The following is a 98,089-nucleotide window of genomic DNA, read 5'->3' on the forward strand; positions in this document are numbered from 1 at the left end:
TAGACGAGCACCTCAGCCTTGGCCACATCAACACCCACGACCGTTTGCGAAGTAAGGATTGTCATGACGAATCCTCGGAGCTAGGGTTTAAGAGCTTGTTGGGGTCTACCGTTGCGCTGACTTGTCTCTATCGTCGGTCTTGCCGATGAATTCCTTATTGGCGCTTTTGGGTAGAAGGGGTGGGACGAAGTCTCCCACGGTCTGTACTGGTTAGAGTCAGAATCGGGCTTTTAGTCCCACCCACCCCTTCAAGTCTAAACATACAAGGGGGCTTGCTCCCGATAGCGGTGAGCCAGTCAGATCATTGACGACTGACACACCGCAATCGGGGATAAGCCCCCTCCCACAGGGGTTGTATCAAGGCAGGGGGGGGGTTATTTACCGGTCCACTCGGCTACGCGCTCAGGGTGCTTGGCAACCCAGTCCTTGGCCGCTGCATCAGGCTTGGCGCCTTCCTGGATAGCGAGCATGACTTCGCCGATCTCATCCTTGGAGGCCCACTGGAATTTCTTCAGGAAGGCCGCGACTTCCGGCGCTTTCTTCTCCAGGCCCTTGCTGCCGATGCTGTTGACGGTTTCAGCAGCACCATAAATCCCTTTTGGATCGTCCAGGAAACGCAGTTTCCACTTGGCGAACATCCAGTGTGGCACCCAGCCGGTGACCGCAATGGATTCCTGTTTGTCTTCGGCACGGGTCAGCTCGGCGATCATCGCCGCACCCGAGCTGGCTTGCAGCTTGTAGTCGAGGCCGTACTGCTTGATGGCTTCGTCGGTCTTGAGCATCACGCCTGAACCGGCGTCGATGCCGACGATCTTGTTCTTGAAGGTGGTGTCGGTCTTGAGGTCTTCGATGGACTTGGCCTTGACGTACTCCGGCACGATCAAGCCGATCTTCGCATCCTTGAAGTTGGGGCCGTAGTCGACCACCTTGTCCTTGTTCTTGGTCCAATACTCGCCGTGGGTCACTGGCAGCCAGGCGGAGAGCATGGCATCGAGCTTGCCGGTGGCCACGCCCTGCCACATGATCCCGGTGGCGACCGCTTGCAGTTTGACGTCATAACCGAGCTTTTCCCTGATCACCTCTGCCGCCACATGCGTGGTGGCAACGCTGTCGGACCAGCCATCTACATAACCGATGCTCAGGGTTTTGCTGTCGGCGCTGGCCAGTGTGGAGCTCATCGCAACTACCAGAGTGGCAGCTGCGCCCAAGAGTCGTCGCATCTTCATCGTACTTCCCCGAAAGTGCTGCGCCCGACGGATGTCGAGCGACGTCAACCTGTTGTTATGTGGTGCGCCGCGCCCCCTTCACGCGCATCGATCCGGCTGCTGCGACATCAGTGGAGTGCTGACACGTCGATCATCAACCTGCCGCAGCCTTCGACCTGCTCTGTCAGCGACCTCATGCAAGCAAGAAACGACATCACATCGCCAGTAGGACTTTTTGTAGGACTTAACCCCACGATCCCGCCTGAACTTTGCATGTCAAAATTATGCAGCCCCACTGGGATAACGCAAATCCGGGTAAGATGCGCGCCTTTGCTCCCCCAGATAAGCCGACCATGCCCGCGACTGCCCGCTTCCCTGCCCTGCCCTACTGCTTCGCTTTGATCCTCGGCCTGCTGATCCTTGTCGGCTACTGGTATGGCCTCGGCCGGCCGGTGGTGCTGCCGGATGTGGCCAGTGCCAGTCACAAACTGCAATGCGCGTCGTACACACCGTTCGACAAGGACCAATCGCCCTTCGACCAACCGTTCACACTGCGCCCCGCGCGCATGGACGCCGACCTCGCCCTGCTGGCCACCCGCTTCGAATGCATCCGCACCTACTCCATGACCGGCCTGGAAGCCTTGCCGGACCTGGCGCGCAAGCATGGGTTAAAGGTGATGGCGGGCGCCTGGGTCAGCAGCGACCCGGTCGCGACCGAAAAAGAAGTCGACCAACTGATCGCCTCGGCTAACGCCAACCCCGATGTGGTCACCTCGGTGATCGTCGGCAACGAAGCGCTGCTGCGCAAGGAAGTCACCGCCAAACAACTGGTGACGCTGATCCATAAGGTCAAAAGCCAGATCAAGCAGCCGGTCACCTACGCCGACGTCTGGGAGTTCTGGCTGCAGCACCCGGAAATCGCGCCGGCGGTGGACTTCCTGACCATCCACTTGCTGCCCTACTGGGAAGATGACCCCTCCGGTATCGACCAGGCCCTCAAGCATGTGGGCGATGTACGCCAGACCTTTGGCAACAAATTCGCGCCCAAGGACATATTGATCGGCGAGACCGGCTGGCCCAGCGAAGGCCGCCAGCGCGAAACCGCAGTGCCAAGCAGGGTCAATGAAGCCAAGTTCATGCGCGGTTTCGTGGCCATGGCCGAAGCCAATGGCTGGCACTACAACCTGATCGAAGCGTTTGACCAGCCGTGGAAGCGCGCCAGTGAAGGTGCCGTGGGCGGCTACTGGGGCCTGTTCGATGCCGACCGCCAGGACAAGGGCATCCTCGCCGGGCCGGTGACCAATGTGCCGCACTGGCCGCTGTGGCTGGGGGTCGGCGGGATTATCCTGCTGGGCACGCTGGTGCTCGGTGGTCGCGTCCGCAGCACTCGCGCCGCGATGGCCCTGCCCCTGTTGGGTGCAGTGGCTGCCTGCGCCATCGGCACCTGGGCCGAACTGACCCGCGTGACTGCGCGCTTCAACGATGAATGGGCATGGGCCGGCTTACTCGTGGCGCTGAACCTGCTGGTGCTGGCCCACGCCGCACTGGCCCTGAGTACCCGTGAAGGCTGGCGCGAACAGCTGTTCAACTGGCTGGAACAACGTGCCGGCTGGCTGGTGGCAATCGCCGGATTCGCGGGCGCCGTGATGATGCTGGCACTGGTGTTTGACCCACGCTACCGCAGCTTCCCGAGTGCGGCGCTGCTGCTGCCGGCGTTGGTGTACCTGGTTCGTCCAGTGACCGGGCCACGCCGGGAGATTGCCTTGCTGACCTTTATCATCGGGACCGGCATTGCACCGCAGTTGTACCGTGAAGGCCTGCTGAACCAGCAGGCATGGGGTTGGGCATTGGTAAGCGGGTTGATGGTTACGGCTTTGTGGCGGTGCTTGCGGATGCGCAAGGCTTAAGAGCGCCATCGGGGGCAAGCCCCCTCCCACCTTTGGACTGCGTTCTCATGTGGGAGGGGGCTTGCCCCCGGTTGGCCTTATCAGGCGCGCCGCGACTGCCTGACCAACCGCAACCCCGCAATCACCACTGCAAACACCGCAAACGTGGTGTTGTACAACGCCAGGGCCGGCAGCCCGAACGCCAGCCCCAGTACCGCCAAGCCCCATCCCGCACGGCCCGGCACGAAAAACGCCAGCACCGAGGTCACCAGCGCGGCCCAGCCCAGCACCTTGAAGTGAATCATCAAGCCCAGGTTCGAACGTACCTGGCATTCCCAGCGGCTGGCCTCGTCGGCACAGATGCCGACCCACTGACCATCTTCCATAAAGCCGTAACGCGCGCCATAACTGGCAGCCAGCCATAACGGCAGGGCAATAAGCAGCAAAATCAACGGCAAGCGGCGGGACATGGAGCACTCCGATAGGCAAAAACGGCGCTCAGCTTAATGCGCCGGCGGCCGTTAGCAAGGTGCATACACACAATTAGTGTTCACTAATGCATGGCAAAGTGTATCGTCTCGCTACTATTACCCCGATTCCGACGTTATTTTCCGACTTTTCGTGCCGAGAGCTGGCACTTCGGTGGCAACGCGGTGGTCATAGCCTGCGAACTTCATTAAGCACGTTTCCTCTTAGGGATTAAGTCATGCTCCGTTCCTTGCGCTGTGCTGCCTTACTGGGCAGCCTTTTTTTGAGTGCGTCAGCACTGGCCGTCGATATCGACCAAGCCAGCTATGGCTACCCTTTGACCAACCCATTCGAAGCGACCATCGCCACCACACCGCCTGACCTTCGGCCGACATTGCCGACCGATGACGAGATCAACCAGTCCGACTACACCCTGAATATGCGCCCCGAGCGCGAGTTCAGCCTGCCGGACAACTTCTGGGCAGTGAAGAAACTCACTTACCGCATCGCCAAGCAGGATCGCGCCGCGCCGCTGATCTTCCTGATCGCAGGCACCGGTGCGCGGTTTGACAGCAGCATCAACGAATACCTGAAAAAACTGTATTACCAGGCCGGCTACCACGTGGTGCAACTGTCGTCGCCCACCAGCTTCGACTTCATCGCCTCTGCGTCGCGCTTCGCCACTCCCGGCATCAGCCAGGAAGATGCCGAAGACATGTACCGCGTGATGCAAGCCGTGCGCGCACAGAATGCTTCACTGCCGGTGACCGACTTCTACCTCACCGGCTACAGCCTCGGCGCGCTGGATGCGGCGTTTGTCAGCAAGCTCGACGAGACCCGCCGCAGCTTCAACTTCAAGAAAGTGCTGCTGCTCAACCCGCCGGTCAACCTCTACACCTCGATCACCAACCTCGACAAGCTGGTACAGACCGAGGTCAAGGGCATCAACAACACCACCACCTTCTATGAACTGGTGTTGAACAAGCTGACCCGTTACTTCCAGCAAAAGGGCTACATCGACCTCAACGACGCCCTGCTCTACGACTTCCAGCAATCCAAGCAGCACCTGACCAACGAACAGATGGCCATGCTGATCGGCACCTCGTTCCGCTTCTCGGCGGCCGACATCGCCTTTACCTCGGACCTGATCAACCGCCGTGGCCTGATCATCCCGCCGAAGTACCCGATCAGCGAAGGTACCAGCCTCACGCCGTTCCTCAAGCGTGCGCTGCAATGCGACTTCGATTGCTACCTCACCGAACAGGTGATCCCGATGTGGCGCGCCCGCTCCGACGGGGGCAGCCTGCTGCAACTGGTTGACCAGGTCAGCCTGTACGCCCTCAAGGACTACCTCCACGCCAGCCCGAAAATCGCCGTCATGCACAACGCTGACGACGTGATTCTCGGCCCGGGCGACCTCGGCTTCCTGCGCAAGACCTTCGGCGATCGCTTGACCGTCTACCCCCTGGGCGGCCATTGCGGCAACCTCAATTACCGCGTCAACGCCGACGCCATGCTGGAGTTCTTCCGTGGCTAAATATCTTCTGCTGCTTGCCGCCCTGATGTGCGCAGGCGTTGCCAATGCCGACAACAGCAAGGCCCACGCGCCTGTGGTGATGGACTCCGACGGTTTCAAGGAGCCGTTGAGCAAGCTCAAGTTCAACCCGGGCCTGGACCAACGCGAATTCGAACGCTCGTCGGTCAACGCACTCAACGTGTACGACCCGCTCGAATCGTGGAACCGCCGCGTGTACCACTTCAACTACCGCTTTGACCAGTGGGTGTTCCTGCCGGTGGTCGACGGTTACCGCTACGTCACGCCAAGCTTCCTGCGCACCGGCGTGAGCAACTTCTTCAACAACCTGGGCGACGTGCCCAACCTGTTGAACAGCCTGCTGCAGCTCAAGGGCCACCGCTCCCTGGAAACCACCGGGCGCCTGCTGCTCAACACCACCGTCGGCATCGCCGGCCTGTGGGACCCGGCGACCGCCATGGGCCTGCCGCGCCAGAGTGAAGACTTCGGCCAGACCCTGGGCTTCTACGGCGTGCCCGGCGGTGCCTACCTGGTGCTGCCAATCTTCGGCCCGTCGAACCTGCGCGACACCGGCGGCTTGCTGGTGGACTACACCGCCGAGTCCCAGATCAACTTCCTCAACGTCTCCGAAGTCAGCTCCAACCACCCGGAAATCTGGGCCCTGCGTGCGGTGGACAAGCGCTACCAGACCAGCTTCCGCTACGGTCAGATGAACTCTCCGTTCGAGTATGAGAAGGTGCGGTATATCTATACGGAATCGCGCAAGTTGCAGATTGCCGAGTAAATAACGCCCGTAAAAAAGGCCATTCGATTGAATGGCCTTTTTTTGTGTCGGCGATTTATGCCCTGAGCGCTTTCCAGCTCTTGCCCACCACGCTGACCACTGCCAATACCACCGCCCCGGCAATAATCCCCGCCACCGCATTCAGTAACGTCGGCATCAACCACGCCAATCCACCTGTGCTCTGGCTCACACCCTCGATCCAGTGATGCACCACCGGCACGCCATGGGTAAGGATGCCACCGCCGACCATGAACATCGCCGCCGTGCCGATCACCGACAGGCTCTTCATCATATACGGTGCCGCCCGCAGGATGCCGCCACCGATACGGCGAGCCATCTGGCCAGGCTTCTGGGTAAGCCACAGGCCCAGGTCATCCAGCTTGACGATGCCAGCCACAAGCCCGTAGACGCCGATGGTCATGACGATGGCGATGCCCGATAGGACAATCACTTGCTGCATCAACGGCGCATCGGCCACGGTGCCGAGGGTGATGGCGATGATTTCCGCAGAGAGGATGAAGTCGGTACGGATCGCGCCTTTGATCTTGTCCTTTTCAAAAGCCACCAGATCAGTAGCCGGGTTAGCCACCGCTTCAACCAGCTGCGCATGGTCGGCCTGGACTTCAGCCTTGCTGTGCAGGAATTTATGCGCGAGCTTCTCGAAGCCTTCGAAACACAGGTAGGCGCCGCCGAGCATCAACAACGGTGTCACGGCCCAAGGAGCGAAGGCGCTGATCAATAACGCGGTGGGCACCAGGATCAATTTGTTGATAAACGAGCCCTTGGCAACGGCCCATACCACCGGGATTTCCCGCTCGGCACGCACGCCGGAAACCTGCTGGGCGTTGAGCGCCAGGTCATCGCCGAGCACCCCGGCGGTTTTTTTTGCCGCTACTTTTGTCATCAGGGCAACGTCATCGAGTACTGCGGCGATGTCGTCGATCAACACCAACAAGCTGCTTCCTGCCATGAATCGGGCTTCCTTAAGAGAGGGATGGGCGGAGCATAACGCGGCGCAGGGCTTTGCGGGCACATTGTTGAGGCCCGCGGATGGCCGGTGCTACCATGCGCAACCGCCTGTCCTGGCAAGGAAACTCCCCGTGCTCAGTTTCATAGATACGTTTCTCTTTTGGCGAGTGGCTGTTGTCGTCAGGCAAGGAGCCGCGACGACTCATAGCTCGCTATGGGGAGGAGCGGCGACGCAGAATGGCGGCAACAGACGCCGTCAAACAGAAACAGTATCTGTGAGACTGAGCACTTTATGAGCACCATTCGCGAGCGCAACAAAGAAAAGATCCTGCGGGCGGCGAGCGAGGAGTTTGCCGACAAGGGCTTCGCCGCGACCAAAACCAGCGACATCGCCGCCAAGGCCGGGCTGCCCAAGCCCAACGTCTATTACTACTTCAAGTCCAAGGACAACCTCTACCGTGAGGTGCTCGAAAGCATTATCGAGCCAATCCTGGCGGCGTCCACGCCGTTCAATCCCGAGGGCGAGCCTTCGGTGGTGCTGAGCAACTACATCCGCTCGAAAATCCGCATCTCCCGCGACCTGCCCTTCGCCTCCAAAGTGTTTGCCAGCGAAATCATGCATGGCGCACCGCACCTGAGTGCCGAGCAGGTCCAACAACTCAATGCCCAGGCCAAGCACAATATCGACTGCATCCAGAGTTGGGTGGATCGCGGGTTGATCGCGGCTATCGACCCTCATCACCTGATGTTCAGCATCTGGGCGGCGACGCAGACCTATGCGGATTTCGACTGGCAGATTTCCGCGGTGACCGGCAAGGCCAAGCTGGATGAGGCCGATTATGAAGCGGCGGCGCAGACGATTATTCGGTTGGTGCTCAAGGGCTGTGCGCCGGACTGATGCACCGAGGTGCCTGTGCCAATCGAGGGCAAGCCCCCTCCCACACTTGATTGGGTTCACACATTGATATGTGTGGATACGGTCAAATGTGGGAGGGGGCTTGCCCCCGATGAGGCCCTGATAGTCACTCAATACTTAAGCTGACACCCCCGCATCCGCCATCAACCCCAGCCCCTCGATCGCCGTGATCGCACACTGCTCATCAATATCCGACGTATCCCCGCTGATCCCGATCGCCCCCAGTACCGCCCCCGCCTGATCCCGAATCAACACCCCACCGGGTGCGGGCACCACGCTGCCCTGCCCCAGGCTGTTCAACGCCGCGATAAACGCCGGCCGTTGCTGTGCGTCCAGCGCCAGCAAGCGCGAGCCCTTGCCCAGCGCAATCGCGCCCCAGGCCTTGCCGATGGCGATGTGCGGGCGCAGCAGGCTGGCGCCGTCTTCGCGCTGCACGGTGATCAGGTGGCCACCGCTGTCGAGCACCGCAACGGTCAGCGGTGCGGCTGAGATCGTGCGCCCTGCACTGAGGGCCTGGCTGGCCAGTTGGGTGGCAATCTTCAAGGTTAAAGCGCTCATGGTGCCGTCCTTCTTTTGTTATTGGGAAAGCGGTGCAGGTCTGTTTGATCAGATGCCCGATCAAACAAATAGAACACAATGATATTTGTTTTTGTATACAATATTTTCAAACAAAGGCTCCATACGTCGAAAAAAGCGGTTCCGACGAACGCAAAGGCCAACCAATAAAATGGATTGACCTGCGCCGCCCGCCGTGAATACACTTTGGACAGACACCACTTGTATACAATTACAAAACGCAAGAGGCACCAAAATCATGAGCAAAATGAGAGCAATCGAAGCCGCCGTCCTCGTCATGCGCCGTGAAGGCGTGGACACCGCCTTCGGTATCCCAGGCGCTGCGATCAACCCGCTGTACTCAGCCTTGCAGAAGGTGGGTGGCATCGATCACGTCCTTGCTCGCCACGTTGAAGGCGCCTCGCACATGGCCGAGGGTTACACCCGCACCAAGGCCGGCAATATCGGCGTGTGCATCGGCACCTCGGGCCCGGCGGGCACCGACATGGTCACCGGCCTCTACAGCGCCTCGGCCGACTCGATCCCGATCCTGTGCATCACCGGCCAGGCACCACGGGCCCGCATGCACAAGGAAGACTTCCAGGCCGTGGACATCACCAGCATCGTCAAGCCGGTGACCAAGTGGGCAACCACCGTCCTCGAGCCGGGCCAAGTGCCGTACGCGTTCCAGAAAGCCTTCTATGAAATGCGCTCCGGCCGCCCTGGCCCGGTGCTGATCGACCTGCCGTTCGATGTGCAGATGGCCGAGATCGAATTCGACATCGACGCCTACCAGCCGCTGCCACTGGCCAAGCCCTTGGCCACCCGCATCCAGGTCGAAAAGGCCCTGGCCCTGCTGGATCAGGCTGAACGCCCGTTGCTGGTGAGCGGCGGCGGTGTGATCAACGCCGACGCCAGCGAGCTGCTGGTGGAGTTCGCCGAACTGACCGGCATCCCGGTGATCCCGACGCTGATGGGCTGGGGCACTATTCCCGACGATCACCCCCAGATGGTCGGTATGGTCGGCCTGCAAACCTCCCACCGCTACGGCAACGCGACGCTGCTCAAATCGGACGTGGTGCTGGGTATCGGTAACCGTTGGGCCAACCGCCACACCGGTTCAGTGGAGGTGTACACCGAAGGCCGTAAATTCATTCACGTCGACATCGAACCAACCCAGATTGGTCGCGTATTCACGCCGGACCTGGGCATCGTGTCCGATGCCGGCTCCGCGCTGACGATGTTCATTGAAGTGGCCCGCGAGTGGAAAGCCGCCGGCAAGCTCAAGGACCGCAGTGCCTGGCTGCATGACTGCCAGCAGCGCAAGGCGACCCTGCAGCGCAAGACCCACTTCGATTACGTGCCGGTCAAGCCGCAACGGGTGTACGAAGAGATGAACCAGGTGTTCGGCAAAGACACCTGCTACGTCAGCACCATCGGCCTGTCGCAGATTGCCGGCGCGCAGTTCCTGCATGTGTACAAGCCCCGCCACTGGATCAACTGCGGCCAGGCCGGCCCGTTGGGCTGGACCATTCCGGCGGCGCTGGGCGTGGTCAAGGCCGACCCGGGCCGCAAGGTGGTGGCGCTGTCCGGCGACTATGACTTCCAGTTCATGATCGAAGAGCTGGCCGTGGGCGCGCAGTTCAAGCTGCCATACATCCACGTGGTGGTGAACAACTCCTACCTGGGGCTGATCCGCCAGGCCCAGCGCGGGTTTGAAATGGACTACTGCGTGCAGTTGTCTTTCGACAACCTCAACGCTCCGGAGCTGAACGGTTATGGCGTCGACCACGTCGCAGTTGCCGAAGGCCTGGGTTGCAAGGCCCTGCGCGTGTTCGAGCCGGGGCAAATCCAGCCGGCATTGCGCCGCGCCGAGGAAATGATCGAAGAGTTCAAGGTGCCGGTGATCGTCGAGATCATTCTGGAGCGCGTGACCAATATTTCCATGGGCACCGAGATCAACGCCGTCAACGAATTCGAAGACCTGGCCCTGGTCGGCAACGATGCGCCGACCGCCATTTCCCTGCTCGATTAAGGAGAACCCTATGCCACGCTTTGCCGCCAACCTGTCCATGCTGTTTACCGAGCAGGACTTTCTCGCGCGCTTCAAGGCCGCAGCCGATGCCGGTTTCCAGGGTGTCGAGTACCTGTTCCCCTATGAATTCAGCTCGGCTGACATCAAGGCCCAGCTCGACACCCATGGCCTGACCCAGGTGCTGTTCAACCTGCCGGCCGGTGACTGGGCCAAGGGCGAACGCGGCCTGGCGTGCCACCCGGACCGGGTCGAGGAGTTCCGCGCCGGGGTCACCCTGGCCATCGCCTACGCCCAGGTGCTGGGCAATACCCAGATCAACTGCCTGGCGGGGATTCGGCCCCAGGGTGTGGATGATGAAACCGTGGAAAAGACCTTTGTCGCCAACCTCAAGTACGCCGCCGACAAGCTGCAGGCGGCGGGCATCAAGCTGGTGATGGAAGCGATCAACACCCGCGACATTCCGGGTTTCTACCTCAACAACACGGCACAGGCCCTGTCGATTCGCGAACAGGTGGGCAGTGACAACCTGTTCCTGCAGTACGACATCTACCACATGCAAATCATGGAAGGCGACCTGGCCCGGACCATGGCGGCGCATCTGGAGGAGATCAATCACATCCAACTGGCGGACAACCCTGGGCGCAATGAGCCCGGAACCGGGGAGATCAACTACCGCTTCCTGTTCGAACATCTGGACCGCATCGGGTACGCGGGTTGGGTCGGCTGTGAATACAAGCCGCTGACCACCACCGAAGCGGGTTTGGGCTGGCTTAAAGCCCATAACGCCATCTAACCGACACCACACAAAACCCTGTGGGAGGGGGCTTGCTGTGGTGGAGGGCTTGTCCCCCCGCTCACCACAGCAAGCCCAGCGCCCACAGAGCATAAAAAGAGGATTTCATCATGGCTAAAATCGGATTTATCGGCACCGGCATCATGGGCCAACCCATGGCCGCGAACCTGCAGAAGGCCGGTCATCAACTGTTTCTTTCCGAACACCACGGCAAGGCGCCGGCCGAGCTGATCAGCGCCGGCGCAGTGGCCCTGGCCACTCCGCAGCAAGTGGCCCAGGAAGCCGAGTTCATTATCGTCATGGTCCCCGACACCCCGCAGGTCGACGACGTGCTGTTCCGCGCCGACGGCGTGGCGGCGGGCCTGTCGCCGAACAAGGTGGTGATCGACATGAGTTCGATCTCTCCCACAGCCACCAAGGCGTTTGCGGCAAAGATCAACGAGCACGGCGCGCAGTACCTCGATGCCCCGGTGTCCGGCGGTGAAGTCGGCGCCAAGGCCGGTACCTTGAGCATCATGGTCGGTGGCGAGCCGCAGACCTTCGAACGTGCGCTGCCGCTGTTCCAGAGCATGGGCAAGAACATCACCCTGGTGGGCGGCAATGGCGATGGCCAGACCGCCAAAGTGGCCAACCAGATCATCGTCGCGCTGAATATCCAGGCGGTGGCCGAAGCACTGCTGTTCGCCTCCAGGAACGGCGCCGACCCGGCCAAGGTGCGTGAAGCGCTGATGGGCGGCTTTGCCTCGTCGAAGATCCTCGAAGTGCATGGCGAACGCATGATCAAGGGCACCTTCGATCCGGGTTTCCGCATCAACCTGCACCAGAAGGACCTGAACCTGGCCCTGGCCGGTGCCAGGGAACTGGGGATCAACCTGCCGAACACCGCCGGCACCCAGCAGGTGTTCAGCACGTGCGCGGCGATTGGCGGCGGTAACTGGGACCACTCGGCGTTGATCAAGGGGTTGGAGCATATGGCGAACTTCTCGATTCGCGATAAGTAACCCCCCTTTGAAATGGCTGCACCTCTAATAACAAAAATCCCCCGGGAGTCCGCTTATGTCGGTCGATCCGCAACACCTGCTTCGCGAGCTGTTTGCCACAGCCATCGACGCCGCCCACCCCCGGCACGTCCTTGAACCCTGCCTGCCCGCCGACCGCAGCGGCCGCGTGATCGTGATCGGCGCCGGCAAGGCGGCGGCCGCCATGGCGCTGGTCGTCGAGAATTGCTGGCAAGGCGAAGTCTCGGGCCTGGTGGTCACCCGCTACGGCCACGGCGCCCCTTGCCAGAAAATCGAAGTGGTCGAAGCCGCCCACCCGGTGCCCGATGCCGCCGGCCTTGCAGTGGCCAAGCGCGTGCTGGAATTGATCAGCAACCTGGGCGAAGACGACCGGGTGATCTTCCTGCTCTCCGGCGGCGGCTCGGCACTCCTGGCACTGCCTGCCGAAGGCATCAGCCTGGCCGACAAGCAGGCCCTCAACAAAGCCCTGCTCAAATCCGGCGCCACCATTGGCGAGATGAATTGCGTACGCAAGCACCTCTCGGCAATCAAGGGCGGTCGGCTGGCCAAGGCGGCCTGGCCGGCCACGGTCTACACCTACGCGATTTCCGATGTGCCGGGCGACCAGGCCACGGTCATCGCCTCCGGCCCCACGGTCGGCGACCCCAGCACCTCGCAACAGGCCCTGGCGATCCTCAAGCGCTACGACATCGACGTACCGGCCGCCGTGCGCAGTTGGTTGCAGAATCCGGCCTCGGAAACCGTCAAGCCCGGCGACCCGGTGCTCGCCCGCAGCCACTTCCAGCTGATCGCGCGCCCGCAACAATCCCTGGAAGCGGTGGCGGTGAAAGCGCGCCAGGCCGGTTTCAGCGCGCTGGTCCTCGGCGACCTGGAAGGCGAAGCGCGGGAGGTGGCCAAAGTGCACGCCGGCATCGCGCGGCAAATCGTGCAGCACGGCCAGCCGCTGGCGGCGCCGTGCGTGATCCTCTCCGGCGGTGAAACCACCGTCACCGTGCGCGGCAACGGCCGTGGCGGGCGCAACGCCGAATTCCTGTTGAGCCTGACCGACAGCCTCAAAGGCCTGCCCGGCGTGTACGCCCTGGCCGGCGACACCGACGGCATCGACGGCTCGGAAGACAACGCCGGCGCAATCATGACCCCGTGCAGCTATGCGCGCGCCGAAGCCCTGGGCCTGTCGGCCAGCGACGAGCTGGATAACAACAACGGTTATGGCTACTTCGCCGCCCTCGACGGCTTGATCGTTACCGAGCCGACCCGCACCAATGTCAATGACGTGCGCGCCATCCTGATCCTTGAGACTGCCCACCATGACGCCTGACAAGAAGGTCAAGATCCTCGCCACCCTGGGCCCGGCCACCGACGGTATCGACGATATCCGTGAGCTGGTGCAAGCCGGGGTAAATATCTTCCGCCTCAACTTCAGCCACGGTGAGCATGCCGATCACGCCCGGCGCTACCACTGGATTCGCCAGGTGGAGCGCCAGCTCAACTACCCGCTGGGTATCCTCATGGACCTGCAAGGGCCGAAGCTGCGCGTCGGGACGTTTGCCGAGGGCAAGCTGCAACTGGTGCGTGGCCAGGCCCTGCGCCTGGACCTGGACCCGACGCCGGGCGACCAGCGCCGGGTCAACCTGCCCCACCCGGAAATCATTGCCGCCCTGGAACCGGGCATGGACCTGTTGCTCGACGACGGCAAGCTGCGCCTGCGCGTGATCACCCGGCACGCCGATGCCATCGACACCACCGTACTGAATGGCGGCGAGTTGTCCGACCGTAAAGGCGTCAACGTCCCACAAGCCTTGCTGGAACTCAGCCCGCTCACCGCCAAGGACCGTCGCGACCTGAGCTTCGGTCTGGAGCTGGGCGTGGACTGGGTCGCGCTGTCGTTTGTGCAGCGCCCGGAAGACATCCGCGAGGCTCGCGAGCTGATCGGCGACAAGGCCTTCCTGATGGCCAAGATCGAGAAGCCCTCAGCCGTACAACGCCTGCGGGAAATCGCCGAGCTGAGCGACGCGATCATGGTGGCCAGGGGCGACCTGGGCGTGGAAGTACCGGCCGAGAGCGTGCCGCAAATCCAGAAAGACATCATCCGCACCTGCCGCCAACTGGGCAAACCGGTGGTGGTGGCCACGCAGATGCTGGAGTCCATGCGCTTCTCGCCGGCGCCGACCCGCGCGGAAGTGACGGATGTCGCCAATGCCGTGGCCGAAGGCGCGGATGCGGTGATGCTGTCGGCGGAAACCGCGTCGGGCGAGTACCCGCTGGAAGCCGTGCAGATGATGAGCAAGATCATCCGCCAGGTGGAAAACGGCCCGGACTACCAGACCCAGCTCGACGTCAGCCGGCCCAAGGCCGATGCCACGGTGTCGGACGCCATCAGCTGCGCGATCCGGCGCATCAGCAGCATCCTGCCGGTGGCGGTGCTGGTGAACTACAGCGAGTCGGGCAGCTCCAGCCTGCGCGCGGCGCGGGAGCGGCCGGTGGCGCCGATTCTCAACCTCACGCCGAACCTGTCCACCGCACGCCGCTTGAGTGTGGCGTGGGGCGTGCATTCGGTGGTCAATGATCGACTGAGGCAGGTGGATGAGGTGTGTTCCACCGCGCTGGAGATTGCCCAGGCCCAGGGCATGGCGCAGCGCGGGGATACCTTGGTGATTACTGCCGGGGTGCCGTTCGGGCAGCCGGGGTCGACCAACTCCTTGCGCATAGAGACGCTGATCTAGCGCCTGCAGAGGCCCCATCGGGGGCAAGCCCCCTCCCACATTGGACGGCATTCACACATCTCACTATGTGAACCCAATCAAGTGTGGGAGGGGGCTCGCCCCCGATGGGCCCAACTCGGTCCCACTGAATACCCATCATGCACACCCCAACCTGCCCCGACTGGGCCGAAGCCCTGCTCAACGGCTTCAGCCAGATCTTCCTGCAACGCCATCCGCTGTGCGGCCTGCTGTGCCTGTTGGCGATCCTGATCGGCGCTCCGGCCTTGCTCGGCGGTGCGCTGCTGGGTGGGGTCGCCGGATTGCTCACGGCCCAGCGTCGCGACTATCCCAAGGCCGAGCGCCAGGCGGGTCTCTATAGCTACAACGGCGTATTGCTGGGCCTGTTGATCAGCCAGCATTTCACCTGGTCGGCCTTGTTGCCACCGCTGATCCTCGCGTGCGGCGGCCTGAGCGCGATCCTTACGCGACAGTGGTTGAAACACGCGACGCAGCCCGACGACCTGCCCGCCTACAGCGCACCCTTTGTCGGCCTGGGCTGGCTGCTGCTGGGCAGCGTCCCACACAGTGCCTTGGCCCTGGGCGAGCCCGATACCCTGGCGGTGCTCGGCGCGCCGTTCACCGGCCTCGCGCAAATCATGCTGCTGGACCAGCCGCTGGCGGGCGTGCTGATTGCCCTCGGCCTGTGGCTGGCGAACCGGCGTGCCGCGGTCTGGGCCGTGATCGGCGCCAGCAGCGGCGTACTGATCGGATTGCTGCTGGACGACACCAGCGCCGCCCTCCTCGGCCTGCACAGCTACAACCCGGCTCTCGCGGCCCTGGCGCTGAGCCAGGCACGGCGCCAACCCTGGCTGCCGCTGCTCGGCATCCTGCTGGCGATCGCCCTCACACCGGGCTTTGCCGCCCTGCACCTGCCCGCACTCACCGCGCCGTTTATCCTCGCCTGCTGGCTGGTACGCGCCAGCGCCCGAATACTCAGGAAACCCCGCATGGACAGCCCCTTCGAATCCCCCTAGGCTTGCTCGATATTCGATTCAGGCGGGCTTTATGGACAGCAACAACGACTGGCGTCAGCGGCTCTACATCATGGTTTTTCAGAGCGACACCGTCGCCGGGCGGCGCTTTGACGGCATCCTGCTGTTGATCATCCTCGCCAGCCTGGTGATCGTGATGCTCGACAGCATCGACCAGGTCCACCAGAACTACGCCGATGTGCTGGCCTACATTGAATGGGGCTTCACCCTGATCTTCCTGATCGAGTACGGGTTGCGCCTGTACTGCTCACCCAAGCCGTTACGCTACGCCTTCAGCTTTTACGGGCTGGTGGATCTGCTCGCCATCGTGCCCGGCATCCTTGCGCTGTACTACAGCGACGCGCAGTACCTGCTGATCATCCGCATCATCCGGATGCTGCGGATTTTCCGCGTGCTCAAGCTCAGTCCGTACCTCAAGCAGGCCAACTACCTGATGGCGGCGCTGCGCGGCAGCAAGCAGAAGATCGTGGTGTTCCTGGTGAGCGTGTGCACCCTGGTCACGGTGTTCGGCACCTTGATGTATGTGATCGAAGGCCCGGAGCACGGCTTCACCAGTATCCCCAAGGGCATCTATTGGGCGATCGTGACGCTGACCACCGTAGGCTTTGGCGATATCGTGCCCAAGACGCCGTTGGGCCAGGTGATTTCGTCGCTGGTGATGATCACCGGTTACTCGATCATCGCCGTGCCCACGGGTATTTTTACGGCCGAGCTGGCCAGTGCCATGCGCGGTGAGCAACTGCAACACGACTGCCCGGTGTGCAGGAAAAACAGCCACGAGCCGAACGCGGCGTTCTGTTCGCGCTGTGGCAACGCGCTTTTTAAGAAAGTGGAATAAGCAAAGTTCTTTTTAATCTTTAAGCGACTAAGTGCCCCCGGCTATAGTCGCTGGCAATGTGCCTCCCCTCTTCTCCCGAACAACAAGGAATGAGCAGTGAAAAAACTCGTTAGCGCCTCTCTCCTGGCAGCCGGCCTTGCCCTGGCGGGCGCCGTCCAGGCCGCACCGGTCACCCTGCTCAACGTCTCCTACGACGTGATGCGCGATTTCTACAAGGACTACAATGCCGCCTTCCAGAAGCACTGGGAAGCCGAGCACCCGAACGACAAGCTGACCCTGCAGATGTCCTTCGGCGGTTCCAGCAAACAAGCGCGCTCGGTGATCGACGGCCTGCCGGCTGACGTGATTACCATGAACATGGCCACCGACATCAACGCCCTGGTCGACAACGGCAAACTGGTGCCGGACAACTGGGTCACCCGCCTGCCGAACAACAGCGCGCCGTTCACCTCGGCCACCGTGTTCATCGTGCGCAAGGGCAACCCGAAAGCCCTGAAAGACTGGCCGGACCTGCTCAAGGATGGCGTGCAGGTGATCGTGCCCAACCCGAAAACCTCCGGTAACGGCCGCTACACCTACCTGTCGGCCTGGGGTTATGTGCTCAAGAACGGCGGTGACGAAGACAAGGCCAAGGCCTTTGTCGGCAAGCTGTTCAAACAGGCGCCCGTGCTGGACACCGGTGGCCGCGCCGCCACCACCACGTTCATGACCAACCAGATCGGCGACGTGCTGGTGACCTTCGAGAACGAAGCCGAAATGATCGCCCGTGAATTCGGTCGCGATCAGTTCGAAGTGATCTACCCAAGCGTCTCCGCCGAAGCCGAGCCGCCGGTGTCGGTGGTGGATAAAGTGGTCGAGAAGAAAGGCACCCGCGTGGCCGCTGAAGACTACCTGAAGTACCTGTGGTCGCCGCAAGGCCAGGAAATCGCTGCCAACAACTACCTGCGCCCGCGTGATCCGAAGGTGCTGGCCAAGTACACCGACCGCTTCCCGAAAGTCGACTTCCTGTCGGTGGAGAAGACCTTTGGTGACTGGCGCACCGTGCAGAAAACCCACTTCAATGATGGTGGGGTTTTCGACCAGATCTACTCCGGTCAGTAACTGACAAATGTGGGAGGAGGCTTGCCCCTCCCACATTTAGATCTGGGTTTTGCAGTTACATCGGCGGTGTCACGCCATCCTTGCCGGCTGAAATGGCTTGGGCAGTGATTTTCCCATCCGCCCCTTGCGCGGCAAACAACACCACCTTCACCCCCGGCTTGAGCAAGCTGCGGTCTCCCGGTTCCAGGTTGACGATCGGCACATCCTCCGGCACCACGATCTTCTGTTCGCCGCCTTTGTATTTCACGGTCAACGTCCGCCCTTTGCTGACCACCAAGTCGCCGACGGTGCCGTTGGTCATGCTGCTGCCTTCCTTCAGGTCAAACGCCCGATGCCCGTCACCCGTGCCGGCCATGGCCGGTGGGAACACATGCACTTCCAGCGCCGTGAGGGTGCCGTCGGCGTTGGGCATGGCGGCCGAGCCGATGTAGCTGCCCGGTTTGATTTCATCGATCCTGGCCAGGGTGACGGCGCGCACCTGGGTGTCCTTGGTCAGGTGCACGGTGACGTCTTCACCGCTGTTGACCTTGACCTGCATCGCATCACCGTCCATCGCGGTGATTGCCCCGCGTACGCCTACGCGCGGCGCATCGGCGGCATTGGCCAGGCCCAGGCCCAGGGCCATTGCAGCAGCGAGGCTTGAAGCCAGGAGTATCTTGTTGAGCGTGATTTTCATGGCGCTGGATTTCCTGTTTCAGCAGTTGTTTCTGAATGTATCATCACCCGGCATAAGTGATATCACCATAAACGGCCTACTCGCCGTTGAGCCTTGTCTTTACTCTCGCTGGCCATCTACCTTCGCTTTTATGAGAACACCATGAATGCCACCCCCCACGCTACGAGCACCATGACCCGCGCAATGGTGATGCTGTTTGCGTTTTGCTGCGGCGCCATTGTCGCCAACATCTACTACGCCCAGCCGATCATCGAACTGATCGCACCGGACATCGGCCTCACCCCGGCGATGGCCAGCCTGATTGTGTCCCTGACGCAGATCGGCTATGCCCTCGGCCTGTTCTTCCTGGTGCCTTTGGGTGACCTGCTGGAAAACCGCAAGCTGATGATCATCACGACCGTGGTGGCGATTGCCAGCCTGTTGGGCGCGGCCTTTACCGAACAACCGAACTTGTTCCTGCTGGTGTCGTTGCTGATCGGCTTCAGTTCGGTGTCGGTACAGATCCTGATCCCCCTGGCCGCACACCTGGCGCCTGCCGAGTCCCGGGGTCGGGTGGTCGGCAGCATCATGGGTGGGCTGCTGCTGGGTATCCTGCTGGCGCGGCCAGTGTCCAGCGTCGTGGCTGACCATTTTGGCTGGCGCGCGATGTTCATGGCCGCCGCCGCGTTGATGGCGTTTATCAGCGTGGTGCTGATGCTGACCATCCCCAAGCGCCAGCCGGACCACAGCGCCAGCTATGGCCAATTGCTGCGTTCCCTGGGCACCCTGCTGCGTGAACAACCGCTACTGCGCCAACGCGCGTTTTACCAAGGCTGCATGTTCGCCACGTTCAGCCTGTTCTGGACCGCCGCCCCGCTGGAACTGGTGCGCAACCACGGCCTGAGCCAGACCCAGATCGCGATCTTCGCCCTGGTCGGTGCCATCGGCGCCATTGCCGCCCCCATCGCCGGACGCCTGGCCGATGCCGGTCACACTCACCGCGCATCGCTGCTGGCCATGGTCTTTGCCGTATTGAGCTTCCTGCCGGCCTTCGTGCACCCGCTGTACAGCGTGATCGGCCTGGCGGTGACCGGCGTGGTCCTGGACTTCTGCGTGCAGATGAACATGGTCCTCGGCCAACGCGCCATCTATGCACTCGACGCCAACAGCCGCAGCCGCTTGAACGCGCTGTACATGACCAGCATCTTCATCGGCGGTGCCTTCGGCTCGGCGATTGCCAGCAGCGTGTACGAACACGGCGGCTGGCTCGGTGTGATGCTGGTGGGCAGCGCGTTCCCGCTGGTGGCGTTGTTGCGGTTCCTCAGTGCGTCGCGGCAAACGGCTGTCGCCACCGCCTAGGAACGCACCAACTTCTCCAAAGCCGCATCCGCCAGAAATGACGAGCGGCTTTTGACCTTGTGCTCGCGCACATACCGGTCGATGCGCTGGATGACATAGCCGGGCAAGGTCACATTGACCTTCTCGGTCTTGCCCAGATAGGGCGAGATGTCCAGTTCCAGCATGCCCCAGCCCATCCCGGCGTAATCTTCGTGGGTGTGATGATCGGCCACCGACGTTGGCATCGGAATCACCCCGCCCTCTGCGGCGATCTCCTGCAGCAGGATGTGCGCGACTTCCACCGCGGCGTTGTAGGCCTCTTCGAAACTGTCCCCGGCGGTGACTGCGCCTGGAATATCGGGGATCTGGATACCGGTGGCGGTGAAGTCATCGCCCCATTCGATACAGATTGGGTATTGCATGAATGCTCTCCTTAAAACTGAAACAGCCCGGCACGTTTCCTGATGCTTCTGATGGTGCCCAGCGGCAGATCCTTCTTCGGATGCGGCACCGGGATCGTGTACGGGTTATAGCGGTGGGTAAAAATAGGATGACTGCCCGTGACCCGATCCAGCACCCAACCCGCCTCTTGCAGCTCCTTGATCAATAGCCTGCTTTGCACACCAGCCTCCTTGGCTCGGCCTAAATAAAAGCAACCCTAGAGTTATCTTTACTCAAGCACAAAATAGGTCAGGCTGACTGATGGTTGTTTTGCGCGATGTTGAAAACCGCCAACCGAGTGACATGCCATGGGCATTCCCCACAGGCTTATCTGTGCGTTGCAAGGGCCAAGGCGCTGGCGTTTGCCGACCATGGCAGGCGCTGATCAAGGCTTGAGCCTGTCAGCGCCTCGTCATGGCAGTGTTATCTGCGGGCATCCGACGGCTGGACAGTGTTTTGTATCCACTGCAACAAGGCTGAGAACGCCTTGATCATCACCTCGCGTAACGCTGCAAGCGGGTCCGTGCTGGTATCCAGCGGGGGCGCCGGCGCAGGGGCCGGTGTAGGGACAACCTTCGGTGCGGGGTTGACCTCCGGCTTTTGCCCCTGCCACTGCACGTCGCCGGGTTTGATCTGGCCAATGCTCTTGACCACCAGGTCGGCGCTGCCGCTCCCCTTCAGATCTATCTCCAGGCTTGAACGCCCGGTGGCCGCGTCGTGCCTGAGCAATGCCTCGCCGGCGCGCCCCGTGAATCGATCAGTGAACGTCAGGGCACCGACGCGCGCCTCTTTCAATGCACCCGAGACGTCAATCTTGTCCGTCCCGCTGGTAAAGTCCTCGATCAGGTCAGGCTGCTGCGGTGTGGAGTCGCTGGCCTTGTCGTAGTCAAAAATATCCGCCCCGCCGCCGCCCCGCAGCCTGTCTGCACCCAAGCCGCCCTTGAGCCGATTGTCCGCCTCATTCCCCGTCAAGACATCACGTCCGGCCCCACCGATGGCGTTTTCAACCACGCAGCCCTTGGCGATGGAAACATTGCCCTTCAAGCCGCCCACATCGGAAAACGACTCGGCGTTCAAATTGATGTTCTGGTTCTGGGAAAACCCGGAACAATCCACGGTATCGTTACCGCCCCCATCCCATATGCAAAAGATAGGTTTATCCCTGGCACTGGTGAGGGTCATGGCGTCGCGGCCGGTATTGGAATTGAAACCGTAGGTGGTGTCGGTGTTGCGGGTTTTGTGATTGGCCCCATAGAGCCGCTGAACGGCAGCAATGTCATCCATCATCGGGGCAGAGGGATTCGAATACCGAAAATTATGGCCGGCCTGGTTCGTCTCCGACCAGTAGCTCATCACACTGCGTGCCTTTGTATCGCCGGCATACCTGGCACCATTGTTGTAATCAGCACCGCCGCCATTGTAGTCACCCGGATGCTGCAGGCCGATGGCGTGGCCGATTTCATGCACGGTAGTGACTGAAAAGTGACTGCCCTGCGCCGGCGAACTACTTTCTCGCAGTGTGCCGACCGTGGCCGTGGTGGTGGTAATGCCGCGCGAGGGTGAGCTGGCGACGCCACGGTCACCGCGCGGGTTGTTTTTGATGTGAACCGTGCCGTCGGCGCCGGTTGCCCGTTCCTTGAAACTGATGTTGGCCACGTCCTCCCAATATTGCACCGCCTGGCGCACTCGGCGTTGCTGCGCGGCGCTGAACGTCGGGTCTACCGTATAGGAGAGGTCGATCCGCTTGTCGCCATTACGATCGTGGAAGTGCAGGTTATTGCGGGTGATGTGCTTTCCGGCCTGTTCCGTCGTGAAGGTTGGTTTGCGACCGGCGCCCACACCATAGGGGCCAGGATCGGAAGGCGGCAGGTTTTCGAGTGACACATTGAGCCGAGAACGTTCAGAACAAATCATGGGACAGTGCGCTCCCTATAGTAAGTTGATGAGTCGAGTCAATCAGAATCGAAGCAATAAACTCCCATGCAGAAAACGCTCAGGACAGCGCTGATTTAGTTCGTACTGAAACACACTGCGTCGGCGCAACATGCGCTAAGACAGGCACTAAACCACTTGCAATTTAAACAACTGAACACACACTTTCGCGCAAAAAAACCTATTGGATTCTCAGGAAAAAAACATAAGCCTACAAAACTGTGCTGCTTCGACTACACCAAATCCGCCTTCCCCCAGATACATGCACTTAACTTTTTCCGCCGAGTTCGCAGCCTGTCAGGATCTCGCCGCTTGACATGCCCCGCACCTCACCGCTGCAGAGCAGGGTCAGGCCCATATGCAATGCCCCTGGTTCAGGCAACACAGCAGGCGCTCGACCGTGTGTTCCAGTGGCCCGGAGTTATCCAGCACAAACAACCCCGAGCCATTGCCGGCGATCAGTTCGGCGGTGAACCGTGCATTGCGCGCCAGGCGCTCCTCGATATCCGCCAGGGCCTCACGCCCTCGTGCCACCAGGCGCTGGCGCAATACGGCTTGATCCACCGTCAGCAACAGCACCCACACATCCGGGTAGCGCTCGCGGGTCTGCGCCAGGTGCGCGCGGGAACCATTGACCAGCACGTCGTCCCCCGCCGCCAGCCATTCGTCGATGACCTTGGGGATGCCGTAGGACAACCCGTTGGCGTGCCAGCTGAGGGCAAACGCGCCCTCGGCCTGCATCACGGCGAATTGCTCCGGGCTGACGCCCTGGGCCGCCTCGCCCACCGCTTCCGCCGAGCGCGTGATCACACGGCGCACAATCCGGCAACCGCGCTCGGCCAACCGCGGGCGTGCAGCCTCCAGCAGGCTGTCCTTGCCCGAACCCGATGGCCCGATGAGATAGATCAACCTGCCCGCCATCAAAACACCCTCTTCGCTTGTTGCCAGATTGGTTGCACCCCGGGTAGCCCTGCGCGACTCCGGGCTTGGACCAGGTCGGCGCGCAGGCCAATGGCGATTTTCCCCGCACTGGAAAGTATATCCAGCAATCCCTCGGCAGCGACCACGTTACTGAAGTGCGCGCCGCCTCAATATTTTCTGGGCGTAGTGCTTGCTCAACCCTGACGGGTTGGTGAGTTTTTTGAACGTCGCCTGTGGCGGTGATTCAGTGCGTTTCAAAGGGCGAGACAGCCTGCAGTATCTTCAATTGAAAATCTTCCAGAGCCAACATCGCCCCGTTTGTAGATGATTCAAGCTGCAAGCAGATGCTGGCGGTGGTCCGGATGGTTGAGATTGCGCAGTTGTTAGTGGGTGCGGCACTGGAACGGGAGTGTACTGTGGCTTGATGGCCGAGGAGATCTCCTGTGGGAGGGGGCAAGCCCCCTCCCACATTTGCCCTCCAGTGTCTGGAAGAATGGGTTTCACAGGCATGAAAAAGGCGACCCGAAGGTCGCTTTTTGTCATTGCGCGTACTGCTTGCTCAACCCCGGCGGCACGCCTTGCACGTCGGTGTCTTCCCATGGCCCGTCGGGGCTGATGGAGCGGCTCCAGCCGTTGCTCCAGCGGTAGTAGGTGCGCTGGCGGTAGAAGGTGTCAGGCTGGTCGTCCAGCACATACACCTGCATCTTGCCGTCCCAGTGGCTGGCGGCGCCCGGTGGCGGGGCGAAGGTGGGCGATTTGGTCGGCAGCGGCTTCGGCGGCGGGGTTACCGGGCCAGAGGGCCTGGTGCTCGGCTGGGTCGAAGGGCCTGACGGCGGGATGGTCGGGCCGGTCGGCGCGGGAGGTGGGCGGTGGACCGCACAGGCGCTCAGGCCCACTACCAGGCTGAGCAGGGTGATGCGTGCAAATGCGGTCATGGGCGTTTCCTCGAAATTACTTGTCCGGACTGTCGATGGTCAGCTGCTGCAGCGCAGTGGTGGTGCTGGCCAGGGGTTGGCTGCGGCCGATCCACTCGCCAGTGGTCGGTTGACCGGCCCGGGATATGCGCGCAACCAGTTGGACTTCGGGGAAGTTGGACAGTTTCAACTGCGGCATCATCGCGTCGGCATCGCCGAGTTCGACGGTGACGGGCAGTTCGGCGACGGTGACGCGTTTGGCCGCCAGGGGTGCCGGCGGGCCTTTTATCGCGCGGGCGAAGATGAATACGCTATCGGTGGGCAGGGCCTTGGCCTTGACCTCGGCGGACAGGTCCACGCGAACGGTCATCACCGCCTTCTGCGCCACGCTACCACCACTTTCCTTGAGCTTTTCCGCGGCACGGTCAATGCCGCCTTGCAGCGCCACGCGGGAATTGTCTTGCGGTGGCAGTTGCGCCAGCAGGCGGCTCCAGTAGTCGATGGCCTCTTGATAACGCTGGCCTTCAAAGGCGGCGATACCGAGCAGGCCGAGGCTGGTGACTTCCTTCGGGTCAAGCTTCAAGGCTTCGTCGGTCAGCGCCTGGACCTTGGGCGACCACTGTTTGTTGTCGGCAAAGTACTGCGCCTGGGCCCACTGGCCGAGCAGTTCCGGCTGGCGCCCGGCCAGCGCCACGGTACGCTCGAAGACCTTGGCGGCATCGGCGGAACGATCCTGGGCCATATAGGCGCGACCGAGGAAGTACAGGCCTTCCGCCGAGTCCGGTTGGGCGGCGGCGGCGCGTTCCAGGCGCTGGGTCATGTCTTCCATGGACACCGGCGGTTGGGAAAACTCGCGGGTCAGTTCAACCTTGTCGCTGGCACCGAAATGCATATACAGGCCAAGGCCGAGCACCGGCACAAGGATGGCGGCGAGCAATGGCAGCGGCTTGCCCAGGCGCGATTCGCGGGGCTTTTCCACGCCTTCGGTGTCGGCCAGCAGCTCGCGGGCGGCTTCGGCGCGGCCGCTGTCGAGCTGCGCGGCGTTGAGCACACCTTCGTCCTGCTGCACTTGCAGCTCGGCCACACGTTCTTGGTAAAGCGCCACGTTCAGCGCGGTGCGATCCTCTTCACGCTGGGCACGGCGGCCACGCAACACAGGGATCAACAGGAAACTCAGGGCAATCAGAAGCAGCAAGCCGGCTGCGAGCCAGAAATCAATCATCAGTCTTGGTGTCCAGCAATTGGTCGAGGCGTTTACGCTCTTCGGGGGATAGCGCGTCGGAACCATCGGTAGGCGCGGCGCGGCGACGGCGGACGATCACGGCCATCACCACCACGCCGGCCAGCAGCAGCCCGGCGGGGCCGAACCAGAGCAGCGCGGTCTTGCCGGTGAGGGCCGGTTTGTAGCGCACGAAATCACCGTAGCGGTCGACCATGAAGTCGATGATCTGCTGGTTGTCCTTGCCCTCCCCCAGCATGCGGAAGATTTCCTTGCGCAGGTCGGCGGCGATGGGCGCGTTGGAGTCGGCGATGTCCTGGTTCTGGCACTTGGGGCAGCGCAGCTCCTTGGTCAATTCGCGAAAACGCTCGCGGTCACCGTCCTTGGCGAATTCGTAAGTGTCGATGGCGGCGTGGGCCACCCCGGCCACGCCCAGCGCCAGCACGGCAGCGGCTAACAGGCGCTTCATGGCTTGGCCTCGTCGACCAGGGCCTGGTACTTGGCGGCCAGTTGCTCGCGCCACACCACTTCGTCGATCACGCCGACGTATTTGTCGCGGATCACGCCCTTGGCGTCGATAAAGAAGGTTTCCGGGGCGCCGTATACGCCGAGGTTCAAACCGAGGTTGCCGTCTTCATCACGGATATCCAGCTGGTAGGGATTATGGAATTCCGCCAGCCACTTCAAGGCCGCCGCGTTGTCGTCCTTGTAGTTGATGCCGTAGATCACCACACCCTTCTCGGCCAGCTTGTTCAGCACCGGGTGCTCGACGCGGCAGGAGATGCACCAGGTGGCCCACACGTTGACCAGCGCCGGTTTGCCGAGCAGGTCGGCCTGGGTCAAGGTCTTGTCACCCTGCACGGTCGGCAGGCTGAACGCGGGGAACGGCTTGCCGATCATCGCCGAGGGCAACTCGGCCGGGTCCAGGTACAAGCCGCGATACAGGAATACCGCTACCACCAGGAACAATGCCAGCGGCAACACCATCAACCAACGCTTCATACCGCCGCTCCTTGCAGACCCAGCGCTTCACGCACCCGGCTCTTGACCTTGACCCGATACCGGCGATCCAGTGCCGCGAGCAAACCACCCAAGCCGGTGAGCAAGCCACCGAACCAGATCCAGCGCACGAACGGTTTCACATGCACCCGCACGGCCCAGGCGCCATCGCCCAGGGGTTCACCCAGGGCCACATAGAGGTCACGGGTGAAACCGGCATCGATGCCGGCTTCGGTCATCATCGAGCTTTGTACGGTGTACAGGCGTTTTTCCGGGTGCAGCACGGCGATCTCTTTGCCGTTACGGACTACGCGCACCGTGCCTTTGTCTGACGTGAAGTTCGGCCCTTCGAAGTGCTTGGCGCCTTCGAAGATGAAGTGGTAACCGGCCAGGTCCATGGACTCGCCCGGCGCCAGGCGCAGGTCGCGCTCGGCACTGTTCTGGCTGGACAGCACCACACCGAGGGCGCACACGGCGATGCCGATGTGGGCGATCTGCATGCCCCAGTAGCTGCGGGTCAGGGTCGGCAGGCCTTTGACCAGGCCTTTGTGGCGGGTCTTGTCGACGATGTCACGCATACCGGCCAGCAACACCCAGGCGGCGAGCAGGAAGGTGGCGAGCACCGCCCAGTTGAAGTCGCCGTAGGCGATACCAGCGACCACGGCCAGGGCCACGCTGCCGAGCAGCACCGGCATCAGCATGCCGGCCAGCCATTTGACCGGGGTGTCCTTCCAGCGCACCAGCACACCGACCGCCATCACCACCATCAACAAGCCCATCAACGGAATAAACAACGCGTTGAAGTACGGCGGGCCGACGGACAGCTTGGCGCCGCTCAGGGCATCCAGCACCAAGGGGTACAAGGTGCCGAGCAGGATCATCGACGCGGCCACCACCAGCACCAGGTTATTGCCCAACAACAGGGTTTCCCGCGACCACAGGTTGAAGCCGACCTGGCTCTTGACCACCGGTGCGCGCAGGGCGAACAGAGTGAGGGAGCCGCCGACCACAAACAGCAGGAAGATCAGGATGAACACACCGCGCTCCGGGTCGGAGGCGAAGGCATGCACCGAGGTCAACACGCCTGAACGCACGAGGAAGGTGCCGAGCAGGCTGAGGGAAAAGGCCGCGATGGCCAGCAACACGGTCCAGCTCTTGAACACGCCGCGTTTTTCGGTGACGGCCAGGGAGTGAATCAGTGCCGTGCCGACTAGCCATGGCATGAAGGACGCGTTTTCCACCGGGTCCCAGAACCACCAGCCGCCCCAGCCGAGTTCGTAGTAGGCCCACCACGAACCGAGGGTGATACCGATGCCGAGGAACGCCCAGGCGACGATGGTCCACGGCCGCGACCAGCGCGCCCAGGCCGCATCAAGGCGCCCGCCGAGCAGGGCCGCGATGGCGAAGGCAAAGGCCACGGAGAAACCCACGTAGCCCATGTAGAGCATCGGCGGGTGCACGATCAGGCCGATGTCCTGCAGCAGTGGGTTGAGGTCGTGACCGTCCGCCGGGATCTGCGGCAGGATGCGGGTGAACGGGTTGGAGGTCATGATCAGGAACAGCAGGAAGCCGATGCTGATCATGCCCATCACCGCCAGCACCCGCGCGAGCATGACTTGCGGCAACTGGCGCGAGAACACCGACACCGCGAAGGTCCAGCCGCCGAGGATCAACGCCCACAGCAGCAGCGAGCCTTCGTGGGCGCCCCACACCGCGCTGAACTTGTAGTACCAGGGCAAGGCGCTGTTGGAGTTATTGGCTACATAGGCGACGGAAAAGTCGTCGGTCATAAAGGCGTAGGTCAGGCAGCCAAACGCAAAGACCAGGAACGCACACTGGCCCCAGGCCGCCGGCTGCGCCAGGCTCATCCACAGGCGGTCACCGCGCCAGGCACCGAGCAACGGCACCACCGCCTGGACGATGGCAAAGCACAGGGCGAGGATCATCGCCAACTGGCCCAGTTCCGGAATAAACAATGCAGACGTCATCACTTAGCCCTCCTTGGCAGGGGTGGGTGCGGACTGGCCGCTGTCCTTGAGGGCTTTGGTCACCTCAGGCGGCATGTATTTCTCATCGTGCTTGGCCAGCACTTCATCGGCCACCACCACGCCGTCGGCGTTGAGCTTGCCCAGGGCGACGATGCCCTGGCCTTCGCGGAACAGGTCCGGGAGGATGCCGCGATAAGTGATGGTCACGGCCTTGTTGAAATCGGTGACCACGAAGGTGACGTCGAGGGAATCGCCGGAACGCTTCAGCGAGCCCTTCTCCACCATGCCGCCGGCGCGGATGCGCGTGTCCAGCGGCGCTTCGCCGTTGGCGATCTGGGTCGGGGTGTAGAACAGGTTGATGTTCTCCCGCAGGGCGCTCATCGCCAGGCCCACGGCAATACTGACGCCGGCCAGGATGGCAAGGATGATCAACAGACGCTTTCTACGCAGCGGATTCACTTTTCGGTCTCCCGGCGCAGACGACGCGCCTCTTGTTGCAGGTAACGCTTGCGGGCCAGGATCGGCGCGGCGACGTTGAGGGCCAGCACGGCCAGGCAGATGCCATAGGCCGTCCAGACATACAGGCCGTGGTGGCCCATGGCGAGAAAATCACTGAAAGAAGCAAAACTCATCCGCGCGCTCCCAGGCAGCTTTGCACTTCGGCCTTGACCCAGCTGGCGCGGGCTTCACGCTTGAGCACTTCGAGGCGCATGCGCATCAGCAGCACGGCGCCGAAGAAGCAGTAGAACCCCAGCACCATCAACAGCAACGGCGCCCACATTTCCACGGGCATCGCCGGTTTTTCGGTGAGGGTGAAGGTGGCGCCCTGGTGCAGGGTGTTCCACCACTCCACCGAGTACTTGATGATCGGGATGTTGATCACGCCGACAATCGCCAGCACCGCGCAGGCCTTGGCGGCGCTGTCACGATTGCTGATCGCGTTGCCCAGGGCAATAAGACCGAAGTACAGGAACAGCAGGATCAGCATCGACGTTAGTCGCGCATCCCACACCCACCACGAGCCCCAGGTGGGTTTGCCCCAGATCGCACCGGTGACCAGCGCCACGGCGGTCATCCACGCCCCGATGGGCGCGGCGCATTGCAGGGCGACGTCCGCGAGTTTCATCTTCCACACCAGGCCGACGACGCCGCACACCGCCAGCATCACGTAGCAGGACTGGGCCAGCATCGCGGCGGGCACGTGAATGTAGATGATGCGAAAGCTGTTGCCTTGCTGGTAGTCCGGCGGTGCAAAGGCCAGGCCCCAGACCAGGCCGATGCCGATCAGCAACACCGCGGCGATGCTGAACCAGGGCAGCAGTCTGCCACTGATGCCGTAGAACCATTTGGGCGAGCCGAGCTTGTGAAACCAGGTCCAGTTCATTGCTGTTTCCATCACGGTTGCTTCTTGTCTTGGCAAGAAGCGTAGGGTCTTTACTGACTATGCGTATACCGCCCAGTCAGACCTCATTATTCACCGACGCTGATCTTCAGGCCGGCGGCTATAGCAAAGGGTGTCAGGGTTACCGCCAGGGCGGTCAGGCTGCCAAGCCACAGGAGGTAACCGGTCGCCGGCATGCCCATGAGCGCGGCTTGCAACGCGCCGCTGCCCAGGATCAGTACCGGGATATACAAAGGCAGAATCAACAGGGCCAGCAACAGGCCACCCCGTTTCAAGCCGACGGTCAACGCGGCACCCACCGCCCCCAACAGGCTGAGTACCGGGGTGCCGAGCAGCAGGCTCAGCAACAGGATCGGCAGGCATTCACCGGGCAATCCGAGCATCATCGCCAGCAGTGGCGAGAGCAAGACTAGCGCCAGGCCGGAAAAAGCCCAGTGTGCCAGCACCTTGGCCAGGACCAGAAGTGGCAGGGGGTGCGACGAAAGGACCCACTGTTCGAGGGAACCGTCTTCGAAATCACTGCGAAACAGCCCGTCCAGCGAGAGCAGGACGGACAAAAGGGCCGCGACCCACACCAGTCCCGGAGACAAGGTTTGCAACAGTTTAGTCTCCGGGCCGACCGCCAACGGGAACAATGCGATCACGATGGCGAAGAACACCAGCGGGTTGGCCAGTTCGGCCGGGCGACGGCACAGCAACCGCGCTTCGCGGGCGACCAACAGGGCAAACACACTCATACCAACCACCGCCCCAGGTCGAGGTCGCGGTAACCGCCGGGCATGCGCGCCAGGGTGTGGTGGGTGGTGAGCACCACCTGGCCGCCCTGCTCGCAGTGCTGCGCCAGGTGCTGTTCCAATTGGGTGACGCCTTGTTTGTCGAGGGCGGTGAAGGGTTCGTCGAGAATCCACAGCGGCGGGCCAGGCAGGTACAGGCGCGCCAGGGCCACGCGGCGCTGCTGGCCGGCGGACAGGGTGTGGCAGGGAACGTCTTCGAAACCCTTGAGGCCGACGGCGGCCAGGGCCTGCCAGATGGCGTCGCGGGTCGCGGGATGATGCAGGGCGCTGAGCCAGCTGAGGTTTTCTTCGGCGGTGAGCACATCCTTGATCCCGGCGGCGTGGCCGATCCAGATCAGGTTGCGTGCCAGTTCGGTGCGTTGTTCGTCGAGGGGCCTGCCGTTGAGTCGAACTTCACCGGCCGTGGGCTGCATCAGGCCGGCCAGCAGGCGCAGCAAACTGGTCTTGCCGCTGCCGTTGGGGCCGCTGATCTGCACCATGTCGCCGCCCGCCACACGCAGGTCGAGGTGCTCGAACAGCAGGCGCAGGTCGCGCTCACAGGAGAGCGCTACGGCTTCAAGAAGAGGGCTGGTCAAGAGATCGCGGGCCTTTACGGTTCAAGTCGGCGGTGCAGCGGCCGTTATAGAAAGAAGCACAATAACGGCTTTGGCGACCGATTTTAGAGAGCTGGATCAAATAGTTGTGAGGTTTTTACCGCTCTCTTTGCAGACGGGCGGCATTATACATGCGATGCCCTACGCTAAAGAGGGCTATTTCCCAGAGACGATGCGCACGATGACCGGCGAGATCAACCTTCCTACGCTTCCTCCCACCCCGGCAGCCGGGCAAAGCCCTGCGCCTGCGCCCGGGGCTCTGCTGAAACTGCTGGAGCCGCAGATCGGGCTGATCGACCCGGGAAAAACCGTGAATGCCGAGGTGCTCGCCCTTAAACAAGGCGGTGAGGCGTTTCAGCTGTTGCTCAAGCTGACCCTTGAAGGCGGCCGCCAGACCCTGGTGCAAGCCAGCAGCCCACAACCCTTGCCGTTGGGCAGCAATGTGGCCGTGAGCCAGACGCCCGCAGGCAACCTGGCCATCAGCCTGCAACAAGCCCTGAGCGCCAACGTTGCCGCCCTCACCCGTATCGATACGGCCAAGATGCCGGAAGGCACCCTGCTGCAGGCCAAGGTGCTGACCACCCAGGCCCTGCCCCAAGGCACCGCGCAGCCGGCGATCTACCGTTCGTTGGTGACCGTACTCAATAGCGCCCTGGCCGGCGCGACCCTGACCCTGGAAAGCCCGCAACCCTTACGCGTGGGCAGCTTGCTCAGCGCCGTGGTGCAGAACGCGCAAACCCTGAATTTTGTGCCGTTGAGCGGGCTCAAGGATCAACTGGCCGTCACCCAGCAATTGTCGACCCAGCAAAGTCGCCAGGGCTCCCTGGATGCGGTGTTCACGGCGTTGCAAAATCTGCCCCGCGGCGACAGCACCGCCGCCGACCTGCGCGCTGCCGCCGACCGTTTGCTGGCGGCCTTGCCCGACCTGGCACAGGTGAGCAACCCCAAGGTGCTGGCCCAGGTGATCCAGAACAGCGGCGCCTTTCTTGAAGCCAAGTTACTCGCCGGGCAAAACCCGCAGGTGCCACCGCTGGATATGAAGGGCGCGCTGCTGCGCCTGGTCGCCGACCTGCTGCCCGCCCTGCCCGCCAGCACCAACCTGAATGCCATTCTTGCCGCCAACACCCTGGCCCAGGTGCTGCCCAACTTTGTGCGCAGCCCATTGGGTACCCTCGGCCAGGTCGGCGCGCGGCAGGCGCCGGTCAGCTTCCCACTGCCGGAGCGGCTGATGGCGAAACTGGAGGGCGAAGGCGACCTGGAAAACCTGCTGCGCCTGGCCGCCGGGGCCATTTCCCGCCTGCAGAGCCACCAGCTGTCGAGCCTGGAGCAAACCGGCACCACCGCCGATGGCCGCCTGCAAACCACCTGGCAGCTGGAAATCCCCATGCGCACCCTGCAGGACATCGTGCCGTTGCAGGTCAAGTTCCAGCGCGAAGAGCCGGCGCCGGACAAGGACCAGCCCGAACGCAAGGATTCCAAGGAGCCCAAACAGATGCTCTGGCGCGTCGAACTGGCCTTCGACATGGAGCCCTTGGGGCCGTTGCAGGTCCAGGCGCAACTGACCCAGGGCAAGCTGTCCAGCCAACTGTGGGCAACCCGCGCTTTCACCGCCAGCCTGATCGAAAGCCATTTGGGCAGCCTGCGCGAGCGCCTGGTGTCGTCGGGGCTGAATGTCGGCGACCTGGACTGCCACCTGGGCACCCCGCCACGCGGGCCGAAAACCGGACTGGAACAACGCTGGGTGGATGAAACCGCATGAACAACGCCAACCCGCCACGCCAGGCGATTGCCCTCAAGTACGACGGCCAGCAAGCGCCGACCCTGACCGCCAAGGGCGACGATGCCCTGGCCGAAGCCATCCTCAAGTTGGCGCGGGAAAATGAAGTGCCGATCTATGAAAATGCCGAGCTGGTGAAACTGCTGGCACGCATGGAACTGGGCGACAGTATCCCGGAGGAGTTGTACCGCACCATCGCCGAGATCATTGCGTTTGCCTGGACGTTGAAGGGCAAGTTCCCGGTGGGCTATGACCCGGATGCGCGGCCGGTGGAGCGGGATGTGACCGAGCGTGGCGACGATTACTGAATCGTCGCACCGCCCCTCCCACATTTGGATTCGCGGTCAGTTGAGCAATTCGCTTAGCGGAATGAAATTGACCCGATCACCCACCTCCAGCGTCGTTCCTTCCAACACCTCCACAAACCCCTCCGCCCACGCCGCGCTGCGCAGCACGCCGGAGCTCTGGTTGCGGTAGATGATCGCCTTGCCCTGTTCGATGCGCCCGCGCAGATACTCGCGGCGGTTGCCCGGCTTGGGCCAGGTGAACCCCACCGGCACGTCGAAACGCAGCGGTTCCACGTCTGCCACACCCTGGCGGCGCAGCAAGTAGGGGCGCGCCAACAGCGCAAAGGTCACCAGGGTCGAGGCCGGGTTGCCCGGCAGGCCGATCACCGGCACGCCACGGAAATGACCAAAGGTCAGGGGTTTGCCCGGCTTGATCGCCAGCTTCCATAACGCCAGCTCACCCTCTTCGCGCAGGGCGATACCAAGGAAATCCGCCTCGCCCACCGACACACCGCCCGTGGACAAAATCAGATCAACCGCCCTCAAGCCTGCCAGGCGCGAACGGGTCTGCTCCAGGTCATCCGGCAGGATGCCTGCGTCGATGACTTCGCACCCCATGCGCTCAAGCCAGGAACACAACACGCGGCGATTGCTGTTGTAGATCTGCCCCGGACCGAGGGGCAAACCGGGCTCGATCAGCTCATCGCCGGTGGACAACACCGCGACACGCGGGCGGCGGATCACGTCCAGCCGATCGCGGCCAAGGGAAGCCGCCAGGCCCAGCTCAATCGGGCCCAGGCGTGTACCGGCCGCGAGCACCAACTCACCGACGGTGGTTTCCTGGCCTTGGGGGCGGATGTTCTGGTTGAGCTGCAACGGTTCGCTGAAGCTCACGCGCTCATCGGCGTGGACCACGGCGTTTTCCTGCATTTCCACGCAGTCCGCGCCTTCCGGTACCGGCGCACCGGTGAAGATGCGCGCACAGGTGCCGGCCGCCAGCGGCTGCGGCGCCTGGCCGGCAAAGATGCGCTGGCTGACGGGCAAGGGTTCACCGGTCCAATCCGCCAGGCGCACGGCGTAACCGTCCATGGCGCTGTTGGGCCAGGGCGGCAGGTCGAGGGTGGAGACCAGGTCCTGGGCCAATACACGGCCGTCGCACTCGGCCAGGGGCAGCACGTGCTGATCGCGGATCGGCGCGGCTTCGGCCATCGCCAGCAGCTGTTGCAAGGCTTGTTCTACCGGCATCAGGGCGCCGGTCTTGCCGGGCTTACCCACGGGATTCACAGGGTTCGGCCAACTTCAGGTGCGGCACGAAGTTGCACGGCCGATGACGGTTATCCAGTTGTTCGGCGAGGATGCCATCCCAACCGGTGCGCACCGCATTGGTGGAGCCCGGCAGGCAGCACACCAGGGTGCCGTTGGCCAGGCCGGCCAGGGCACGGGATTGCACGGTGGAGGTGCCGATGTCGGCCACGGAAATCTGGCGGAACAGTTCGCCAAAGCCGTCGACCTGTTTGTCGAGCAGGCAGCCGACCGCTTCGGGGGTGCTGTCGCGGCCGGTGAAGCCGGTGCCGCCGGTGATCAACACCACTTGCACCACGTCTTCAGCGATCCAGTGGGCGACCTGGGCGCGGATCTTGTAGAGGTCGTCCTTGAGCAGCACGCGCTCGGCCAGGTGGTGGCCGGCGGCGGTCAGGCGGTCGACGAAGACCTGGCCCGAGGTGTCGGTGTCCAGGGTGCGGGTGTCGCTGACGGTCAATACCGCGATATTCAGGGGTACGAAGGGTGCATCGGCCTTGGCTTTCATGGCACGGTCCGGTTGTCGAAGGAACGGCCCGATGTTATATCACAGGCCCCTGTTCAGCTGCCTGCGCGGAACCCACATGCCACTCGATTCAATCCCCCTGCCCTGTTCGATCCTGCTGTTGGCCGGCGGCCGCGGCCAGCGCATGGGCGGCCAGGATAAAGGCCTGCTGGACTGGCACGGCCTGCCCTTGATCGCACACGTGCAGCGCCTGGTGCGGCCACTGACCGATGACCTGATCATCTCGTGCAACCGCAACCTGGCGCAGTACGCCGCCTATGCCGACCAGTTGGTAAGCGACGACAGCCCGGATTTTCCCGGGCCATTGGCCGGTATCCGCGCGGGACTGGCCGCCGCGCGCCATGGGCACCTGCTGATCCTGCCGTGCGATGTGCCCCATATAGACGCTCGACTCCTCGCCGACCTGCGTGAAACCGCACAACGCCATCCCTTGTTGCCAGTGATGGTGCGCCACGGTGAGTTCTGGGAACCCTTGATCTGCATCATCCCCATCGGCCTGCGAACCGAGGTAGAAAAGGCCTGGCATGCCGGTGAACGCAGCCCGCGAAAGATCCTCCTGCAATTGGGTGGCGTGGGCCTGGAATGCCCAACCGATGACCCGCGCCTGGCCAACCTGAATACACCAGAGCTGTTGCGCCCAAGGTCTGACGTGTCAGAATGAACCTTCGCACAAGGAACTTTGGCGACGTCTCACACGTCTCAAGGTCAGCAATCAAAAAGTATTCTCTTGGAGACAACACCCATGACTCAACGGACCATCGCCGCTCTCATGCTTGCACTGGGCCTGGCTACCCTCGCCGGTTGCGCCTCGCCGACAGTGATCACCCTGAATGACGGTCGCGAAATCCAGGCCGTCGACACCCCGAAATACAACGAAGATTCGGGTTTCTACGAATTCGAACAGCTTGATGGCAAGCGTACCCGCATCAACAAAGATCAGGTTCGCACCGTTAAAGACCTGTAAGCCTCAGCGCTTGCACACAAGGCCCGCCTCGCGCGGGCCTTGTCGTTTCCGGGGGTTACCAGTCGAGGGTGATCTGGCTGCAGAAATGGCGTTCCTCACCGGTGACGGGGTCGATAAACCGCACGCCCTGGGCCAGCAGCTTGAGGGGATTGGCGTAATCGTCCACGGCATCCTTGATCACGTCCGGGTAGAACGGATCGTTGCAGATGCTCGCCCCCAGCGCGGTCATGTGCACGCGCAGCTGGTGCTTCTTGCCGGTCACGGGAAACAGGCCGTAGCGCCATAAGTCGCCGTTCTTTTCCCGCACCTCCACGGCTGTTTCGGTGTTGCTGGCGCCAGGGCCTTCCTGCATGCGGAAGAACGGTTCGCCATCCACCAGGCGGCTTTTGTGTACCAACGGGAATGTCAGTCCCGGTAAGGCCGGGGCAATGGCTTCGTAGAATTTATCGATCCGGCGCGTGGGAAACAGCTGTTGATAGGCCGAGCGGCTGGCCGGGTTGGCCGAGAACAACACCAGCCCGGCGGTGTGTCGGTCGATGCGGTGCAGGGGCACCAGCGCCGGGTTGTCCAGGCGGCGAATCAGGCGGCGCAGCAGGGTTTGCTCGACGTACTCGCCGGCCGGGGTCACGGGCAGGAAGTGCGGTTTGTCCGCCACCACCAGGTGCTCATCGGCGTAGAGGATGGTTTCCTGCACCGGGATGACTTTTTCGTTGGGGACTTCACGGAAGTAATAGATGCACAGGCCTTCCTTGTAGGCCAGGTCCAGGGGGATCGGGCTGCCAGTGACATCCAGCACCCGCCCACGGGCGATGCGGTCCAGCCAGTGGTCGCGACTGATCGCCGCAAAGTGCTCGCACAGGCACTCCAGCACCGTCGCCCAGGGGCCAGGTGGCAGGTACAGGGTGCTGGCCTGGTGCTGGGACGCGGAAAAAGCGGATGTGGACATGCTCGAAGCCTTGAAAAAACAGGCGGGCATTATCCCGCATCAAGCGGGATGAAACCTAGGGCGGATCTCAGGCCTTGGCCAATTCCGCGCGCAGGATCGGCGAAGCACTCGCCGCCTCGGTGAACTCCTTGAGCCAGCGCAGCACGTCTACCGCTTCCCAGCGGCCGGGATCGTACAGCGCGTACAACAGGCCCTGATAACCCACCACATCGAGCTGCTTGTGATAACCGGCGCGCTGGAACAACGCCTCGATCTCGGCAAAGCAGGTATTGAAATGCACTTTGTTAAACGGCGTCTTGCCTTCCGTGACCAGGCCGTCGAGGCGCAGCTCGTTCACCGCGTCGCGCACGACATCGGCAGACATGCGATTGACGCTGCTTTTCAGTTGTTCAACATTCACCACGGGCGTTCCCTCTATTCAATCGCTGTACAAACATACAGTAACGTAATATTCGGAAACCCGCCATCGCATAAACGTCAGCGCAGGAAGGCGACAACCTGATCCGCATCGAAGGGCCAATCCAGCTCAGCCCCCGTGTCCACCCGCCGAAGCACCGGAATCCTTAGGCCGTAGGCGTCGGTCAGGTCGTCAGGGTCGGTGATATCAACCAACTCGACCAGCAACCCGCGTTCGACGAGCGGCATGATTTCGGCTTCGGCAATTTCACAAAGATGGCAACCCAGGGTGCCGAACAACTGGCATTCAGGAAGCATGGCGAATGGCCCTGATCAGTAAGTAGACGAGCATTCTAAGCCTGACAAAAACCTGTGGCGAGCGGGCTAGCCACAGGTACAGCGTTCGCTCTCCGGAAATCCGCCGACCACAATAAACCCTGACCCAGATCACCATGGCCTATAACTGATTCAGCGATTCTCGCGGCTTTTTGCCCGCTCACCCTGCAACGGAGATGCTTGTGTTCGCCAACCTGCTGATCATTCTGGCCTCATCCCTGGTGGTGATTGCGCTGTTTCGCCGGCTGCAACTGCCACCCGTGCTGGGCTACCTGTGCGTGGGCCTGGCCGTAGGGCCGACGGCCCTGGACTGGGTGAATGACAGCGAAGAACTGCCCGACCTCGCCGAACTGGGCGTGGTGTTCCTGCTGTTCTCATTGGGCCTGGAGTTTTCCCTGACCAGGATGCTCGCCCTGCGCCATGTGGTGTTTGGCCTCGGCAGCTTGCAGGTACTGGGGTGCAGCGTACTGCTGGGGGGCCTGTTGATGGCCTTCGGTGTGGCGCCGGGCATCGCCTTGTTGCTGGGTGCGGGGTTGGCGCTGTCGTCCACGGCGATCGTCAGCAAGGAACTGACCAGCCTCGGCGAAATCTTCAGCAGCCATGGCCAGAACGCGATCGGCGTGTTGCTGTTCCAGGATGTGGTGGCGGTGTTGCTGCTGACGCTGGTGCCGGTGTTCGCCGGCAGCAGCGAGCAGGCCTGGTACTGGGCGTTGCCGCTGACGCTGGGCAAAACCGTGGTGTTGTTCGTGGGCCTGTTGCTCGCCAGCCGCTGGTTACTGCCGCGCTTGTTTCATGAGGTCGCCGCCTCCCATTCGGCGGAGCTGTTTGTGCTGCTGGCGCTGGTGATCGTCTTGCTGACCGCCTGGCTCACGCATCTGCTGGGCCTCTCCCCTGCCCTCGGCGCCTTCCTGGCCGGCATGCTGCTGGGTGAAAGCCATTACCGCCATCAGATCGAAGCGGATATCCGGCCCTTTCGCGACATCCTGCTGGGGCTGTTTTTCGTCAGCATCGGCATGCTTATCGACCTGCAATTGTTCGTCAGCCACAGCCTGTTGATCCTCGGCATGACCCTCGCGCTGATGCTGATCAAAGGCAGTGTGGTGGCCGCGCTGGTCAAGCTGCGCGGCAGCGACAGTGAAACCGCCTGGCGCAGCGGCCTGGCCCTGGCCCAAGGCGGTGAGTTCTGTTTCGCCCTGATGGCGCAAATGCAGCAGAGCCGGCTGATCCCCGATGAATTCAACGGTCTGCTGCTCGCCGCCACGTTCTGTTCGATGCTGTTGACCCCATTGCTGCTGCGCGCCGCGCCGGCGATTGCCCTGCGCCTGCACCGCAAGCCCAACCAACAGGTGCAACTTGAAGAAATTGCCGCCCTCAACGCCCAATTACACGGGCATGCGGTTATCTGCGGCTATGGCCGGGTCGGGCAATCCATCGGGCGCTTTCTACGCAATGAGCAACAGGCGTTCATCGCCCTGGATGACGACCCGGAACGGGTCCAGGAAGCCGCCACCGAAGACAGCAGCGTGCATTACGGCGACTGTCGCCGTGGCGCCTTGCTCAGTGCCGTAGGCCTGGAACGGGCGCGCCTGGTGGTGATTGCCGTGGATAACAGTGATGTGGCCCTGGCGGTGCTCAAGGAAGCCCGCCATATCAACCCCGACGTGCCGATCCTGGTGCGCACCCGCGATGACAGCCAGTGGGCTGAATTGAAAGCCGCGGGCGCCAGCGAAGTGGTGCCCGAGCTGCTGGAGTCAAGCCTGATGCTCGCATCCCACGCCTTGATCCTGCTGGGCCTGCCGGACCAACAGGTGCAGGCGCGGGTCGATGAAGTACGGCATAACCGCTATCGTCTGCTGCACGGTTTCTACACGCACCCGAGCACCGACGAAGAGGCGCCGATCAATCCTGACTGACCGCACCGATCTTGTGGATCGACAGATCTGCGCCGTAATACTCCTCCTCCTGGCTCAGGCGCAGCCCGTGTACGCGCTTGATCACGCCGTACACCAGCAGGCCGCCGGCGAGCGCGACGGCCACACCGAGCCCCGTACCGATCAATTGGCTGATCAGGCTCACACCACCCAATCCGCCCAGCGCCGCCTGGCCAAAGATGCCGCAGGCAATCCCGCCCCATACACCGCACAGGCCATGCAGTGGCCACACCCCCAGCACATCGTCGATCTTCCAGCGGTCCTGGGCGGCGATAAAGCACCACACAAACAATCCGCCCGCGACCACGCCGGTGACCAGCGCGCCCACCGGATGCATCAGGTCGGAACCCGCGCAGATCGCCACCAGCCCGGCCAACGGACCGTTATGCAGGAAGCCGGGGTCGTTGCGGCCGATCACCAGGGCGGCGACAGTGCCACCGACCATGGCCATCAGCGAGTTCACCGCCACCAGGCCGCTGACGCCGTCCAGGGTCTGCGCGCTCATCACGTTAAAGCCGAACCAGCCGACAATCAGGATCCACGAGCCCAACGCCAGGAACGGAATGCTCGACGGCGCAAACGCCACCAGGCGCCCTTCACGGTAGCGCCCATTGCGCGGGCCCAGCAGCAGCACCGCCGCCAGCGCCAGCCAGCCGCCCATGGCATGCACCACCACAGAGCCGGCAAAATCATGGAAGCTGGCGCCGAACGTCTTGAGCAACCAGGCCTGCAAACCGAAATTGCCGTTCCACACCATGCCTTCGAAAAACGGATAGATAAACGCCACGATCAACGCAGTGGCGCACAACTGCGGAGCGAACTTTGCACGCTCCGCAATACCGCCGGAGATGATCGCCGGAATCGCTGCCGCAAACGTCAGCAGGAAGAAGAACTTCACCAGGCCATAACCATGGTCGGCGCTGATCACGGCCGCCGGTTGCATGAAGCTCACCCCGTAGGAGATCCAATAGCCTATAAAGAAATAGGCCAGGGTGGAGATGGCGAAGTCGCTGAGGATCTTCGACAGGGCGTTGACCTGGTTTTTCTGGCGCACCGTCCCGACTTCCAGAAACGCGAAGCCGGCGTGCATGGCCAGGACCATGACCGCACCGATCAGGATAAACAGGGTATTGGAGCTGTGGACCAGAGTGTCCACCGCACTTTGCAGATTTTCCATTGAAGTTGGCAGGCCTGTGTAAAGGCAAAAAGCACCAAAGCGGTTCAAGCCAGGAGTTGCGCGCACTAAATTGGCACCAACGGCACCGCCCCTCTTCAGAGGGCGTGAACCGCTTTAGCGCAGCGTTCAACACAACCGGCCGTTGCCGACAGGGTTTTTCCGCGAGTTTGAGTTATTTAGGTTAAGGTTTTTCGAGACCTGAGCCCCGACCGCCCGGATTCAGCGCAAGCCACGGGGCGTGCGCACCAAGGCAAAGCAAAAGCTGTACCAGACAATTGCACTGAACCTTCACCGATACCGGTGACTCGAAACCACACGTACCGATCAGCCAATCACGGAGATAACCATGGCCAGAAGAACTGCAAAGACTGCTCAAGAAATACTGATGGCGGATTTTCAAACCCTGGTGACTGACACCGAAAGGCTGCTGGACGACACCAAGGTGCTTGCGGGCGACCAGGCCGATGAGCTGCGCGCCAAGATTCATGACACGCTGTTGCAGGCCCGCGAAACCCTCAAGCAAACCGAAGACTCCCTGCGCGAACGCGGCCAGGCGGCGGTCACCGCGACCGAAGACTACGTGCAGGCCAACCCTTGGCAGTCGGTAGGCATTGCCGCCGGCGTGGGCTTTCTGATCGGCCTGCTGGCCACAAGGCGCTAATCATGTCTATCGGCGAAACTGGCTCGTCCACGGGTACCACCTCACGACGCCTGGGCGCGGCCGTTCTTGGCTTGCTGCACAGCCACGTCGAACTGTTTGGCATCGAATTGCAGGAGCAGAAGGCCCGTACCGTCAGCCTGCTGCTGTTTGCCGGCCTGGCGCTGGTGTTTGCCCTGTTGTTGCTGGTGGGGTTGTCGACACTGGTGATGATCCTGGTATGGGACACCGGCTACCGCCTGACCGGGATCATCTGCCTCTGCGTGTTCTACAGCCTGGCCGCTGCCTTCTGCGGGGTGCGCTTGAAAGCGGCGGTGTTCGATGAGTCCACGCCGTTCCACGCCACCCTCGAAGAGCTGGCCAATGATCGGGAGCGCCTGCTGCCATGAGCTCGAATGAAATCCAGCAAACCTCCCGCCGGGAAATGCGCAAGGCCTTGATCCGCCTGCGCATGGAAATGCACCGCCAGGAGATACGCCACGAATCCCAGCAATTGATGGCGCCGCTGAACAAGGTGCGCAACCTGGGCCAAAACTTTCAGGGCGGGCTGGGCATCAAGCACGCGCCGCTGTGGGGCGTGGCCGCTGTAACCCTGATCGGTTTCTTCACCGGCAAGGGCGCCAAGGGCGGCGGTATCAGCAGTGTGACGCGCCTGGTGCGCCTCGGTGCCGGCCTGATCCCGCTGATCAAACTGGCCATGCAGGGCAATTCACGCAAAGGTTGAGCCTGCTGGCTGCATTCTTGCTAACAGAATGGCCCGGTCCTCGTTTTCGAGGGCCGGGTCTTTTTTCGCCAGTGTTTTTAAGGAGGCCCCGTGATCGACGGGCAACCGCTCGCCTGCTTCCAACCGTTTATCGATACCGCCACCGGGCGCATTGCCGGCGTCGAGGCCCTGGGGCGTCTACGCCAGGCTGATGGCCGCCTGCAGTCCGTTGGCCCGCTGTTCGCCGACCCACGCACGCCAGGCGCGAGCTTGCGCCGTCTCGACCGGCAGATTCGCGACAACGCGTTAAGCCGCCTGCATGAAGCCCCCGAAGACTGGTTCCTCAGCCTGAATATCTCGCCGCGCTGGATCAACCAACTGCGCCCGGGCCAGGCGCTGCCTAGCCTCAAACAGATCCACAGCCATGGCGTCGACCCGCAGCGCATCGTGTTCGAGATCACCGAACTGGGCGGCGACATCCAGCGCCTGGCCGAGGTGGTGGCACGTTATCGCGAGGCCGGTGCGCGCATCGCCATCGATGATTTCGGCGCCGGCTATTCCCAGCTTGACCGGGTATTGGCGCTGCAGCCGGACATCCTCAAGCTGGACATGCGCCTGTTCCAGCAAGCCGCCAGGGGCGGACCGAGCAGTGACGTCGTGCGGGCGCTGGCGCAGATGGCGGAAAAGACCGGCTGCTGGATCATTGCCGAAGGCGTGGAAACCGAGGCGCAGCTGAGCTTCGCCCTGGAATGCGGTTCGCGCTACGTTCAGGGCTATCTGTTTGCCCAGGCGCAATTGGACTGGTTCGCCACCGACGCCTTCGTGCCGCGCTTTGACCAACTGCGCGCGGCGTATGTGCAGCAGAAGCTGGCCGAACGCGGGCGCATCATGCAACTGCGCCAGCAATTGACCGAACTGATGAAGATCCTGCAATCCTGGGCACAGGCCCAAGCCCCGCTGGATCACTTGCCCCAACTGCCGGCCTTCCCCTGGCTGCTGCGTTTTTACCAATGCGACCGGCATGGCACCCAGTTGACCCCCAACTTCGAATGGCGCCAGGACGCCTGGCAAGCCGACAGCCGCTACCTGGGCCACAACTGGTCATGGCGCCCGTACTTCTATCACCTGCTGGCCGAAGGTTGGGAGGAGCGTCGCCTGACGCTGTCCTCGACCTACCGCGACGCCACCACCAACCAGTACTGCCTCACCGCCGGACAATTCTTCGATAACGGTCAGCGCTTGCTGTTAATCGATATCGACGCGGCCGGGCTGTAGATTTTCGCTTGCCCCGCCAAGGCGGAACCGGGAAGCTGGGCGGGTCATTCACCGTACGGAGAGTACCCGCCTTGGATTGGCCCACCCTGCTTACCCGCGAACGCCTTGGAAAACCCCTGCACAGCCCGGAAGAACTCGGCCGCAGCCCGTTTCACAAAGACCATGACCGCATTATCTTCTCCGGCGCGTTTCGCCGCCTGGGCCGCAAGACCCAAGTGCACCCGGTGTCCAGCAACGACCATATCCATACACGCCTGACCCACTCCCTGGAAGTCAGTTGCGTAGGCCGCTCCCTCGGCATGCGCGTGGGCGAAACCCTGCGCAGCGCCCTGCCCGACTGGTGTGACCCGAGCGACCTGGGCATGGTGGTGCAATCGGCCTGCCTGGCCCATGACATCGGCAACCCGCCGTTCGGGCATTCCGGCGAAGACGCCATCCGCCACTGGTTCCAGCAGGCAGCGGGGCGCGGCTGGCTGGACGACATGAGCAGCGCCGAGCGCAATGACTTCCTCAACTTCGAAGGCAATGCCCAAGGCTTCCGGGTACTGACCCAACTGGAATACCACCAGTTCGACGGCGGCACGCGCCTGACCTACGCGACCTTGGGCACGTACCTCAAGTACCCCTGGACCGCCCGCCACGCAGACTCCCTGGGTTACAAGAAACACAAGTTCGGCTGCTACCAGAGCGAACTGGCGATCCTCGAACAGATCGCCAGCAAGCTCGGCCTGCCGCAACTCGAGGAACAACGCTGGGCTCGCCATCCCCTGGTCTATCTGATGGAGGCGGCAGACGACATCTGCTACGCCTTGATCGACCTGGAGGACGGCCTGGAAATGGACCTGCTGGAGTACACCGAAGTCGAGTCACTGCTGCTCGACCTGGTGGGCGACGACCTGCCGCAAACCTACCGGCAACTGGGCGCCCAGGACTCGCGCCGACGCAAGCTGGCGATCCTGCGCGGCAAGGCCATCGAGCACTTGACCAACGCCGCGGCGCGCGCCTTCGTCGAACAACAGGAGGCCTTGCTTGCCGGCACCCTGCCCGGCGACCTGGTGGAACACATGCACGGCCCCGCCAAACGCTGCGTGCTGGATGCCAAGGACATGGCGCGCAAGAAAATCTTCCAGGACAAGCGCAAGACCCTCCACGAGATCGGCGCCTACACCACCCTGGAAATCCTGTTGAACGCCTTTTGCGGCGCGGCACTGGAGCAGCACGGCGGACGCACGCCGTCGTTCAAGAACCGGCGCATTCTCGACCTGTTGGGCAACAACGCGCCGGATCCTGCGTGGCCGCTGCACAGGTCGTTCCTGCGCATGATCGACTTCATCGCGGGCATGACCGACAGCTATGCCACCGAGATGGCACGGGAGATGACCGGGCGCTCCAGCCCTCAATAACCTGGCTGATCACGCCGCCTGTTCACTGAACAGAATCTGCCTACGATGGGAACAGAGCGGCCTGATCGAATTCGCACAAGCACCCGAAGAATAATCGCGCACGCTCCGGGCAGGTCTGGCGAACAGTTCCTACGTGCCCCCTATCGACGCTTGACTCACCGTGTGCCTTCTATGCCCCGTTACCCCCTTCGGATCCTGTTGGTGGAGGACCATCCCTTTCAACTCCTCGCCACCCAATGCCTGCTGAGAAGCTTCGGCTTCGAGCACCTGGCCCCGGCCGAAAACGCCGAACAGGCGATCCGTCTGATGTCCCAGGCCGAAGTGCCCTTCGACATCATCCTCTGTGACCAGTGCCTGCCCGACCTGCCCGGGCTTGAATTGATTGAAATCGCCAGTCGCCAATGCTTTATCAAGGCCGCCATCTTGCTCAGCGGACTTCCCGAGGCAGAACTTTCAGCGTTGCAAACCCAAGCCCTCAAACGTGGCCTGCCCTTGCTCGGTTACTTGCCAAAGCCGTTGAATAAAGATGAGCTTGAACATTTGACCCATACATTACTCACGTTATAAATGTAGGACTTTAAACAGATCGACCGGTCGGAAAAATCGCGCATAACCACCGTAAAGTCCATGCCATGTTCCTTCGGCCCATGCCCCTGCGGAACCTTGGCCTCTTGCGTTACAGCTCCTTAGAGACAGGTAGGCTTTTACCTTTTTTAATGTAGGAACTTTCCTGTTTTATACCTGCCACCCCCCAAGTTCATGCTTACCCATCGGCTTCTGAGCTAATGTGCCCGCTTTATTTGTACTTGCATGGAATATGATCATGAATACAGTTTTTATTATTGACGACCATCCGGTGATAAGACTTGCCATACGAATGTTGTTGGAACACGAAGAAAACTTCAAAGTAGTCGGCGAAACGGATAACGGATGCGACGCCATACAAATGGTCCGCGAATGCATGCCGGACCTGATCATCCTGGACATCAGCATTCCAAAACTCGACGGGCTGGAAGTGCTTTGCCGATTCAACGCCATGAACGCGTCGATGAAAACCCTGGTGCTGACGGCTCAATCCCCCACCCTGTTTGCCACGCGTTGCATGCGTTCGGGAGCCGATGGCTACGTGTGCAAGGAAGGTGACCTGAGCGAGCTGATGAGCGCCATCCGCGCTGTACTGTCCGGTTATAACTACTTCCCCAGCCAAGCCCTGAACCCCAACGATGAGGCCTGCAAGGAACTTGAACTGTTCAAGGCGGTTAACGATCGGGAGTTGATGGTACTGCAACTTTTTGCACAAGGCCGCACCAACAAGGAAATAGCCAAAGGTATGTTCTTGAGCAACAAAACAGTAAGTACTTATAAAAAGAGACTGATGCAGAAACTTCAAGCCAAGTCCTTGGTAGAACTTATCGAGATGGCAAAACGGAACGCGCTAGTGTGAGAAACCGGATGCCCAGGCGTATAAAGGACTATTTGATTATATTGAGTGCCGGTTTGTGCTTCAGCACCGCCGTGCCAGCCACCCCTCCAGCGAGCCCGGAGCATTTCAACCTTTTGAGTCGTGCGAGCTCCGTGCAGCTGGAACCCTACCTGAACAAGGCCCAGCGCCAATGGCTCCAGAACAAACGCGAACTGGTACTGGGCGCGGCGTTTCCTGACTACCCGCCTTTTGACCTCACCTCCAGCGGGCGTGACTATGAGGGTCTCACCGCCGACTACGCCGGCTTGCTGGCAATGGCGCTGGACGTGCCGGTAAAAGTGTTGCGCTACACCTCTCGAGAGGCCGCCATTCATGCCCTCGAAGCGGGTGAAATCGATTTACTGGGTTCCTCCAACAGCTTTGAAGCGGCAAATCCCAACCTGTCCCTGTCGGAGCCGTACGCCGTGGACCGGCCAGTGCTGGTGACCCGCGAAGGCGAAACCCGCAGCCTGGCTGATGGGCTGGCCGGAATGCGCCTGGCACTGGTCTATCACTATCTGCCACTGCACGAAGTGGAAAGGCTGTACCCCAAGGCAATCATCCGTGCCTACCCTTCTTATCAAAACGCCTTGAATGCAGTGGCCTTCGACCAGGCAGACGTCTTTCTCGGCGATACCATTTCCACCCACTACATGATCAACAAGGGTTACCTGAAAAACATTCGCATGGCGAACTTCGGCAAACATGAAGCCTATGGATTCAGCTTTGCCATGCCCCAGGAACAGCAGACGCTGTTGAGCATCGTCGACGCCGTCCTGAGGGCCGTGCCCGTTGCCGAACGGGAAACGATTGCCAAACGCTGGAGTGCCGGCAGCGACATCCTCCTGACCGACCAAAAGCTGCAACTGACCCTTCGCGAAGAACGTTGGCTGAGGGAAAACCCGGTCGTCAAAGTGATCGTGAACCCCACTTTCGCGCCGCTGACCTTCTTCGACGCCGATGGCAATTTTCGCGGCATTACCGCCGACCTGCTGGAACTGATTCGCCTACGCACCGGGCTGCGCTTCGAGATCCAGCGCGGGCGTGATGTGAACACCATGATCGAGCATGTAGAGAGCGGCAAAGCGGACATCGTCGGCGCAATCATCCCCAGCGTCGAGCGAGAAGCCCAACTGAACTTCAGTCGTCCCTACCTGGAAAACTCCTACGTGATGCTGACACGCAAGGACGGCCAGGCCCCTACGGGCCTGGAGGAAATGGAGGGCAAGCGTCTGGCGATCACGCAGGGCAGTCCGCTGAAAAAATTCCTGCGTGAGCACTTCCCAAAGATTCAGCTGGTAGATACCGGCGACACGTTCAAGTCAGCCGAACTGCTGGTACAAGGCCATGTAGAGGGCGCGGTGAATACCCTGGTGGTCGCCAATTACTTCCTGTCCTCGCAGATACTCCAGGACAAGATCCAAATCAGCTTCAGCATTGGCACGATGCCGGCCACCTTCGGGCTGGCGACATCCCGCAGCGCCACCGAACTCAGCTCGATTCTCGACAAGGCGTTGCTCAGCATCGCCCCGGACGAACTGGGCGTGATCAACAGTCGTTGGCGCGGTTATACCGCCGCCTCGGACAGTTACTGGCGCGACTATCACCAACTGATTGCGCGCATCGTCATCGGGACCGGCCTGCTGCTGCTGATTTCCCTGAGCTGGAACGCGTACATGCGCCGCCAGATCAAGCACCGGAAAATGGCCGAGCGCGCCCTCAATGATCAGTTCGAGTTCATGCGCGCCCTGGTCAATGAAACCCCGCACCCGATCTACGTGCGTGACAACAAGGGGCTGCTGCAGACCTGCAACGACAGTTACCTGCAGGCGTTCGACGTCAAGCGCGAGGATGTGATAGGTAAAAGCGCGGTCCAGATCAGCACAGCCCTCGCAGTCGAGGCGGCGCAATACCATGCCGACTATCAGCGCGTGGTGGCCGAGGGCAACCCGCTGATCCTGGACCGTACCCTGCATATTCGCGGAAAAAAACTGACGATCTACCACTGGATCCTGCCGTACCGCGACTCCGTCGGTGAAGTCCAGGGCATCATCGGTGGCTGGATCGATATCAGTGAACGACGCCAGTTGTTCGACGAACTCCGCACCGCCAAGGAACGAGCCGACGAAGCCAATCGGGCCAAGAGCACGTTCCTCGCCACCATGAGCCACGAAATCCGCACGCCGATGAACGCGGTGATCGGCATGCTCGAGCTGACCCTCAAGCGGGCGGACCAGGGCCACCTCGACCGCCCGGCCATCGAAGTCGCCTACAACTCGGCCAAGGATCTGCTGGAGCTTATCGGCGACATCCTGGACATCGCGCGGATTGAATCCGGGCGCCTCAGCCTGGCACCGGAACGCGTCAACCTGAGGGAGGTGATCGAGTCGGTGGTGCGTGTCTTCGACGGCCTGGCGCGCCAGAAGACCCTTAGCCTGTTGCTGGAGTTCACGCCTGATCTGGAACACACCGAAGTGCTGATCGACCCGCTGCGCTTCAAGCAGGTGCTGTCCAACCTGATCAGCAACGCCATCAAGTTCACCGAACGTGGCCAGGTAAAGATCAAGGTGGAAGTATCGGCCACCGAACTGCCGCAGCAGGTCGAGATGAAACTGGTGGTGGAAGACACCGGCATCGGTATCAGCCGGGACGACCAGATGCGCCTGTTCGAACCCTTTGCCCAGGCGGACAACTCAGGACAGCTGGCCAGGAGCGGTGCGGGTCTCGGGCTGGTGATCTGTCGCAGCCTGTGCGCGATGATGGGCGGGCAACTGAGTCTGAGCAGCGTGCCCATGGTGGGCACCCAGGTGCATGTGAGCCTGAAGATGAATCGCCTGCAGGCGCTGCAGGTGGCCGAAGAACTCAAGCCCGCCGAGACCTCGAACGTGCCGGTGCTCAATGTGCTGGTGGTGGACGATCATCCGGCGAATCGCCTGTTGATGTGCCAGCAGCTCGGCTACCTGGGCCATCAGTACACCGCCGCCCAGAACGGCGCCTCCGGCTTCCAGGCCTGGCGCCAGGAGCACTTTGACCTGGTGATCGCCGATTGCAACATGCCGATCATGAACGGCTACGAACTGAGTCGTTCGATCCGCGAATACGAGGAGCGCGAACAACTGACGCCTTGCGTGGTACTGGGTTTTACCGCCAATGCCCAGCCCGAAGAGAAACAACGCTGTGCGCAGGCGGGCATGAATGACTGCCTGTTCAAACCCATCAACCTTACGGCGCTGGAGCTGCAACTGGCGAAGATCAGTCCTCAACCCAGCGGCATGACCCTGGACATCGGCAACTTCGAGGCCCTCACCGGTGGCGATCCGCACATGAGCCGCCTCTTGCTGGAGGAGTTGCTGAGCAGCAGTCGCCAGGATCGCCAGGAGTTGGTTGCACTGATCGCTGCGCAGGCCTTGCCCGAAGAGATCATCGAACAGGCTCACAAGATCAAGGGGGCCGCGCGCATCGTTCAAGCCTCTGCGCTGGCCTCGCAATGCGAAGCCGTCGAACAGGCCTGTGCCCGGGGCGATGATCGGCCCCTGATCGAAGCAGGTGTAAAGTCCCTGGAGAAGCTGATGCTGGAGTTGGAGAGGATGCTGCAAGTGCGGCTTGACGAACTGGATGGCCGATAAGGGGCGGGGCTGCGCCCCCTATTTCGATCAGCAGTCGGTCAAACGCAGGAAAATCGCCGCCAGCTGTTCGATACCGGCCTGATCCTGGGGGGTAAAGCGGGCCAACGACGGGCTATCGAGGTCAAGGACACCAATCAATGTGCCGTCCTTGACCAGTGGCACCACCAGTTCGCTGTTGGACGCGCTGTCACAGGCGATATGCCCGGGGAACGCGTGCACATCGTCTACTCGCTGGGTTTGCCGCGAGGCTGCGGCCGCGCCGCACACCCCACGGCCGAACGGAATACGCACACAGGCGATCTGCCCCTGGAACGGGCCAAGCACCAGCTCTTCATTGCGGTTGAGGTAAAAGCCCGCCCAGTTCAGGTCATCCAGCTGGCTGAACAGGAAAGCCGAAAACTGGGCGCTGTTGGCGATGAAATCACGCTCATCGGCCAGCAGCGACTCCAGCTGGGCACTCAGCAGGGCATAGCCACCGAGGCCGGCGCCGGCTTGTTGTAAATCGATCATGGTTGACGCTCCAGCAATTTAAGACCCACCCAGTAACGGGCGAATTGATACGCGCAACGACCGTTGCGGTTGCCGCGCCCGGTGGCCCAGCGCACGGCTAGAATGTCGAGGTCCTCATCACGCTGCCACTGCAAACCCGCCTTGTTCGCCAGCTCGCCGATCCAGTGCTCGACCACGTCCAGGAAATGTTCCTGGGTGAACGGGTAGAACGACAGCCACAAGCCAAAGCGGTCGGACAAGGCAATCTTGTCTTCCACCGCCTCGCTCGGGTGCAACTCACCGTCCACGCGCTTCCAGTTATCGTTGTCGCTCTGGTTTTCCGGCACCAGGTGGCGGCGGTTGGACGTGGCATACAGCAGCACGTTTTCAGGGGCCTGTTCCAGGGAGCCATCCAGCACGCTCTTGAGTACCCGATAGTCGCCTTCGCCGGCTTCGAACGACAAGTCGTCGCAGAACAGGATGAAACGTTGCGGCAACTTGAGCAGTTGCTCAACCACACGCGGCAGGTCGGCCAAGTGGTCACGCTCGATTTCGATCAGGCGCAGACCGGCCTTGGCGTGTTGAGCGAGCAAAGCGCGCACCATGGACGATTTACCGGTGCCCCGCGACCCCCACAGCAACGCATGGTTGGCAGGCAGGCCATCCAGGAACTGCTGGGTGTTGCGCGCCAGGGTTTCACGTTGCTTGTCCACGCCGATCAGGTCGGACAAGCGCATGTCCAGGCTCACGTCCAGCGGCAATAGGAAGCCACTGCGGCCCTCACGCTGCCAGCGGGCCGCCAGGCACTGGTTCCAGTCGATGGTTTGGCGCGGCGCGGGCAACAAGGGTTCCAGGCGGGCGAGCACGGCATCGGCTCGCTCCAGAAAGGCACTCAATCGAGAATCCACGATTATTCCTCTGGCAAGTTCTTGCAAAAGATGGCGTATTGGCAACCCTGCGACAGACCGCTTGGGGCTGCGTAAAAAACGATTCATGCCGGGCAGGCCTGGGCGTATGGATGTTCAGCTATGCTTGCCGGGCGAAGGGAAACGTGAAGTGGTTCAACACTCAATGGATATCAAGTTCGCCCACCGCTTGTCTTATAAACAAGCCAGATTGACGGTGCTGGTCGGTTTCGTCTTGGGAACCTTGCTCAGCCTGATCCAAATCGGCATTGATTATGCCAGCGAAGACGCATCCATCAACCGCGAAATACGTTCGCTGATCGAAATCAGCCATAACCCCGCGTCACGTATCGCCTACAACATCGATGCCGAACTGGCCCAGGAACTGACCCTGGGCCTGCTGCACTCCCCCGCCATCATTCGCGCGCAGTTGATCGACAACAATGGCGTGGTGCTGGCCGATGTCGACCGGCCACGCAAGGAAAGCACCTACCGGCCTATCAGTGACTTCATGTTTGGCGCCAACCGCCAGTTCGAAGACCAACTGTTCCTGAGCCACATGCCCAACGAGTCACTTGGCGTACTGCGCCTGGACGTCGACACCTACGCCTTTGGCAGCCGGTTCCTGCGCCGCGCCGAGATCACCCTGCTCAACGGGTTCGCACGCAGCCTGTTGCTGACCGGGATTCTGCTGGGCCTGTTCTACGTCATGCTGACCCAACCGCTGGTGCGCATTATTCGTGAGCTGAGCACCCGCAAGCAGGCACACCTGGACTGCCCGCCGGGACATGAGCACGATGAAATCGGGGTGCTGGTGGACGTCGCCAACCAGCAATTCGAAAACATGGAAACCGAAATCCAGCAGCGCCGCCACGCCGAGGACCGACTGACGGAATACCTGGGGCAACTGGAAGATATCGTGTCTGCGCGCACCCTTGAACTCAAGGCCAGCAACCAGCGGCTGACCCAGTCCAACGATGAGCTGGAAGCCGCCAAGATGCATGCATTGGGCATGGCCCAGGCCCGGGCGGCCTTCCTGGCGAACATGAGCCACGAAATCCGCACCCCGCTCAACGGCCTGCTGGGCATGATCGCACTGTCGCTGGACAGCCCGTTGAACGCCGAACAACGCCAGCAACTGTCTATCGCCCATGACTCCGGCAAAGTGCTGGTGGAACTGCTCAACGATATTCTCGACCTGTCCAAGTTCGACGCCGGCCAGTTGGAGCTGGAGCGCATCCCCTTCGACCTGGGCGCACTGGTGGAAGACACCGCCAACCTGTTATCGCAGAACGCCGCACCGAGCGTGGAGCTGAGCTGCCTGATCGACCCGCAGTTCCCGGCCCAGGTGCTCGGTGACCCGACCCGTGTGCGGCAGATTGTCAGTAACTTGCTCTCCAACGCCTTGAAGTTCACCCGCTTTGGTCGGGTTGATGTGCGCCTGCGTACCCACGAGGGCGGGGTGCGCATTGAAGTCTGCGATACCGGCATCGGTATTGCGCAGGAAGCGCAGGTGAAAATCTTCCAACCGTTCACCCAGGCCGGCGCCGGCATCACTCGCCAGTATGGCGGGACGGGCCTGGGCCTGGCACTGACGCACAACCTGTGCGAAGCGATGAAGGGGCGCTTGAGTATCAGCTCGGAAGTGGGCTTTGGCAGCCAGTTCTGCGCAGACCTGCCACTGCCCGCCCATTTGCCCGCAGTGCAGCCAGCGCCTCTCAAAGGTGAGGTCATCGCCATCACCAACGCCGGCAGCGGCCTGACAGAGTTGCTCACGACCCTGCTGCCCTGCTGGGGACTGTCCCTGCGTTGTTTCACCATGGATGACGATTTGAGCGGGCAAACCCCCGATCTGCTGATTACCGACTGCCCGGAATGCCTGTTCCGCATACGGCCGGGCATTACCGCGCCCATCCTGCTGGTGACCGCCTATGGCAACTTCATGCCCAGCGAAGAAGTGGCGGCACTGGCGCCGTTGCACCAACAGGCACGCCCCTTGAGCCGCAACGCGCTGTACCAGATCCTGCAACGCAACTTGCGCACCGACGCGCACCTGGTGCTTGACCCCGTCCAAGTGGATGCCGCACCGCTCGCACATCGGGCGCGCATCCTGCTGGTGGAGGACAACCCGGTCAACCAACTGGTGGCCAAGGGCATGCTCAGCAAACTGGGCTGCGAAGTGATCGTGGCCGCCCACGGTGGCGAAGCGCTCAAGTTTCTTGAAGAACAGCGCTTCGATATGGTGCTGATGGACTGCAACATGCCGGTGATGGATGGCTATGAGGCCAGCCGGCAGATTCGGCGCAGCGGACGCTGGCCGGACCTGCCGATTGTCGCGTTGACCGCCAATGCCCTGTCCGAAGAGCGCGAGCGCTGCCGTGCGGCGGGGATGAATGATTACCTGGCCAAGCCATTCCGCCGCGAAGAACTCAATGCCCTGCTGGACTTGTGGGTGCCTGGGACGACAAGTCTTTAAGCTGCGCAAGCAACTGTTCGAGACCGTCGCGCAAGGCATCGGCCTGATTCAGGTCGATGCCGCGATCACACAACAGGCGGGTCTTCAGGCCATGGGCCTGGTCCCGCAGTTGCACACCGGCCTCGGTCAGGCTCAAGTGCACTTCACGCTCATCCCTGGCACTGCGCCGACGCGTCACTAACTCAAGCTGTTCAAGGCGCTTGAGCAGCGGCGTCAGCGTGCCCGAGTCGAGCATCAGGCGCTCCCCCAGGGCCTTGACCGTCGGCTGCAGTGCAGGCGTGGCGTGCCACTCCCACAACACCAGCATTACCACGTATTGCGGGTAGGTCAGACCCAACTGGTCGAGCATCGGCTTATAAGCGCGGGTGACAGCGCGTGACGCAGCGTAGAGCTTGAAACACAGCTGGTTGTCCAGGGCCAGGGACACGCTGGGCAGGTCGGTCATTTGAGCAAGGCTTCGATCTCTTGGGTCAAGTCCTGCGGCTTGGTGGCAGGACCGAAGCGCTTGACCACCTGGCCGTCGCGGCCGATGAGGAACTTGGTGAAGTTCCACTTGATGCCCTTGGACCCCAGCAGGCCCGGCGCCTGTTTTTTCAGTTGCACGAACAGTGGATGGGCATCGCTGCCATTGACGTCGATCTTCTTGAACAACGGGAAGCTGACACCGAAGTTCAGCTCGCAGAATTCGGAAATCGCCCCTTCGTCACCGGGCTCCTGCTTGCCGAACTGGTTGCAAGGAAAGCCCAATACCACCAGGCCCTGGTCCTTGTACTGCTGCCAGAGTTGCTCCAGGCCCTTGTACTGCGGGGTGAAGCCGCATTTGCTGGCGGTGTTGACCACGAGGACGGCCTTGCCGGCGAAATCGGCCAAGGTCTTTTGCTCACCCTTGATGGTGGTGCAAGGGATGCTCAGCAGGTTGTTGCTCATGGCAGTGCCTCGATAAGGAAGAAAGAGGATGAAACATAGTAGGCAATTCAATTGTGTGCAATTTAATTGACCGCACTGATGGCACCTCATCAACATTTTCCAGGAGCGAACTTGCTCGCTCCTGGAGGGGCCCGTCGCCGTTCAATCTAACGAGGAACAAGCTCCAGGCACACCGAGTTGATGCAATACCGCAGCCCCGTCGGCGGCGGACCGTCCGGGAACACATGGCCCAGATGCGCATCGCATTTGGCGCAGGTGACTTCGGTGCGGATCATGCCGTGGCTGACGTCACGGATCTCGATCATTGCGCTGTCGGCGATCGGCGCGTAGAAACTCGGCCAGCCGCAGCCGGAGTCAAACTTGGTGGTCGAATCGAACAGTGGCGCATTGCAGCAGATGCAGTGATACACCCCATCGGTCCGGGTCTCATTGTACTTGCCGCTGAAAGGGCGCTCGGTGCCCTTGAGACGGCACACGTTGTACTGCTCCGGATCGAGCATTGCCTTCCATTCTTCAACGGTTTTCTGCAACTTTTCCATCGGTACACCTCGGCAACTGAAAAAGCCTGATCTGTATCTTTTCCATGGATCAGGCGGCACGTATGATTGCGCCTCTTCAAAACGCCAGTCTGGCACCCGCGCTACCGGCATTCAAACGTATTTATGGGTGCGGGCCTTGCAGCATTCACAGTACGGTAGTGCCCACACCGTCTGGATCGTTCATTTTCAGGATCACATCGCCATGCAGGTCAGCAAATCGAACAAGCTCGCCAACGTCTGCTACGACATTCGCGGCCCGGTGCTCAAGCACGCCAAGCGCCTGGAAGAGGAAGGCCATCGCATCCTCAAGCTGAACATCGGCAACCCGGCGCCCTTTGGTTTCGAAGCGCCGGATGAAATCCTCCAGGATGTGATCCGCAACCTGCCCACCGCCCAGGGCTACAGCGACTCCAAGGGCCTGTTCAGCGCGCGCAAGGCCGTGATGCAGTACTACCAGCAGAAGCAGGTCGAAGGCGTCGGCATCGAAGACATCTACCTGGGCAATGGCGTGTCCGAGCTGATCGTGATGTCCATGCAGGCCCTGCTCAACAACGGCGACGAAGTGCTGGTGCCGGCACCGGACTACCCACTGTGGACCGCTGCCGTGACCCTGGCCGGCGGCCACCCGGTGCACTACCTGTGCGACGAGGGCGCCGACTGGTTCCCGGACCTGGCCGACATCAAGGCCAAGATCACGCCGAACACCAAGGCCCTGGTGATCATCAACCCGAACAACCCCACCGGCGCCGTGTATTCCAGGGAAGTGCTGCTGGGCATGCTCGAGCTGGCACGCCAGCACAACCTGGTGGTGTTCTCCGACGAGATCTACGACAAGATCCTCTACGACGATGCGGTGCATATCTGCACCGGTTCCCTGGCGCCGGACCTGCTGTGCCTGACCTTCAACGGCCTGTCCAAGTCCTACCGCGTGGCGGGCTTCCGCTCCGGCTGGATCGCGATTTCCGGGCCCAAGCACAATGCCCAGAGCTACATCGAAGGCATCGACATGCTGGCCAACATGCGCCTGTGCGCCAACGTGCCGAGCCAGCACGCAATCCAGACCGCCCTCGGCGGCTACCAGAGCATCAATGACCTGATCCTGCCCCAGGGCCGCCTGCTGGAACAGCGCAACCGTACCTGGGAGCTGCTCAATGCAATCCCGGGCGTGAGCTGCGTCAAGCCCATGGGCGCGCTGTACGCCTTCCCGAGGATCGACCCGAAGGTCTGCCCGATCCTCAACGACGAGAAATTCGTGCTCGACCTGCTGCTCTCGGAAAAGCTGCTGGTGGTCCAGGGCACGGCGTTCAACTGGCCGTGGCCGGATCACTTCCGAGTGGTGACACTGCCCCGCGTGGATGACCTGGACATGGCCATTGGCCGTATCGGCAACTTCCTCAAGTCCTATCGCCAGTAACCGGCATGGCGCTGTACGACCGGCATTCGGTCGTACAGCGATTATCTGGCAACACTTCTCTGGCTATGCACTTTCCCCGTACTGCATTTGCGTTTCTACATCCACAAGCCCTTGTAGTTACGGGGCCGCAACGCAAAAAGTGGCTTTTCACGGATAGAATTCATCATCGGAAAATCCCTTCAAGGCTCTACATTCAGGCTGTAGGACACAGTTTGAAATAGTCGCTCGGTTGAATCACCCCAAGCCGCACCTTATATACCCCGCAGTACGCGACATATTAAGCATGAGGAGAACTCTACAACCATGATGCGCATCCTGCTGTTCTTGGCCACCAACCTGGCGGTCGTGCTGATTGCCAGCATCACCCTGAGCCTTTTTGGCTTCAACGGGTTCATGGCGGCCAACGGGGTTGATCTGAACCTCAATCAGCTGCTGATTTTCTGTGCGGTCTTTGGTTTTGCCGGTTCGCTGTTCTCGCTGTTCATCTCCAAGTGGATGGCGAAGATGAGCACCAGCACCCAGGTCATCACTCAACCACGCACCCGCCATGAACAATGGCTGATGCAGACCGTGGAGCAGTTGTCTCAGGAAGCAGGTATAAAAATGCCCGAGGTCGGGATTTTCCCTGCTTACGAGGCCAACGCCTTTGCGACGGGCTGGAACAAGAACGACGCCCTCGTGGCGGTCAGCCAGGGGCTGCTCGAGCGATTCTCTCCCGATGAGGTGAAGGCGGTCCTCGCGCACGAGATCGGCCACGTAGCCAACGGCGACATGATTACCCTTGCGCTGGTGCAGGGCGTGGTGAACACCTTCGTGATGTTCTTTGCGCGGATCATCGGCAACTTTGTCGACAAGGTGATCTTCAAGAACGAAGGCGGCCGCGGGATCGCCTACTTCGTAGCGACCATCTTTGCCGAAGTGGTACTGGGCTTCCTGGCCAGCGCGATTGTGATGTGGTTCTCGCGCAAACGAGAGTTCCGTGCAGACGAAGCCGGCGCGCGCCTGGCTGGCACCAGTGCAATGATCAGTGCGCTGCAGCGCCTGCGCTCCGAACAGGGCCTGCCGGTGCATATGCCCGACAGCCTGACCGCCTTTGGCATCAACGGCGGCGTCAAGCAGGGCCTGGCTCGCATGTTCATGAGCCACCCGCCGCTGGAAGAGCGTATCGACGCGCTGCGTCGTCGGGGCTGATACCCGGTAATGCAAAAGGGGCGATTGGATCGCCCCTTTTTTGTGCGCGGGTTTTACCCCTTGGTGAGCCGATAAACCCGCTCTTCAAGGCACGTGACACCGTCCTGCACGAACTTCCAGCTCTCACCCAGGATATCCTGGGCTTCGAGCACCTCCAGGCTCCACTGCAAACCCAGCAGCACCTTCACCTCATCATCCGGCACCGCAAAGGGCGGGCCGGCTTTTTGCGTCTGGTCGTAGTCCAGGGTGATCAGCAGCCCCTGGCAGCCTGGCCGCAACAGGCTGTTCAACTGCTCGGCGTACTGCGCGCGCATCAGCGGCGGCAGGGCGATCAGTGCGGCACGGTCGTAAAGCGCAGTGCAGTCAGCCAGTGCCCCGGCGTCCAAGGCAAAGAAATCGCCGCACCATATTTCGATCAAATCAGCCTGGTACACCTTGAACACGCCGTGCCGAGTGATGCGCGGCGTCAGGCTCTGCTCGCTGAAAAAGGCTTCTACCGCCTGCTCCGACAGTTCAACGCCGAATACGTGATAGCCGTTGCTGGCCAGCCACATCAGGTCCAGGCTTTTACCACACAGCGGCACCAGCACCTTGGCGCCCTGGGCAAGGCCCAGCGCAGGCCAATACCGCAGCAGGTAAGGATTGACCTCGGGCAGGTGAAAGCCAATCTGATTGCGCGCCCAGCGCTCCTGCCAAAATTTGGGCTCCATGGAATCACCTCCGAAAATTCGATCAAAAAGCGCTAAAACTTATATTAGATTTAGATCAATGATCTGATTGAAGATGGGCCCATGTTAAACCTCAGGACCTTCCTTATGTTGCCCAGCCTGTTTATCTCCCACGGATCGCCCATGCTTGCCCTGCAACCCGGCGCCAGCGGCCCCGCCCTGCAGCGCCTGGCCGCTGAACTGCCGCGGCCGAAGGCAATTGTGGTGGTGTCGGCACATTGGGAAAGTCAGGAACTGCTGGTCAGCGGCAGTGCTGCGCCCGAGACCTGGCACGACTTCGGCGGTTTCCCCCGGGAGCTGTTCGCCGTGCAGTACCCGGCACCGGGCGACCCGCAATTGGCCGGCGAAATTGTCGAACTGCTTCATGCCGACGGCTTGAATGCGCGAATCGATGAGCGCCGCCCTTTTGACCATGGCACCTGGGTGCCGCTCTCGCTGATGTACCCGGCAGCGGATATCCCAGTGGTGCAAGTCTCCTTGCCCAGTCACATGGGCCCTACCCTGCAAACCCGCGTCGGGCATGCCTTGGCCAGCTTGCGCGAACGGGGCGTGCTGTTGATCGGCTCCGGCAGCATCACCCATAACCTGGGGGAGCTGAACTGGCAGGCCGGACCTGAGAGTATCGAGCCTTGGGCACGCGACTTCCGTGACTGGGTGGTGGAGACACTCGCCACCAACGACGAGGCGGCCTTGCATGATTACCGTCGCCAGGCGCCCCACGCCGTGCGCAGCCATCCCAGCGATGAACATTTGTTGCCGCTGTACTTTGCGCGCGGCGCCGGGGGTGACTTCAGCGTTGCACACCAGGGGTTCACCATGGGCGCGCTGGGTATGGACATCTACCGCTTCGGTTAACAGCGGACAAAAAAAATCCCCGAACCAGTCGGGGATTTTTTATGTGCGATCAATCAGCCCAAGGGCGGATCAATCTTCGCGGTAGCGACGCAGCTTCAATTGCTTGCCGGCAACGCGGGTGTCTTTCAGCTTGGTCAGCAGTTTTTCCAGACCGTCTTCCGGCAGCTCCACCAGGGAGAAGCTGTCACGGACCTGGATGCGACCGATGGCTTCACGTGCCAGGCCACCCTCATTGAGGATAGCGCCCAGCAGGTTCTTGGCAGCGATACCATCACGTGCGCCCAGCGCGGTACGGCAACGGGCACGGCCTTCAGCCAATGGAACCGGAGCGCGACGCTCACGATCACCACGGTCCGGACGGTCGCCGGTACGCTCTGGACGATCACCGCGTGGCGCGTTGTTCGGCACCAGTGGGCGCTCTTTCTCGATGGCTGCCAGGGTCAGGGCCTGACCATTGGTAGCCTTGCGCAGCAGGGCTGCAGCCAGGGCACGCGGGGTGCAACCGATATCGGCGGTCAGGCGGTCCAGCAGGTCGCCGTGGGTCGATTCAGCGTCAGCCACCAGCGGCGACAGGCTGTTGGTCAGTTTCTTGATGCGGGCATCGAGAACGGCCTGGGCATCCGGCAGGCGGACTTCGGCAACTTTCTGACCGGTTACACGCTCGATCACTTGCAGCATGCGGCGCTCACGTGGCGTCACCAGCAGCAGTGCACGACCTTCGCGACCGGCACGGCCGGTACGGCCGATACGGTGAACGTAGGATTCCGGATCGTAAGGCATGTCAACGTTGAACACGTGGGTGATACGCGGAACGTCGAGACCACGAGCCGCTACGTCGGTCGCCACAACGATGTCCAAGCGGCCATCCTTGAGGGAGTCGATCACGCGCTCACGTTGGTTCTGGGCAATGTCACCGTTCAGCGCAGCGGCTTTGTAGCCTTTGGCTTCCAGGGCACTGGCCAGGTCCAGGGTCGCTTGCTTGGTACGCACGAACATGATCAGGGCGTCGAAGTCTTCGACTTCCAGCAGGCTCAATACAGCCGAGGTCTTCTGGTCAGCGTGAACCAACAGGTGAGCCTGTTCGATCGCGGTAACGGTCTGAGTCTTGGTCTGGATCTTCACGTGTTGCGGATCGCGCAGGTGGCGTTCGGCAATGGCACGGATCGACTGTGGCAGGGTAGCCGAGAACAGGACGGTCTGACGGGTCGGAGGCAGTGCCTTGAAGATGACTTCCAGGTCATCCATGAAGCCCAGCTTCAACATTTCGTCGGCTTCGTCCAGAACCAGGTGGTTCACGGTCGACAGGACTTTCTCGTCGCGACGCAGGTGGTCGCACAGACGGCCCGGGGTGGCCACGACGATCTGAGCGCCATTACGGATGGCTTTCAGTTGCGGGCCCATCGGCGCGCCGCCGTAGACGGCAACAACGGTAACGCCTGGCATTTGCTTGGCGTAGGTTTCAAAAGCGGTTGCTACTTGCAGCGCCAACTCACGCGTTGGCGCCAGGATCAGGGCTTGCGGCTCGCGCTTGGCAGGATCGATGCAGTGCAGGATAGGCAGGGCGAACGCGGCGGTTTTACCGGTACCGGTTTGCGCCTGGCCAATCATGTCCTGGCCGGCCATGATGATCGGGATCGATTGCTGCTGAATCGCCGAAGGTTCTTCGTAGCCGGTCGCGATGACGGCAGCGAGAATGTTCGGGTTAAGATTAAAAGCGGCGAAGCCGCCGGTTTCCTGGGTCATGGGTCTGCCTCTAAGTGCATCCGCAAAGACCCATGCTCCAAAGCTGCGCATGCCGTGTTGAGACTCAAGAGTCGCCCTGGCTGCTTTGTCGGCGGGGATTTGCGAAAACGAATGAATGAAAAAGATTCGTCAAGGGAGAGTCCGCTGTGCGGACGTGCAGCCGAAGCTGACTTCGGGGAATTGCGCTACCTAAACGCGGCCCGGTTAAAGGCCGGCGCGCACTATACCGGAAATACCTGAAAAAGGGAGCTTTTTTTATCGCCAGGCGCCGATAAACGGCGCTGCATCACAGTCTTTGCAGATAAGCGCGGCAGGGTCTATTTTTCAAAGGCCCGGCCCTGTTGGTCATGACGCTTAAACGGTTCACCTTGCATCGAGACCCTTTGGTCTGAAACCCTTACATTGCGCCCGAGGGAACACCCGATGAATCAAGCCAGCAGCAGCCGCGTCAGCCGTGAACTCCAGGGCCATGTCCTGCTGTTGGGCCTGGATCGGGTCGCCAAGCGCAACGCCTTTGACCTGGACTTGCTCAATGAACTGAGCCTGGCTTATGGCGAATTTGATCGAAATGACGAAGCACGGGTGGCCGTAGTATTTGCCCACGGCGACCACTTCACCGCGGGCCTGGACCTGGCCAATGTCAGCGCCGTGATGGCTGGAGGCTGGCAACCGCCCCTGGGCGGTTGCGATCCCTGGGGCGTTTTCGCCGGCCCCAGGGTCAGCAAACCGGTGATCGTCGCGGCCCAGGGCTACTGCCTGACCATCGGTATCGAGTTGATGCTCGCGGCGGATATCAACCTGTGCGCGAGCAATACCCGCTTTGCGCAGATGGAAGTGCAACGTGGGATCTTTCCGTTTGGAGGCGCGACATTGCGCTTTCATCAGATCGCCGGCTGGGGCAACGCCATGCGCTGGCTGCTCACCGGCGATGAGTTCGACGCCCATGAAGCCCTGCGCCTGGGGCTGGTGCAGGAAGTCATGGCCAGTGAAGACCTGCTGCCCCGCGCCATCGAACTCGCCAGCCGCATCGCGCGCCAGGCGCCGCTTGGCGTCCAGGCCACCTTGATGTCGGCCCGCCTGGCACACATGGAAGGCGAAACCGTTGCCGCCGCCGCGCTACCGCCGATGGTGGATAAATTGCTGAACAGCGAGGATGCCAAGGAAGGCGTGCGGGCGATGGTCGAGAAGCGGCCGGGGGTGTTCAAGGGCATCTAGCTTATGTAGCCGGCCGAATCGCCTTGATCAACGGCTGCAACGAATAACCCAGACGCGGCGCCAGCAACTCAGCCCGAGTAGAAAGCGCATCCAGATCCAGCGCCTGGTCCAGCTCCGAAGGCACCAACAGGATCACATTGCCCTCCTTCACCGGCAGTTCCCAATAATGCCGGTGGTACAAACCACGCAGCAACGCCGCGCCCAAGGGTTTGCCATCATCGGTCGCCCACTGGTTGATCACCAGCCAACCGCCGGGGTTGAGTTTCTTCTGGCAATTTTCCAGGAAGGTCCAGGCCAGGTGTCCGACGCCGGGACCGACATCCGTGTAGAGGTCGACGAAAATCAGGTCCGCCGATTCAGCGCTCTCCAACAGTTCCAAGGCGTCGCCGATGCGGATATACAGGCGCGGATCATCATCCAGCCCCAGGTATTCGATGGCCAGGCGCGGCACATCGGGGCGCAGCTCGATGGCTTCGACATCCTCCAGCGGCAGGAACTTGAGGCACGCCTGTGTCAAGGTGCCAGCTCCCAGGCCGAGGAACAGTGCGCTCTCCGGCTGCTCATGGCACAACGCGCCGATCAGCATCGCGCGGGTGTAGTCGTACTCCAGCCAGCTCGGGTCAGCGGTGAACACGCAGCTTTGCTCGATGGCGTCGCCAAACTCGAGAAATCGGTAATCGGCCACCTCGAGTACACGAATCATGCCGAAATCATCATGGACTTCGGCCAGCAGGCGCTCGACACGCTCCTCGCTCATCACTACTCCTAAAGGGTCTACCCCACGGCAAAGGCGCGATTGTCGGCCAACCGGCGGCAACAGGTCACGCACTAATTGCTGATAACATTGGCGCCCGACCGTCAACCACCCAATCGAGTTCATGATGAGCCAACCCTGGAGCCCCGACAGCTGGCGCGCCCTGCCAATCCAGCAACAACCCCAGTACCCGGACGCTGCGCACTTGTTGCAAGTAGAGCAGAGCCTGGCCAGCTATCCGCCACTGGTGTTTGCCGGGGAAGCCCGCGAGTTGCGCCGTCAGTTTGCCGAGGTGACCCAGGGTCGCGCGTTCCTGCTGCAAGGTGGCGACTGCGCCGAGAGCTTTGCCGAGTTCTCCGCCGCAAAAATCCGCGACACCTTCAAGGTACTGCTGCAGATGGCAATCGTGATGACCTTCGCCGCCGGCTGCCCGGTGGTGAAAGTCGGGCGCATGGCCGGCCAGTTCGCCAAGCCGCGCTCGGCCAACGATGAGACCCTCGACGGCATCACCCTGCCCGCCTACCGTGGCGACATCGTCAACGGCATCGGCTTCGACGAAAAAAGCCGCGTGCCGGACCCGGACCGCCTGCTGCAGTCCTACCACCAGTCCACCGCCACCCTCAACCTACTGCGCGCCTTTGCCCAGGGCGGCTTTGCCGACCTGCACCAGGTGCACAAGTGGAACCTGGACTTTATCGCCAACTCCGCCCTGGCCGAGAAATACAGCCAGTTGGCCGATCGCATCGACGAAACCCTGGCCTTCATGCGCGCCTGCGGCATGGACAGCTCCCCGCAGTTGCGCGAAACCAGCTTTTTCACCGCCCATGAAGCGCTGCTGCTCAACTACGAACAAGCCTTCGTGCGCCGCGACAGCCTGACCAACGACTACTACGACTGCTCGGCCCACATGCTGTGGATCGGCGACCGCACCCGTCAGTTGGATGGCGCCCATGTCGAATTCCTGCGCGGGGTGAACAACCCGATCGGCGTCAAAGTCGGCCCGAGCATGAACCCCGATGACCTGATCCGCCTGATCGACATCCTTAACCCCGACAACGACCCCGGCCGCCTCAACCTGATCGCGCGCATGGGCGCAGGCAAAGTCGGCGACCACCTGCCCAAGCTGATTCGCGCGGTGCAGCGCGAAGGCAAGCAGGTGCTGTGGAGCTCCGACCCGATGCACGGCAACACCATCAAGGCCAGCAGCGGCTACAAGACCCGCGACTTTGCGCAGATCCTCGGCGAGGTCAAGGAGTTCTTCCAGGTCCACCAGGCCGAGGGCACCTATGCCGGCGGGATTCATATCGAGATGACCGGGCAGAACGTCACCGAGTGCATCGGCGGCGCGCGTCCGATCACCGAAGACGGCCTGTCGGACCGCTACCACACCCACTGCGACCCACGGATGAACGCCGATCAGTCGCTGGAGTTGGCGTTCCTGATTGCCGAGACCTTGAAGCAGGTCAAACGCTAGCAGACGTTTGGAAAATAGGGCTTGTAGTGGCAAGCCCGCTCGCCACGAAAGTACCTCCCTCCTACACGTGCAGCATGGCTAACCGCAACCGGTCGGCACTCGGCCGCTGGCAATTGAGCTGGACCTGTTCCAGCCCCAGCCAGTCGGCCATTTGCCGCAGGTTCAGGGCCAGCGCCTGCATCCCCTCATCATCCAGCCCGGGCTCCTCTTCGTGCACCCCATGCACGGCCAGGCGCCCGTTGGCGCGTTCGGCCCGCAGGTCGATACGTGCAGCGATCCGCTCGTTGTGCAAAAACGGCAGCACGTAGTAGCCGTACACCCGTTTGTGTTGCGGGGTGTAGATCTCCAGGCGGTAGCGGAAATCGAACAGGCGCTCGGTGCGGCTGCGCTCCCAGACCAGTGAGTCGAAGGGCGACAGCAGGGCGCTGGCCGACACCTTGCGTGGCACTTTGGGCTCGGGCAGGCAGTATGCTGCCTGCTTCCAGCCTTGCACCTGGCACACCTGCAATTGCCCGTCCTCGATCAATTCCGCCAGGCGACTGCGACTGTCGGCGGGGTCAAGGCGGAAGTAGTCGCGCAGGTCTTTTTCGGTGCCTACACCCAAGGCGGTGGCGCTGTGCAGCAACAGGCCACGCTGGGCCTCGGCCTCGGTCAACGGCGTCTGCTGGAGGATGTCAGCAGGGATGACGCGCTCGGGCAAGTCATACAGCCGCTCGAAGCCACGCCTGCCGGCAACGGTAACCAGGCCGGCGGCGAACAGCCACTCCAGCGCATGCTTTTCATCGCTCCAGTCCCACCAGGGTCCGGCTCGCTCTTCGCGGGTCGACAAACTGCCCGCGCCCAGCGCGCCCTGCTGTTCGACAGTCTGCAAAACACGCTGGATGGTGGCCTGTTGCTCACGACCGAAGCGCGCCATCTGCGAATAGATGCCCCGTCCCTGCTGCGCCCGCTCCATACGCCAACGCATCAAGGGATACAACGCCATCGGCAGCAACGAGGCCTCGTGCCCCCAGTACTCGAACAGCGAACGCCGCCGGCCCTGGCTCCAGGCCGCCTGTTCAAGCATCAACGGCGAGTAACCGCCCAGGCGGGAAAACAGCGGCAAATAATGAGAGCGCACCAGCGCATTGACCGAGTCAATCTGCAACACGCCCAAGCGCTCGATCACGCGGTTGATGTGCGCAGCTTTTATCAGTACGGGCGCCTGGCGCCCGGAAAATCCCTGGGCCGCCAGCGCCATGCGCCGAGCTTGCTTGAGGGAAAAAGACAGGTCGGCGGCCATGAGGTTCTCCATGTGGGCTCGCCAACCACCCTACTGCATCCGGGGTCATTTTCGCAGCGGGTCTTGCCAGAAATGCAGATGGCGATCCTGCTCAACGTCGCCGCGATTGAGCCCGATGTCCTTGAGCGCATCATCGCTCAAGCTGGCCAGGACCTGGCGCTCCCCATGCAGCGCCTGCCAACGGGCAATCCTGTGAAACAGCCCGGAAAACGGACGTTTTGCCATCAACACAAAGCCTCTTTGACCTTTCATCTTCTCGCCCTCCAATGGGGATGACGCGAGTGTGTGCCTGGCCTTAAGATCAATCCAACGAATGTTTCTTATGCAATACATCTCGGAGATTGATCAATTGTCCGACTACCCGAGCATCGACACTGAGGTACTGCGCACCTTCGTCGCCATCGCCGACCAGGGCGGTTTCACCCGCGCCGGTGAACGGGTCAACCGCACCCAATCGGCGGTGAGCATGCAGATGAAGCGCCTGGAAGAAGACGTGCTGCAGCGCAAACTGTTCGAGCGCGATGGCCGGCAAGTGCGGCTTACCCCCGAAGGCCAAGTGCTGCTGGGCTATGCGCGGCGCATCCTGAAATTGCACAGCGAAGTGTTCAACACCCTGCGCGAGCCGCATATGGTGGGGCTGGTACGCATCGGTACACCGGATGACTACGTGATGCGCTTCCTGCCGGGGATTCTCCAACGGTTTTCCAAGGCATACCCGCTGATCCAGATTGAGATGCACTGCGAGGCGTCCACGGTGCTGATGCAGCGCCGGGACCTGGCCCTGACCGTGATCAGCCGAGAGCCCGGGAATGATGTCGGGGAGCTGTTGCGTTCCGAACGCATGGTATGGGCCGCAGCACCGTGCTTTTGCGTAGACGAGCACGACGCCCTGCCCCTGGCGATTTCCGGTGCTGACTGCCTTTACACCCAGTGGGCCCTGGGGGCACTGGATTCGGTTGAGCGCAGTTATCGCCTCGCCTATCACAGCACCAATGGGGCGGCGATCCAGGCTGTCGTCAGCGCAGGCTTGGCGGCCATGGTCAGCATGGAAAGCCTGGTGACTGCAGACCTGCGCATACTCGGCAGCGAGGAAGGGCTACCGCCCTTGCCGTCAATGAACCTGCGTTTGCTGCGTAACCCCCTGATGGCCTCACCGATCACCGATTGCCTGGCCGAGTACATCCTCGAAGGCTTCAGACTTTAAAGGTCAGCATTACCGCACACAGCACCAGGAAGCCGCAGAACAGGCCGCGCAACAGCCTTTCCGGCAGGGCGTGGGCGACTTTCACGCCCCAACTGATACTGAGCAGGCCACCGATGGCCAGGGGGATGCCGATCAGCCAGTCCACTTCGTGGTGCCAGGCATAGGTGACCAGGGTCACCCCGGTACTGGGCAGGGCCAAGGCCAGGGACAAGCCCTGGGCGACCACCTGGGTGGTGCCGAACACACTGGTGAGTACCGGCGTGGCCACCACCGCGCCGCCCACCCCAAACAAACCGCCCATGGAGCCGGACGCCGCGCCCAACACGCCAAGCCAGGGCCAGGCATAACGCATGTGTGCCGTCGGCGGTGCATTGCGCGTGAACATGCGCAGCAGGTTATAAGCCGCGAGTGTCAGCAGGAACACGATAAAGCCGATGCGCATGGCGCCTGCGTCCAGCCCCACGGCCCAGATCGAGCCGAGCCAGGCAAAGCTGAAGCCCATGATGCCCAACGGCAGGGCGTGGCGCAGTTCGATGCGATTGCGCTGGTGGTAACGCCACAGGGCCAGCATCACGTTCGGCACCACCATCACCAGCGCCGTGCCTTGGGCAAGTTGTTGGTCCAGGCCGAACCATACGCCGAGGACCGGGATCGCAATCAGCCCACCGCCAATACCAAACAGGCCACCCACCGTGCCGAGGGCCACGCCCAATACCAGATACACCGCTAAATCCAACACCGCTCGCTACTCCACATTCTCAAGACCTGCATGCTACGCAGTCGACTCTGGCGCGGAAACGCACAGCAACGCACAATGGCTATGCCAATCTCGCATAAGCGCGCATCGATGAATCCCAACACGCTGACCGATCAACTAAGCCTGTTTCTCGATGTACTGGAAACCGGCAGCTTTTCTGCCGCAGCCCGTCGCCATCCGCTGACGCCCTCGGCGGTGGCGCGGCGCATCGACAGCCTGGAAAACTCCGTGGGCAGCCGCCTGTTCCAGCGCAGCACTCACGCGGTGGTGCCGACCCCGGCGGGCCTGGCCTTCGCCGAGCGGGCACGACGGATTGTCAGCGAGCTGCAACTGGCGCGGGCGGAAGCGGTCTCCTTGAGCCATGCACCCGAGGGCTTGATCCGCGTGGACGCACCGGCAGCGTTTGGTCGACGGCATCTGGCACCCGTGATCGCCGACTTTCTGAATGTGTACCCGGGGCTGGATGTGCACCTGCATCTGATCGACAGCTTTGTCGATATGCAGGGCGCGCATCTGGGCAAGGTCGACCTGGTGCTGCGCGCCGGGCATATCGTCGATACACGGCTGATCGCCACGCCCCTGGCCAGTATCGTGCGCATCGCCTGCGCCAGTCCGGCCTACCTGAAAAGCCGTGGCACCCCGGCTCACCCTCGTGAATTGAGCGAGCATGACGGCCTGGACTGGGACGGTCTGGCGCCGATGTTCGCGTGGCGCTTCGAGTTGGACGGGCGACGTGCAACGCATCGCCCGCGCCGCATCCGCATGAGCGCCAACAACGCTGAAGCGTTGTTATCGGGCGCTCTCGCCGGGCTGGGGATCGCCCACCTCCCCACCTGGCTGGCCAGTGAGTACCTGGTGCGCGGCGAGTTACTGCCGCTGTTTTGCCAAGACGGCCTGCCCAACCCGGAGACCACCGGGATCTATGCACTGCGCCTGGAACAGCAGCCCAATGCGCGCAGCCGGTTGCTGCTGGAATACCTCAAGTCCCGATTCAGCCCCGTGCCGCCTTGGGATCTGGCACTGCAAAGCGGACTGGTCTGACCACCCGGACAGAATTATCTGGCGCATTAAAGATTTGCCCGCTAGATTCCAGGCAGACACGCTTTTTTGAGGCACTACCATGAGCAAAAATCCCGCCCCGTGCGAATCCCTGTTGCTGGACAACCAACTGTGTTTCGCCCTGCACTCCACGTCGCTGCTGATGACCAAGGTCTACAAACCGCTGCTGCAAGCCCTCGGCCTGACCTACCCGCAGTATCTGGCCATGATGGTGCTGTGGGAAGAAGATGGTTTGACCGTTGGAGAAATCAGCAGCCGCCTGCTGACCGACCCGGGCTCCCTGACGCCCCTGCTCAAGCGCCTGGAAGCCGAAGGCCTGCTCAGCCGCACCCGCAGCCGTGAAGATGAGCGCGTGGTGGTGGTGGAACTGACCGGCGCCGGGCGCGCCTTGCAGGAAAAAGCCATGGGCATTCCACAGTGCATTCTCGGCGCCAGCGGTTTGGAGCTGGACCAATTGCGCAAGCTGCAGGCTGACTTGCTTGCGTTGCGGGGCAACCTGCAGAACGCGATCTGAACACGGCAAAACACTCAACAGGTGGGAGGGGGCTTGCTCCCGATAACGGTTTATCAGTCGACGAATCTTTTGACTGAAACACCGCTATCGGGAGCAAGCCCCCTCCCACATTGGTTTGCAGCGACTGAAAAATATTTATACATTTACCTTGCGCACTAAACATTAGCGCTATACATTTACCTCACCAACTACTTAGCGCGCAAAACTTTAGCGCTAAAAACCAAGAGGACGACACCATGCAAACGCTCTATACCGCAGTAGCCACCGCCACCGGCGGCCGTGATGGTCGCGCTGTTTCCAGCGACAATATCCTCGACGTCAAACTCTCCACCCCCAAGGAATTGGGCGGCGCCGGCGGCCAGGCCACCAACCCGGAACAACTGTTTGCTGCCGGTTACTCGGCCTGCTTTATCGGCGCCCTGAAATTCGTCGCCAGCCAGACCAAACGCAAAATCCCGGATGATGCCTCGATCACTGCCCACGTCGGCATCGGCCAGATCCCTGGCGGTTTCGGCCTGGATATCGACCTGCACGTCAGCCTGCCAGGCCTGGCCGAGGACGATGCGCAAAGCCTGGTCGACGCCGCGCACCAAGTCTGCCCGTACTCCAACGCCACCCGTGGCAACGTCGATGTGCGCCTGCACGTAACCGTCTAACCACTGCCGCTGTCACTGGAGAAGAACATGAACACATTTGCCAAAGTGCTGACCGGCAGCCTGCTCGCCCTGTCCGTCACTCACGCGTTTGCCGCCAATGGCGACGTTGAACACAGTACCCAGGCCTTCCTGGATGTGTTGAACGCCGGCACCGGCAAACCGATGGAACAACTGACACCCACGCAAGCCCGTGCCGTACTGACGGGTGCCCAGGCCGGTGTGAAGTTGACCCTGCCCAAGGCGGACGTGAGCCAGAAGACCATTCAGGTCGATGGCCAGCCACTGGACCTGACCATCGTGCGGCCAGCCGGGGTCAAGGGCACATTGCCGGTGTTCATGTTCTTCCACGGCGGCGGCTGGGTGTTGGGGGATTACCCGACTCACGAGCGCCTGGTGCGCGATCTGGTGGTGGGTTCGGGGGCCGTGGCGGTCTTCGTCAACTACACGCCTTCACCGGAAGCCCGCTATCCGGTGGCGATCAACCAGGCCTACGGCGCAACCAAGTGGGTCGCCGAGCATGGCAAGGACATCAACGTCGACGGCAAACGCCTGGCGGTCGCGGGTAATAGTGTCGGCGGCAATATGGCAGCCGTCGTCAGCCTGATGGCCAAGGACAAGGGCACACCTGCGATCAAGTTCCAGTTGCTGTTATGGCCGGTGACCGATGCCAACTTCGAGACGGCGTCCTACAACCAGTACGCCGAAGGGCACTTCCTCACCAGGAACATGATGAAGTGGTTCTGGGACAACTACACCACCGACGCCAATCAGCGCGCCGAGATCTACGCCTCGCCGCTGCGGGCGACCGCGGATCAGCTCAAGGGCTTGCCGCCCGCGCTGATTCAGACCGCCGGTGCCGACGTGTTGCGGGACGAAGGCGAAGCCTATGCGCGCAAGCTGGACCAGGCCGGGGTTCCAGTGACCGCCGTGCGCTATAACGGCATGATCCACGACTACGGTTTGCTCAATGTAGTCAGCCAGGTACCAGCGGTGCGTTCGGCCTTGCTGCAGGCATCCGACGAGCTCAAGCAACACCTGAAGTAAAAAAGCAGCGCCCACGAAAAAGCCCGACGCAAGGTCGGGCTTTTTTCGTATCGGCGGGGCCGGAATTACTTCTTGGCGCGACCTTTGTACGAACCACCTTCGCGGGTGTCGATCTCGATCAGGTCGTCGATTTCGATGAAATCGGCTACTTGCAGTTCGGTACCGTTGCTCAGCTTGGCAGGCTTCATCACTTTGCCCGAAGTGTCACCGCGAGCGGAACCTTCGGTGTAGGCAACCTTACGCACGATAGTGGTCGGCAGCTCTACGGAAACCAGGCGCTCTTCGAAGAAAATAGCTTCGCAGACGTCTTCCATGCCTTCTTCGATGAACGGCAGAACAGCTTCGATATCTTCAGCGTTCAGCTCGTACATGGTGTAGTCGGTGGTGTCCATGAACGTGTAGGTGTCGCCGCTGATGAAGGACAGGGTCGCTTCCTTGCGGTCGAGGATCACGTCGTCCAGTTTGTCATCGGCGCTGTAGACGATCTCGGTCTTGTAACCGGTCAGCAGGTTCTTCAGCTTGGTCTTCATGATTGCGCTGTTACGACCAGACTTGGTGAACTCAGCTTTCTGAACCAGCCAAGGGTCGTTTTCGAGACGGATCACTGTACCGGGTTTCAGTTCTTTACCAGTTTTCATTGCGTATATCCGAAATTTGGATGGGATTACAAAAATCAAGGTCGCGTATCATATCCAACTTTCATAAAACTGTACCAGCGCCGTCGCAAGATCGGCCTGCAAGCCTTGTTCCAGACACCACGTCTGCGCGTGCTGGCTTAACTCAGGCCAGTGCGCCAGCAGCATTTTCCACGACTGTGTCATATCGCCATCAGTGTTCCAGGCTTGCCAGAGTTCGACCAGGGCAGCCTTTGCGGCCGGTGACAGGGCGGCGGTGTACAGGTCCAGGAAGGCGTCGAGCTTGTCCAGGTGGATGTCTTCGTCCTGGCGATAGATGTGCCACAGCAGCGGCCGCCCGGCCCATTGGGCGCGCACGAACGAGTCTTCGCCGCGCACGGCGTTGAAGTCGCAACACCACAGCAGGCGGTCATATTGCTCCTGGCGCACAAACGGCAGCACCTGCACGGTCAGGGCGCCGCGCTGATGGACGTCCCCCACCGCCAGGCTTTCGACACCGAGCCAATGCTGCACATCACCGAGGATGCGCCCTTCCGGCACCAAGAGATGAGTGGCGTGCCCGTCGGTCGAGAGTGCATCCAGCCAACTGGCCAGCCCGGCGTTTTCGTAGGCGAACAACGAAATCAGCCGCGCACCCGGTGCCGGAAACACACCCAAGCCTTGCAGGAATTGCCGCTGTGCAGCGGCATCCTGCTGAAATGCCTGACGCTGTTCCAGCAACCCGGCCTCGCGTAACAGCCCGCCCGTACCGGGTCGGAACCCTGGGAAAAAGAAGTACTTCTGCACGCCCTTGAACTTCACCGACGGCAACCGATGGCACCCCACTACCCAGTCTTCGGCACTGAGGTAATCCAGGTTCATCCACAACGGCGTGCGTTCACGCGCGGCCATGGCTTCCATGTAGTCAGGCGGCAACTGGCAGGCGAAGGCGGCGATCACCACATCGGCTGCCGGTGCGCTCGACCACACGGCCGGCCAATGGCGCACATCGACACCCTCTTGCCATTGCTGGTCCAGGCGCACATCAATCTCGGGGCACATACGCTCGAAGGCGCGCAGGTCGTCGACCCACAAGCGCACCTCGCAGCCCTGCTCCGCCACCAATTGCCGGGCCAGGCGCCAGGTCACGCCGATGTCGCCATAGTTATCGACGACGCTGCAAAAAATATCCCAGCGGGCTTTCATTCCGGGCTCCAACGCTCAAAGGCTCGATTGTCCGCATAAATGCGCCGATGCAGAAGGCTTGATCGCGATTATTCTCCACAGTGGCTGTGCGACAATCGCCGCCATGCCGTTAATGCCTGCCAGGAGGCCATCATGTCCGATCGCTCGTTGTCGCTGCCCAAGCTCACGCTCGCCATTGCCCTGGGGCTGTGGCTGGGATTTATCGCCATTGCGCTGACCAGCTGGCTGGCGTCGCGCTATCTGTTCCCGCAGAGCCTGGCGCCTGTAGCCCAGGCCGTTGAGCAACTGGGCAAACCTGTAGCGGTTGCGCCGGAGCCGCCGAACCGTATGTTCGAGCAGTACCAACAGAACCTGCAGAAGCAGGAACAACAGCAGGCCCTGGACCAGGCCCGCAATAACGCACGCAACCTGTCCAACCCAAAATGCCAGTTCTGGCTGCAGCAGGACCAGAACGCACCGAATGAAAAGACCCGGGCCAATGTCCTGCAATTCTGCGATTGATGACCATGAACAAACACGCCGTTCACCAGTTGATCCTGGAAAAACTCACCGTCGACCTCGACATCGCCCAGCGCGCCGCGCAGACCGCCTACGAAACCGCGACCCACGAAGAAAATATCGCCGAAAACAAATACGACACCCTCGGGCTGGAGGCGTCTTACCTGGCAGCCGGGCAAGCCAGGCGCGTCGAGGAAATCAAGCAGGCGCTGGCGCTGTGCCAGAACCTGCCACTGCGTGCGTACGATGATCAACGTGGCATAGAAGTCGGCACATTGCTGGGCCTGGAAGACGAGAACGGCCGCCAGCAGTGGCTGTTCCTGGCACCGGATGCGGCGGGTTTGAAGGTGGACGTGGTCGGGCAACCGGTGACCGTCATCACCCCGCGTTCACCCTTGGGCAAAAGCCTGCTGGGCAAGTTCGAAGGGGATGAGGTGGAGATTCTGGTGGCAGGCGCCCGGCAACACTTTACGGTTACCGAGGCCAAATAACCCCCTTAATGGACGGGCAATTCCACGCCGTCGAACAGCTCTTCCAGTTCCTGCTTGTTGTGGCACTGGATCGCCTTGGCCATGACTTCGCGGGTCAGGTGCGGGGCGAACTTCTCGATGAAGTCGCACATGAAGCCCCGCAGGAAGGTGCCACGGCGGAAGCCGATCTTGGTCACACTGGACTCGAACAGCTCGCTGGCATCCAGCACCACCAAGTCTTTATCGAGGTTGGTATCGACCGCCATCTTGGCGACGATGCCCACGCCCAGGCCCAGGCGCACATAGGTCTTGATGACGTCGGCGTCGGCGGCGGTGAACACCACTTTCGGCGTCAGGCCACGATGGCTGAAGGCTTCGTCGAGCTTGGAGCGGCCAGTGAAACCGAAGACGTAGGTGACGATCGGGTATTCGGCCAGGGCTTCCAGGGTCAGCTTCGGCAACTTGGCCAATGGGTGGCCCTGGGGCACGACGACGCAACGGTTCCAGCGGTAGCACGGCATCATCACCAGGTCACCGAACAGCTCCAGGGCTTCGGTGGCGATGGCGAAATCGACGGTGCCGTCGGCGGCCATCTCGGCGATCTGCATCGGCGAGCCTTGATGCATGTGCAGCGCCACGTCCGGGTATTGCTTGATGAAATCGCGGATCACCGGCGGCAATGCGTAACGCGCCTGGGTGTGGGTCGTGGCAATCGACAAGGTGCCTTTCTTCTCGTTGGAGAATTCCTGGGCGATCTGCTTGATGCTCTCGACTTTGCGCAGGATCTCGCCGGCGGTGGTGATGATGCGTTCACCGGCCGGAGTGACACGGGTGAGGTGCTTGCCGCTGCGCGCGAACACTTCGACGCCCAGCTCGTCTTCGAGCAGGCGGATCTGCTTGCTGATACCGGGTTGGGAGGTGTAAAGGCTTTGAGCGGTAGCGGAAACGTTGAGGTCGTGGTGCGCCACTTCCCAGATGTAGCGCAGTTGTTGAAGCTTCATATGTGTCCCTCAAAGCAGATAGACGCCACGGGTATCAGCGACGGTATATAACTATATTAAAGGTTTGACGGATAAATCTAGAACTTTTTATCGTTTCTTACCCATCACACGTCATCACTGCGTCGACGCTGTAACGCAGGCACCAGGTAAACCGGCACGCTAGACAACTGCAGCACCCGTGCGGCGGTGCGCCCAAGCGGTGTGGCGGCCGCCGTGGCATGGCTGTGGCTGCCGACGATCAACAGGTCGACGGACAATTTGCGCAACTGCTCCAGTATCACTTCGCACGGGTCGCCCTGAATCACCCTTACCGAGCGAATCAGTTCCAGGTCTTGCCCCCCGTCCCCCAACTCTTCGCGAAAACTGTCCAGCACCCGTTGCTCGATGGTCGCCATGACAGTGCTCAGCCCCTGGCTCTGCCATTCACTCAAGGCCTTCTCATCAAGGTAGCTCTGCAACACCGATTCGGCGAACAACCCGATGGGCTCGACCACATGAATCACATCCAGGTCAGCCTTGAACGTCCGCGCCAGCGCCAGTGCATGTTGCATCACATACGGCGCGTACAGACCAAGGTCCGTGGCGTACAGCATCGAACGAATCATAAAACCTCCCGGACGGCCAGGATGGAGGAGATTGAATGAGCTTAGCAGCGCCCCTAAGTCTCGGCCTGAATCCTCACCTCGTTACTGATGCCATGGGGCACATGCCCGGTGGCCACCACCTCCCTGGCTTTCTCGCAGTGACCGGCCTGGTCATCGAAAAACACATCCGCGGCAAACGCTTCCAGGAATGCGGACTTCTCCAGGCCGCCGAGAAACAGTGACTCATCCAGGCGGATGTCCCACTCACGCAAGGTCCGGATCACCCGCTCGTGGGAAGGCGCCGAACGGGCGGTGACCAAGGCTGTGCGGATCGGACAGGCCTCGTCTGGAAACTCACGCTGCAACAAGTTGAGTGCCGCCAGGAAACCCTTGAAGGGGCCACCGTGCAAAGGCTGGCGTGCCGACTCGCGCTCGCTGGCCTGGAACGCCTCCAACCCGCCGGCCTGGTACACGCGCTCCGATTCATCGGAGAACAGCACCGCGTCACCGTCAAAGGCGATCCGCAGCTCTTCGCTGGACGCCCGGCGCGGACCGCCCGACAGAATCGTCGCGGCGGCAAAGCCGGCATCGAGGGCACTGCGTACATCTTCAGCATGGGTGGAAAGAAACAGGTGACAGCCAAACGCCGCCAAATAGGGATAAGGACTACGCCCACCGACAAAGGCTGCGCGGGAAATATCCAGGCCGTAATGCTGGATGGAATTGAACACGCGCAAGCCGGTGTCGGCACTGTTGCGCGACACCAGTACCACCTCGACCCGAGCACGGCCCAGGCTGGCATTGAGGCTCAGCAGCTTCTTGACCAGCGGAAAGGCGTCACCGGGCTCTAGGATCTCTTCCTCGTGTTCGATCTGGTATTTACGGTAGGCCTCCACCCCTTGGGCCAGGTAGACCTTGTGGCTGTCGCTCAGGTCGAACAGCGCCCGCGAGGAAATCGCCAGCACCAGTTTGTCGCCCAATCCCTTTGCCATGGTACGTCCCCCGAATCAGCGGTTATGCCGATCAATAAAGCTCAAGGCCTGGTACAGCGCCTGCATTCGTGGCAATTCGCAACCCGCGGCCTTGGCGGCAGCAAGCGGTCGCCCATAGATCGCCGCCAGTTCCAGCGGGCGTTTGTGTATATGGTCGTGGTACATGCTGGGCAGGTAATCGTCCATGGTTTCCGTCATGGCGAACATCTGCTCGGCATAACTGCCGGGGATTTCATGGCCGCAGGCATGGGCGCCCTGCACCACTTCGGCCATCAGCGCCTGGATCAGCTCGCGGCTGGATTCGTCCGCCATCATTGCCGTGGTACCCGTTCCCAACAGTACGGAGAGGCCATTGTAAGGCACGTTCCACACCAGCTTGTGCCAGCGGGCCTGATGCACATTGGCCATGGCCTGGGACTCGATGCCGGCCTTATGAAACAACGCGGCACCGGCTTCGACAATAGCCTTCTGGCGGGCCTCATCGTTGGCGGCCGTGCCGCTGTGGTAGCCCAGGTTGACCCGGCCCAACGCCTGATGCTCGACAACGCCAGGCGCGGAGCGGTGTACGCCGATGTAGCACAGCCCGCCCAGTAGATGCAGGGATGGCGGCAGGTGTTCACGCAGACTGTCTTCGACATCCAGGCCGTTTTGCAGCAACACCACCTTGGCGTCCGGCGCCGCGACCTGGGCAAGGGTCGGGGCCAGCTCGACATTGCCGGTGGACTTGGTGCCCACCAGCAACCAGTCGCACGGCGGCATGTCGGCGGCACGGGCGTAGGTTTGCACCGGGTTCAGGTGCAGGTTGCCATGCACGCTGCTATTGACGCGCAGGCCGTGCTCGCTGACCGCTGCATATTCGCTGCGCAGCAGGAAGTGCACGTCGAAGCCAGCACGTGCCAGCATCACTCCATAGAAGCCACCAATGGCGCCGGTGCCGATAATGCCGATACGTGGCGACTGTACTGTCATGGCAGTTCCTCCGGAGTGCGGCTAAGTGCTTGGTCAATGGTTTCGGTCAGGTCAGAAAGCGTAAGACGTGTCTGTATTTGCCCGAGGAACTGACCCTCGCACACCACGAACAACGCCGGCAAATGAAAGATCTGGTAGCGTTCGACCGCACCGCCGTTGTGCCCGGCATCCACCCAGCACACGCGGTCCACCGGCAAACGCCAGCCCGGCAACTGCTGGCGCGCCCAACGGCAACTGGAACACCCCACGCTGGTGAACACCACCAGCGAAATACCTGGCAATCCCAGCAATTGCTGGTCAATATCCAGGTCGGTCAATTCCAGTTCCTTCACTATACTGCTGCCACCGCCGTCAACTGGACGGTGCTCGGAGTCCGTGTACATGGGTCGTTTTTTACCTCACCCTGATGATGTCGCTGTCGAGTTAATCCAACGCCCCTCTCCCGCCATCCCCCGCCAACGCCTGCACACTATCGGCCTGGGCGGCGTTGCCTGCAATTGGCCCCGCCCATGGCGCCAGGGCACGGCCGTTGACCTGCACATTCCCTCCCTGGGCGCCACGGCCCGCTATCCGGGGTATGTGGCGTGGTGTCGCAAGGTGGAAAACGGCTACCGCGTGGGCATTTCGTTTACCGATGAGCACGCGTTGTTCGGGGCGCGAATGGGTGAGCAAGCATGCCGGATAGAGCGCTACTGCCGCCAGCACGAAGATGCCGAGCCGACCCCGCAGCAACTCGAAGCCCTGGCTCGTGAGTGGGTGGCGCGCCATGCCGGCGAGTTCGCCCATGAGACGTTTGTGCGGCCAGCGCTGGATTAAAGCGGGCTTTGCCCATTGTCGCGGGCCCGTGTTACGCGCTAAGGTTCCTCCCCCCTGCATTCAAATCATGCTGTGCCCGCCGCACGGGGATGGCTGGCGGCCGGCACCCGTGACCCTGGCGAGTAACACGATGGCTGATTTACCGATCAATGACCTAAACGTCGAATCCAACGAGACCCTGATCACACCCGATCAGCTCAAGCGCGAAATCCCTCTGAGCGACGCTGCCCTGCAGACCGTCACCAAGGGCCGCGAAGTCATCCGTGACATTCTCGATGGCACCGACCACCGCCTCTTCGTCGTGATCGGGCCTTGCTCGATCCACGACCTCAAGGCTGCCCACGAATACGCCGAGCGCCTCAAAGTGCTGGCGGCGGAAGTGTCCGACACCTTGTACCTGGTGATGCGCGTGTATTTCGAGAAGCCGCGTACCACCGTGGGCTGGAAAGGCTTGATCAACGACCCGTACCTGGACGACTCGTTCAAGATCCAGGACGGTTTGCACATCGGTCGTAAATTGCTGCTGGACCTGGCCGAAATGGGCCTGCCCACCGCCACCGAAGCCCTCGACCCGATCTCCCCGCAGTACCTGCAGGACCTGATCAGCTGGTCGGCCATCGGCGCGCGCACCACCGAGTCGCAGACCCACCGCGAAATGGCATCCGGCCTGTCTTCGGCCGTAGGCTTCAAGAACGGCACCGACGGCGGCCTGACCGTGGCGATCAACGCGCTGCAATCGGTCTCCAGTCCTCACCGTTTCCTGGGTATCAACCAGGAAGGGGGCGTCTCCATCGTCACCACCAAGGGCAATGCCTACGGTCACGTGGTGTTGCGCGGCGGCAATGGCAAGCCCAACTATGACTCGGTCAGCGTAGCGCTCTGCGAGCAGGCGCTGAACAAGGCCAGGATCAAGCCGAACATCATGGTCGACTGCAGCCACGCCAACTCCAACAAGGATCCGGCCCTGCAGCCGCTGGTGATGGAAAACGTCGCCAACCAGATCCTCGAAGGCAACCAGTCGATTATCGGCCTGATGGTCGAGAGCCACCTGAACTGGGGCTGCCAGGCGATTCCAAAGGACCTGGCCGACTTGCAGTACGGCGTATCGATCACCGATGCCTGCATCGACTGGTCCGCCACCGAGAACACCCTGCGCAGCATGCACGCCAAGCTCAAGGACGTATTGCCGAAACGCAAACGCAGCTGAACCTGTACCTGAAGGATGCGCACACAAAAACGCCGGGCTGAGCCCGGCGTTTTTCATGGCGCATTTTATGTTGTGCGTTATAGCTTCGCGGCATGGCGCTGGTGGCGCTCCATGTAGCGTTCGACATAGGAGCATGACGGGATCACCGTGTAGCCTTGCTCTTCGGCAAACTTCAACGCTTCCTCGGTCAACGCAGCTGCAATGCCACGGCCGCGCAGTGCGTTGGGCACGAAGGTCCGATAGATGTCCAGGGTCTGCTTCCCGAGGTCCATATAGGTCAGATAGGCACGATGACCGTCCACATTGGTCTCGAACTGATGACCAGCCTGGTCATGGTGGATGGACAACGCCTCGCTCATCACTACTCCTCGCGGGTCTTGGATTCTGACCCCTACCTTACCGATGTTTTTCCGGCGAAGGAACATCTACGCCACCCCGTGCCGGTTTCGACAACGAGAAAACCTTGAGCGCTCACAACCAGCACGTAGGGAATATAGGCACCAATCCTGTAATTGCTCAAGGCGTACCCGTCATCCCTGCCGCTGGCGGATATAGAAAGGGCCTCGATCAACCGGTGACCGAAAGCCTGAACATTGCCGGCAGTTGAACCTTGAGACGAACAGACGCTCTTAAAGTCACCTCTACATGCGTAAAAGATGCTCGGGCAAGCAACCTCAAGCCTAACCAAAGTGTCGGCGTGGATATATAAATTTTCATCTGGTTGCCAGGCCCGGCACATGCGGGCCGGCCCTTTCAGCCTGGATCCAATTTTCATCCGAATGAAAAAAACTGGACAGTTTTTATACAAACCTCAAAAAGGTTAGCCAAAATAGATTCGGTACAAGAATTTTTTTTGCTTCTTGCGCTACGTCAGTTTACTTACTACAAGTAATGGGTAGTATGTACGCCGGCTATTAGCTCACTCTGAGAAAGTAGCCATTTAATAGAAAGTCCTTGAAGGGGAACACGATGAACAACGTTCTGAAATTCTCTGCTCTGGCTCTGGCCGCAGTTCTGGCTACCGGTTGCAGCAGCGTCTCCAAAGAAACCGAAGCTCGTCTGACTGCAACTGAAGACGCAGCAGCTCGCTCCCAGGCCCGTGCAGACGAAGCCTACCGTAAAGCTGATGAAGCTCTGGCTGCTGCTCAAAAAGCACAACAGACTGCTGACGAAGCTAACGAGCGCGCTCTGCGTATGCTTGAAAAAGCTAGCCGCAAGTAATAATCCCTCGGGATTGTTATCAAGCCGATCCATTCTTGGATCGGCTTTTTTATTGCCTGCGATTCGGACCAGAACCCCGCGCAATAAAAAGCCCGCCGCAGCGCAAGGCCGTGGCGGGCTCAGCAGCGGACCGGACGCTTATTGCTGCAGGTCGATCGGCGCGCTGGAAGCTATCGGTGCAGCACCTGGCACACCGATCTCGGTGGGCAGGCCATCTTCGGCCGCGACCACATCACGCACCTGATCCCAGTTCACCCGCAGGTTATTGGCCAGGTCTTCACGCTTGAGCAAGGCGTTGATCACTGCCGTGTGCTTGTCGACCACCGACGGCGTGCCATCGTCGTTCAAGGGCGTATGCGCCTCGAGATAGACCTTGCCGCCGCTGCTGCCGAACTTGTAGGCATCGTTGATGATGCGCACCGACGTCCCCACCGGGACCATGCCGGCCATTTCCAGCACGTTGTTGTTGAACATGCGGAAGCAGCCGTGGCTGGTACGGGTGCCGATGCCGAACTTCATGTTGGAACCGTGGATGAGGTAACCCGGCGTTCCCAGGGTGAACTTGAACGGCCCCAGGGGGTTGTCCGGGCCGGCCGGCACCACATTGGGCAACGGGTCGCCGTTGGCGGCGTGCTCGGCCTTGATCGAGGCCGGCGGCGTCCATGTCGGGTTCGGCGTCTTGGCGATGATGCTGGTGTGCGCAATGGGCGAGCCCCAGCCTTCACGACCAATCCCAAGCGGGAAGGTGTAGACCACGTCCTGCCCCTTGGGGAAGTAGTAGAGCCGGTATTCCGCCAGGTTGATAACGATGCCCTCACGGGGGCCCGGCGGCAGGATGAAGCGCGTCGGCAGGACGATCTCGGTCCCCGCCCCCGGCAACCAGGCATCGACGCCCGGATTGGCCGCGACCATTTCCGAATAGCCCAGGTCGTAGGTGGTACCCAGGTCGGCAAAGGTGTCTTCGTACTTGGCCTTGATCACCTGGACCTGCCCGACGATGTCTTCGCCGGGTGGTGGCAGGGGCAACTGCAAGGCGGCGGCAGGACCGGCCGCACACAAGGCAGCAAGAGACAGGCAGCAGGTGACGACGGAAAGGCGCGACAACATCCGGAAAATCCTTCGCAGAACGACGGGTAGGTAAAAATCGATTGTATACGTGAAGCGGACTTCTAGCTGCCCCCTACAACTCGAAACGCAACTCGGGCCAGATTGGCGGCGTGCCACGCTTCTGCGACTCCAGGATCGCCCGGCACAAAGGGCACAGGCGCTGGTCCTGGAAGATCGAACGGTCGACCAGGGACCAACGCGGCTGCGCCGGCAATAACGTACCGCACAGGGTGCGGTCGATGGAGCCACCCAGTTCCAATTGACGCGTAACCAGATGCACCCGCACTTCCTGGCAGGCGAACAGATCCAGCTGCTCGTCCGGCTCGATCAGTTGGTAGTTAAACAGGGACCAGGCAGGACGCGACATCGGGGGCTCCAGATCGGGGGGGCGCCACCTTAGCCGAAAGCCTGCCGGTAGAAAAGCGTCATAGCAGCGGTTTTAGCGTCGGCCAGACATTTTCCAGCAATTTGCCCTGGGCGCCGACAGCCGGGTGCAGTCCATCAGCCTGCATCAACGCCGGGTTGCCACCGATACCCTCCAGGAAAAATGGCACCAACGGCACCTTTTTAGCCGTTGCGACGTCATTGAATACCTTGGCGAATGCATCGACATAGCGCTTCCCGTAATTGGGCGGAATCTGCATGCCCAGCAACAGTACCTTCGCACCGCTGGCCTGGGACTGCTCGATCATCGACGCAAGATTTTGTTGCAATTGCGCCGGCGGCTGCCCGCGCAAGCCGTCGTTACCACCCAATTCGATCACCACCACGTCCGGCTTATGCGCTGCGAGCGCCGCCGGCAGGCGCGCGAGGCCTCCGGCACTGGTGTCGCCGCTGATGGAGGCATTGACCACTTTATCGTCGAAACCTTCCTTCTTGAGCCGTTGCTGCAGCAATGCGACCCACCCTTTGCTGGTATCCAGGCCGAAACCGGCACTGATACTATCGCCAACGATCAGGACTGTACCCGCCGCTGCGTTCTGGGCCATGCACATCAAGGCCAGGCCAGCACTCAAAAACCACATTCGCATCGGATTCTCCATGGGCGCAAGCATTCTCACCGCGCGGAACCTCAGCAAAGTGGTTCCCAGCGCGGAAGGTGAACTGACTATCCTGCACGAACTGAGCCTGGAACTGAACAAGGGCGATAGCCTGGCTATCGTCGGCAGCTCCGGCTCCGGTAAATCCACCCTCCTCGGCCTGCTCGCCGGCCTCGACCTGCCCAGCAGCGGTGAAGTCACCCTCGCCGGCCAGGCGCTCAGCACCCTCGACGAAGACCAGCGCGCACGCATCCGTGCCGAACACGTAGGCTTTGTGTTCCAGTCGTTTCAACTGCTCGACAGCCTCAATGCACTGGAGAACGTCATGCTGCCGCTGGAGCTGGATGGCCGCAAGGACGCCCGCGAACGCGCCAGACACCTGCTGGAGCGCGTGGGCCTCGGCCAGCGCCTGACCCACTCCCCACGCCAGCTTTCCGGGGGCGAGCAGCAACGGGTGGCGATTGCCCGCGCCTTTGCCGCCGAACCGGACGTGCTGTTTGCCGATGAGCCCACCGGCAACCTCGACAGCCACACCGGCGAGCGCATCAGCGACCTGCTGTTCGAGCTCAATAAAGAAAGCGGCACGACCCTGGTGCTGGTTACCCATGACGAGCGCCTGGCTCATCGTTGCCGACGCCTGATCCGCCTTGAAGCCGGCCTGATGGTCGCCCCCCTGGAGCCTTGATGGCACGTTTGCCGCTGTTGCGCCTGTTCAGCCTTGCCCTGCGCCAATTACTGCGCGATGCCCGCGCCGGCGAATTGCGTGTGTTGTTCTTCGCCCTGTTGGTGGCCGTGGCCGCCAGTACCGCCATCGGTTATTTCGGCGCCCGCCTCAACGGCGCCATGCTGTTGCGTGCCACCGAGTTCCTCGGCGCCGACCTGGTACTCGAAGGCAGCTCACCGGCCCGCCCCGAACAAATCAGATCCGGGACCGAACTGGGCCTGGATCACGCCCGTGTGGTTGAGTTTTCCAGCGTCATTGCCACCGATAATGGTATCCAGCTCTCCAGCATCAAGGCGGTCAACGAGCAGTATCCGCTACGCGGTCAACTCAAGAGCGCAGCAGCCCCCTTTGGGGACGAAACCCCGGGCGGCGGGCCGAAGCCCGGTGAAGCCTGGGTCGAGTCGCGGCTGCTGACGGCACTGGACCTGAACGTCGGCGACAGTATCGATGTGGGCATGAAGACCTTGCGCCTGGCACGCGTACTGACCTACGAACCGGATCGCGCCGGCAACTTCTACAGCCTGACGCCCAGGGTAATGATCAACCTGGCGGACCTGGACGCCACCGGCGTGGTCCAGCCGGGCAGTCGCGTCAGCTACCGCGAGTTGTGGCGTGGCCCGCAGGCCAGCACCGCGCTGCAAACCTATCGTGACCTGCTCAAGCCGGGGCTCGCCGCCAACCAGCGTCTTCAGGATTCACGGGACGGCAACCAGCAGATCGGCGGCGCCCTGGGCAAAGCCGAGCGCTACCTGAACATGGCCAGCCTGGTGGCCGTGCTGTTGGCCGGCGTCGCCGTGGCCCTGTCGGCCAACCGCTTCGCCACCCGCCGTTTCGACGCCAGTGCGTTGCTACGTTGCCTTGGGTTATCGCGACTCGAGGCCATGCTGCTGTTCAGCCTGCAATTGAGCGTACTGGGGTTACTGGCGAGCCTGGCCGGCGCCCTCCTCGGTTGGTTGGCACAGTTTGGCCTGTTCTATTTCCTGCACGACCTGTTGCCGGCGGATGTTCCACCGGGTGGACTGTTGCCGGCCATTGCCGGGATCGGCACCGGGCTGGTTGCTCTCGCGGGTTTCGCGCTGCCACCGTTGGCCGCCCTCGGTCGCGTACCGCCGCTGCGAGTGCTGAGGCGCGACCTGCTGCCTATCCCGTCCAGCACCTGGATGGTCTACGGCGCCGCGTTGTTCGCCCTGGGCCTGATCATGTGGCGCCTGAGCCTCGACCTGGTGCTGACCTTCGCCCTGCTGGGCGGCGGCGTGGTCGCCGCGCTGGTTCTGGGGGGCTTGCTTCTGCTGCTGTTGCAGAGCCTGCGACGCCTGTTGGCCCGGGCATCCCTGCCGTGGCGCCTGGGCCTCGGCCAATTGCTGCGCCACCCGCTGGCGGCGGCGGGCCAGTCCCTGGCGTTCGGCCTGATCCTGTTGTCCATGGGCTTGATCGCCCTGCTGCGTGGCGAATTGCTGGACACCTGGCAAAACCAGCTGCCCAAGGACGCCCCCAACTATTTCGCCCTGAATATCCTGCCGGCCGATAAGGACGCCTTTGGTGCCCGCCTGCTGGAAGTGCAAGCGCAATCCGCGCCGCTGTACCCGGTCGTGCCAGGGCGGTTGATCAGTATCAATGGCGAGCCGGTACAGGAAATAGTCAGCAAGGACTCCAGTGGTGACCGCGCCGTACAACGGGACTTGAGCCTGACCTGGGCCGCCGACCTGCCGCCGGGCAATACCCTGACCGAAGGCTCATGGTGGTCGCAACAACCCCCCGATGGAATGCCCGGAGTCTCGGTAGAAGCCAAGGTCGCGCAGAGCCTCAAGCTCAAGTTGAACGATCACCTGGTGTTCACCATCGCCGGGGAAAACCGTGAGGCGCGGGTTGCCAGCCTGCGAACCATCAACTGGGATAACTTCCAGCCGAACTTCTTCATGATTTTCCAACCGGGAACCTTGACGGACCTGCCGGCCACCTACCTGACCAGCTTCTACCTCGCGCCAGGGCATGATCAGCAGATCGTTGATCTGTCCCGCGCCTTCCCGGCGGTGACCATCCTGCAGGTCGAGGCGCTGTTGGAGCAACTGCGCAGCATCCTCGCCCAAGTGACACTGGCGGTGGAGTACGTGTTGTTGTTTGTGCTGGCCGCTGGGATGGCGGTGCTGTTCTCCGGCCTGCAAGCCACCTTGGATGAGCGTATTCGCCAAGGTGCACTGCTGCGGGCACTGGGCGCGGAGCGCAAGCTGCTGGTCAAGGCGCGGCGCATCGAGTTCGGCTTGCTGGGCGCAGTCAGCGGCTTGCTGGCGGCGCTGGGTACCGAGTTGGTGACGTGGGTGCTGTACCGCTATGCCTTCGACCTGGCCTGGCAACCGCACCCCTGGCTGTTGCTGCTGCCTGTGATCGGCGCCGTATTGATCGGCGGTGCCGGGGTGTTCGGCACACGCCGTGCGCTGAATGCGAGCCCGCTGACGGTATTGCGCGAGGGCTGAGCGGTCCATGACCCGCCTGCCTCACGGGGGGGCGGGTCAATGTCGCTTACTTCACGTACTCGATAGCGGTGATCCACCAGCACACCTCACCTCCCGGGGTCTGCACGATGGCCTCATCGTCGACTTCCTTGCGCAGCAGCGCACGGGCCATCGGTGAATCGATGGAGATATAGTCCATCCGATCATAAATCTCATCATAGCCGACGATACGAAAACGCTTGGTCTCGCCCTGTTCGTTTTCAATCTCGACCCAGGCGCCGAAAAACACCTTCCCCTCCTGCTCGGGCATGTACTCCACCACGCGCATGTCTTCCAGGCGCTTGCGTAAATACCGCACCCGCCGGTCGATTTCACGCAGCAGCTTTTTGTTGTACTGATAGTCGGCATTCTCGCTGCGATCCCCCAGGGAAGCAGCCCATGTCACCTTGCGCGTGGTATCCGGACGCTTTTCGCGCCACAGGTAATCCAACTCTTTCTTCAGCGCTTCATGACCTTCTTTGGTTATCAGCTTGGTACTCAAACGCATGCATCCCCAGGCAATGTCCATAGGTACCGATAAGGCAGGAAATCACATCCAGGCATCGGTTCGCTGGCGCTGATGATAAATGAACCCAGGAAACTAGCCAGGCCTGTCTAGCTATCCAACGTCTGGTCCAGTTCAAGCAGTACGCCCCGCAAGCTCTGGCGTAAGCTCGAGACTTGCGAGGTCATCACCTTCAGGGCTTCGGTCCGTTGACTGACTGCCAGGGACTGGTCATGCAGTTGAGCGGTGCGCTGCTCCAGATCCCGGACCCTTTCATCCAACTGGGTTTGCTCCTGCTGCAAGCGGGCCTGCCATTGATCAAGCGCGGTTTCCCTCTCCGACGCAGCGAGTTTCTGTTGGGCCAGTTCCTGAGCGACACGAGCCAGGTTGGTCAGCGTATTGCCCACTTCGAACAAGTGGTCGTCGTCCGCGAGCGCCGAAAGCTTCGGCTGCGCCGGGGCGATGGGTTCACTCAGGACAACAGGTACATCCTGGACAATGGCCACAGGCGTGTCGACTGACATCTGCCGGGGCTCTTCTACGACAGGTTCAGGTACGGGAAGCGGAGTAGGCTCAGGTGGATTCGCCCCCCTGACAGATGAACTCATTTTCGACGAGAAACGAATGGAAGGCACAATTAATGAAGCACTTTCGATTGCCGGCAGCACCGGTGCAGACATTCCCAGGGAGATCACTTTCATCACCAGGGCCTTCTTGATGATCACCGAATGATGCTCTTCGGGCCTCGCAGGCGGCAGCTTGCAGCCTTTTAAATCGATAAAATGATAAGGCACCTGAGTTTCGGTAACACCGGCTTTAGTGCCTGCCGCCGCCGAGGTGAGAATTTGCTTGAAAACATGCATTGCCACATGCAGGTCCTCCTTGGACTCCACTCCCCCCAGAAAATACCGATCAAGTTTTTTGCGCAAGGCTGCGACATACACCCTGGAACTCGCCGGCTCAACCTCTTCATCCAAGCTATAAACAAGAAAGTTGGAGGCAATCTGGCCTACAGCAAACCCACAGAGCAATGCACCGTTAACCGGAGCATCTTGACCGTCGCGTTCAAGAACAAGGGTACGTAGAAGCATCATGGTGATCGGGCCTCATTACAAAATTCGAAAAGTCTCTATAACCTTCAGACCATCACTCAATAATTAAAGGTTAAAAACACAAAACAATTGTTTCAGCGACTTGCCTAGCGCGCACGTAGGACTTTTCCTATTAATGCTGAGCGGCGTTCCCAAAAACAGATATTGCTCGTACCCTTTTCAAACTCTCCCTCCACGACCACACCACGCTAAATGATCGAAATCATCAACCTGACAAAACATTTAAACAATAAGAAAATAATCAGCGATTTTTCATTCAGCGCAAACAAACAGGAATGCCTGGGACTATTCGGAGAAAATCCTACAGTTAAAACGGCCCTTCTCGACGTAATATCGGGCTCGACCACGCCTTCCAGCGGGCATATAAACATCCAAGGCTTCAATACTAAAGCCCATCCATTAAGAGCAAAAAAACTCATCGGCTACCAACTTCACAGATGCGTCAGTCATCCTACGATGTCGGTTAAAGAATTCCTTGACTACATCGCGGCCATTCGCGGACTGCGCGGCACCGAAAAACGCGCGCAGGTGGACTATGCCGCTACGCAACTGGAATTGTTGCCGGTGCTCAACGCTCCCCTCGAGGCTCTCTCCATCGGTTTGAAGCGCAAAGTCACCATTGCCCAGGCCATCCTGCACACCCCTGCCTTGCTATTACTGGATGAACCGACCGAGGGGCTGGCACCTGATCAGAAATACAAATTCAGGAGCCTCATCCAGTCATTGACGCAAGAAATGACCGTGATCGTCGCTTCCCGACACTGCGATGAATTATCCGAACTCTGTACGCGCGCCCTGGTTATCGCAGGTGATCGCCTGGTGGCCGATACCCCCATGCCAGATCTGCAACGCGACTCTCGCCATTTCCAGGCGGTCACCCTCACCGCAGATGCCCCCTTGGACCTGCTGGCTCTCGCCGTACTGCCGGGGGTGGCAGGCATCGAAGAACATCGGCATGCACCCGGCACGGTGACCGTCCTGGCCATGCCGGGGCACACCATCTACCCCCATATCAATACGCTCATTGCCAATCGTCGCTGGAAAATCAACTCACTGAGCCTGGAGCCTGGTCGCCTCAGCGACGTAGTTCATTATCTGAGCCGAGAGACCTCCCTTTGAAACTGCTGCCCGTCATCTTCAAGCGTCAGCTCGTCCACTATGCCGGCACACCCGGCACCTATCTGAGCATTGCCATTTTTTCAGTACTGTCCGTAGCATTGGGGTTGCACATGAGCGCCTGGCCAGAACAGGACAGCAGTCACTTGCAGGTTTTCTTCCAGCTGCACCCCTGGCTCTATTTATTGCTGATTCCAGTACTGGCGGCACAACTCTGGTCGGACGAGTCCAATGCCGGTTTTCTCGACCTGATGAAAACATTACCCATCACCACGTTTGAATGGGTTATCGGCAAATTTCTAGCAGCCTGGGTCGTGGCGGCCACAGCCCTGATATTGACCTTCCCTCTCGTGATCATTGCCAACTACCTGGGAGTGGCGGACAACAGCGTTATTGCCTCGCAATTTATATCGAGCTGGCTGCTGGCGGGCAGTTATCTAGCCGTCGGTTGTTTTATTTTCACACTGGTACGGCAACGCACTGCCCTTTTCATACTGACTGTAGGCTTTATGCTTATCGTCAGCGCACTCTCTTATTTACTCGATGCACTTGAACATCAAGCCCCCATCTGGGCGGTGGACAGTCTGGTCTCCCTCAGCCCTTTTTCGAGGTACAGCGCTATCGACAATGGAAAGTTCACGCTTCGTGACATGCTTTACTTCATCAGCATGATCTTGGCCTTTCTCGCAGCGACGACCGTCACTCTCAACTATAGACACAGCTGAGAAGGAAAGCCCTCCATGCGACCTACTCTGCGCACCGGCATGACACTCACTGTTATCCTGTTACTATTCCTGGCGTTTAACTTAGTTTGGGTAGGAAAAATTCCAAATATCCGATGGGACTTCTCACAAGGAAAAACGCATACCCTATCGCCTCAAGTACGACAGTTACTCGCGTCATTGGAAAACCCTGTGGATTTGTATTATTTCAATGCCCATGACAGCCCTGGACGAAGCTACACCTTGAAACGCTATGGCAAGCGCATCGAAGACCGGTTGATGGAGTACGAAAAAGCAGCAAAAGGCATGATCAACCTGCACCTTATTGATCCCATACCTTTTTCAGAGGACGCCTACAAAGCCAGGTTGTTTGGCCTCGACGACAATGCGGGATTCATGGGCCTGATCGGCACCCGAGCCGGCTATGGAGCGCAACGCATCGAATCATTCAGCCTGGATCGTGAGCCATTGCTCGAATATGAAATCAGTCATTTGATCTACAAGTTGCAGCATCCGGAGCGCCCCGCTATCGGACTGCTGTCAGGGCTGGCGATGGGAGAATCCGCAGGCCGATTGTTGAAGGAACTGCAGCGACATTTCAATCTGGTCAATCTGGGAGTAACCACCGAGCGCGTGCCGGAACAGGTCAAGACGCTCATGGTCGTGCATCCACAGGCGCTGCCTGAGCAATCGTTGTATGCGGTTGAACAATTTGTCTTAAAGGGCGGTAAATTGATGGCATTTATCGACCCGTTTAGCGAGCAAGGCTCGAACACCCCATCCGCCAATACCAGACTGACTGATTTGCTTGCCGCTTGGGGAATACAGATGCCGGCGAACAAGTTTCTGCTCGATCACCGCTACGCGGCGTCGTACACACCTGTGAAAGGGACGTTCACAGTGCAGCATCCGGGCAGGTTGAACCTGCCTCGGCAGGCAATGAACACAGACGATCCGAGCACCTGGAAATTGAATAACGTGACGGTATCAAGCAGCGGCGTGCTGTTTCGCCGCCAGAAAGGCCTCACGACCCTGACCCCTCTCCTGCAAAGCTCCCTGCAATCCGAGTTGCAGGAAACCGACCGGCTTGCCTCGGCAACCGAACTCGATTCAAAGGCCGATGAGGCCTCCAGCCAAACACAACGCCATGTGATTGCAGCCCGTATAGAGGGGCCTGCCTATTCAGCATTCCTCGATGGCGTGGAAGGACAGCCGGCAAGTGTGCAAAAAGCGGCGCAGATCCATGTGGTGGTAGTCGCCGACACTGATTTGCTCATGGATCAAGTCAATGGCCCAGCGCCCGACAGCAACACACTGTTTATCTTGAATACGCTGGATAACTTGTCCGCCGGTGATGTACTGACCAATATTCGCCCGCACGCGTCGGCGCAAAGATCGCCAAACAGGCTGGAACGGATGCGCGACAGCGCCGTACACGCCTACACGCAGAAGGCGACTGAATTGGAACAACGCCTGCTACGGACAGAACATGAATGGCAAATGCTGCGCACAACGGAGGTGCAGCTCGGCTCCCAGACCGTGGACACCACCACCCAATTGGTTGCACTCAACAAGGAGCGACTGCGCTTGCCAATGGAATTACATGCCTTGAAAGCCGAGGCATACGCGCAGGTACATCGCCTGGAGTTCGCCATAAAAATGCTCGTGGCACTGGCGATCCCCCTGATGCTATGCCTGGTTGCCTGGGTGGTTTTCCTGTGCAATCGACGGCGTCGACTACAGGCGGGATTCGCGCGCTACTGAGTTCAACGCCGGGCAATCAGCCCCTGCCGGGCAATGCGGGTCAATTGTCGGATGACTTCCTGCGCGTCGCTGGCGCTGGGGGCCTGGATAACCGCAAGATCGAAGCTGTTATTCGCAAACCGGGCAAGAGAATCGCCATCTTCCACAAACTGAATCAAGAATGCCGATGGCCGTCCGCTGCGACGTGGCCACCCGTCCAGATAACGCAAGAGCGTAGGCTGATGCTTGCCGCCCAGGAGGATTTTTGGATTGCGTTGGGTGAGGTCCGCGGTGATCGGGGCCAGGCGTATCAGGGGGCGTAGTGCATTCATCGTGTCGTGTCTCTGCCTCAAAAGTCTGCGGGCAGGTGAGAGGCAACACCGAACCAGCGCTTTAGCGGTATTTCGAAGTTGCCTCCCCAGGGGAGAACAGGCTTCTGTCGGGTTCTATCAAGACCCAGTGGCGCCCCGCAATTAGCTGTTTAAATCGGCGCATGGGCAGCATCCTAGAGAAGCCGGTGGGGCGGTGTCAAGAATCCAGAGCAACGAAAAGGCCCACACAGTGGTGGGCCTTTTCAGAGTTTTGCGCCGGTGTCAGTTGGCGATAGCGCGGTCGGCAGACAGTTTGCCAGCCCCTTCCAGCAGCACCGCCAGGGAGCCGCCCAGCAGGGCCAGTGCGAACTCATAACCGTTGTTGGCCATGAACAAGCCGTTATGGATATGCACCGAGAAGATCGCCACCAGCGACAGAATAGTCAGGCCCAATGCCGCCGGGCGTACCAGCAAACCGATGATCAGTGCCAGGCCGGCAAAGAACTCGGTTCCGCCCGACAGCAGCGCCATCAGGGTACCCGGCGCCAGGCCAATGCTTTCCATCCACTGGGCGGTGCCCGCCAGGCCATAGCCGCCAAACCAACCGAAGAGTTTTTGCGAACCATGGGCGGCAAAGATGATGCCGACGACGATGCGCAGGATGGTCAGGCCGTAGCCGGCACGAGTGGACAGTACGCTTTTGATCATTGGGCTCATGGGGTGGATCCTTTTCGAAGTAGGGGTTGGTTGGCCGCTATATTAATCAGTTTAAACAATGATAAAAGCGGAAAAACTGCCTGATTAACATCGAAAAAATAGATTATTTCCGTGAGGCGATTTTCGGCGCCGGCGGTTCCAGGGACTCTCGCTCCCGATCGAACGCCAAGTAGTACTTGTTGACGCTATTAACATAGCTGACGGCCCCCATCCCCACCTGCTCCATGGCGATGCGCTCCACCTGGAAGAACCATTGATTGGGGTTCAGTCCCCGGCGCCTGGCCTCGGTGCGCATGCCCTGCACCCGCTCCGGCCCCATGTTGTACGCGGCCAATACGAAGGCCATGCGCTCGCGCTCGTTGAGCTTGGGGCTGGCGAAGAATTTGCGACGGATCAACGCCAGGTAACGCGCGCCGGCCTGCACATTGCTGTCGAGACTTTCGATGTTGTTGACGCCCACCCGCTGCGCTGCCGAAGGGGTGATCTGCATCAGGCCGGTAGGGCCGCCGCTGTTGCGCGCACCCGGGTCGAAAGCCGACTCCTTGAACGCCAGCGCTGCGAGGTTCAGCCAGTCCATGCCTTGCTCACGGGCGTGCTTTTGCAATACCGGACGCAGTTTTTCCAGGCGCTGGCGGTCGACGCGGGCCAGCGGGTTGCGCACCTGGTAGAGGCGCCGATAGATGCGTTGGAATGCCACATCCTGGTCGGACGGCGTGCGATAGGTCTTGAGAAATCGATCAATACTGGCCCGCAGCATCGAGGCGTCCTGGCGCACAAACCAGTACTCGTCGCCCGGTTCGCTGATTGCCACCTGCTTGTCGAAGCGCAACTTGGGCAGGATCTTCGACCAGCGCTCCGCAATCGGCTTCTCGACAATAGTCAGGTGAAAAATACCCGCCTGGACCATCTCCAGCACATCCTCCACCGCCAGGGTCGGGTCCACCCATTCCACCTTGACCGGCGGCTGTTTGTGCAAGGCCAGTTTCTGGTTGACCTGGCTGATGGCATCCGCCGCCGCGCTGCCGGTGGTCAGCGCCAGGGTACGCCCGGACAGCTGCTCCAGCTTGGTAAACCGCCGCTCACCCTTCACCCCCACCAGCCATAACGGCACACCGCTGGCGATCGGATCGCTGGTGCTGATTTTGTGTGCGGCCTTCACATCCAGCAATTCACCGGGGGCCACCAGGTCACCTTCGCCACGGGCGAGTGCGCCGAGCAGTTGGTCCTTGGCCTTGGGAATGATCTTGAGGTTGATTTCCTGGCCATCGCGGGCGTGGCCATTGAGGTATTGCTCGAACGCGCGCAGACGATGGTATTCGACACCGATGGCCTGGCCCTGGACCTCGCCGGAACTGTTACGGCTCTGGTTGACCAGTACACGCAGGGTGCGACTCGAGCGAATCTCCGCCAGGTCGCGCACCTTGCCGGGCCTGGTCACTTCCAGCGGCCCGTCCAGACGCGCGAGCGCCGCCGCGGGCAGCAGCAGCGTCAGGCACAACATAAGCAACGCCGAGGGTCGGATCATCCGCTCTCCGGAAAGAATACTGGCCAACACCCTCGCGAAAAACGAGGCGTTGGGGTTCAGAAACAGAGCGCTTTAAGCGCTGGCAAGACGCGCAACGGTGGCACAGTGCAAGGCGTTCAGCCAATCACGATGTCACTTGCGACGTTCAAAGACAGCTATAACTCGTTGTAGTTCTTAGTTTTTCTTATAAATCTACAGCTCTGATATGCTTTCCGGCCGCAGGCGGAGATAGCACCATGCAACTCATTGATATCGGCGTCAACCTGACCAACCCCAGTTTCGACGAGAAGCACCAGGCCGTTCTCGACCGCGCCTATGCCGCCGGGGTGCAACAATTGGTGCTTACCGGCACCAGCGTCGACGGCAGCGAACAGGCCTTGGAGCTGTGCGTCAACCTCGATGACAGCGGCCAACGCCTGTTCAGCACGGCCGGCATCCACCCCCACTCCGCCAGCGATTGGAACGGCGATAGCGCCAGGCGCCTGCGCGGTTTACTCAGCGAAAGCCGCGTACGTGCGGTGGGCGAATGCGGGCTGGATTTCAATCGGGATTTCTCTCCGCGCCCGCAACAGGAAAAAGTCCTCGAAGAGCACTTGGCTCTGGCGGTTGAGCTCAAACTGCCGGTGTTTCTCCACGAGCGCGACGCCAACCAGCGCCTGCTGGAGATCCTCAAGGACTACCGCGACCACCTGAGCGCCGCCGTGGTGCATTGCTTCACCGGCGAACAACAGGCGCTGTTCAGCTACCTCGATCTCGATTTGCACATTGGCATTACCGGCTGGATCTGTGATGAGCGCCGTGGGACGCACCTGCATCCGTTGGTCAGGGAAATTCCCCGTGGTCGTCTGATGCTGGAGAGCGATGCGCCCTACCTGCTGCCGCGCACCCTGCGTCCAAAGCCGAAAAACGGCCGTAACGAACCCGCGTACCTACCGGAAGTGCTGCGCGAAGTCGCCCTGCACCGCAACGAAACGGCCGAGGACCTGGCTCAGCACAGCACCGCCTGTGCCCGCACGTTTTTTGGGCTGCCTGCCGTGGATTGATGCGGTGCATTGACCCATGTCAAAACCGCTTTGCGGAGTAGCGGCACAATAATGGCACCTTGCCAATGCTGTTTCCGCTATCAGAGAAAACCTTCCATGGGTGCCTGGCTTAGCAATATCTCGCTGAAATACAAATTCTGGGCCGTCAACGCGGTCGCCTTTATCACGACCCTGCTCCTGGTGCTGTATGCCGTGCATCTCGAACAGCAATCGCGCAGCCATGCGTCCCAGGCCTCGGCACAGGCCCAGGCGCAATTGCTCGGAGCCTGGCCGGCCGACAAGGCCCTGCCCAAGAGCGAGCACTGGCTGACGTTTGCCCGCGGCCAAGTCCCACAGTTGGCCGATCAGGATCTGTCAGCCCTGAGCAGCAACACGGGTTGGGTCGAACTCAACCCCATGCCGCTGTTCGGCGAAAACACGCTGATGGGCGCCGAAGTGATCGCCCGCCCTGATGGGCAATACATCGCCGTGCTCGCCCACGCCCCCAGCCTGAGCCAGGTATTCAGTGAACGCTTCGCCAACTATGCCGTGGCGGTGCTGATCCTGATGCTGGCGATGCTCTGCGCCTCCCAATTGCTGATCCGCTTCCTGCTCAGCCAACTCAACACCCTCAAGGACGTGATGCTGCACGTGGAGAAAACCGGCGACCTGTCGGCCCGCGTGCCATTGGCCTGCAAGGATGAAGTCGGCCAGATGGCCAGCGCCTTCAATGCCATGCAAGCCGGTTATCAGCGCGTGGTCAGCACCGTGGCGCGCACCGCCAAGCTTCTGGACGAGGGTGCCGCTCGATTGGCCAGCAGCATGAACGAGGTACAACACGGCATGCTTGGCCAGCAAAGCGAGACCGACCAGGCCGCCACCGCCATCAACGAAATGACCGCCACCGTCTACCATATCGCCCAACATGCCGGTGCCACCCGCGACTTGTCCCAGGCCGCCGACACCCTCGCTGGCAGCGGTCAGGACGTGGTCACCCGCGTACAGCATTCAATCGCCGGCCTGTCCTCCGGCGTGCAACAGACCGCCGAAATGATCCAGAAACTGGCCGAGGACAGCCAGAAAATCAACAGCGTGGTCAGTGTGATCCACAGCATCGCCGAACAGACCAACCTGCTCGCCCTCAACGCCGCCATCGAAGCTGCTCGCGCCGGGGAAATGGGCCGTGGGTTTGCCGTGGTCGCCGACGAAGTGCGCAACCTGGCCAAGCGCGTGCAAAGCTCCACCGACGAAATCACCCGCATGGTCTCGGCGCTGCAGGCCGGCACCCGCGACGCGGTGGACTTCATGCAGGAAAGCTCGTTCAAGGCCGACGACTGCGTACAACAAGCCCTGGAAGCCGGCACAGCGCTCGCCGAAATCACCAGCGCCGTGGCGCAAATGCGTGAAAGCAACACCCAGATCGCCGTCGCCGCCGAACAGCAAAGCCACGTGGCCGAAGAGATGAACCGCGCAGTGGTGAGCATTCGTGATGTGACCGAGAACACCGTGCAACAGACTGTGGATTCGGCGACCACCAGCAATGAGCTGGCAACGTTGGCTGGTGAGTTGAGCAAGGCGATTGGGCAACTGAAGCTGTAGGGCTTCTCCACCTGTAATCCGACTCCTACGATCGACTCTGCGTTTACCCGAAGTCTTGGCGAACCTTCCTAGCCGTCCTGGCGAATAGCGCCGACTTCTTTACCTGACGAACCTCTCCAAAGTCTCTCGCCTGATCATTCAGTGCGAGGGACCGCCGATGCACCTATCCGTTAATGCCCTGGTCGCCGGGGCGGCGTCTTGATTCCCGCGATTGCCAGCTTTGTCCTGGCCCCCATGGATGCCAAGGCGCCGGACGTTGAGCGCGTCTTTCGTGACTTTCGCGGTTGCCTGAATACCTTTGATGAGTGGGCCGGGAGCGTCTGGAGCGCTTCGGCGCTGGAGGTTGAGCAGGTCTTCAAGGTCGGCGATGAGGTGGCGCTGGTCGCGCCGATCAATCGCTCAATCATCCCCAGCAGCACCGTCGCCACGTGCCCGGCCAACGGCACCCTGACCCTGGTGCATATGTTCGAAAGCACGCGCTTCGTGCCCATCGGCAACACGCCGGTGATGCTGCAGCGCGTCGATCCCAATGGCGGCCCGTTGGGCGAGCCGATCCACAAGACCATCGGCCCCAGCGGCATCCTCGAAATCACCGAGTGTGATCGCAACCAGCCGTACCGAATCAGTTTCTACCCCAATATTTCCAGGGATCACGTCAAGGCGCTGTATGGCTCTTATCAGTCGGTGATCGTGGGGTTGGAGGGTCACCTGCGTGACGAATGGACCAAGACCTTCCAGCCCCAATGGGACGACTTCGCCAACGCCACGCCGCTCGAACGTAGCGCGATGCAGGGCTTGGCCTTTTCCACCGGAATTGCCAAGGCGTTCTACAACCTGTGGGACAACGTTACGCAGCTGTATGACTTGCTGGCGGACCTCAAGGCCAACAGCGAGAAATTGCTGCAGTACATCACCCAGGCCGAACTTGATGAACTGCTGAGGCTGGGCAACGACGCCATCGCAAAGGGGCTGTTGGTGCTCAGCGATGAGCCGCTGCTGTTTATCTACCTGTCGGCCATGGTCAGTTGGCTACGCCTGCTACCGCCGCCCGAGATGTATGAAGTGCTGGGCGAGATCACCGGTGAGGTGCTGATCAATCTATTTCTGATCTGGGCGACCCGTGGCATGGGCGTGCAGATTCGCCTGGGCGCTCAGGTGCTGGGACATATCAAATCCGGACGAGCGCGCCAGTGGCTGGAGAGGCTGGCTGATCAGTTGGTGGGGCCGACGTTGGACGCGCATGCCGAGGCGGCTAAACCTTTGCTGCTCGGTGGCCCGGCGACAGCGATCAAGACCGTACCGGTTGCGCCATTAAAGGCTGGGGAGCATGTGGTTTCGAACCCGGTGCCGGCGGTTCGCAGGAAGACTCAGCAGACGGTGTTGGTCCGCCAGGAGCCTGTCGATGATGTGCCGGTTTCAGGGAAGAATCCGAACGGGGATGCGGCGGCATCTTCGGATAAGACCGTCACCAATGGCTGCCCAGTGTCGATGGTTACCGGGGAGGAATTGCTCACCCTCACCGATGGTGTTTTAGACGGGATCTTGCCGTTCGAGTGGACCCGGCTGTATCGCACCAGTGCGGTGGAAGTGGATGGCGGGTTGGGGTTTGGCTGGAGTCATTCGCTGGCGCATCGGCTTTCTGTTTCAGGCGATTCGGTGGTGTGGACGGACCATGAGAATCGCTCGATTGGGTTTCCACTGCCGACTGTTGCTCGACCCGCCATCACCAATAGC

102 protein-coding genes and 1 pseudogene are annotated in these 98,089 nt (G+C 61.2%); 50 read left to right on the forward strand and 53 right to left on the reverse strand.

Going from position 1 to position 98,089, the window contains the following annotated elements; genetic code table 11:
* Window positions 1–374: 374 nt before the first annotated feature.
* On the reverse strand, window positions 375–1,226 hold the full coding sequence (locus BM416_RS25295; protein WP_027607053.1) for a glycine betaine ABC transporter substrate-binding protein: 852 nt from the start codon (window positions 1,224–1,226) through the stop codon (window positions 375–377).
* Window positions 1,227–1,558: 332 nt separating this feature from the next.
* Here BM416_RS25295 and BM416_RS25305 point away from each other — a divergent pair, with 332 nt between their 5' ends.
* A complete protein-coding gene (locus BM416_RS25305; protein ID WP_092489849.1) occupies window positions 1,559–3,112 on the forward strand; it encodes a glycoside hydrolase family 17 protein in 1,554 nt (517 codons plus the stop codon).
* An 80-nt stretch (window positions 3,113–3,192) separates the two neighbouring features.
* Here the strand turns inward: BM416_RS25305 and BM416_RS25310 are convergent, their stop codons facing one another.
* Entirely contained in the window at window positions 3,193–3,561 is a 369-nt protein-coding gene (locus BM416_RS25310) for a hypothetical protein (protein ID WP_092489850.1), read from the reverse strand.
* Window positions 3,562–3,797: 236 nt separating this feature from the next.
* Here BM416_RS25310 and BM416_RS25315 point away from each other — a divergent pair, with 236 nt between their 5' ends.
* Window positions 3,798–5,096, forward strand: a complete 1,299-nt coding sequence (locus BM416_RS25315) for a serine/threonine protein kinase (protein ID WP_027607050.1) — start codon at window positions 3,798–3,800, stop codon at window positions 5,094–5,096.
* Window positions 5,089–5,877: an MlaA family lipoprotein gene (locus tag BM416_RS25320; RefSeq protein ID WP_027607049.1), complete on the forward strand. Its 789-nt coding sequence runs from the start codon at window positions 5,089–5,091 to the stop codon at window positions 5,875–5,877. Before BM416_RS25315 ends, BM416_RS25320 begins: the two co-directional genes overlap by 8 nt.
* Before the next feature lie 55 nt (window positions 5,878–5,932).
* Here the strand turns inward: BM416_RS25320 and BM416_RS25325 are convergent, their stop codons facing one another.
* Window positions 5,933–6,847: a DUF808 domain-containing protein gene (locus tag BM416_RS25325; protein WP_092489851.1), complete on the reverse strand. Its 915-nt coding sequence runs from the start codon at window positions 6,845–6,847 to the stop codon at window positions 5,933–5,935.
* Window positions 6,848–7,138: 291 nt separating this feature from the next.
* Here BM416_RS25325 and BM416_RS25330 point away from each other — a divergent pair, with 291 nt between their 5' ends.
* The gene (locus tag BM416_RS25330; protein ID WP_092489852.1) at window positions 7,139–7,744 is read left to right on the forward strand and encodes a TetR/AcrR family transcriptional regulator; all 606 of its coding nucleotides are present in this window, start codon (window positions 7,139–7,141) and stop codon (window positions 7,742–7,744) included.
* 135 nt (window positions 7,745–7,879) lie between these two features.
* Here BM416_RS25330 and BM416_RS25335 read toward each other — a convergent pair whose 3' ends face one another.
* Window positions 7,880–8,320, reverse strand: coding sequence for a GlcG/HbpS family heme-binding protein (locus BM416_RS25335; protein ID WP_092489853.1), 441 nt, complete (start codon window positions 8,318–8,320; stop codon window positions 7,880–7,882).
* Between the two features lie 256 nt (window positions 8,321–8,576).
* Between BM416_RS25335 and gcl the strand changes: the two genes are divergently transcribed.
* From gcl to BM416_RS25375, 8 genes are all read left to right on the forward strand, one after another.
* Window positions 8,577–10,352 (forward strand): glyoxylate carboligase, encoded by a 1,776-nt coding sequence (gene gcl / locus BM416_RS25340; protein ID WP_092489854.1) that lies wholly within the window; start codon window positions 8,577–8,579, stop codon window positions 10,350–10,352.
* A 10-nt stretch (window positions 10,353–10,362) separates the two neighbouring features.
* Window positions 10,363–11,145, forward strand: coding sequence for a hydroxypyruvate isomerase (hyi, locus tag BM416_RS25345; RefSeq protein WP_092489855.1), 783 nt, complete (start codon window positions 10,363–10,365; stop codon window positions 11,143–11,145).
* A 110-nt stretch (window positions 11,146–11,255) separates the two neighbouring features.
* Window positions 11,256–12,146, forward strand: coding sequence for a 2-hydroxy-3-oxopropionate reductase (locus BM416_RS25350; protein WP_092489856.1), 891 nt, complete (start codon window positions 11,256–11,258; stop codon window positions 12,144–12,146).
* A gap of 55 nt (window positions 12,147–12,201) precedes the next feature.
* Window positions 12,202–13,482 carry a glycerate kinase type-2 family protein gene (locus BM416_RS25355; protein WP_092489857.1) on the forward strand — a complete coding sequence of 427 codons (1,281 nt, stop codon included), beginning with the start codon at window positions 12,202–12,204 and terminating at the stop codon, window positions 13,480–13,482.
* Window positions 13,472–14,887 (forward strand): pyruvate kinase, encoded by a 1,416-nt coding sequence (gene pyk, locus BM416_RS25360; protein WP_092489858.1) that lies wholly within the window; start codon window positions 13,472–13,474, stop codon window positions 14,885–14,887. Before BM416_RS25355 ends, pyk begins: the two co-directional genes overlap by 11 nt.
* Window positions 14,888–15,024: 137 nt before the next feature.
* On the forward strand, window positions 15,025–15,900 hold the full coding sequence (locus BM416_RS25365; RefSeq protein ID WP_092489859.1) for an urea transporter: 876 nt from the start codon (window positions 15,025–15,027) through the stop codon (window positions 15,898–15,900).
* Between the two features lie 31 nt (window positions 15,901–15,931).
* Window positions 15,932–16,756 (forward strand): ion transporter, encoded by an 825-nt coding sequence (locus tag BM416_RS25370; protein ID WP_092489860.1) that lies wholly within the window; start codon window positions 15,932–15,934, stop codon window positions 16,754–16,756.
* 96 nt (window positions 16,757–16,852) lie between these two features.
* Complete coding sequence (locus tag BM416_RS25375; protein WP_027607038.1) at window positions 16,853–17,857, forward strand: sulfate ABC transporter substrate-binding protein; 1,005 nt, start codon at window positions 16,853–16,855, stop codon at window positions 17,855–17,857.
* A gap of 55 nt (window positions 17,858–17,912) precedes the next feature.
* Here the strand turns inward: BM416_RS25375 and BM416_RS25380 are convergent, their stop codons facing one another.
* Entirely contained in the window at window positions 17,913–18,533 is a 621-nt protein-coding gene (locus BM416_RS25380) for a DUF5666 domain-containing protein (RefSeq protein WP_092489861.1), read from the reverse strand.
* 141 nt (window positions 18,534–18,674) lie between these two features.
* On the opposite strand from BM416_RS25380, the gene BM416_RS25385 reads away from it, so the two are divergent.
* Window positions 18,675–19,871: an MFS transporter gene (locus BM416_RS25385; RefSeq protein WP_092489862.1), complete on the forward strand. Its 1,197-nt coding sequence runs from the start codon at window positions 18,675–18,677 to the stop codon at window positions 19,869–19,871.
* On the opposite strand, the gene BM416_RS25390 is transcribed toward BM416_RS25385, so the two are convergent.
* The 15 genes and pseudogenes from BM416_RS25390 to ccmA all read right to left on the reverse strand — a co-directional run bounded on the left by BM416_RS25390 (window position 19,868) and on the right by ccmA (window position 31,035).
* Window positions 19,868–20,272, reverse strand: coding sequence for a type II toxin-antitoxin system HicB family antitoxin (locus BM416_RS25390; protein ID WP_065924469.1), 405 nt, complete (start codon window positions 20,270–20,272; stop codon window positions 19,868–19,870). The genes BM416_RS25385 and BM416_RS25390 overlap by 4 nt on opposite strands.
* An 11-nt stretch (window positions 20,273–20,283) precedes the next feature.
* The gene (locus tag BM416_RS25395; RefSeq protein WP_065924468.1) at window positions 20,284–20,472 is read right to left on the reverse strand and encodes a type II toxin-antitoxin system HicA family toxin; all 189 of its coding nucleotides are present in this window, start codon (window positions 20,470–20,472) and stop codon (window positions 20,284–20,286) included.
* A gap of 242 nt (window positions 20,473–20,714) precedes the next feature.
* Entirely contained in the window at window positions 20,715–22,205 is a 1,491-nt protein-coding gene (locus BM416_RS25400) for a M10 family metallopeptidase C-terminal domain-containing protein (protein ID WP_092489863.1), read from the reverse strand.
* Between the two features lie 366 nt (window positions 22,206–22,571).
* Complete coding sequence (phnN, locus tag BM416_RS25405) at window positions 22,572–23,144, reverse strand: phosphonate metabolism protein/1,5-bisphosphokinase (PRPP-forming) PhnN (protein WP_092489864.1); 573 nt, start codon at window positions 23,142–23,144, stop codon at window positions 22,572–22,574.
* Window positions 23,144–23,311 (reverse strand): annotated as a pseudogene (locus BM416_RS30945) (alpha-D-ribose 1-methylphosphonate 5-triphosphate diphosphatase); the annotation flags it as partial. The gene phnN and the pseudogene BM416_RS30945, both read right to left, overlap by 1 nt.
* Before the next feature lie 372 nt (window positions 23,312–23,683).
* Window positions 23,684–24,079 carry a hypothetical protein gene (locus tag BM416_RS25415; RefSeq protein WP_092489866.1) on the reverse strand — a complete coding sequence of 132 codons (396 nt, stop codon included), beginning with the start codon at window positions 24,077–24,079 and terminating at the stop codon, window positions 23,684–23,686.
* A 16-nt stretch (window positions 24,080–24,095) separates the two neighbouring features.
* Window positions 24,096–25,280 carry a c-type cytochrome biogenesis protein CcmI gene (gene ccmI, locus BM416_RS25420; RefSeq protein WP_092489867.1) on the reverse strand — a complete coding sequence of 395 codons (1,185 nt, stop codon included), beginning with the start codon at window positions 25,278–25,280 and terminating at the stop codon, window positions 24,096–24,098.
* Complete coding sequence (locus tag BM416_RS25425) at window positions 25,273–25,746, reverse strand: cytochrome c-type biogenesis protein (RefSeq protein WP_092489868.1); 474 nt, start codon at window positions 25,744–25,746, stop codon at window positions 25,273–25,275. Before BM416_RS25425 ends, ccmI begins: the two co-directional genes overlap by 8 nt.
* Window positions 25,743–26,279 (reverse strand): DsbE family thiol:disulfide interchange protein, encoded by a 537-nt coding sequence (locus BM416_RS25430; protein ID WP_092489869.1) that lies wholly within the window; start codon window positions 26,277–26,279, stop codon window positions 25,743–25,745. Before BM416_RS25430 ends, BM416_RS25425 begins: the two co-directional genes overlap by 4 nt.
* Window positions 26,276–28,264, reverse strand: a complete 1,989-nt coding sequence (locus BM416_RS25435) for a heme lyase CcmF/NrfE family subunit (RefSeq protein WP_092489870.1) — start codon at window positions 28,262–28,264, stop codon at window positions 26,276–26,278. The genes BM416_RS25430 and BM416_RS25435 overlap by 4 nt, the downstream gene beginning before the upstream one ends.
* A 3-nt stretch (window positions 28,265–28,267) precedes the next feature.
* Window positions 28,268–28,723, reverse strand: coding sequence for a cytochrome c maturation protein CcmE (gene ccmE, locus BM416_RS25440; protein WP_027607026.1), 456 nt, complete (start codon window positions 28,721–28,723; stop codon window positions 28,268–28,270).
* Window positions 28,720–28,896 carry a heme exporter protein CcmD gene (ccmD, locus tag BM416_RS25445; RefSeq protein WP_003172771.1) on the reverse strand — a complete coding sequence of 59 codons (177 nt, stop codon included), beginning with the start codon at window positions 28,894–28,896 and terminating at the stop codon, window positions 28,720–28,722. Before ccmD ends, ccmE begins: the two co-directional genes overlap by 4 nt.
* A complete protein-coding gene (locus BM416_RS25450; protein WP_065924459.1) occupies window positions 28,893–29,648 on the reverse strand; it encodes a heme ABC transporter permease in 756 nt (251 codons plus the stop codon). The genes ccmD and BM416_RS25450 overlap by 4 nt, the downstream gene beginning before the upstream one ends.
* A gap of 86 nt (window positions 29,649–29,734) precedes the next feature.
* On the reverse strand, window positions 29,735–30,403 hold the full coding sequence (gene ccmB, locus BM416_RS25455; protein WP_065924458.1) for a heme exporter protein CcmB: 669 nt from the start codon (window positions 30,401–30,403) through the stop codon (window positions 29,735–29,737).
* Complete coding sequence (gene ccmA / locus BM416_RS25460) at window positions 30,400–31,035, reverse strand: cytochrome c biogenesis heme-transporting ATPase CcmA (protein WP_092489871.1); 636 nt, start codon at window positions 31,033–31,035, stop codon at window positions 30,400–30,402. The genes ccmB and ccmA overlap by 4 nt, the downstream gene beginning before the upstream one ends.
* Window positions 31,036–31,234: 199 nt before the next feature.
* On the opposite strand from ccmA, the gene BM416_RS25465 reads away from it, so the two are divergent.
* A complete protein-coding gene (locus BM416_RS25465; RefSeq protein ID WP_092489898.1) occupies window positions 31,235–32,812 on the forward strand; it encodes a flagellar hook-length control protein FliK in 1,578 nt (525 codons plus the stop codon).
* Entirely contained in the window at window positions 32,809–33,138 is a 330-nt protein-coding gene (locus BM416_RS25470) for an EscU/YscU/HrcU family type III secretion system export apparatus switch protein (protein ID WP_027607021.1), read from the forward strand. Before BM416_RS25465 ends, BM416_RS25470 begins: the two co-directional genes overlap by 4 nt.
* Before the next feature lie 36 nt (window positions 33,139–33,174).
* Here the strand turns inward: BM416_RS25470 and glp are convergent, their stop codons facing one another.
* On the reverse strand, window positions 33,175–34,401 hold the full coding sequence (gene glp / locus BM416_RS25475) for a molybdopterin molybdotransferase MoeA (RefSeq protein ID WP_092489872.1): 1,227 nt from the start codon (window positions 34,399–34,401) through the stop codon (window positions 33,175–33,177).
* Complete coding sequence (gene moaB, locus BM416_RS25480) at window positions 34,385–34,924, reverse strand: molybdenum cofactor biosynthesis protein B (protein WP_027607019.1); 540 nt, start codon at window positions 34,922–34,924, stop codon at window positions 34,385–34,387. The genes glp and moaB overlap by 17 nt, the downstream gene beginning before the upstream one ends.
* A 76-nt stretch (window positions 34,925–35,000) precedes the next feature.
* Here moaB and mobA point away from each other — a divergent pair, with 76 nt between their 5' ends.
* Both mobA and BM416_RS25490 read left to right on the forward strand, forming a co-directional pair.
* Window positions 35,001–35,603: a molybdenum cofactor guanylyltransferase MobA gene (gene mobA / locus BM416_RS25485; RefSeq protein WP_092489899.1), complete on the forward strand. Its 603-nt coding sequence runs from the start codon at window positions 35,001–35,003 to the stop codon at window positions 35,601–35,603.
* 81 nt (window positions 35,604–35,684) lie between these two features.
* Window positions 35,685–35,906 (forward strand): YgdI/YgdR family lipoprotein, encoded by a 222-nt coding sequence (locus BM416_RS25490; RefSeq protein ID WP_010211805.1) that lies wholly within the window; start codon window positions 35,685–35,687, stop codon window positions 35,904–35,906.
* 55 nt (window positions 35,907–35,961) lie between these two features.
* Here the strand turns inward: BM416_RS25490 and BM416_RS25495 are convergent, their stop codons facing one another.
* The 3 genes from BM416_RS25495 to BM416_RS25505 all read right to left on the reverse strand — a co-directional run bounded on the left by BM416_RS25495 (window position 35,962) and on the right by BM416_RS25505 (window position 37,566).
* Entirely contained in the window at window positions 35,962–36,852 is an 891-nt protein-coding gene (locus BM416_RS25495; protein ID WP_092489900.1) for a pseudouridine synthase, read from the reverse strand.
* Between the two features lie 67 nt (window positions 36,853–36,919).
* Window positions 36,920–37,255, reverse strand: a complete 336-nt coding sequence (locus BM416_RS25500; RefSeq protein ID WP_010565034.1) for a hypothetical protein — start codon at window positions 37,253–37,255, stop codon at window positions 36,920–36,922.
* 74 nt (window positions 37,256–37,329) lie between these two features.
* Window positions 37,330–37,566: a glutaredoxin family protein gene (locus BM416_RS25505; RefSeq protein ID WP_027607016.1), complete on the reverse strand. Its 237-nt coding sequence runs from the start codon at window positions 37,564–37,566 to the stop codon at window positions 37,330–37,332.
* A 194-nt stretch (window positions 37,567–37,760) separates the two neighbouring features.
* Here BM416_RS25505 and BM416_RS25510 point away from each other — a divergent pair, with 194 nt between their 5' ends.
* Window positions 37,761–39,497: a cation:proton antiporter gene (locus BM416_RS25510; RefSeq protein ID WP_256577589.1), complete on the forward strand. Its 1,737-nt coding sequence runs from the start codon at window positions 37,761–37,763 to the stop codon at window positions 39,495–39,497.
* Here BM416_RS25510 and BM416_RS25515 read toward each other — a convergent pair.
* Window positions 39,484–40,692, reverse strand: coding sequence for an ammonium transporter (locus BM416_RS25515; RefSeq protein WP_092489873.1), 1,209 nt, complete (start codon window positions 40,690–40,692; stop codon window positions 39,484–39,486). The genes BM416_RS25510 and BM416_RS25515 overlap by 14 nt on opposite strands.
* Window positions 40,693–41,038: 346 nt before the next feature.
* Between BM416_RS25515 and BM416_RS25520 the strand changes: the two genes are divergently transcribed.
* The 8 genes from BM416_RS25520 (at window position 41,039) to BM416_RS25555 (ending at window position 49,819) form a co-directional block, all read left to right on the forward strand.
* Complete coding sequence (locus tag BM416_RS25520; protein ID WP_012723021.1) at window positions 41,039–41,353, forward strand: ElaB/YgaM/YqjD family protein; 315 nt, start codon at window positions 41,039–41,041, stop codon at window positions 41,351–41,353.
* A gap of 2 nt (window positions 41,354–41,355) precedes the next feature.
* The gene (locus tag BM416_RS25525; protein WP_012723020.1) at window positions 41,356–41,739 is read left to right on the forward strand and encodes a phage holin family protein; all 384 of its coding nucleotides are present in this window, start codon (window positions 41,356–41,358) and stop codon (window positions 41,737–41,739) included.
* Window positions 41,736–42,074 carry a hypothetical protein gene (locus BM416_RS25530; protein WP_027607013.1) on the forward strand — a complete coding sequence of 113 codons (339 nt, stop codon included), beginning with the start codon at window positions 41,736–41,738 and terminating at the stop codon, window positions 42,072–42,074. The genes BM416_RS25525 and BM416_RS25530 overlap by 4 nt, the downstream gene beginning before the upstream one ends.
* 90 nt (window positions 42,075–42,164) lie before the next feature.
* Window positions 42,165–43,328, forward strand: a complete 1,164-nt coding sequence (locus BM416_RS25535; protein ID WP_027607012.1) for an EAL domain-containing protein — start codon at window positions 42,165–42,167, stop codon at window positions 43,326–43,328.
* A 71-nt stretch (window positions 43,329–43,399) separates the two neighbouring features.
* The gene (locus BM416_RS25540; protein WP_092489874.1) at window positions 43,400–44,731 is read left to right on the forward strand and encodes a deoxyguanosinetriphosphate triphosphohydrolase; all 1,332 of its coding nucleotides are present in this window, start codon (window positions 43,400–43,402) and stop codon (window positions 44,729–44,731) included.
* Window positions 44,732–44,902: 171 nt separating this feature from the next.
* Window positions 44,903–45,298, forward strand: a complete 396-nt coding sequence (locus tag BM416_RS25545; RefSeq protein WP_092489875.1) for a response regulator — start codon at window positions 44,903–44,905, stop codon at window positions 45,296–45,298.
* A gap of 256 nt (window positions 45,299–45,554) precedes the next feature.
* Window positions 45,555–46,175, forward strand: coding sequence for a response regulator transcription factor (locus BM416_RS25550; RefSeq protein WP_027607009.1), 621 nt, complete (start codon window positions 45,555–45,557; stop codon window positions 46,173–46,175).
* A gap of 8 nt (window positions 46,176–46,183) precedes the next feature.
* Entirely contained in the window at window positions 46,184–49,819 is a 3,636-nt protein-coding gene (locus BM416_RS25555; protein ID WP_092489876.1) for a transporter substrate-binding domain-containing protein, read from the forward strand.
* A gap of 27 nt (window positions 49,820–49,846) precedes the next feature.
* Here BM416_RS25555 and BM416_RS25560 read toward each other — a convergent pair whose 3' ends face one another.
* A complete protein-coding gene (locus tag BM416_RS25560; RefSeq protein WP_092489877.1) occupies window positions 49,847–50,329 on the reverse strand; it encodes a GAF domain-containing protein in 483 nt (160 codons plus the stop codon).
* Complete coding sequence (locus BM416_RS25565; protein WP_027607006.1) at window positions 50,326–51,216, reverse strand: ATP-binding protein; 891 nt, start codon at window positions 51,214–51,216, stop codon at window positions 50,326–50,328. The genes BM416_RS25560 and BM416_RS25565 overlap by 4 nt, the downstream gene beginning before the upstream one ends.
* Window positions 51,217–51,379: 163 nt before the next feature.
* On the opposite strand from BM416_RS25565, the gene BM416_RS25570 reads away from it, so the two are divergent.
* Window positions 51,380–53,689, forward strand: a complete 2,310-nt coding sequence (locus BM416_RS25570) for a hybrid sensor histidine kinase/response regulator (protein ID WP_092489878.1) — start codon at window positions 51,380–51,382, stop codon at window positions 53,687–53,689.
* Here the strand turns inward: BM416_RS25570 and BM416_RS25575 are convergent.
* The 3 genes from BM416_RS25575 to msrB all read right to left on the reverse strand — a co-directional run bounded on the left by BM416_RS25575 (window position 53,643) and on the right by msrB (window position 55,155).
* On the reverse strand, window positions 53,643–54,134 hold the full coding sequence (locus BM416_RS25575) for a MarR family winged helix-turn-helix transcriptional regulator (protein ID WP_092489879.1): 492 nt from the start codon (window positions 54,132–54,134) through the stop codon (window positions 53,643–53,645). The two genes, BM416_RS25570 and BM416_RS25575, sit on opposite strands and share 47 nt — an antisense overlap.
* Window positions 54,131–54,616: a glutathione peroxidase gene (locus BM416_RS25580; RefSeq protein ID WP_027607003.1), complete on the reverse strand. Its 486-nt coding sequence runs from the start codon at window positions 54,614–54,616 to the stop codon at window positions 54,131–54,133. The genes BM416_RS25575 and BM416_RS25580 overlap by 4 nt, the downstream gene beginning before the upstream one ends.
* A gap of 146 nt (window positions 54,617–54,762) precedes the next feature.
* Entirely contained in the window at window positions 54,763–55,155 is a 393-nt protein-coding gene (gene msrB, locus BM416_RS25585; RefSeq protein WP_065924446.1) for a peptide-methionine (R)-S-oxide reductase MsrB, read from the reverse strand.
* 202 nt (window positions 55,156–55,357) lie between these two features.
* Here msrB and BM416_RS25590 point away from each other — a divergent pair, with 202 nt between their 5' ends.
* Window positions 55,358–56,569 carry a pyridoxal phosphate-dependent aminotransferase gene (locus tag BM416_RS25590; protein ID WP_065924445.1) on the forward strand — a complete coding sequence of 404 codons (1,212 nt, stop codon included), beginning with the start codon at window positions 55,358–55,360 and terminating at the stop codon, window positions 56,567–56,569.
* A 303-nt stretch (window positions 56,570–56,872) separates the two neighbouring features.
* Window positions 56,873–57,760, forward strand: coding sequence for a protease HtpX (gene htpX / locus BM416_RS25595; RefSeq protein ID WP_065939969.1), 888 nt, complete (start codon window positions 56,873–56,875; stop codon window positions 57,758–57,760).
* Between the two features lie 53 nt (window positions 57,761–57,813).
* Here htpX and BM416_RS25600 read toward each other — a convergent pair whose 3' ends face one another.
* On the reverse strand, window positions 57,814–58,470 hold the full coding sequence (locus tag BM416_RS25600) for a thiopurine S-methyltransferase (RefSeq protein WP_092489880.1): 657 nt from the start codon (window positions 58,468–58,470) through the stop codon (window positions 57,814–57,816).
* A 105-nt stretch (window positions 58,471–58,575) separates the two neighbouring features.
* Here BM416_RS25600 and BM416_RS25605 point away from each other — a divergent pair, with 105 nt between their 5' ends.
* Window positions 58,576–59,343 carry a DODA-type extradiol aromatic ring-opening family dioxygenase gene (locus tag BM416_RS25605; RefSeq protein ID WP_092489881.1) on the forward strand — a complete coding sequence of 256 codons (768 nt, stop codon included), beginning with the start codon at window positions 58,576–58,578 and terminating at the stop codon, window positions 59,341–59,343.
* 69 nt (window positions 59,344–59,412) lie between these two features.
* Here the strand turns inward: BM416_RS25605 and BM416_RS25610 are convergent, their stop codons facing one another.
* Window positions 59,413–61,086 (reverse strand): DEAD/DEAH box helicase, encoded by a 1,674-nt coding sequence (locus tag BM416_RS25610; RefSeq protein WP_027606997.1) that lies wholly within the window; start codon window positions 61,084–61,086, stop codon window positions 59,413–59,415.
* A 423-nt stretch (window positions 61,087–61,509) separates the two neighbouring features.
* On the opposite strand from BM416_RS25610, the gene BM416_RS25620 reads away from it, so the two are divergent.
* Window positions 61,510–62,301 carry a crotonase/enoyl-CoA hydratase family protein gene (locus tag BM416_RS25620; RefSeq protein WP_065924442.1) on the forward strand — a complete coding sequence of 264 codons (792 nt, stop codon included), beginning with the start codon at window positions 61,510–61,512 and terminating at the stop codon, window positions 62,299–62,301.
* 1 nt (window position 62,302) lies between these two features.
* On the opposite strand, the gene BM416_RS25625 is transcribed toward BM416_RS25620, so the two are convergent.
* The gene (locus tag BM416_RS25625) at window positions 62,303–63,058 is read right to left on the reverse strand and encodes a spermidine synthase (protein WP_065939972.1); all 756 of its coding nucleotides are present in this window, start codon (window positions 63,056–63,058) and stop codon (window positions 62,303–62,305) included.
* Between the two features lie 124 nt (window positions 63,059–63,182).
* Between BM416_RS25625 and BM416_RS25630 the strand changes: the two genes are divergently transcribed.
* Window positions 63,183–64,529 carry a class II 3-deoxy-7-phosphoheptulonate synthase gene (locus BM416_RS25630; RefSeq protein ID WP_027606994.1) on the forward strand — a complete coding sequence of 449 codons (1,347 nt, stop codon included), beginning with the start codon at window positions 63,183–63,185 and terminating at the stop codon, window positions 64,527–64,529.
* A 61-nt stretch (window positions 64,530–64,590) separates the two neighbouring features.
* On the opposite strand, the gene BM416_RS25635 is transcribed toward BM416_RS25630, so the two are convergent.
* Entirely contained in the window at window positions 64,591–65,811 is a 1,221-nt protein-coding gene (locus BM416_RS25635; RefSeq protein WP_092489882.1) for a winged helix-turn-helix domain-containing protein, read from the reverse strand.
* Window positions 65,812–65,856: 45 nt separating this feature from the next.
* Window positions 65,857–66,063, reverse strand: coding sequence for a DUF1127 domain-containing protein (locus tag BM416_RS25640; RefSeq protein ID WP_065924439.1), 207 nt, complete (start codon window positions 66,061–66,063; stop codon window positions 65,857–65,859).
* Window positions 66,064–66,133: 70 nt separating this feature from the next.
* On the opposite strand from BM416_RS25640, the gene BM416_RS25645 reads away from it, so the two are divergent.
* Entirely contained in the window at window positions 66,134–67,015 is an 882-nt protein-coding gene (locus BM416_RS25645) for a LysR family transcriptional regulator (protein WP_043293698.1), read from the forward strand.
* On the opposite strand, the gene BM416_RS25650 is transcribed toward BM416_RS25645, so the two are convergent.
* Window positions 67,005–67,754 carry a sulfite exporter TauE/SafE family protein gene (locus BM416_RS25650; protein ID WP_092489883.1) on the reverse strand — a complete coding sequence of 250 codons (750 nt, stop codon included), beginning with the start codon at window positions 67,752–67,754 and terminating at the stop codon, window positions 67,005–67,007. The two genes, BM416_RS25645 and BM416_RS25650, sit on opposite strands and share 11 nt — an antisense overlap.
* 108 nt (window positions 67,755–67,862) lie before the next feature.
* Here BM416_RS25650 and BM416_RS25655 point away from each other — a divergent pair, with 108 nt between their 5' ends.
* From BM416_RS25655 to BM416_RS25670, 4 genes are all read left to right on the forward strand, one after another.
* A complete protein-coding gene (locus BM416_RS25655) occupies window positions 67,863–68,813 on the forward strand; it encodes a LysR family transcriptional regulator (RefSeq protein WP_092489884.1) in 951 nt (316 codons plus the stop codon).
* 79 nt (window positions 68,814–68,892) lie between these two features.
* Window positions 68,893–69,345 (forward strand): MarR family winged helix-turn-helix transcriptional regulator, encoded by a 453-nt coding sequence (locus BM416_RS25660; RefSeq protein ID WP_027606988.1) that lies wholly within the window; start codon window positions 68,893–68,895, stop codon window positions 69,343–69,345.
* A gap of 236 nt (window positions 69,346–69,581) precedes the next feature.
* Window positions 69,582–70,001: an organic hydroperoxide resistance protein gene (locus tag BM416_RS25665; RefSeq protein WP_027606987.1), complete on the forward strand. Its 420-nt coding sequence runs from the start codon at window positions 69,582–69,584 to the stop codon at window positions 69,999–70,001.
* A 27-nt stretch (window positions 70,002–70,028) separates the two neighbouring features.
* Complete coding sequence (locus BM416_RS25670) at window positions 70,029–71,045, forward strand: alpha/beta hydrolase (protein WP_092489885.1); 1,017 nt, start codon at window positions 70,029–70,031, stop codon at window positions 71,043–71,045.
* Window positions 71,046–71,110: 65 nt separating this feature from the next.
* Here the strand turns inward: BM416_RS25670 and BM416_RS25675 are convergent, their stop codons facing one another.
* Entirely contained in the window at window positions 71,111–71,683 is a 573-nt protein-coding gene (locus tag BM416_RS25675; RefSeq protein ID WP_003172723.1) for an elongation factor P, read from the reverse strand.
* A 48-nt stretch (window positions 71,684–71,731) separates the two neighbouring features.
* Entirely contained in the window at window positions 71,732–72,865 is a 1,134-nt protein-coding gene (gene earP, locus BM416_RS25680) for an elongation factor P maturation arginine rhamnosyltransferase EarP (RefSeq protein ID WP_092489886.1), read from the reverse strand.
* A 132-nt stretch (window positions 72,866–72,997) separates the two neighbouring features.
* Between earP and BM416_RS25685 the strand changes: the two genes are divergently transcribed.
* Both BM416_RS25685 and BM416_RS25690 read left to right on the forward strand, forming a co-directional pair.
* Entirely contained in the window at window positions 72,998–73,366 is a 369-nt protein-coding gene (locus BM416_RS25685; protein WP_092489887.1) for a hypothetical protein, read from the forward strand.
* A gap of 5 nt (window positions 73,367–73,371) precedes the next feature.
* On the forward strand, window positions 73,372–73,854 hold the full coding sequence (locus BM416_RS25690) for a GreA/GreB family elongation factor (protein ID WP_027606983.1): 483 nt from the start codon (window positions 73,372–73,374) through the stop codon (window positions 73,852–73,854).
* 5 nt (window positions 73,855–73,859) lie between these two features.
* Here the strand turns inward: BM416_RS25690 and cysB are convergent, their stop codons facing one another.
* From cysB to BM416_RS25715, 5 genes are all read right to left on the reverse strand, one after another.
* The gene (gene cysB / locus BM416_RS25695; protein WP_003189876.1) at window positions 73,860–74,834 is read right to left on the reverse strand and encodes an HTH-type transcriptional regulator CysB; all 975 of its coding nucleotides are present in this window, start codon (window positions 74,832–74,834) and stop codon (window positions 73,860–73,862) included.
* Between the two features lie 104 nt (window positions 74,835–74,938).
* Entirely contained in the window at window positions 74,939–75,439 is a 501-nt protein-coding gene (locus tag BM416_RS25700) for a universal stress protein (RefSeq protein WP_092489888.1), read from the reverse strand.
* Window positions 75,440–75,492: 53 nt separating this feature from the next.
* Entirely contained in the window at window positions 75,493–76,410 is a 918-nt protein-coding gene (locus tag BM416_RS25705; RefSeq protein ID WP_027606981.1) for a 5'-nucleotidase, read from the reverse strand.
* A 15-nt stretch (window positions 76,411–76,425) separates the two neighbouring features.
* Entirely contained in the window at window positions 76,426–77,379 is a 954-nt protein-coding gene (locus BM416_RS25710) for a putative 2-dehydropantoate 2-reductase (RefSeq protein WP_092489889.1), read from the reverse strand.
* A complete protein-coding gene (locus tag BM416_RS25715) occupies window positions 77,376–77,762 on the reverse strand; it encodes a thioredoxin family protein (RefSeq protein ID WP_027606979.1) in 387 nt (128 codons plus the stop codon). Before BM416_RS25715 ends, BM416_RS25710 begins: the two co-directional genes overlap by 4 nt.
* On the opposite strand from BM416_RS25715, the gene BM416_RS25720 reads away from it, so the two are divergent.
* Window positions 77,761–78,195 (forward strand): PilZ domain-containing protein, encoded by a 435-nt coding sequence (locus BM416_RS25720; protein WP_027606978.1) that lies wholly within the window; start codon window positions 77,761–77,763, stop codon window positions 78,193–78,195. The genes BM416_RS25715 and BM416_RS25720 overlap by 2 nt on opposite strands.
* Before the next feature lie 130 nt (window positions 78,196–78,325).
* A complete protein-coding gene (locus BM416_RS25725) occupies window positions 78,326–79,402 on the forward strand; it encodes a 3-deoxy-7-phosphoheptulonate synthase (RefSeq protein ID WP_027606977.1) in 1,077 nt (358 codons plus the stop codon).
* 77 nt (window positions 79,403–79,479) lie between these two features.
* Here BM416_RS25725 and BM416_RS25730 read toward each other — a convergent pair whose 3' ends face one another.
* Complete coding sequence (locus BM416_RS25730) at window positions 79,480–79,761, reverse strand: GNAT family N-acetyltransferase (protein ID WP_027606976.1); 282 nt, start codon at window positions 79,759–79,761, stop codon at window positions 79,480–79,482.
* A gap of 610 nt (window positions 79,762–80,371) precedes the next feature.
* On the opposite strand from BM416_RS25730, the gene oprI reads away from it, so the two are divergent.
* The gene (gene oprI, locus BM416_RS25735; protein WP_003172710.1) at window positions 80,372–80,623 is read left to right on the forward strand and encodes an outer membrane lipoprotei OprI; all 252 of its coding nucleotides are present in this window, start codon (window positions 80,372–80,374) and stop codon (window positions 80,621–80,623) included.
* Window positions 80,624–80,761: 138 nt separating this feature from the next.
* Here the strand turns inward: oprI and BM416_RS25740 are convergent, their stop codons facing one another.
* The 3 genes from BM416_RS25740 to BM416_RS25750 form a co-directional block, all read right to left on the reverse strand.
* Window positions 80,762–81,730: a L,D-transpeptidase family protein gene (locus BM416_RS25740; protein WP_027606975.1), complete on the reverse strand. Its 969-nt coding sequence runs from the start codon at window positions 81,728–81,730 to the stop codon at window positions 80,762–80,764.
* Window positions 81,731–81,803: 73 nt separating this feature from the next.
* Window positions 81,804–82,097, reverse strand: a complete 294-nt coding sequence (locus BM416_RS25745) for a hypothetical protein (RefSeq protein WP_003172705.1) — start codon at window positions 82,095–82,097, stop codon at window positions 81,804–81,806.
* Between the two features lie 58 nt (window positions 82,098–82,155).
* Window positions 82,156–82,761, reverse strand: a complete 606-nt coding sequence (locus BM416_RS25750; RefSeq protein WP_027606974.1) for an arylesterase — start codon at window positions 82,759–82,761, stop codon at window positions 82,156–82,158.
* A gap of 10 nt (window positions 82,762–82,771) precedes the next feature.
* On the opposite strand from BM416_RS25750, the gene BM416_RS25755 reads away from it, so the two are divergent.
* Window positions 82,772–83,455, forward strand: coding sequence for an ABC transporter ATP-binding protein (locus BM416_RS25755; RefSeq protein WP_005786391.1), 684 nt, complete (start codon window positions 82,772–82,774; stop codon window positions 83,453–83,455).
* Entirely contained in the window at window positions 83,455–85,965 is a 2,511-nt protein-coding gene (locus BM416_RS25760; RefSeq protein WP_092489890.1) for an ABC transporter permease, read from the forward strand. Before BM416_RS25755 ends, BM416_RS25760 begins: the two co-directional genes overlap by 1 nt.
* Before the next feature lie 46 nt (window positions 85,966–86,011).
* Here BM416_RS25760 and greB read toward each other — a convergent pair whose 3' ends face one another.
* Both greB and BM416_RS25770 read right to left on the reverse strand, forming a co-directional pair.
* Complete coding sequence (gene greB, locus BM416_RS25765) at window positions 86,012–86,485, reverse strand: transcription elongation factor GreB (RefSeq protein ID WP_027606972.1); 474 nt, start codon at window positions 86,483–86,485, stop codon at window positions 86,012–86,014.
* A 113-nt stretch (window positions 86,486–86,598) separates the two neighbouring features.
* On the reverse strand, window positions 86,599–87,582 hold the full coding sequence (locus BM416_RS25770; RefSeq protein ID WP_092489891.1) for a hypothetical protein: 984 nt from the start codon (window positions 87,580–87,582) through the stop codon (window positions 86,599–86,601).
* A 210-nt stretch (window positions 87,583–87,792) separates the two neighbouring features.
* Between BM416_RS25770 and BM416_RS25775 the strand changes: the two genes are divergently transcribed.
* From BM416_RS25775 to BM416_RS25785, 3 genes are read left to right on the forward strand one after another with little or no spacing between them, the layout of a single operon-like run.
* Window positions 87,793–88,719, forward strand: coding sequence for an ABC transporter ATP-binding protein (locus tag BM416_RS25775; protein ID WP_092489892.1), 927 nt, complete (start codon window positions 87,793–87,795; stop codon window positions 88,717–88,719).
* Window positions 88,716–89,441: an ABC-2 transporter permease gene (locus BM416_RS25780; protein ID WP_027606969.1), complete on the forward strand. Its 726-nt coding sequence runs from the start codon at window positions 88,716–88,718 to the stop codon at window positions 89,439–89,441. Before BM416_RS25775 ends, BM416_RS25780 begins: the two co-directional genes overlap by 4 nt.
* Window positions 89,442–89,456: 15 nt before the next feature.
* Window positions 89,457–91,202 carry a Gldg family protein gene (locus BM416_RS25785; RefSeq protein ID WP_092489893.1) on the forward strand — a complete coding sequence of 582 codons (1,746 nt, stop codon included), beginning with the start codon at window positions 89,457–89,459 and terminating at the stop codon, window positions 91,200–91,202.
* A 2-nt stretch (window positions 91,203–91,204) separates the two neighbouring features.
* Here the strand turns inward: BM416_RS25785 and BM416_RS25790 are convergent, their stop codons facing one another.
* From BM416_RS25790 to BM416_RS25800, 3 genes are all read right to left on the reverse strand, one after another.
* The gene (locus BM416_RS25790; RefSeq protein ID WP_065924423.1) at window positions 91,205–91,513 is read right to left on the reverse strand and encodes a hypothetical protein; all 309 of its coding nucleotides are present in this window, start codon (window positions 91,511–91,513) and stop codon (window positions 91,205–91,207) included.
* Between the two features lie 261 nt (window positions 91,514–91,774).
* On the reverse strand, window positions 91,775–92,209 hold the full coding sequence (locus tag BM416_RS25795) for a DoxX family protein (RefSeq protein WP_027606966.1): 435 nt from the start codon (window positions 92,207–92,209) through the stop codon (window positions 91,775–91,777).
* A gap of 103 nt (window positions 92,210–92,312) precedes the next feature.
* The gene (locus tag BM416_RS25800; protein WP_092489894.1) at window positions 92,313–93,734 is read right to left on the reverse strand and encodes an MltF family protein; all 1,422 of its coding nucleotides are present in this window, start codon (window positions 93,732–93,734) and stop codon (window positions 92,313–92,315) included.
* A gap of 236 nt (window positions 93,735–93,970) precedes the next feature.
* Between BM416_RS25800 and BM416_RS25805 the strand changes: the two genes are divergently transcribed.
* The 3 genes from BM416_RS25805 to BM416_RS25815 form a co-directional block, all read left to right on the forward strand.
* A complete protein-coding gene (locus BM416_RS25805; RefSeq protein WP_092489895.1) occupies window positions 93,971–94,777 on the forward strand; it encodes a TatD family hydrolase in 807 nt (268 codons plus the stop codon).
* A 96-nt stretch (window positions 94,778–94,873) separates the two neighbouring features.
* On the forward strand, window positions 94,874–96,355 hold the full coding sequence (locus BM416_RS25810) for a methyl-accepting chemotaxis protein (RefSeq protein ID WP_092489896.1): 1,482 nt from the start codon (window positions 94,874–94,876) through the stop codon (window positions 96,353–96,355).
* 198 nt (window positions 96,356–96,553) lie between these two features.
* On the forward strand, window positions 96,554–98,089 hold a 1,536-nt coding region (locus BM416_RS25815), incomplete at its 3' end, for a DUF6531 domain-containing protein (protein WP_371856069.1).

Source organism: Pseudomonas sp. NFACC42-2, from assembly GCF_900116055.1.
GTDB lineage: Bacteria > Pseudomonadota > Gammaproteobacteria > Pseudomonadales > Pseudomonadaceae > Aquipseudomonas > Aquipseudomonas marginalis.

Coding starts and splice junctions, on each gene's coding strand:
- BM416_RS25335 (WP_092489853.1), bottom strand. CDS start 8,320: ATGAGCGCTTTAACCTTGAAGATTGCCACCCAACTGGCCAGCCAGGCC.
- BM416_RS25710 (WP_092489889.1), bottom strand. CDS start 77,379: ATGACAGTACAGTCGCCACGTATCGGCATTATCGGCACCGGCGCCATT.
- BM416_RS25425 (WP_092489868.1), bottom strand. CDS start 25,746: ATGAAGCGCCTGTTAGCCGCTGCCGTGCTGGCGCTGGGCGTGGCCGGG.
- BM416_RS25640 (WP_065924439.1), bottom strand. CDS start 66,063: ATGAAAGGTCAAAGAGGCTTTGTGTTGATGGCAAAACGTCCGTTTTCC.
- BM416_RS25670 (WP_092489885.1), top strand. CDS start 70,029: ATGAACACATTTGCCAAAGTGCTGACCGGCAGCCTGCTCGCCCTGTCC.
- BM416_RS25745 (WP_003172705.1), bottom strand. CDS start 82,097: ATGTCGCGTCCTGCCTGGTCCCTGTTTAACTACCAACTGATCGAGCCG.
- BM416_RS25310 (WP_092489850.1), bottom strand. CDS start 3,561: ATGTCCCGCCGCTTGCCGTTGATTTTGCTGCTTATTGCCCTGCCGTTA.
- BM416_RS25575 (WP_092489879.1), bottom strand. CDS start 54,134: ATGACCGACCTGCCCAGCGTGTCCCTGGCCCTGGACAACCAGCTGTGT.
- BM416_RS25370 (WP_092489860.1), top strand. CDS start 15,932: ATGGACAGCAACAACGACTGGCGTCAGCGGCTCTACATCATGGTTTTT.
- BM416_RS25505 (WP_027607016.1), bottom strand. CDS start 37,566: ATGCTTCCTGAATGCCAGTTGTTCGGCACCCTGGGTTGCCATCTTTGT.
- ccmD (WP_003172771.1), bottom strand. CDS start 28,896: ATGAGTTTTGCTTCTTTCAGTGATTTTCTCGCCATGGGCCACCACGGC.
- BM416_RS25415 (WP_092489866.1), bottom strand. CDS start 24,079: ATGACCGCATTTGCACGCATCACCCTGCTCAGCCTGGTAGTGGGCCTG.
- BM416_RS25805 (WP_092489895.1), top strand. CDS start 93,971: ATGCAACTCATTGATATCGGCGTCAACCTGACCAACCCCAGTTTCGAC.
- BM416_RS25760 (WP_092489890.1), top strand. CDS start 83,455: ATGGCACGTTTGCCGCTGTTGCGCCTGTTCAGCCTTGCCCTGCGCCAA.
- BM416_RS25355 (WP_092489857.1), top strand. CDS start 12,202: ATGTCGGTCGATCCGCAACACCTGCTTCGCGAGCTGTTTGCCACAGCC.
- earP (WP_092489886.1), bottom strand. CDS start 72,865: ATGAAAGCCCGCTGGGATATTTTTTGCAGCGTCGTCGATAACTATGGC.
- phnN (WP_092489864.1), bottom strand. CDS start 23,144: ATGGCGGGCAGGTTGATCTATCTCATCGGGCCATCGGGTTCGGGCAAG.
- BM416_RS25775 (WP_092489892.1), top strand. CDS start 87,793: ATGATCGAAATCATCAACCTGACAAAACATTTAAACAATAAGAAAATA.
- BM416_RS25520 (WP_012723021.1), top strand. CDS start 41,039: ATGGCCAGAAGAACTGCAAAGACTGCTCAAGAAATACTGATGGCGGAT.
- BM416_RS25365 (WP_092489859.1), top strand. CDS start 15,025: ATGCACACCCCAACCTGCCCCGACTGGGCCGAAGCCCTGCTCAACGGC.
- BM416_RS25450 (WP_065924459.1), bottom strand. CDS start 29,648: ATGAACTGGACCTGGTTTCACAAGCTCGGCTCGCCCAAATGGTTCTAC.
- BM416_RS25715 (WP_027606979.1), bottom strand. CDS start 77,762: ATGTACACGGACTCCGAGCACCGTCCAGTTGACGGCGGTGGCAGCAGT.
- BM416_RS25350 (WP_092489856.1), top strand. CDS start 11,256: ATGGCTAAAATCGGATTTATCGGCACCGGCATCATGGGCCAACCCATG.
- BM416_RS25665 (WP_027606987.1), top strand. CDS start 69,582: ATGCAAACGCTCTATACCGCAGTAGCCACCGCCACCGGCGGCCGTGAT.
- BM416_RS25750 (WP_027606974.1), bottom strand. CDS start 82,761: ATGCGAATGTGGTTTTTGAGTGCTGGCCTGGCCTTGATGTGCATGGCC.
- BM416_RS25795 (WP_027606966.1), bottom strand. CDS start 92,209: ATGAGCCCAATGATCAAAAGCGTACTGTCCACTCGTGCCGGCTACGGC.
- BM416_RS25470 (WP_027607021.1), top strand. CDS start 32,809: ATGAACAACGCCAACCCGCCACGCCAGGCGATTGCCCTCAAGTACGAC.
- BM416_RS25660 (WP_027606988.1), top strand. CDS start 68,893: ATGAGCAAAAATCCCGCCCCGTGCGAATCCCTGTTGCTGGACAACCAA.
- cysB (WP_003189876.1), bottom strand. CDS start 74,834: ATGAAGCTTCAACAACTGCGCTACATCTGGGAAGTGGCGCACCACGAC.
- BM416_RS25385 (WP_092489862.1), top strand. CDS start 18,675: ATGAATGCCACCCCCCACGCTACGAGCACCATGACCCGCGCAATGGTG.
- BM416_RS25545 (WP_092489875.1), top strand. CDS start 44,903: ATGCCCCGTTACCCCCTTCGGATCCTGTTGGTGGAGGACCATCCCTTT.
- BM416_RS25740 (WP_027606975.1), bottom strand. CDS start 81,730: ATGTTGTCGCGCCTTTCCGTCGTCACCTGCTGCCTGTCTCTTGCTGCC.
- BM416_RS25675 (WP_003172723.1), bottom strand. CDS start 71,683: ATGAAAACTGGTAAAGAACTGAAACCCGGTACAGTGATCCGTCTCGAA.
- BM416_RS25495 (WP_092489900.1), bottom strand. CDS start 36,852: ATGTCCACATCCGCTTTTTCCGCGTCCCAGCACCAGGCCAGCACCCTG.
- BM416_RS25600 (WP_092489880.1), bottom strand. CDS start 58,470: ATGGAGCCCAAATTTTGGCAGGAGCGCTGGGCGCGCAATCAGATTGGC.
- BM416_RS25525 (WP_012723020.1), top strand. CDS start 41,356: ATGTCTATCGGCGAAACTGGCTCGTCCACGGGTACCACCTCACGACGC.
- BM416_RS25770 (WP_092489891.1), bottom strand. CDS start 87,582: ATGATGCTTCTACGTACCCTTGTTCTTGAACGCGACGGTCAAGATGCT.
- BM416_RS25810 (WP_092489896.1), top strand. CDS start 94,874: ATGGGTGCCTGGCTTAGCAATATCTCGCTGAAATACAAATTCTGGGCC.
- BM416_RS25790 (WP_065924423.1), bottom strand. CDS start 91,513: ATGAATGCACTACGCCCCCTGATACGCCTGGCCCCGATCACCGCGGAC.
- BM416_RS25490 (WP_010211805.1), top strand. CDS start 35,685: ATGACTCAACGGACCATCGCCGCTCTCATGCTTGCACTGGGCCTGGCT.
- hyi (WP_092489855.1), top strand. CDS start 10,363: ATGCCACGCTTTGCCGCCAACCTGTCCATGCTGTTTACCGAGCAGGAC.
- htpX (WP_065939969.1), top strand. CDS start 56,873: ATGATGCGCATCCTGCTGTTCTTGGCCACCAACCTGGCGGTCGTGCTG.
- BM416_RS25720 (WP_027606978.1), top strand. CDS start 77,761: ATGGGTCGTTTTTTACCTCACCCTGATGATGTCGCTGTCGAGTTAATC.
- BM416_RS25555 (WP_092489876.1), top strand. CDS start 46,184: ATGCCCAGGCGTATAAAGGACTATTTGATTATATTGAGTGCCGGTTTG.
- BM416_RS25430 (WP_092489869.1), bottom strand. CDS start 26,279: ATGAAGCGTTGGTTGATGGTGTTGCCGCTGGCATTGTTCCTGGTGGTA.
- gcl (WP_092489854.1), top strand. CDS start 8,577: ATGAGCAAAATGAGAGCAATCGAAGCCGCCGTCCTCGTCATGCGCCGT.
- BM416_RS25380 (WP_092489861.1), bottom strand. CDS start 18,533: ATGAAAATCACGCTCAACAAGATACTCCTGGCTTCAAGCCTCGCTGCT.
- BM416_RS25620 (WP_065924442.1), top strand. CDS start 61,510: ATGAATCAAGCCAGCAGCAGCCGCGTCAGCCGTGAACTCCAGGGCCAT.
- BM416_RS25570 (WP_092489878.1), top strand. CDS start 51,380: ATGGATATCAAGTTCGCCCACCGCTTGTCTTATAAACAAGCCAGATTG.
- BM416_RS25730 (WP_027606976.1), bottom strand. CDS start 79,761: ATGAGCGAGGCGTTGTCCATCCACCATGACCAGGCTGGTCATCAGTTC.
- BM416_RS25605 (WP_092489881.1), top strand. CDS start 58,576: ATGTTGCCCAGCCTGTTTATCTCCCACGGATCGCCCATGCTTGCCCTG.
- BM416_RS25625 (WP_065939972.1), bottom strand. CDS start 63,058: ATGAGCGAGGAGCGTGTCGAGCGCCTGCTGGCCGAAGTCCATGATGAT.
- moaB (WP_027607019.1), bottom strand. CDS start 34,924: ATGAAAGCCAAGGCCGATGCACCCTTCGTACCCCTGAATATCGCGGTA.
- BM416_RS25515 (WP_092489873.1), bottom strand. CDS start 40,692: ATGGAAAATCTGCAAAGTGCGGTGGACACTCTGGTCCACAGCTCCAAT.
- msrB (WP_065924446.1), bottom strand. CDS start 55,155: ATGGAAAAGTTGCAGAAAACCGTTGAAGAATGGAAGGCAATGCTCGAT.
- BM416_RS25705 (WP_027606981.1), bottom strand. CDS start 76,410: ATGGCAAAGGGATTGGGCGACAAACTGGTGCTGGCGATTTCCTCGCGG.
- BM416_RS25580 (WP_027607003.1), bottom strand. CDS start 54,616: ATGAGCAACAACCTGCTGAGCATCCCTTGCACCACCATCAAGGGTGAG.
- oprI (WP_003172710.1), top strand. CDS start 80,372: ATGAACAACGTTCTGAAATTCTCTGCTCTGGCTCTGGCCGCAGTTCTG.
- BM416_RS25690 (WP_027606983.1), top strand. CDS start 73,372: ATGAACAAACACGCCGTTCACCAGTTGATCCTGGAAAAACTCACCGTC.
- BM416_RS25700 (WP_092489888.1), bottom strand. CDS start 75,439: ATGATTCGTTCGATGCTGTACGCCACGGACCTTGGTCTGTACGCGCCG.
- BM416_RS25800 (WP_092489894.1), bottom strand. CDS start 93,734: ATGATCCGACCCTCGGCGTTGCTTATGTTGTGCCTGACGCTGCTGCTG.
- BM416_RS25510 (WP_256577589.1), top strand. CDS start 37,761: ATGCTTGTGTTCGCCAACCTGCTGATCATTCTGGCCTCATCCCTGGTG.
- BM416_RS25590 (WP_065924445.1), top strand. CDS start 55,358: ATGCAGGTCAGCAAATCGAACAAGCTCGCCAACGTCTGCTACGACATT.
- BM416_RS25755 (WP_005786391.1), top strand. CDS start 82,772: ATGGGCGCAAGCATTCTCACCGCGCGGAACCTCAGCAAAGTGGTTCCC.
- BM416_RS25685 (WP_092489887.1), top strand. CDS start 72,998: ATGTCCGATCGCTCGTTGTCGCTGCCCAAGCTCACGCTCGCCATTGCC.
- BM416_RS25435 (WP_092489870.1), bottom strand. CDS start 28,264: ATGACGTCTGCATTGTTTATTCCGGAACTGGGCCAGTTGGCGATGATC.
- BM416_RS25315 (WP_027607050.1), top strand. CDS start 3,798: ATGCTCCGTTCCTTGCGCTGTGCTGCCTTACTGGGCAGCCTTTTTTTG.
- BM416_RS25785 (WP_092489893.1), top strand. CDS start 89,457: ATGCGACCTACTCTGCGCACCGGCATGACACTCACTGTTATCCTGTTA.
- BM416_RS25560 (WP_092489877.1), bottom strand. CDS start 50,329: ATGATCGATTTACAACAAGCCGGCGCCGGCCTCGGTGGCTATGCCCTG.
- BM416_RS25330 (WP_092489852.1), top strand. CDS start 7,139: ATGAGCACCATTCGCGAGCGCAACAAAGAAAAGATCCTGCGGGCGGCG.
- BM416_RS25550 (WP_027607009.1), top strand. CDS start 45,555: ATGAATACAGTTTTTATTATTGACGACCATCCGGTGATAAGACTTGCC.
- BM416_RS25725 (WP_027606977.1), top strand. CDS start 78,326: ATGGCTGATTTACCGATCAATGACCTAAACGTCGAATCCAACGAGACC.
- BM416_RS25390 (WP_065924469.1), bottom strand. CDS start 20,272: ATGCAATACCCAATCTGTATCGAATGGGGCGATGACTTCACCGCCACC.
- BM416_RS25645 (WP_043293698.1), top strand. CDS start 66,134: ATGCAATACATCTCGGAGATTGATCAATTGTCCGACTACCCGAGCATC.
- BM416_RS25655 (WP_092489884.1), top strand. CDS start 67,863: ATGAATCCCAACACGCTGACCGATCAACTAAGCCTGTTTCTCGATGTA.
- BM416_RS25295 (WP_027607053.1), bottom strand. CDS start 1,226: ATGAAGATGCGACGACTCTTGGGCGCAGCTGCCACTCTGGTAGTTGCG.
- ccmI (WP_092489867.1), bottom strand. CDS start 25,280: ATGATTGATTTCTGGCTCGCAGCCGGCTTGCTGCTTCTGATTGCCCTG.
- pyk (WP_092489858.1), top strand. CDS start 13,472: ATGACGCCTGACAAGAAGGTCAAGATCCTCGCCACCCTGGGCCCGGCC.
- BM416_RS25400 (WP_092489863.1), bottom strand. CDS start 22,205: ATGATTTGTTCTGAACGTTCTCGGCTCAATGTGTCACTCGAAAACCTG.
- BM416_RS25635 (WP_092489882.1), bottom strand. CDS start 65,811: ATGGCCGCCGACCTGTCTTTTTCCCTCAAGCAAGCTCGGCGCATGGCG.
- BM416_RS25630 (WP_027606994.1), top strand. CDS start 63,183: ATGAGCCAACCCTGGAGCCCCGACAGCTGGCGCGCCCTGCCAATCCAG.
- BM416_RS25465 (WP_092489898.1), top strand. CDS start 31,235: ATGACCGGCGAGATCAACCTTCCTACGCTTCCTCCCACCCCGGCAGCC.
- BM416_RS25305 (WP_092489849.1), top strand. CDS start 1,559: ATGCCCGCGACTGCCCGCTTCCCTGCCCTGCCCTACTGCTTCGCTTTG.
- BM416_RS25325 (WP_092489851.1), bottom strand. CDS start 6,847: ATGGCAGGAAGCAGCTTGTTGGTGTTGATCGACGACATCGCCGCAGTA.
- BM416_RS25610 (WP_027606997.1), bottom strand. CDS start 61,086: ATGACCCAGGAAACCGGCGGCTTCGCCGCTTTTAATCTTAACCCGAAC.
- BM416_RS25530 (WP_027607013.1), top strand. CDS start 41,736: ATGAGCTCGAATGAAATCCAGCAAACCTCCCGCCGGGAAATGCGCAAG.
- ccmB (WP_065924458.1), bottom strand. CDS start 30,403: ATGAGTGTGTTTGCCCTGTTGGTCGCCCGCGAAGCGCGGTTGCTGTGC.
- mobA (WP_092489899.1), top strand. CDS start 35,001: ATGCCACTCGATTCAATCCCCCTGCCCTGTTCGATCCTGCTGTTGGCC.